The sequence below is a fragment of the Polaromonas sp. JS666 genome (assembly GCF_900103405.1).
In the GTDB taxonomy this organism is placed as follows: domain Bacteria; phylum Pseudomonadota; class Gammaproteobacteria; order Burkholderiales; family Burkholderiaceae_C; genus Polaromonas.
In genome coordinates, this window is the sequence record NZ_FNHX01000011.1 from 1 (window position 1) to 114448 (window position 114448).

The 114448-nt window shown below is 63.6% G+C and carries 97 protein-coding genes, 2 rRNA genes, 2 pseudogenes and 1 riboswitch (1 of these 102 cut by a window edge); of the genes and pseudogenes, 25 read left to right on the forward strand and 76 right to left on the reverse strand.

Annotated features, from left to right (window positions below; all coding sequences use genetic code 11):
• The coding region (locus BLQ85_RS24705; protein WP_217631834.1) for a hypothetical protein at window positions 1-217 on the forward strand (217 nt) is incomplete at its 5' end.
• Between the two features lie 199 nt (window positions 218-416).
• On the opposite strand, the gene mdtD is transcribed toward BLQ85_RS24705, so the two are convergent.
• From mdtD to rplM, 6 genes are all read right to left on the reverse strand, one after another.
• Entirely contained in the window at window positions 417-1838 is a 1422-nt protein-coding gene (mdtD, locus tag BLQ85_RS20320) for a multidrug transporter subunit MdtD (RefSeq protein ID WP_074579765.1), read from the reverse strand.
• 118 nt (window positions 1839-1956) lie between these two features.
• Window positions 1957-2322 (reverse strand): iron-sulfur cluster insertion protein ErpA, encoded by a 366-nt coding sequence (gene erpA, locus BLQ85_RS20325; protein WP_007867577.1) that lies wholly within the window; start codon window positions 2320-2322, stop codon window positions 1957-1959.
• A 170-nt stretch (window positions 2323-2492) separates the two neighbouring features.
• Window positions 2493-2894 carry a bactofilin family protein gene (locus tag BLQ85_RS20330; protein ID WP_074579766.1) on the reverse strand — a complete coding sequence of 134 codons (402 nt, stop codon included), beginning with the start codon at window positions 2892-2894 and terminating at the stop codon, window positions 2493-2495.
• Between the two features lie 54 nt (window positions 2895-2948).
• Entirely contained in the window at window positions 2949-3656 is a 708-nt protein-coding gene (locus BLQ85_RS20335) for a DUF6776 family protein (RefSeq protein ID WP_074579768.1), read from the reverse strand.
• A 222-nt stretch (window positions 3657-3878) separates the two neighbouring features.
• Window positions 3879-4271 (reverse strand): 30S ribosomal protein S9, encoded by a 393-nt coding sequence (rpsI, locus tag BLQ85_RS20340; RefSeq protein ID WP_007867568.1) that lies wholly within the window; start codon window positions 4269-4271, stop codon window positions 3879-3881.
• A gap of 10 nt (window positions 4272-4281) precedes the next feature.
• A complete protein-coding gene (gene rplM, locus BLQ85_RS20345) occupies window positions 4282-4710 on the reverse strand; it encodes a 50S ribosomal protein L13 (protein ID WP_007867557.1) in 429 nt (142 codons plus the stop codon).
• A gap of 205 nt (window positions 4711-4915) precedes the next feature.
• Here rplM and BLQ85_RS20350 point away from each other — a divergent pair, with 205 nt between their 5' ends.
• From BLQ85_RS20350 to BLQ85_RS20360, 3 genes are all read left to right on the forward strand, one after another.
• Complete coding sequence (locus BLQ85_RS20350) at window positions 4916-5878, forward strand: 23S rRNA (adenine(2030)-N(6))-methyltransferase RlmJ (RefSeq protein WP_074579770.1); 963 nt, start codon at window positions 4916-4918, stop codon at window positions 5876-5878.
• A 174-nt stretch (window positions 5879-6052) separates the two neighbouring features.
• Window positions 6053-8038 carry a sensor histidine kinase gene (locus BLQ85_RS20355; protein WP_074579772.1) on the forward strand — a complete coding sequence of 662 codons (1986 nt, stop codon included), beginning with the start codon at window positions 6053-6055 and terminating at the stop codon, window positions 8036-8038.
• Between the two features lie 8 nt (window positions 8039-8046).
• On the forward strand, window positions 8047-10119 hold the full coding sequence (locus BLQ85_RS20360; RefSeq protein WP_074579773.1) for a protein kinase domain-containing protein: 2073 nt from the start codon (window positions 8047-8049) through the stop codon (window positions 10117-10119).
• Between the two features lie 143 nt (window positions 10120-10262).
• Here BLQ85_RS20360 and BLQ85_RS20365 read toward each other — a convergent pair whose 3' ends face one another.
• The 7 genes from BLQ85_RS20365 to ahcY all read right to left on the reverse strand — a co-directional run bounded on the left by BLQ85_RS20365 (window position 10263) and on the right by ahcY (window position 17570).
• Window positions 10263-11294: a cytochrome d ubiquinol oxidase subunit II gene (locus BLQ85_RS20365; protein ID WP_074579774.1), complete on the reverse strand. Its 1032-nt coding sequence runs from the start codon at window positions 11292-11294 to the stop codon at window positions 10263-10265.
• Window positions 11287-12702 (reverse strand): cytochrome ubiquinol oxidase subunit I, encoded by a 1416-nt coding sequence (locus BLQ85_RS20370; RefSeq protein ID WP_074579775.1) that lies wholly within the window; start codon window positions 12700-12702, stop codon window positions 11287-11289. Before BLQ85_RS20370 ends, BLQ85_RS20365 begins: the two co-directional genes overlap by 8 nt.
• 2 nt (window positions 12703-12704) lie before the next feature.
• Window positions 12705-13358: a GbsR/MarR family transcriptional regulator gene (locus BLQ85_RS20375; protein ID WP_074579776.1), complete on the reverse strand. Its 654-nt coding sequence runs from the start codon at window positions 13356-13358 to the stop codon at window positions 12705-12707.
• A 138-nt stretch (window positions 13359-13496) separates the two neighbouring features.
• Complete coding sequence (locus tag BLQ85_RS20380; protein WP_074579778.1) at window positions 13497-14105, reverse strand: septal ring lytic transglycosylase RlpA family protein; 609 nt, start codon at window positions 14103-14105, stop codon at window positions 13497-13499.
• 12 nt (window positions 14106-14117) lie between these two features.
• A complete protein-coding gene (gene metF, locus BLQ85_RS20385; protein ID WP_074579779.1) occupies window positions 14118-14948 on the reverse strand; it encodes a methylenetetrahydrofolate reductase [NAD(P)H] in 831 nt (276 codons plus the stop codon).
• Window positions 14949-14955: 7 nt separating this feature from the next.
• Window positions 14956-15978 carry a TlyA family RNA methyltransferase gene (locus BLQ85_RS20390; protein ID WP_074579780.1) on the reverse strand — a complete coding sequence of 341 codons (1023 nt, stop codon included), beginning with the start codon at window positions 15976-15978 and terminating at the stop codon, window positions 14956-14958.
• A 161-nt stretch (window positions 15979-16139) separates the two neighbouring features.
• Window positions 16140-17570 carry an adenosylhomocysteinase gene (gene ahcY / locus BLQ85_RS20395; protein WP_074579781.1) on the reverse strand — a complete coding sequence of 477 codons (1431 nt, stop codon included), beginning with the start codon at window positions 17568-17570 and terminating at the stop codon, window positions 16140-16142.
• Between the two features lie 99 nt (window positions 17571-17669).
• A riboswitch (S-adenosyl-L-homocysteine riboswitch) is annotated at window positions 17670-17742 on the reverse strand.
• 77 nt (window positions 17743-17819) lie between these two features.
• Between ahcY and BLQ85_RS20400 the strand changes: the two genes are divergently transcribed.
• Window positions 17820-18614, forward strand: a complete 795-nt coding sequence (locus tag BLQ85_RS20400; RefSeq protein WP_074579783.1) for an HAD-IIB family hydrolase — start codon at window positions 17820-17822, stop codon at window positions 18612-18614.
• Here the strand turns inward: BLQ85_RS20400 and BLQ85_RS20405 are convergent.
• The gene (locus tag BLQ85_RS20405) at window positions 18611-19864 is read right to left on the reverse strand and encodes an MFS transporter (protein WP_074579785.1); all 1254 of its coding nucleotides are present in this window, start codon (window positions 19862-19864) and stop codon (window positions 18611-18613) included. The genes BLQ85_RS20400 and BLQ85_RS20405 overlap by 4 nt on opposite strands.
• A 103-nt stretch (window positions 19865-19967) precedes the next feature.
• On the opposite strand from BLQ85_RS20405, the gene BLQ85_RS20410 reads away from it, so the two are divergent.
• A complete protein-coding gene (locus BLQ85_RS20410) occupies window positions 19968-20561 on the forward strand; it encodes a TetR/AcrR family transcriptional regulator (RefSeq protein WP_074579787.1) in 594 nt (197 codons plus the stop codon).
• Window positions 20562-20631: 70 nt separating this feature from the next.
• On the opposite strand, the gene BLQ85_RS20415 is transcribed toward BLQ85_RS20410, so the two are convergent.
• From BLQ85_RS20415 to uvrA, 4 genes are all read right to left on the reverse strand, one after another.
• Window positions 20632-21600: a Bug family tripartite tricarboxylate transporter substrate binding protein gene (locus BLQ85_RS20415; RefSeq protein WP_074579888.1), complete on the reverse strand. Its 969-nt coding sequence runs from the start codon at window positions 21598-21600 to the stop codon at window positions 20632-20634.
• A 100-nt stretch (window positions 21601-21700) separates the two neighbouring features.
• Window positions 21701-22570, reverse strand: a complete 870-nt coding sequence (locus BLQ85_RS20420) for a nucleotidyl transferase AbiEii/AbiGii toxin family protein (protein WP_074579788.1) — start codon at window positions 22568-22570, stop codon at window positions 21701-21703.
• A complete protein-coding gene (locus BLQ85_RS20425) occupies window positions 22567-23181 on the reverse strand; it encodes a type IV toxin-antitoxin system AbiEi family antitoxin domain-containing protein (RefSeq protein WP_074579789.1) in 615 nt (204 codons plus the stop codon). The genes BLQ85_RS20420 and BLQ85_RS20425 overlap by 4 nt, the downstream gene beginning before the upstream one ends.
• Window positions 23182-23369: 188 nt before the next feature.
• Complete coding sequence (gene uvrA, locus BLQ85_RS20430) at window positions 23370-29243, reverse strand: excinuclease ABC subunit UvrA (RefSeq protein WP_074579790.1); 5874 nt, start codon at window positions 29241-29243, stop codon at window positions 23370-23372.
• A 190-nt stretch (window positions 29244-29433) separates the two neighbouring features.
• On the opposite strand from uvrA, the gene BLQ85_RS20435 reads away from it, so the two are divergent.
• Complete coding sequence (locus tag BLQ85_RS20435) at window positions 29434-30546, forward strand: ABC transporter substrate-binding protein (protein ID WP_074579791.1); 1113 nt, start codon at window positions 29434-29436, stop codon at window positions 30544-30546.
• 241 nt (window positions 30547-30787) lie between these two features.
• On the opposite strand, the gene BLQ85_RS20440 is transcribed toward BLQ85_RS20435, so the two are convergent.
• The 13 genes and pseudogenes from BLQ85_RS20440 to BLQ85_RS20495 form a co-directional block, all read right to left on the reverse strand.
• On the reverse strand, window positions 30788-31261 hold the full coding sequence (locus tag BLQ85_RS20440; protein WP_074579792.1) for a hypothetical protein: 474 nt from the start codon (window positions 31259-31261) through the stop codon (window positions 30788-30790).
• Window positions 31262-31441: 180 nt separating this feature from the next.
• Window positions 31442-31585 carry a hypothetical protein gene (locus BLQ85_RS24650; protein ID WP_175456162.1) on the reverse strand — a complete coding sequence of 48 codons (144 nt, stop codon included), beginning with the start codon at window positions 31583-31585 and terminating at the stop codon, window positions 31442-31444.
• A 141-nt stretch (window positions 31586-31726) separates the two neighbouring features.
• Window positions 31727-33385: an MFS transporter gene (locus tag BLQ85_RS20450; RefSeq protein WP_074579796.1), complete on the reverse strand. Its 1659-nt coding sequence runs from the start codon at window positions 33383-33385 to the stop codon at window positions 31727-31729.
• Between the two features lie 243 nt (window positions 33386-33628).
• Window positions 33629-34279, reverse strand: coding sequence for a 2-hydroxychromene-2-carboxylate isomerase (locus tag BLQ85_RS20455; protein ID WP_074579798.1), 651 nt, complete (start codon window positions 34277-34279; stop codon window positions 33629-33631).
• 21 nt (window positions 34280-34300) lie between these two features.
• Window positions 34301-34552 (reverse strand): DUF1289 domain-containing protein, encoded by a 252-nt coding sequence (locus BLQ85_RS24975; protein WP_371327325.1) that lies wholly within the window; start codon window positions 34550-34552, stop codon window positions 34301-34303.
• Window positions 34553-34561: 9 nt separating this feature from the next.
• Window positions 34562-35056 (reverse strand): annotated as a pseudogene (locus BLQ85_RS24980) (YbaK/EbsC family protein); the annotation flags it as partial.
• A 1-nt stretch (window position 35057) separates the two neighbouring features.
• On the reverse strand, window positions 35058-35978 hold the full coding sequence (locus BLQ85_RS20465; RefSeq protein WP_074579801.1) for a hydroxymethylglutaryl-CoA lyase: 921 nt from the start codon (window positions 35976-35978) through the stop codon (window positions 35058-35060).
• 46 nt (window positions 35979-36024) lie between these two features.
• On the reverse strand, window positions 36025-36963 hold the full coding sequence (locus BLQ85_RS20470) for a 2-hydroxyacid dehydrogenase (RefSeq protein WP_074579802.1): 939 nt from the start codon (window positions 36961-36963) through the stop codon (window positions 36025-36027).
• Window positions 36964-37004: 41 nt separating this feature from the next.
• Entirely contained in the window at window positions 37005-38996 is a 1992-nt protein-coding gene (locus BLQ85_RS20475) for an acetyl/propionyl/methylcrotonyl-CoA carboxylase subunit alpha (RefSeq protein ID WP_074579889.1), read from the reverse strand.
• Window positions 38989-39660, reverse strand: a complete 672-nt coding sequence (locus tag BLQ85_RS20480) for a DUF4126 domain-containing protein (protein ID WP_074579803.1) — start codon at window positions 39658-39660, stop codon at window positions 38989-38991. Before BLQ85_RS20480 ends, BLQ85_RS20475 begins: the two co-directional genes overlap by 8 nt.
• Entirely contained in the window at window positions 39657-40448 is a 792-nt protein-coding gene (locus BLQ85_RS20485; RefSeq protein WP_074579804.1) for an enoyl-CoA hydratase/isomerase family protein, read from the reverse strand. Before BLQ85_RS20485 ends, BLQ85_RS20480 begins: the two co-directional genes overlap by 4 nt.
• Window positions 40449-40462: 14 nt before the next feature.
• Complete coding sequence (locus BLQ85_RS20490) at window positions 40463-41596, reverse strand: acyl-CoA dehydrogenase family protein (protein WP_074579805.1); 1134 nt, start codon at window positions 41594-41596, stop codon at window positions 40463-40465.
• 24 nt (window positions 41597-41620) lie between these two features.
• Window positions 41621-43243, reverse strand: a complete 1623-nt coding sequence (locus BLQ85_RS20495; RefSeq protein ID WP_074579807.1) for a carboxyl transferase domain-containing protein — start codon at window positions 43241-43243, stop codon at window positions 41621-41623.
• A gap of 147 nt (window positions 43244-43390) precedes the next feature.
• On the opposite strand from BLQ85_RS20495, the gene BLQ85_RS20500 reads away from it, so the two are divergent.
• From BLQ85_RS20500 to BLQ85_RS20515, 4 genes and pseudogenes are all read left to right on the forward strand, one after another.
• Window positions 43391-44428: an AraC family transcriptional regulator gene (locus tag BLQ85_RS20500; protein WP_074579808.1), complete on the forward strand. Its 1038-nt coding sequence runs from the start codon at window positions 43391-43393 to the stop codon at window positions 44426-44428.
• Window positions 44429-44480: 52 nt separating this feature from the next.
• Window positions 44481-45155, forward strand: coding sequence for a glutathione S-transferase family protein (locus BLQ85_RS20505; protein ID WP_074579809.1), 675 nt, complete (start codon window positions 44481-44483; stop codon window positions 45153-45155).
• Window positions 45156-45408: 253 nt separating this feature from the next.
• The gene (locus BLQ85_RS20510) at window positions 45409-46086 is read left to right on the forward strand and encodes a hypothetical protein (protein WP_139201075.1); all 678 of its coding nucleotides are present in this window, start codon (window positions 45409-45411) and stop codon (window positions 46084-46086) included.
• 60 nt (window positions 46087-46146) lie between these two features.
• Window positions 46147-46362: pseudogene (locus BLQ85_RS20515) on the forward strand (helix-turn-helix transcriptional regulator); the annotation flags it as partial.
• 131 nt (window positions 46363-46493) lie between these two features.
• Here the strand turns inward: BLQ85_RS20515 and BLQ85_RS20520 are convergent.
• The 18 genes from BLQ85_RS20520 to BLQ85_RS20605 all read right to left on the reverse strand — a co-directional run bounded on the left by BLQ85_RS20520 (window position 46494) and on the right by BLQ85_RS20605 (window position 63044).
• Entirely contained in the window at window positions 46494-48839 is a 2346-nt protein-coding gene (locus BLQ85_RS20520) for an NACHT domain-containing protein (protein ID WP_074579812.1), read from the reverse strand.
• A gap of 259 nt (window positions 48840-49098) precedes the next feature.
• Window positions 49099-50256 carry an aminotransferase class V-fold PLP-dependent enzyme gene (locus BLQ85_RS20525; protein ID WP_074579814.1) on the reverse strand — a complete coding sequence of 386 codons (1158 nt, stop codon included), beginning with the start codon at window positions 50254-50256 and terminating at the stop codon, window positions 49099-49101.
• A gap of 139 nt (window positions 50257-50395) precedes the next feature.
• Window positions 50396-50782: a YciI family protein gene (locus BLQ85_RS20530; protein ID WP_074579816.1), complete on the reverse strand. Its 387-nt coding sequence runs from the start codon at window positions 50780-50782 to the stop codon at window positions 50396-50398.
• Window positions 50783-50864: 82 nt separating this feature from the next.
• Window positions 50865-51527: an HAD family hydrolase gene (locus BLQ85_RS20535; RefSeq protein ID WP_074579818.1), complete on the reverse strand. Its 663-nt coding sequence runs from the start codon at window positions 51525-51527 to the stop codon at window positions 50865-50867.
• Window positions 51524-52417: a metallophosphoesterase gene (locus tag BLQ85_RS20540; RefSeq protein WP_254806494.1), complete on the reverse strand. Its 894-nt coding sequence runs from the start codon at window positions 52415-52417 to the stop codon at window positions 51524-51526. Before BLQ85_RS20540 ends, BLQ85_RS20535 begins: the two co-directional genes overlap by 4 nt.
• A complete protein-coding gene (locus BLQ85_RS20545; RefSeq protein ID WP_074579819.1) occupies window positions 52414-52710 on the reverse strand; it encodes a hypothetical protein in 297 nt (98 codons plus the stop codon). Before BLQ85_RS20545 ends, BLQ85_RS20540 begins: the two co-directional genes overlap by 4 nt.
• A gap of 23 nt (window positions 52711-52733) precedes the next feature.
• Complete coding sequence (locus tag BLQ85_RS20550) at window positions 52734-53156, reverse strand: YchJ family protein (RefSeq protein ID WP_074579820.1); 423 nt, start codon at window positions 53154-53156, stop codon at window positions 52734-52736.
• Window positions 53156-53569 (reverse strand): rhodanese-like domain-containing protein, encoded by a 414-nt coding sequence (locus tag BLQ85_RS20555; RefSeq protein WP_074579822.1) that lies wholly within the window; start codon window positions 53567-53569, stop codon window positions 53156-53158. Before BLQ85_RS20555 ends, BLQ85_RS20550 begins: the two co-directional genes overlap by 1 nt.
• Before the next feature lie 12 nt (window positions 53570-53581).
• Window positions 53582-54712 (reverse strand): acyl-CoA dehydrogenase family protein, encoded by a 1131-nt coding sequence (locus BLQ85_RS20560; protein ID WP_074579823.1) that lies wholly within the window; start codon window positions 54710-54712, stop codon window positions 53582-53584.
• Between the two features lie 10 nt (window positions 54713-54722).
• A complete protein-coding gene (locus BLQ85_RS20565) occupies window positions 54723-55436 on the reverse strand; it encodes a hypothetical protein (protein ID WP_139201076.1) in 714 nt (237 codons plus the stop codon).
• Window positions 55437-55453: 17 nt separating this feature from the next.
• Window positions 55454-56128, reverse strand: a complete 675-nt coding sequence (locus BLQ85_RS20570; protein ID WP_074579827.1) for an SDR family oxidoreductase — start codon at window positions 56126-56128, stop codon at window positions 55454-55456.
• 6 nt (window positions 56129-56134) lie between these two features.
• The gene (locus tag BLQ85_RS20575) at window positions 56135-57316 is read right to left on the reverse strand and encodes an acetyl-CoA C-acyltransferase (RefSeq protein ID WP_074579829.1); all 1182 of its coding nucleotides are present in this window, start codon (window positions 57314-57316) and stop codon (window positions 56135-56137) included.
• A 29-nt stretch (window positions 57317-57345) separates the two neighbouring features.
• The gene (gene aceK / locus BLQ85_RS20580; protein WP_074579830.1) at window positions 57346-59223 is read right to left on the reverse strand and encodes a bifunctional isocitrate dehydrogenase kinase/phosphatase; all 1878 of its coding nucleotides are present in this window, start codon (window positions 59221-59223) and stop codon (window positions 57346-57348) included.
• A 15-nt stretch (window positions 59224-59238) separates the two neighbouring features.
• Window positions 59239-59931 (reverse strand): carbonate dehydratase, encoded by a 693-nt coding sequence (can, locus tag BLQ85_RS20585; protein ID WP_007867400.1) that lies wholly within the window; start codon window positions 59929-59931, stop codon window positions 59239-59241.
• Between the two features lie 50 nt (window positions 59932-59981).
• Entirely contained in the window at window positions 59982-60800 is an 819-nt protein-coding gene (locus BLQ85_RS20590) for a hypothetical protein (RefSeq protein ID WP_139201077.1), read from the reverse strand.
• Window positions 60801-60805: 5 nt separating this feature from the next.
• On the reverse strand, window positions 60806-61987 hold the full coding sequence (locus tag BLQ85_RS20595; protein WP_007867398.1) for an isovaleryl-CoA dehydrogenase: 1182 nt from the start codon (window positions 61985-61987) through the stop codon (window positions 60806-60808).
• Window positions 61988-62038: 51 nt separating this feature from the next.
• Window positions 62039-62482: a PaaI family thioesterase gene (locus tag BLQ85_RS20600; protein ID WP_074579832.1), complete on the reverse strand. Its 444-nt coding sequence runs from the start codon at window positions 62480-62482 to the stop codon at window positions 62039-62041.
• A 160-nt stretch (window positions 62483-62642) separates the two neighbouring features.
• Complete coding sequence (locus BLQ85_RS20605; RefSeq protein ID WP_074579834.1) at window positions 62643-63044, reverse strand: MerR family transcriptional regulator; 402 nt, start codon at window positions 63042-63044, stop codon at window positions 62643-62645.
• 112 nt (window positions 63045-63156) lie between these two features.
• Between BLQ85_RS20605 and BLQ85_RS20610 the strand changes: the two genes are divergently transcribed.
• Window positions 63157-64242 (forward strand): MBL fold metallo-hydrolase, encoded by a 1086-nt coding sequence (locus BLQ85_RS20610; protein ID WP_074579835.1) that lies wholly within the window; start codon window positions 63157-63159, stop codon window positions 64240-64242.
• Between the two features lie 218 nt (window positions 64243-64460).
• On the opposite strand, the gene BLQ85_RS20615 is transcribed toward BLQ85_RS20610, so the two are convergent.
• From BLQ85_RS20615 to BLQ85_RS20660, 10 genes are all read right to left on the reverse strand, one after another.
• On the reverse strand, window positions 64461-65102 hold the full coding sequence (locus BLQ85_RS20615; RefSeq protein ID WP_007867389.1) for a response regulator: 642 nt from the start codon (window positions 65100-65102) through the stop codon (window positions 64461-64463).
• Between the two features lie 154 nt (window positions 65103-65256).
• The gene (locus tag BLQ85_RS20620) at window positions 65257-69561 is read right to left on the reverse strand and encodes a PAS domain S-box protein (protein WP_175456163.1); all 4305 of its coding nucleotides are present in this window, start codon (window positions 69559-69561) and stop codon (window positions 65257-65259) included.
• 58 nt (window positions 69562-69619) lie between these two features.
• A complete protein-coding gene (locus tag BLQ85_RS20625) occupies window positions 69620-70060 on the reverse strand; it encodes a response regulator (RefSeq protein ID WP_074579839.1) in 441 nt (146 codons plus the stop codon).
• Between the two features lie 168 nt (window positions 70061-70228).
• Window positions 70229-71248: a M48 family metallopeptidase gene (locus BLQ85_RS20630; RefSeq protein ID WP_074579841.1), complete on the reverse strand. Its 1020-nt coding sequence runs from the start codon at window positions 71246-71248 to the stop codon at window positions 70229-70231.
• Between the two features lie 39 nt (window positions 71249-71287).
• Window positions 71288-72040, reverse strand: a complete 753-nt coding sequence (locus tag BLQ85_RS20635; protein WP_074579843.1) for a lysophospholipid acyltransferase family protein — start codon at window positions 72038-72040, stop codon at window positions 71288-71290.
• A gap of 62 nt (window positions 72041-72102) precedes the next feature.
• Window positions 72103-72675 (reverse strand): D-glycero-beta-D-manno-heptose 1,7-bisphosphate 7-phosphatase, encoded by a 573-nt coding sequence (gene gmhB, locus BLQ85_RS20640; protein WP_074579844.1) that lies wholly within the window; start codon window positions 72673-72675, stop codon window positions 72103-72105.
• 15 nt (window positions 72676-72690) lie between these two features.
• A complete protein-coding gene (gene glyS / locus BLQ85_RS20645) occupies window positions 72691-74796 on the reverse strand; it encodes a glycine--tRNA ligase subunit beta (protein WP_074579845.1) in 2106 nt (701 codons plus the stop codon).
• On the reverse strand, window positions 74793-75326 hold the full coding sequence (locus BLQ85_RS20650) for a metal-dependent hydrolase (RefSeq protein ID WP_074579846.1): 534 nt from the start codon (window positions 75324-75326) through the stop codon (window positions 74793-74795). Before BLQ85_RS20650 ends, glyS begins: the two co-directional genes overlap by 4 nt.
• Window positions 75327-75355: 29 nt before the next feature.
• Complete coding sequence (gene glyQ, locus BLQ85_RS20655) at window positions 75356-76276, reverse strand: glycine--tRNA ligase subunit alpha (protein ID WP_074579848.1); 921 nt, start codon at window positions 76274-76276, stop codon at window positions 75356-75358.
• An 81-nt stretch (window positions 76277-76357) separates the two neighbouring features.
• A complete protein-coding gene (locus tag BLQ85_RS20660) occupies window positions 76358-77311 on the reverse strand; it encodes a LysR family transcriptional regulator (protein WP_074579850.1) in 954 nt (317 codons plus the stop codon).
• Window positions 77312-77471: 160 nt separating this feature from the next.
• Between BLQ85_RS20660 and BLQ85_RS20665 the strand changes: the two genes are divergently transcribed.
• Entirely contained in the window at window positions 77472-78248 is a 777-nt protein-coding gene (locus tag BLQ85_RS20665; RefSeq protein ID WP_074579851.1) for an SDR family oxidoreductase, read from the forward strand.
• A 65-nt stretch (window positions 78249-78313) separates the two neighbouring features.
• Here BLQ85_RS20665 and BLQ85_RS20670 read toward each other — a convergent pair whose 3' ends face one another.
• On the reverse strand, window positions 78314-79402 hold the full coding sequence (locus BLQ85_RS20670; RefSeq protein ID WP_074579853.1) for an asparaginase: 1089 nt from the start codon (window positions 79400-79402) through the stop codon (window positions 78314-78316).
• Between the two features lie 234 nt (window positions 79403-79636).
• Here BLQ85_RS20670 and BLQ85_RS20675 point away from each other — a divergent pair, with 234 nt between their 5' ends.
• On the forward strand, window positions 79637-80545 hold the full coding sequence (locus BLQ85_RS20675; protein ID WP_074579855.1) for a LysR family transcriptional regulator: 909 nt from the start codon (window positions 79637-79639) through the stop codon (window positions 80543-80545).
• Between the two features lie 131 nt (window positions 80546-80676).
• Here BLQ85_RS20675 and lnt read toward each other — a convergent pair whose 3' ends face one another.
• The 4 genes from lnt to BLQ85_RS20695 all read right to left on the reverse strand — a co-directional run bounded on the left by lnt (window position 80677) and on the right by BLQ85_RS20695 (window position 85060).
• Window positions 80677-82311 (reverse strand): apolipoprotein N-acyltransferase, encoded by a 1635-nt coding sequence (lnt, locus tag BLQ85_RS20680; protein WP_175456164.1) that lies wholly within the window; start codon window positions 82309-82311, stop codon window positions 80677-80679.
• 32 nt (window positions 82312-82343) lie between these two features.
• Entirely contained in the window at window positions 82344-83126 is a 783-nt protein-coding gene (locus BLQ85_RS20685; protein WP_254806495.1) for an HlyC/CorC family transporter, read from the reverse strand.
• Window positions 83127-83584: 458 nt separating this feature from the next.
• On the reverse strand, window positions 83585-84331 hold the full coding sequence (locus BLQ85_RS20690) for a GNAT family N-acetyltransferase (RefSeq protein WP_074579861.1): 747 nt from the start codon (window positions 84329-84331) through the stop codon (window positions 83585-83587).
• A gap of 255 nt (window positions 84332-84586) precedes the next feature.
• Complete coding sequence (locus BLQ85_RS20695) at window positions 84587-85060, reverse strand: Lrp/AsnC family transcriptional regulator (protein ID WP_007867295.1); 474 nt, start codon at window positions 85058-85060, stop codon at window positions 84587-84589.
• A 117-nt stretch (window positions 85061-85177) separates the two neighbouring features.
• Here BLQ85_RS20695 and hppD point away from each other — a divergent pair, with 117 nt between their 5' ends.
• From hppD to phhA, 3 genes are read left to right on the forward strand one after another with little or no spacing between them, the layout of a single operon-like run.
• On the forward strand, window positions 85178-86323 hold the full coding sequence (hppD, locus tag BLQ85_RS20700) for a 4-hydroxyphenylpyruvate dioxygenase (protein ID WP_074579863.1): 1146 nt from the start codon (window positions 85178-85180) through the stop codon (window positions 86321-86323).
• A 52-nt stretch (window positions 86324-86375) separates the two neighbouring features.
• Window positions 86376-87173, forward strand: a complete 798-nt coding sequence (locus BLQ85_RS20705; RefSeq protein ID WP_074579891.1) for a transporter substrate-binding domain-containing protein — start codon at window positions 86376-86378, stop codon at window positions 87171-87173.
• Window positions 87161-88066, forward strand: coding sequence for a phenylalanine 4-monooxygenase (gene phhA, locus BLQ85_RS20710; RefSeq protein ID WP_074579865.1), 906 nt, complete (start codon window positions 87161-87163; stop codon window positions 88064-88066). Before BLQ85_RS20705 ends, phhA begins: the two co-directional genes overlap by 13 nt.
• Here phhA and BLQ85_RS20715 read toward each other — a convergent pair.
• Together BLQ85_RS20715 and BLQ85_RS20720 are read right to left on the reverse strand one after the other, a co-directional pair.
• On the reverse strand, window positions 88063-91476 hold the full coding sequence (locus tag BLQ85_RS20715) for a response regulator (RefSeq protein WP_074579867.1): 3414 nt from the start codon (window positions 91474-91476) through the stop codon (window positions 88063-88065). The genes phhA and BLQ85_RS20715 overlap by 4 nt on opposite strands.
• A complete protein-coding gene (locus BLQ85_RS20720; protein WP_074579869.1) occupies window positions 91473-92585 on the reverse strand; it encodes an adenylate/guanylate cyclase domain-containing response regulator in 1113 nt (370 codons plus the stop codon). Before BLQ85_RS20720 ends, BLQ85_RS20715 begins: the two co-directional genes overlap by 4 nt.
• Before the next feature lie 364 nt (window positions 92586-92949).
• On the opposite strand from BLQ85_RS20720, the gene BLQ85_RS20725 reads away from it, so the two are divergent.
• The gene (locus BLQ85_RS20725; protein WP_139201079.1) at window positions 92950-93480 is read left to right on the forward strand and encodes a hypothetical protein; all 531 of its coding nucleotides are present in this window, start codon (window positions 92950-92952) and stop codon (window positions 93478-93480) included.
• 18 nt (window positions 93481-93498) lie between these two features.
• A complete protein-coding gene (locus BLQ85_RS20730) occupies window positions 93499-94155 on the forward strand; it encodes a class I SAM-dependent methyltransferase (protein WP_074579871.1) in 657 nt (218 codons plus the stop codon).
• Between the two features lie 7 nt (window positions 94156-94162).
• Here the strand turns inward: BLQ85_RS20730 and BLQ85_RS20735 are convergent, their stop codons facing one another.
• From BLQ85_RS20735 to BLQ85_RS20745, 3 genes are all read right to left on the reverse strand, one after another.
• Window positions 94163-97189, reverse strand: a complete 3027-nt coding sequence (locus BLQ85_RS20735; RefSeq protein WP_217631835.1) for an ATP-binding protein — start codon at window positions 97187-97189, stop codon at window positions 94163-94165.
• Window positions 97190-97407: 218 nt separating this feature from the next.
• A complete protein-coding gene (locus BLQ85_RS20740) occupies window positions 97408-98505 on the reverse strand; it encodes a M4 family metallopeptidase (protein WP_074579872.1) in 1098 nt (365 codons plus the stop codon).
• A 12-nt stretch (window positions 98506-98517) separates the two neighbouring features.
• Window positions 98518-98862: a 4'-phosphopantetheinyl transferase family protein gene (locus BLQ85_RS20745; RefSeq protein ID WP_139201080.1), complete on the reverse strand. Its 345-nt coding sequence runs from the start codon at window positions 98860-98862 to the stop codon at window positions 98518-98520.
• Window positions 98863-99347: 485 nt separating this feature from the next.
• Between BLQ85_RS20745 and BLQ85_RS20750 the strand changes: the two genes are divergently transcribed.
• Genes BLQ85_RS20750 through BLQ85_RS20760 form a run of 3 tightly spaced genes read left to right on the forward strand, consistent with a single transcriptional unit; the run spans window position 99348 to window position 104178 of the window.
• On the forward strand, window positions 99348-101129 hold the full coding sequence (locus BLQ85_RS20750) for an adenylate/guanylate cyclase domain-containing protein (protein WP_074579874.1): 1782 nt from the start codon (window positions 99348-99350) through the stop codon (window positions 101127-101129).
• A 35-nt stretch (window positions 101130-101164) separates the two neighbouring features.
• The gene (locus BLQ85_RS24415) at window positions 101165-102289 is read left to right on the forward strand and encodes a phosphatase PAP2 family protein (protein ID WP_074579875.1); all 1125 of its coding nucleotides are present in this window, start codon (window positions 101165-101167) and stop codon (window positions 102287-102289) included.
• 8 nt (window positions 102290-102297) lie between these two features.
• Window positions 102298-104178 (forward strand): S8/S53 family peptidase, encoded by a 1881-nt coding sequence (locus tag BLQ85_RS20760; RefSeq protein WP_074579876.1) that lies wholly within the window; start codon window positions 102298-102300, stop codon window positions 104176-104178.
• A gap of 14 nt (window positions 104179-104192) precedes the next feature.
• Here BLQ85_RS20760 and BLQ85_RS20765 read toward each other — a convergent pair whose 3' ends face one another.
• From BLQ85_RS20765 to BLQ85_RS20785, 5 genes are all read right to left on the reverse strand, one after another.
• On the reverse strand, window positions 104193-104852 hold the full coding sequence (locus BLQ85_RS20765) for a Crp/Fnr family transcriptional regulator (protein ID WP_074579877.1): 660 nt from the start codon (window positions 104850-104852) through the stop codon (window positions 104193-104195).
• A gap of 41 nt (window positions 104853-104893) precedes the next feature.
• A complete protein-coding gene (locus BLQ85_RS20770) occupies window positions 104894-105556 on the reverse strand; it encodes a helix-turn-helix transcriptional regulator (RefSeq protein WP_074579878.1) in 663 nt (220 codons plus the stop codon).
• Between the two features lie 147 nt (window positions 105557-105703).
• Window positions 105704-106612 (reverse strand): esterase/lipase family protein, encoded by a 909-nt coding sequence (locus BLQ85_RS20775; protein ID WP_074579879.1) that lies wholly within the window; start codon window positions 106610-106612, stop codon window positions 105704-105706.
• Between the two features lie 43 nt (window positions 106613-106655).
• The gene (locus BLQ85_RS20780) at window positions 106656-108266 is read right to left on the reverse strand and encodes a GMC family oxidoreductase (RefSeq protein WP_074579880.1); all 1611 of its coding nucleotides are present in this window, start codon (window positions 108264-108266) and stop codon (window positions 106656-106658) included.
• Window positions 108267-108282: 16 nt separating this feature from the next.
• Window positions 108283-108789, reverse strand: coding sequence for a hypothetical protein (locus BLQ85_RS20785; protein WP_074579881.1), 507 nt, complete (start codon window positions 108787-108789; stop codon window positions 108283-108285).
• Window positions 108790-108856: 67 nt separating this feature from the next.
• On the opposite strand from BLQ85_RS20785, the gene BLQ85_RS20790 reads away from it, so the two are divergent.
• The 3 genes from BLQ85_RS20790 (at window position 108857) to BLQ85_RS20800 (ending at window position 112303) form a co-directional block, all read left to right on the forward strand.
• Window positions 108857-109597 carry a DUF8198 family protein gene (locus tag BLQ85_RS20790; RefSeq protein WP_074579882.1) on the forward strand — a complete coding sequence of 247 codons (741 nt, stop codon included), beginning with the start codon at window positions 108857-108859 and terminating at the stop codon, window positions 109595-109597.
• 75 nt (window positions 109598-109672) lie between these two features.
• Window positions 109673-111358 (forward strand): AMP-binding protein, encoded by a 1686-nt coding sequence (locus BLQ85_RS20795; RefSeq protein ID WP_074579883.1) that lies wholly within the window; start codon window positions 109673-109675, stop codon window positions 111356-111358.
• A 24-nt stretch (window positions 111359-111382) separates the two neighbouring features.
• Complete coding sequence (locus BLQ85_RS20800) at window positions 111383-112303, forward strand: MBL fold metallo-hydrolase (RefSeq protein ID WP_074579884.1); 921 nt, start codon at window positions 111383-111385, stop codon at window positions 112301-112303.
• Window positions 112304-112517: 214 nt separating this feature from the next.
• On the opposite strand, the gene rrf is transcribed toward BLQ85_RS20800, so the two are convergent.
• Window positions 112518-112630 (reverse strand): 5S ribosomal RNA (gene rrf, locus BLQ85_RS20805).
• Between the two features lie 143 nt (window positions 112631-112773).
• Window positions 112774-114448, reverse strand: a 23S ribosomal RNA gene (locus BLQ85_RS20810) (it continues 1205 nt past the right edge of the window).

Below are 114448 nucleotides of genomic sequence, written 5' to 3' on the forward strand. Positions count from 1 at the left end.
AGCCAGGACGGGGCAATCGGGAGCGGGGACAGAAAACCAAGAAGACAAATACAAACAAGGACACGCCATGGCGTGTCCTTGTTTCTTCAGGTATTCGGGTTTCTGTCTTCGGCTGTTTGGTATTCCTGTCCCCACCCCCTTGTGGATGCGCCGAGGAGCGCAGGGCCAGACGGATCAGGGCAAAAACTTGTTTGAGCCGAAGGCGAGTTGTTTTTGACCCCGGCTGGACCGAGCACCGCAGGTTGCCCGCAGCGAAGCGGAGGGACGCAGCAACCAGGGTCGCCTTTTCTTTTGCTTACTTTTCTTTTGGCGAAGCAAAAGAAAAGTGAGTAGCTGCCGGGCTACCCCCGGCCAGCAGCTCTCAGCAGAGGAAAGAGGAGGAAGAGCGCGCAAGGCCGGAGCAAGACCCGGCCAACCTACCCCTGACCCGAAGCCTCTGAAGCTTCAGCCTTCTTCACCACCCTCACCTGCGGCGAGAGCTGCCAGAAGATTCCCGCCGAGGCCAGCGTGATCAGCCCCATCGCGGCAAAGGTCGCCTGGAAGGCGTGCAGGGTTTGCTGCGCTTCACCGGTGCCGAAAAAGCCCGTGAAAGCGGCCAGCACCGCGCCGGCGGCGGCCACGCCCATGCTCATAGCCAGCATCTGCACCATGGACAGCAGGCTGTTGCCGCTGCTGGCCATGGTGCTGTCAAGGTCGCGCAGGGTCACCGTGTTCATCGCGGTGAACTGCATGGAGTTGACCGCGCCGAAGCAGGCCAGCTGCGCGATGTGCAGCCACAGCGGCTGGGCCGGCGTGACGAGCGCGAAACTTGCCATGGTGAAACCCACCAGCGCGGTGTTGGTCACCAGCACCCGGCGGTAGCCGTAGCGCGTGATCAGCGGCGTGGTGACGCGCTTGACCAGCATGCTGGCCACAGCGACGGGCACCATCATCATGCCGGCCTGCAGCGGCGAATAGTCGAGGCTGACCTGCAGCAGCAGCGGCACCAGGAAGGGCATACATGAGCTGCCCAGGCGCGAGAACAGATTGCCCAGCAGGCCTATGCTGAGCGTGGGGACGGAAAACAGCTTGGGCGAAAACAGCGGGTCGGGCCGCCTAGCGGCGTGCAACCAGTAGGCGGTGAGGCTGGCCAGGCCGAACACCAGCAGCACCAGCACACCGGCCTGCTTCAGACCCAGGCCCGACAGCCCGTCAACCGCGAGCGAGACAGCCACCATGCCGAAGGCCAGGAAGAGATAGCCCGGCAGGTCAAAGCGCGGCATTTGCGGCTTAGGGTTGTCCTGCATATAGAACACGGTCGCCACCGCGCCCAGCAGCCCCACCGGGATATTGATCAGAAACACCCAGTGCCAGGTGGCCACCTCGACCAGCCAGCCGCCCAGGGTGGGGCCTATCAGCGGGCCGACCAGGCCCGGAATCGCGATAAAGCTCATGGCCTGCAAAAAGCGCTCGCGCGGAAAAGCGCGCAGCACGGCCAGCCGGCCCACCGGCAGCAGCAGCGCCCCGCCCATGCCCTGCACCACGCGCGCGGCCACCAGCTGCACCAGGTTGCCGGACATTGCGCAGGCAATGGAGCCGATGACAAACAAGGAAATCGCGCCCACGTACACGCGGCGCGTGCCGAAGCGGTCGGCGATCCAGCCCGAAGCGGGGATCAGCATGGCCATGGTGAGGGAATAGGCCACCACCACCGACTGCATGCGCAAAGGGCTTTCGCCAAAACTGCGGGCCATGGCCGGCAAGGTGGTGTTGACGATGGTGGCGTCCAGGGTCTGCATGAAGAAGCCTATGGCCACCAGCCAGAGCAGCACGCGCAATGATTTTTCTTCTGCCTGCATGGATGAGAGAGGGGAAATAGCGGACTTGGTTCACCGCATGGAACAAAGCAAGGAAATCGCCGGGCAGCAAAAAGCCGCCTCGAGGGCGGCTTTTAAAGCGGGAGCGTTGGAAAGCGCCTCAGGCCGAGAAGCTGGAGCCGCAGCCGCAGGTGCTGGTGGCGTTAGGGTTCTTGATGACGAACTGGGCGCCTTCAAGGTCGTCCTTGTAGTCGATCTCGGCGCCTACCAGGTACTGGTAGCTCATGGCGTCGATCAGCAGGGACACACCGTTCTTGGTCATGGTGGTGTCGTCTTCGTTGGTGATTTCATCGAAGGTGAAACCATACTGGAAGCCGGAGCAGCCGCCGCCCTGCACGAACACACGCAGCTTGAGGTCGGGATTGCCTTCCTCGGCGATCAACTCGGCCACCTTGGACGCGGCGCTGTCGGTGAAGACAAAGGGCGCGGGCATGTCGGTCTGGATATTTTCGGCTACGGCACTCATGGGGAACTCCAATTGATCATCAGGGCGAACAGCGTCCGCGATTCAGGGCTCAGGCTCTGGCGGCGCTGATGGGCAAATAGTACAGCAATTCAATCAACCATAACGCCCATGCGTGTTAGGCCGCATCGCTCTACTTGTGAGCGCTTACTCGCCAAATTGAGCCCGTTGGCTCAGATATTGTTGGCCGCCAGCTTGAGCGTGGGCTTTTCTTCCAGCTCGGGGTGTGTGGTGGGACGCAACTGTCCAAAGATGACGGCACCCTGGTGCATTTCAAGCGCCTTGTAGGAGACGTCGCCCTCGATCTTGGCTTTGGGCTGCAGCTCCAGCAGCTCGGAAGCATGGACGGGCCCCATGACACGGCCGTTGATGATGACGTGGTCGGCGTGGATGTAGCCGGTCACGGTGGCGGATTCGCTGATCACCAGGATGCTGGAGCCGCCTTCGGCGGCGCGGATGTCGCCTATGACCTCGCCGTCTATGCGCAGGCCGTCGGTGAATTTCAGGTTGCCTTCAATACAGCTGCCCTGGGCAATCAGGCTTTTGATGGGCGGCTGTTTCTTTTTTCCAAACATACAAGATTCCTGTGCTGGGTCGGTGTGGCGGTGGGCGGGATGGCGGGGGGAAATTCAAAGCTTAAAGGTCTGGGCGGATCTGACCGTTGTTCCTTCGATGACCTTAGCTGTAACAGTTTGTACCACGGCTTGGGGTGGCAAGTCGAGGACACCTTCCACACGCCGGTACTGTTTGAACTGTAAAGTTTGCGGACCTCCGGGCAAAGTCATGCTCCAGGGCTTGCCGGCCTGGGTTCCATGGACGGTCAGGTCCAGTTTTCCGTTGAAATTCGGGGCGGCTTTTTCGGCCTGGATGACCAGCACCTGCCACCTGAGCTGGGTATCGGACAGCTTTTCGGCCTGCAGGCTGCGGATGGTGGCGACTTCAGCGCTGCCGGCCGGCAGCAGTTTTTCGAAAAAGCCGAGGTCGTCGCGCAGGCCGCGGTTGTCGGCCTCCAGCTGCCGGATCTGGCTCATCATTTTTTCCTGGGCGGCTTTTTCGGCGGTCAGCAGGCTGCCCGAGGTGTTGGCGATGGACTGGGCCTTGTCGCGGTCCGCGCGCAGGTTGGCCACTTCCTGCCGCAGCAGGACCAGTTCCTCCTTGCTGCCGCTGTCCGTGCCGGTGATGCCCTTGCCGAACTCAAAGGCCCACAGCGCGATGGCGCCCGAAAATCCCAGCATCAGGGCGCCAGCGATCCAGCGCAAGGGCCAGGGGAGCGAGCTGCGCACCGACATGCGCGGGGAACTGATGGTCAGGCGGCGGCGGAACAGGCGAAATTTCAAGGAAGGCCCTGCGGTTTTCGGTTCGGGAGTGCATTGTGCACGCAGACGGGGCCCGCATCGAGTATTAACCCGGCAAACCGAGGTAAGGGTTTGCATCCGGGTGTTTTACCCGTCCACACGCCTTCAGGGCCAGCAGACAGATGAAACAAGCAAAGAAACCGCGTGGGCCATAAAAAAAGCCGCCTGGTGCAAACCAGGCGGCTTTTTTGGGGATGAAGCGGATTAGCGCTTGCTGAACTGCTTGCGGCGGCGAGCAGAACGGAAACCGACTTTTTTACGTTCGACTTCACGTGCATCGCGCGTCACAAAGCCGGCCTGGCTCAGGGCCGGCTTCAGCGTTGCGTCGTAATCGATCAGCGCGCGGGTGATACCGTGGCGCACCGCGCCGGCCTGGCCGGACTCGCCGCCGCCGTGGACGTTGACCATGATGTCAAACGTCTCGACGTGGTTCGTCAGAAACAGGGGCTGGCGGCAGATCATGATCGAGGTTTCACGACCGAAGAACACCTGGATGTCACGGTCATTGATCGTGATCTTGCCGGTGCCTTTTTTGATAAACACACGGGCGACGCTGGATTTGCGACGGCCGGTGCCATTGTTCCATTCACCAATCATCAATGGCTCCTTAGATGTCCAGCACTTTGGGCTGTTGGGCGGTATGCGGGTGCTCTGCACCACCGTACACCTTGAGTTTCTTGATCATGGCGTAGCCGAGCGGGCCCTTGGGCAGCATGCCCTTGACGGCTTTTTCCAAAGCGCGGCCGGGGTGCTTGGCTTGCATGTCGCGGAAGTTGGTGGCAGTGATGCCGCCTGGATATCCGGAATGGCGATAGTAGATCTTGTCGGTCGACTTGGCGCCGGTGACGCGCAGCTGGGCTGCGTTGATGATGACGATGAAGTCACCGGTATCGACGTGAGGCGTGTAAATGGCCTTGTGTTTGCCGCGCAAACGGAGAGCAACTTCGCTGGCTACTCGTCCGAGGACCTTGTCGGTCGCGTCAATCACAAACCACTCGTGCGTCACGTCAGCGGGTTTTGCGCTGAACGTTTTCATGAGTTTTCTTTCGAAAAAATGGTTTGTCGGGTTCTTTTCTGCGGTCGGTGTTCTTCTGATGAGAACCTCTTAGGCAGTATTTGCGAGCCCTGCCGCGGAACCACTAAGCGCTGCAGAGCCCACGATTATATGAAAAATCAAGGACTTGCGTCAATATTCGGCCGTTTTTGAGGCATTTCTCCCCGGCAAGAAGGTAGGATAGGCCATGTTTTCCTATCGCCACGCCTTTCACGCAGGCAACCACGCCGACGTGCTCAAGCACACCACGCTGATCGCGTTGATGAAGTACCTGACCCAGAAGGACACGGCGCTGACCGTGATCGACACCCACGCGGGCGCGGGCCTGTACCGGCTGGACGGCGATTACACCGAAACCAGCGGCGAAGCCCAGGAAGGCATTTTCCGCCTGCTGTCCGAGCCCAAAGCGGCTCCCGCCCCCGCCAAAAAGGCGCCAGCCGCTCCTAAAACCGTAGCGCCAGCGGCTTTGGCACCGCTGCTGCAGGACTATGTTGACCTGCTGCGCGGCCTGAACCCGCAGTTCGCCGAAACCGGCGACATCGCCCACCTCAAGATTTACCCGGGCTCGCCCTTTATCGAGCAGCAATTCCTGAGCGGACGCGACAAGCTCAAGCTGTTCGAGCTGCATCCCACCGATTTCAAGTCGCTTTCCGGCAACATCGAACAGCTGGGCGTGGGCCGCCAGGTCGCCGTTGCCCGCGAAGACGGCTTTGAAGCCCTGAAAACCTTTTTGCCGCCACCGGCCCGCCGCGCCATGGTGCTGTGCGACCCCAGCTATGAAATGAAAAGCGACTACGGGCGCGTGGCGGCCTGCATGGCCGACGCCCTCAAGCGTTTTGCCACCGGCACCTATGTGGTCTGGTACCCCATCATTCCACGGCCCGAAGCGCACGATTTGCCGCGCAAACTCAAAACCCTGGCCGTCAAAAGCAGCCGCAGCTGGCTGAATGCCACTTTAACGGTCAAATCAAGCAAATTAACGACAGATACAAGCGGTGAAGTCGTTCGCCCGGGGCTCCCCGCGAGCGGCATGTTTGTCATCAACCCGCCGCACACGCTCAAGGCCGGGCTGCAGGCTGCCCTGCCGCAAATGGTCGCCCTGCTGGGCCAGGACCGCAACGCGGGCTTCACGCTCGAACACGGCGGCTGAGGATTCGAGAGGAAAGCACCCTGCGCGCGCCGCCTAGCCGGTTTGCGTCGCGCGGCGCGCATGTTTTCCTGTCTTTACCGCCGCAATGAGTTGTGGCAAGGTTGCCCATTCCCCTGCCCCGCATTCCACCGATCCCCATCGACCCAGCTTCCCATCGGCGCACCACGATCTTCCATGCCCGCCCAGGCCCATCCAAGCTCTTCCGCCACCACGGCCGCACCCGGCCACGGGCGAGGCGCGACCCAGGAAGACGCCACGGAAGCCGAAATCGAGCGCCGGGTCGCGCTGCGCACGCGCGAGTTGAGCGCCTCGCTGGCGCGCTACCAGACCATGGTCGACCTCGCGACCGAAAACATCTGCGTCGGCCAGGACGGCCTGCTGCGCTTCGCCAACCCGCCCTGCCTGGCCCTGCTGGGCACGCAGGCCGAGACCATGGCCGACCGGCCCATGATCGAGTTCATCCATCCGCAAGACCGCGACTTTGTTTCCGGCAAGCACAAGCTGCGCGCCGCCGGCAATGTCGTTCCGGCCTTTGAGGCGCGGTTCCAGCGCGACGACGGCACCGTCTCCTGGGTGGAAATCAACGGTGTGCTGGTGGACTGGGAGGGTGCGCCGGCGGATCTCTTTTTCCTCAAGGATGTCACCGAACGCAAGAGGCTGGAGGCCCTGACGCGCTCGGCCGCCGAGCGCTACCGCGCCGTGGTGGAAAACGTCAACGACACCATCCTGGTGGTGCAAAAAGGCATAGTCCGCTTCGCCAACGCCAGCGCGCAGGCGCTGTTCGGCGGCGTGCTCATAGGCCTGCCCTCCATGCACCTGATCCATCCCGACGACCGCCTGATGGTGCAGCAGCGGCGCGAGCTCATGCAGTCGGGCACCATGGTCAATGCCTACGAGGCCCGTTTCATCACGCCGCCGCGCGAGGCCATGGCGCCCTCGCTGCGCACGGGCTGGGCCAGCATCTACGGCACGCGCATCGAATGGGACGGCGAGCCGGCCCTGCTGGTGCTGATGTCCGACATCAGCGAACGCCGCCGCCTCGACGAAGAACTCAAGAGCGCGCTGGTGCAGCGCGAAGCCATCCTGGAAACCACCGCCGTCGGCGTCACCTTCCTGAAGGAGCGGCGCCACCAGTGGCTCAACCGCACGCTGGCCGCCATGCTGGGCTACAGCCCGGCCGAGCTGCTGGGCCAGGAAACCCGGGTGCACTACCCGAGCGACGAGGACTTCGAACACCTGGGTGCGCTGGCCTACACACAGATCATGCAGACCGGTCTGTTCTCGGCCGAGGCGCGCATGCGCCGCAAGAACGGCGAGCTGATCTGGGTGCAGCTGGACGGCTCGGCGCTGGACCGCAGCCGGCCCGAGGACGGCTCGGTCTGGACCTATGTGGACATCACGCGCCGCAAGGAGGCCGACGAGGAAACCCGCCGCGCGCTGGTGCGCGAGCGCGAGCTCGGCGAACTCAAGACCCGTTTCGTCTCCATGGCCTCGCATGAATTCCGCACGCCGCTGGCGACGATTCTTTCCTCGGCCGAACTCATCGAGCATTACGGCGAAAAAATCACGCACCGCGAGCGCCAGGACATCATGGCCGACCTGGTGGTCGCGGTAAAGCGCATGCAGGGCATGCTCGAGGACATGCTGACCGTCGGCCAGGCCGATGCCGGCAAGCTCAGGCTCAACCTGCGGCCGCTGGACATCGCGGCGCTTTGCCGCAAGCTGGTGACCGAGGTGCACACCAGTGACGCCGGCCAGCACGCCATCGAATTCGAGGCGCCGGTCGGCCACGATGCGTTTTCGCAGCTGGTCATGCTCGACGAGCGGCTGGTGCGCCACATCTGCACCAACCTGCTGACCAACGCCTGCAAGTATTCAGCCCCCGGCAGCGTGGTGGTGCTGACGCTGGACCGCCGGCAAACCCCTTCCGGCGACGAGCTGGTCCTGCAGGTCGGCGACGAGGGCATAGGCATACCGGCGTCGGACCTTCCGCGCCTGTTCGAGAGCTTCCACCGGGGCTCCAACGTGGGCAACCGCCAGGGCTCAGGCCTGGGCCTGGCCATCGTGAAACATGCGGTCGACCTGCACCACGGCAAAATCGAGGTGGCGAGTACGCCAGGCGCGGGCACCCGGTTCACGGTCAGCCTGCCCATCTCCTGAGGATAGACATGACCCTGATCCTGATCGTTGAAGACGACGACGCCATCCGCAGCAACATCGTGCGCCTGCTCAAGCTTGAGGGCTTTGAGACCGCCGCCGCGCCCGACGGCCTGCAAGGCCTGGCGCTGGCCCACGCCAGCCGGCCCGACCTGATCATCTCCGACGTCGGCATGCCCGGCATGAACGGCTTCGAGCTGCTGGCCACCGTGCGCGCCGACCGCGAACTGGCCAACACCCCCTTCATGCTGCTCACCGCGCTCGACGACCGCGACAGCATGCGCCGCGGCATGACGGCCGGCGCCGACGACTACCTGTCCAAGCCCTTCAGCCGCGCCGAGCTGCTGGACGCGGTGAACGCCCAGCTCAAGAAAAAAGCGCGTGTGCGCGAAGCCATCGATTCCGAGGTGGCGGCCGGCGAACAGCGGCTGCGCGCGGCCTTTTCGCACCGCATCAGCGGCGACCAGCCCGACTCCATCCCCATGGATATCCCGGCCACGGCGCAGACCGAGGAGCTCTCCAGCGCCACCGTGCTGGTCGCCAGCATACGCAACTTCACCTCCATCGCCGAAAAGCTCAGCGCCGCCGAAGTCTCGCAGCTGCTCACCGAGTACTTCGAACGCGCCTCCGAGCCCGTGCTCAAGAACAGCGGCCGCCACATCAAGTTCATAGGCGACGGCCTGATGGCCGTGTTTTCCGACACCATGACCGGCTCGCCGCTGCCGGCCCCGCGGCGCGCGATTTCCGCCGCCCTGGCCATGGCGCTGGCCACGCATGAATTCCGCGACTGGCTCGACGAACGCTTCAGCGCGCGCGCCCTGCCGCCCTTTGCCATGGGCGTGGGCATCCACAGCGGCGCCGTCACGCTGTGCCAGCTCGGCACGCAGCAGAACAAGGAAGTCACGCCCGTGGGCGAAACCGTGACCCTGGCCGCGCGCCTGGAAAGCGCGTCCGAGGAGATGGGCTGGACGGTGATGGCCAGCGAGGAAGCCCTGGCCCTGGCCGGCACCGGGATACAGACGGGAACCCACACCTCGCTGGTGGTGCCGGGCAAGAACCTGGCCATCGACGTGGCCGAGGTCACCGGCCTGGTCACCACCATGGAAGACAAGATCCACGGCATGGCCAGCCTGACCGAACGCGCGCGCGAGATCAGCGACGCGGTGCGCGCCAATTCCGACATCACCGCGCGCGCCGTCAAGGGCGCGCTTGACTCCAAGCTCTCGGCGCTCAAGGATTTGCGTTTCGACGCCGGCAGCGAGCCGGTGCGCCTCAAGGGCTACCGCATCACGCGCAAGATAGGCGCGGGCGGCATGACCGAGGTCTACCTGAGCGAGCGCGAATCCGACGGCCTGCCCATCGTGCTCAAGGTGCTGGATTCGCGCGGCAAGGAGGCTTCCGAGCACCTGGTGCGCTTTATCCAGGAGTACGCCCTGCTCTGCAAGATAGACCATCCGCACGTCATCAAGATCTACGACCAGGGTTTTACCGACGAACACGCCTACATCGCGATGGAGTACTTCGAGTGCGGCGACCTGCGCAGCCTGTTCGGCCCCAGCCTGACACGGCCGCAGGCGCTGACGGTCGCGCGCGAGGTCGCCCAGGCCCTGTCGGCCATCCACGCGCACGGCATCGTGCACCGCGACATCAAGCCCGAAAACGTCATGCTGCGCGCCGACGGCAGCGTGGCGCTGGCCGATTTCGGCATCGCCAAGTCCATCATGCAGTCGCAAAACATGGGCCTGACGCAAACCCACCACGGCGATGTGGTGGGCACACCCTATTACATGAGCCCCGAGCAGGCCACCGGCCGCAAGGTGACGGCCAAGTCAGACCTCTACAGCCTGGGCGTGATGCTGTTCGAAATGCTGGCCCAGCGCAGGCCTTACATCGCCGAGTCGCTCGAGTTGCTGCTGGCCAAGCACCTGAACGCCGAGACGCCCCCGCTGCCGGCGACCCACGCCGACCTGCAAGGCGTCGTCAACAAGCTGATGGCCAAAGACCCCGAGCAGCGCTACGAATCCGCCGAGGCTTTCCTGCTGGAACTCGAGGCCGTGGCGCCTGCGCCTGAAATTAGTTTGTAACCCCCGTCCAGGCTCACTGCGTGTAGCCTGTTCCCCCCTTCAAAGGGGGCGGCGCCTGCGGTCTGGCAAAGCCAGTCCCGCGGCCCCCACTGCTTAGAGGCCAGGTTCAATCCAGCATGGGCGAAGCGAAAAAGCGTGAGGGGCTAATATTTCAGCGCCGTGCTCTTGCCCCAGAAAACCCGGTAAGCGAACACCGTGTAGCCGATGATCATCGGCAGCACCACCGCGGCCCCCGCCAGGATCACGCCCATGGCTTCTGGCGCGGCGGCCGCCTTCCAGATGTCCAGGCTGTCTATTACCAGCCACGGGAACAGGCTGTAGGCCAGGCCGTAAAAGGCCAGCAAAAACACGCCCACCGTGGCGCCGAAGGGCACCCAGGCGCCGTACTCATTGCCCTGAGCCAGGCGCACCGGCAGGCGCTGCAGGCTGCGGTAGATCACGCCGAACAGCACCAGCGTGGCGGCGGGAATGGGCAGCAGCAACACGATGTTGGGGAAGGAGAACCACTTGTTAAAAATGCTGTGGCTGACCAGCGGCGTGGCGATGGAAATCGCCGCCACCCCGGCCATGGTGAACCACAGGCTGGCGCGCGCCCAGCGCACGGCCTGCAGCTGCAGCGCCCCTTCAGACTTGATAATGAGCCAGCCTGAACCCAGCAGGCAATAGGCTGCCACCAGTGCGGCGCCGATAACAGCGTTGAACACAATCGTCCACCAGGTGGCAGCGAAGCCGGTGATCAACGAACCCAGCATATAGCCCTGCGACCAGCTCGCCAGCAGCGAGCCGGTGTAGAACATGCGGTTCCACAACGGCTTGTGGCTGGCGCGCGCCTTCACGCGAAAGTCAAAGGCCACGCCGCGCAGCGTGAGGCCTATCAGCATGAAGGCCACCGGCAAATACAGCGCGCCCAGGATGACGCCGTGCGCCAGCGGGAACACCGTGAGCAGGATGCCCACGCCCAGCACCAGCCAGGTTTCGTTGGCGTCCCAGAAGGGGCCTATGCTGGCGATCATGGTGTCCTTGTCATCGTCGCTGGCGCGGCGCATCAGCACGCCCACGCCCAGGTCGTAGCCGTCCAGGATCACATAGGCCAGCATTGCCAGCCCCATCACCACCAGGAAGACGATGGGCATCCAGCCGGCGGCTTGCGTCAGGTCGGGGGCCAGGTCAAGCATGGGGAGCTCCTTCCTTTTCGGGATAGTTCACGACATTGAGTTCCTTCTCGGTCTCGCCCGCGCTGCGGTCCTCGCCAAAGGGCTTGTCCGCATGCTTTTTATGGCGCGCCAGGTAGAACACCACCGACACATAAGACGCCAGCAGCACCGCATACAGCGCCAGGTACAGCGACAGCGTCAGCGCGATGCGCGGCGCCGGCACCTTGGAGGCCGCGTCGGCCGCCGTCAGCACGCCCGTCACCAGCCAGGGCTGGCGGCCGATTTCGGTCACATACCAGCCGGCGACCAGGGCAACCCAGCCCGCGAAGGTCATGGCCACGAGCACGCGCGCGTGCCAGACTGTCAGCGTGCGCGCCGGGTCTTTCTTCCAGGGCGCCAGCTGCAGCACGCTGGCCCAGCTGACCAGCAGCATCAGCACACCCACGCCAACCATGATGCGGAAGGCCCAGAACACCGGCGCCACCGGCGGGTGTTTGCCCTCGAACTGGTCCAGGCCCTTGACCTCGCCGTCCAGCGAATGTGTGAGGTAGAGCGAGGCCAGCTTGGGGATCGCGATTTCGTAGCGGTTTGCCTTGGCTTTTTCATCCGGTAGCGCGAACAGGATCGCGGGCACGCCTTTTTCGGTTTTCCAGATGCCCTCCATCGCGGCCAGCTTGGCCGGCTGGTGCTCCAGGGTGTTCAGGCCGTGCTGGTCGCCCGCGACGATTTGCAGCGGGATCAGCATCGCGGCCATGTAGATACCGGTCTTCAGCCCGGCCATCACCTCGGCCCCGCGGTCCTCGCGCAGCCAGCGGTAGGCCGACACGCCCGCCACCAGAAAGGCCACCGTGAGCCCCGAGGCCAGCAGCATGTGGATGAGGCGATAGGGGAAGGACGGGTTAAAGATGACTTGCAGCCAGCTCACGACATGCGCCTGGCCGTTGATCATTTCAAAACCCGCGGGCGTCTGCATCCACGAATTGAGCGCCAGGATCCAGAAGGCCGACAGCGTGGTGCCGCCCGCCACCAGCAGGGTGGCCACGGTGTGCATGGTTTCGCTGACGCGTTCGCGCGCAAACAGCATCACGCCCAGCATGGTGGCCTCCAGGAAGAAGGCCGTCAGCACCTCATAGGCCAGCAGCGGCCCGGCGATGTTGCCGACCTTCTGCATATAGCCCGGCCAGTTGGTGCCGAACTGGAAGCTCATGGTGATGCCGCTGACCACGCCCAGCGCGAAGGTGAGCGCGAAGATCTTCACCCAGAACTGGTAAGCGTCCATCCAGTACTGGTCCTGGCTTTTGACGAAGCGCAGCTTGAAGTACAGCAGCACCCAGCCCAGCGAGATGCTGATGGTCGGGAACAGGATGTGGAAAGTGATGTTGGCCGCGAACTGGATGCGGGCCAACAGGAATGCGTCAAGTCCGTCCATCGTCAACTCCTGGTGTCATCGGGAAAGTTGGCAGGCGCCGCCGCGGGTTCAGGCGCATCGGAAGGCGTGGCTGCCACTGTGGGGGATGCCGCGCGGCCTGTCAAACCGGCCTTCATGCTGCCGGCGACCTTGTTTTTCATCTCCAGCAGCTTCTGCACCTTGGCGCCCATCTTCATGAGGCTCACCAGCGTGGCCGAGTCCATTTTCTGCACGTCGGCCAGCCAGCCGGTCATGAGCTCGATCAAATCGTGCATCTGCTTCATGCGCGCCTGGGCGTGGATGTCGTCCGCGTGCGAGGGGTGCTCCATCAGCGCATCGCGCAGCATGGACAGCGTCGGGTCTATCTCGCGCTTGCGGCGCTCCTCGGCCAGGGTGCGGAAGATCGCCCAGACGTCTTCAGGCGCCTGGAAGTACTCGCGCCTGTCGCCCGGCAGGTGCTGCAGCCGCACCAGGTTCCACGATTGCAGCTCCTTGAGTCCCATGCTGACGTTGGAGCGCGAGAACGCCAGCGCTTCGCCGATCTCGTCGGCATTCAGGGCCCGGGGGGACACATAAAGAAGGGCATAAATCTGCCCCACGGTGCGGTTGATGCCCCAGCGGCTGCCCATTTCGCCGAAATGCAGGACAAAGCGCTGGGTCAGGGGAGGAAGATTCATGGCGCCGGGCCTCTTTGATTTATTGAATTTTCAGGAATTACTGAAATTCTAATAAATTGAAACCACTGTTGCAGATGCCGCCTTGGATTAACCCTGCGAGCCGGTTGGTCAGGCGCCGCTTGACGGCGGTACAGGCCGCTAGCGCCGGCTGGCGGGCGAAACGCGGCGCGGCTTGCGCGCCGGTTTTCGGGCCGGCGGCGGCGCCACGTCCACCTCGGGCGTGGACTCCGGCACCAGCAGCACCACCTCCTTGAAGCCCATGCCCAGCATGCCCAGCTCTTCGGCCGCGGCGCGGCTCAGGTCGATGATGCGGTTGCCGGCGTAGGGGCCGCGGTCGGTGATGCGCACGTCCACGTCGCGGCCGTTGACCAGGCTGTGCACGCGCACCAGGGTGCCGAAGGGCAGCGTGCGGTGGGCGGCGGTGAACTCGCGCATGTCAAAACGCTCGCCGCTCGCGGTGCGCCTGCCGTTAAAGCGCGGGCCGTACCAGGAGGCGGTGCCGCGCTGGAATTCGCGCGGCACCTCGCCGCCCAGCAGTTCGGGGCGGGGCCGCTCGGTCAGGGGGACAGGCGCCGGCACTTCATCGACGGCCTGGCCGGGCGCATCACGCTGCGGCGCCGGTGCGGGCCGGGGTGTTGTCGCGCGGGGGCCGATGGGCGCGGTCGGCGCCGTCGTGCAGGCCGCCAGCATGGCGATCAAGGCTGCCGCAACGGCGGCACAAAGACTGCGGACCACACCCTCGCGCATGGGTGGCCGGGCTCAGGCCCGCTGCAGCCGCCCGATGATTTCGGTCGTCGCCGCGGCCTGGTTCATCGTGTAGAAATGGATACCGGGCACGCCCGCTGCATACAACTGCTCGCACAGGCCGGTGACCACATCCAGGCCGAAGCTCTTGATGGAGGCGGTGTCGTCGCCAAAGCCCTGCAGGCGCAGGCGTATCCAGCGCGGGATCTCGGCGCCGCAGGCATCGGAAAAGCGCATGAGCTGCGTGGAACTGATGATGGGCATGATGCCCGGCACGATGGGCAGGTCCACGCCCAGGGCTTGCGCATCGTCGACAAAGCGGAAATAAGCGTCGGCGTTGAAAAAATACTGCGTGATCGCCGAATCGGCGCCGGCCTTGACCTTTTTGACAAAAGCCTGCAGGTCGGCGTCGGCCGACCGGGCCTGGGGGTGGACTTCGGGGTAGGCCGCCACCTCGATGTGGAAGGCGTCGCCGGTTTCCTCGCGGATAAAGGCCACCAGGTCGCTCGCGTAATGGAACTCGCCGCCGGCGCCGTAGCCGCTGGGCAGGTCGCCGCGCAGCGCCACCAGGCGCTTGACGCCCATGGCCCGCAGTTCGGCCAGCTGTTTGCGCACCGTGGCTTTGGTCGCGCCCACACACGAGAAATGGCAGGCCGCGGCCACGCCTTCGTCCAGGATTTCCTTCACGGTGCCGAAGGTGCCCTCTTGCGTGGAGCCGCCGGCGCCAAAGGTGACCGAACAGAACTCGGGCTTGTGCGCATACAGCGCCTGGCGCGCCACACGCAGCTTGGCCGCGCCTTCCGGCGTCTTGGGGGGAAAAAATTCAAAGCTCAGAGGCAGGTTCATCTGGATCTCACTCGTCGTTATCGGTTTTTTTGTCACGCCGCTTGCCGCGTGCCGGCCCGGGCTGGCCGGCATGCGCGAGTTCGGAGTCTTCGTGCGGCGCGCGGGAGGCGCGCAGCTCGGCGCGCGGCACACGCTTGGCGACCTTGCGCTGCGGCGCGGCCGGCAACGGCTGGTCTTCACCGGCCACGTCACTACCCTTGACGGCCTGGATAAAAAACTCGCGGTTGCCGTCGCCGCCTTCAATCGGCGAATCCAGCCAGGCTTTGACCTCCAGCCCCAGGGTCGCGCAGGCATCACGCAAGCGTTTTTCCACAAACGCGAAGTGCGCCGGGTCGCGCACGATGCCGCCCTTGCCGACCTGGCCGGGCTGCAGCTCGAACTGCGGCTTGACCAGCATCAGCAGGTCGCCGCCGGGCTTGAGCAGGCGCACCACGGCGGGCAGCACCAGCGTGAGCGAAATAAAAGACAGGTCGCCAGTCAGGAAGTCGAAGTTGGCTTCAATGGCCGGGCCCTCCTCGCCTTCTTCGCCCTCATCTTCATCGTCGAACTCATCACCAAAGTCCATGTCGCCGCTGTCGCCCGCATGGCCGGCCACCAGGTCGGCGGCCGTCATGGAACGCGCATTGAGGCCTTCGATGCAGACCACACGCTGGTCGCCCCGCAGGCTGGCATGCAGCTGGCCGTGGCCCACGTCCACACCCACCACCTGCGCGGCGCCGTGCTGCAGCAGGCAGTCGGTAAAACCGCCGGTGGACTGGCCCACGTCAAGGCAGCGCAGGCCGGCCACGGACAGGCCCGTGGCCTTGAGCGCGCCTTCAAGCTTGAGCCCGCCGCGCGAGATGTATTTGGCTTCGGTGGTGTCCAGCAGCTGCAGCTCGGCACCTTCGGGAATTTCGTCGCCGTTCTTGGCGACCTTTTTCCAGGGTGCGTCCGCTTCCGCGCGCCACTGCACACCCGAGGCAATCAGGCGCTGGGCCTGGGAGCGGGTGGCGGCATGGCCGTGGTCGACGAGGAAGAGGTCAGCGCGCATGTAGTGGTTCTCGGTGTTCCAACGGCCTCAAGGATCGTTGCGGGCGCATTCCGGCCGGTGCGGCCAGTCCGTTCACCGAACCGGCCGAAGTATCGACCCGACTCGGTGAACGTTCAGATGTTCAGAGGCGGACGCTCATGCAGACCGCCATCGACCACTCATTAATAGCGGTAAGTGTTGGCTTTGTACGGGCCGGCTTTGGAGACACCGATGTACGCGGCCTGCTCATCGCTCAGCTCGGTCAACACCGCGCCGACCTTCTTGAGGTGCAAACGCGCGACCTTCTCGTCAAGGTGCTTGGGCAGCACATAGACTTTGCCGACTTCGTAAGCCTCTTTTTTGGTGAAGAGCTCGATCTGGGCAATGGTCTGGTTGGCGAAGCTCGACGACATCACAAAGCTCGGGTGGCCGGTGCCGCAACCGAGGTTGACCAAGCGGCCCTTGGCCAGCAGGATGATGCGCTTGCCGTCCGGGAAGATCACGTGGTCGACTTGCGGCTTGATCTCTTCCCAGGTGCATTTCTCGAGCGCGGCGACGTCGATTTCATTGTCGAAGTGGCCGATATTGCAGACGATGGCCTGGTCTTTCATCGCGGCCATGTGCGCATAGGTGATGACGTTCTTGTTGCCGGTGGCGGACACAAAGATGTCGGCCTTGTCGGCGGCGTATTCCATGGTCACGACCTTGTAGCCTTCCATCGCGGCCTGCAGGGCGTTGATCGGGTCGATCTCGGTCACCCAGACCTGGGCGCTCAGCGCGCGCAGGGCCTGGGCCGAGCCCTTGCCCACGTCGCCGTAGCCGGCCACCACGGCAACCTTGCCGGCCACCATCACGTCGGTGGCGCGCTTGATTGCGTCGACCAGCGATTCGCGGCAGCCGTACAGGTTGTCGAACTTGGACTTGGTGACCGAGTCGTTCACGTTGATGGCGCGCAAGGCCAGCGTGCCCTTGGCCGACATCTCATTGAGGCGCAGCACGCCGGTGGTGGTTTCCTCGGTCACGCCGATGATGTTCTTCAGGCGGCGGCTGTACCAGGTCGGGTCTTGTGCGAGCTTGGCCTTGATCGAATTGAACAGGCAGGTTTCTTCTTCGCTGGTGGGCTTGGAGATCAGGCTGGCGTCTTTTTCGGCCTTGCTGCCCAGGTGCATCAGCAGCGTCGCGTCGCCACCGTCGTCCAGAATCATGTTGGGGCCTTCTTCAGGCGTGCCCTTGGCGCCCTTGAATTCAAAGATGCGGTGGGTGTAGTCCCAGTAGTCGGCCAGGGTTTCGCCCTTGATGGCGAACACCGGCGTGCCGGCAGCGGCAATCGCGGCGGCGGCGTGGTCCTGCGTGGAGAAGATGTTGCACGAAGCCCAGCGCACGTCGGCGCCCAGGGCCTGCAGGGTCTCGATCAGCACGCCGGTCTGTATCGTCATGTGCAGCGAGCCGGTGATGCGCGCGCCCTTCAGGGGCTGCGCCTTGGCGAACTCTTCGCGGATGGCCATCAGGCCGGGCATTTCGGTCTGGGCGATATTCAGTTCCTTGCGGCCCCAGGCGGCAAGCGAGATGTCGGCAATGATGTGGTCGGTGGAAGGCTTCAGGACGGCGCTCATACGGTTCTCCAAAAATCAAACGCAAAGGGCAAAATCGCCACAAGCACGGCGTTCAAGGTGAGGGGGAATTCAGTCATTCACCCGGCTTGAGAGAGCACATGCGGGTGAGCGTGGTTGCAATGAAGTCCTGAGCCTGGTCCACGTGATGTGGCTTGCAACGCTCCTCAGGAAGACGCCATTGTATCCAAGCTGCCTGCGCTTGCCCAGCCCCGTCATCTAAGCCCTGGGCCACCATGCGAAAATTTCACCATGCAAGAACTCCCCCACTGGCCCGCCGCGCAGCGCGAGGGCATCACCGGCATCTTCACCGACATCGACGACACACTGACCACCGAGGGGGAAATCACCGCCGATGCGCTGCAGGCTTTGGGTGCCTTGAAAGCCGCCGGGCTCAAGGTGGTGGCGATCACCGGCCGGCCCGTGGGCTGGAGCGAGCCTTTTGCGGCGCGCTGGCCCGTTGATGCCATCGTCGCGGAAAACGGCGCCGTGGCGCTGCTGCCCGATGCCCAAAGCGCCGCGCCGCGGCCGCTGGCCAAAATCTATCAGCAGGACGCAGCCACGCGCAGCAGCAACTTCGCCCGCATGCAGGCCGTGCTGGCACGCATAGAGCGCGAGCTGCCGGGCGTGACCCGCGCCACCGACTCGCCAGGCCGTGAAACCGACATCGCCATAGACCACAGCGAGTTCACCCAACTCGCGGATGCGCAGATCGCCGCCGTCGTGGCGCTCATGAAAAGCGAAGGCATGCATGCCACCGTGAGCAGCATCCATATCAACGGCTGGTATGGCGAGCACAACAAGCTTGAGGGCGCGCGCTGGATTGTTCGCGAACTCTGGCAGCGTGACCTGGACGCCGAGATGGCGCAATGGGTGTATGTGGGCGACTCCACCAATGACCAGCTGATGTTCAAGGCCTTTGCCAACAGCGTGGGCGTGGCCAACATCGCGCGTTTTGTGCCGCAGCTCGCGCACCTGCCGCGTTACGTGACGCGCGGCGAACGCGGCGCGGGTTTCACCGAAGTGGTCCGCTCCCTGCTGGATTAATTGACAGCCGGTGCACCCGCACGGCGCACCGAGCCCCAACGCAACCAGGCACCCAACGCGGCCACGGCCAGCACCAGCGTGGCATAACCCTCCACCGTGGCCGGCAGGCCCAGCGGCGCGATCAAGCGGCCTGCCAGCATGGCCGGCACGCTGAAAGCCAGGTAGCTGACGGCATACAGCGCAGAAAACAACTCCGCCCGCTGGTGTGGCTGTGCTATCGGCGCCAGCGTCTGCACCTGCGCGGAGAAAGCCGAGCCGCCACCGAAACCTGCCAGCGCCGTTCCCGCAAAAAACAGCGCCACGGAACGGGTTGCCAGCGACATAGCCACCAGGCCCGCGCCCACGGCGAGCAAGCTCATCCCGACGGCGCTCATACGCACCGGCGACAGTTTTTTCAGCAAGGTTGGCGATACCGCGCCCAGGCCGAAAAAGGTGGCAATCGCCAGGCCGTTGACGATGCCGTCGTGGATGCCGAAGATTTGCTGCAGCACGGAAGGCACCAGCGACAGGTAAAGGCCCGCGAGCGACCACACCGCCAGCATCGTCGGCACGCCGCGCACAAATTCAGAGCGCGCCTGCACCGGCACCGAGACGCGCGGCACCAGCGAAGCCAGTGCGCCGGGGCGCGGCGTGACGCTTTCGGGCAGGAACAGCGTGGCCACCGCACCCAAGACGCAGATGGCGGCCAGCACGCCAAACACCAGCGGCACCGGATGCAAGGCGAACTTGACGGCGATACCGGTGAGCACCGCGCCTACGGCCAGCCCCGCCAGCGGCGAGACGCTGCCTATCATCGCGCCCAGGCGTTTCTGCGCGGCCGGGGCGGCTTCCACCACCGCCGCCGTCAGCGCGCCGCCGACCATGCCGGTCGCGATGCCCTGCACAATGCGCGCCGCAATGATGCCGCCTATGCCCTCGGCCAGCAGAAAGGTCAGCATCGCGCCGGCCTGCAGCAGCAAGGCGGTAAACACCACGGGGCGCCGGCCTATGTGGTCGGACAGCGAGCCCGCCACCAGCAGCGAGGCCAGCAGCGCAATCGCGTAAATCGCAAACGCCACCGTCAGCAGCGCCGGCGAAAAGCCCCACTGCTGCTGGAACACCACAAACAGCGGCGAAGGCGCACTGCCCGCCACGAAGAAGGCGAACAGCAGGATGGCCAACAGCGGAAAGGCAGCCGCGGGCGGCAGCTGCCAACGCGGCGCCGTCACGGCGGAAGAAGCGTGCAAAGAGGGGGCGGCGGGAGTGCTCATGGGAAACGCTCGACTTTCTTAAAGCAAATTTATTTGCGTTTGTGAATTCTACGCCGACATTTAAATTAACGCAAATATCATTGCTTTAAGCTAGAATCGTGCCATGAACACCCCTCTTCCCAGCCAGGCCAAACGCCCAGGCGGCCGCAGCGCCCAGGTGCAGGCCGTGGTGCGCAAGGCGCTCGAAGAACTGATTGCCCAGGAAGGCCGTGACAAGGTCACCGTGCCGGCCGTGGCTGAGCGCGCCGGTGTCAGCGCCTCCAGCATTTACCGGCGCTGGGGCGACGTGAACGGCCTGCTCGGCGATACCGCGACGCAGCGGCTGGACCCAAACCGCCCCCTGCCCGAGACCGGCGACCTGAAAACCGAACTCACGGCCTGGGCCCGGGAATTGATCAACCACCTCAACAAGCCCGGCTGCACCTCGATGCTGAAGGCGGCGGCCGCGCTGGCCGGCCCGGAAGACACCAATTGCCTGAAAAACCGCCGCGCCGAGGCCACCGCGCTGGTGAGCCGGGCCCAGGCACGCGGCGACGCCACACCCACGGTGCAGCAGGTGCTGGACCACATGATGGCCCCCATTGTTTACCGGCTGATTTTTGGCTCGGGCGTGGAGCCCGCACTGGCAGATCAGCTGGCAGACGAATTGTTCGTATTGACCGGTATCAATCCAACAGGGGCCGCGGAACCGGCTTAGCCGGGCCGCAGGCCTCGTCCCCTGCAAGGGGAAAAGAGGCTACACGAAGTGAGCCTCGATAGGGGTGTGCTTAGTTTGGTTTAGCCAAGCCGAGCTTGTCGATCAGCACTTTTTCGCGCACCACCGTGTCCTGCGCAAACTTCGTGTAATCCGCCGAACTCAGGTAGTTGGGCAGCATGTCGTAGCGGGCCAGCGCCGCCACATAACTCGGCTCTTCCATGGCCTTCTTGAAGGCATCGTGCAGGCGCTTGACCACCTCGGGCGGCGTGCCCTTGGGCGCGCCTATGCCAAAGGGCGAGTTCTGCACGATGTCATAGCCCAGTTCCTTGAGCGTGGGCGCGTTCGGGAATTTGTCGAGGCGCTTCTCGCCCCAGGTATTGAGCACGCGCAGCTTGCCGGCCTCCACCTGCGGCGCAAAGCCGGTGCTGTCGGCGCCGGCCATCAGCTGGCCGCTGACCAGCGCCAGCATCAGGTCGGCGCTGCCTTTGTAGGGCACATGCTGCAGCTCGATGCCGGCTTTCTGCGCGACGAGTTCCGTCGTCAGGTGCGGGCTGGTCAGCGTGCCGGTGGAGCCGTAGGTCAGCTTGCCCGGATTGGCCTTGGCATAGGCCACAAAATCGGCCCAGGTCTTGAACGGGCTGTCGGCCGGCACCACGATGCCGAAGGCATAACCGGTCACATTGATCACATAGCTGATGTCCTTGACCGGGTCCCAGTTGATCTTGGTCGTGTAGCCCAGGCGGAACACACCGAGCGGAATCTGCGCCAGCGTGTAGCCGTCAGCCGCGGCGCTTTGCAGCTGCTGCGCCGGCAGGGTGCCGCCCGCGCCGGGCTTGTTCTCCACGATCACCGGCTGGCCGAGGATCTTGCCGGCGTTGTCGGCCAGCGAGCGCATGGTGATGTCGGTCGGCCCGCCGGCCGGGAAGGCAATCACCAGCTTGATCGGTTTGACCGGAAAGGTCTGCGCCTGGGCCGGCATGACCGCGGCGGCCATCAAGGCCAGGGCGGCGGCGGTGTGCAGAAAGGGGCGGCGTTGCATGGACATGTCTCCTTTTTTGGAATACGGCCATCATGCCCGGCGATTGGTTTTGGCGAATCAGGGCAACACCTGAAGGACTGTCGCGCGGGTGTCAGCCGGCTTATTGCAACCCAGCCGCCAACGAAGCCCATTGCAGTGCGGACTCAAATCGGGCGCGCAACGCAGCGACCAACTCGGGTAACGGCACTCCGGGGAGTTGATTCTTTTTCAGGAAGGCCTGCCACAGGACCTGCCGTGACGCGTCATTTCCGAATTCATCACTCAGCCCGATGGGCAGCGCTGTCGGCACCTGCATGCCGCGCCGCCGAAAAGTTTGGGCTATCGCTTTCGCAAGAATGTCCGCGTCCAGCACCTCGCGCTCCAGCAGCACAGACAAATCCAGGTAATCCTTCAGGCGGCTGTTGGTCATGCCCAGCAAGGCAATGGCATGCAACTTTTCAGCAATTACGGTGTACACCGGATAGGCCTGCAGCGTCGGCGCCGGAAAATCATCCAGCATGACGGGATAAACAGCGTGTACCGGCCCGGGCGTCACGGCATCACCAAAACCGATGTCGATTTGTGTCTTCACGCGCGCACCGGCCAGCTCTGCGCTGAGGAGGACACGCACCCCGGCGTAGCCCGCCTCTTTGCGAATTTCTTCAGCAAGCACGCTTTCAGAGTCAAAGCGCATGCCGTCTTCCGCCACCACCGAAGCGATGTCCCTGAAGGTTTGCGTGATGGACGCCAGGTCGCTGGGTCCAAAGCCCAGCAAATCCACGTCACGCGTGGGCCGGTGCGGCATGTCGTACCAGAGCGTGAACAGCATGGCGCCTTTGAGCAGGAAACGGTCGGCGTGCGCGGACTGGCTCAGGCGGTACAGCAGGCGCTCCAGCGCATAACGGACCAGCACGCCGTTGAAATCCGACTGCTCGGCCTTGGCCTTGTTCAGTAATCGCGCCCGCACCGATGCGGCAAGATCCTTGCTCATTCGATCGCCTCCAGGTAGGGGCGCATCACATTGGCAACACGACAAATCTTGGCAAAACGCCAGAGATCGTCAGCCGACGCCTTCTTTTGTGAGCGCGCATCCCGCAGCGCCTCCAGCGCCACGTCAAGCCCGATCTTGTTGCGGTGCTTGAAACAGTCAGCCACCGTTTTGGCCACGCCGTAGACGCGCAGAGGCACCTGGTCGCGCTCAAAGACTTCCACGCCTTCTGTATAGGCCTCACCGGTGAACTGCACCATCTTCACCGGCGGATAGTCCAGCCTGGGCGCATGGCTGCCGCGTGGCATGGCGATCCACACCTGGCGCGGTAGCTGGGTGGTCAGGCCGTGGAACTGCAGTGCCGTGAGCAGGCAGAACACCGCTTGGGGCACCCTGGCGGCGACGGTGGTGAGCGTTTCGTGCTCCGAGGCATTGGCACCTGGAAGCCGGTACAGGCCGCGCCCCACTTTTTCCAGCTGGCCGTTGGCCGTCATCCGGGTCAGCATCACCCTTGCAGCGCCCACACCCTCCAGGTCGCCAGGGCGCAGCATGCCTTTCTGGCGGGCCAGATCAAGGATGCGCTGGGCGGGGATGACCTTGGGATGAGGATTCATAGCCCTTGGAGTATGTTCCATTTTTTCGTCGAATGCAAATATTCGACGAATAATTGGAACAAACTCCCTCAGCGTTAGCCGCAAAAACCGCAAGCCAGCAGGGGCCGTGGAACCGGCTTTGCCGGGCCGCAGGCGCCGCCCCCTCCAGGGGGGAACAAGCTACACGCAGTGAGCCTGGACGGGGGTGTTCAAGCCCGCGCGAGTACGCTCTCCAGCGCTTTCCCGGTGTGCGTCCCCAGCTTGACCACGGCCTCGGGCGGCGCCGACGCCACCACACGCCCGCCGGCGTTGCCGCCGTCCGGTCCCAGGTCAATCACCCAGTCGGCTTCGGCGATCACGTCCAGGTCGTGTTCGATGACCACCACGCTGTGGCCGCCGTTGACCAGGCGATGCAGCACATGGATCAGCTTTTCGACGTCGGCCATGTGCAGGCCCACCGTGGGCTCGTCCAGCACGTAGAGCGTGTGCGGCGCCTTCTGGCCGCGGCGCGTGATGTCGTCGCGCACCTTGCTGAGTTCGGTCACCAGCTTGATGCGCTGCGCCTCGCCGCCCGACAGCGTGGGTGAAGGCTGGCCCAGCGTGAGGTAGCCCAGGCCCACGTCTTTCAGCAGCTGCAGCGGGTGGCTGATGTTGGGCATGGAGGCAAAGAAGTCCACCGCCTCGTCCACTTCCATTTTGAGCACGTCGCCGATGTTCTTGCCGCGCCAGGTCACGGCCTGGGTCTCGGGGTTGAAGCGCGCGCCGTGGCAGGTTTCGCACAGCACCTTCACGTCGGGCAGAAAACTCATTCCGATGGTGCGCACGCCCGCGCCTTCGCAGGTCGGGCAGCGGCCCTCGCCGGTGTTGAAAGAGAAGCGCCCGGCGCCGTAGCCGCGCGCGCGGGCTTCCAGCGTGTCGGCAAACAGCTTGCGTATCGTGTCCCAGAAGCCGATGTAGGTGGCCGGGCAGGAGCGCGGCGTCTTGCCGATCGGCGTCTGGTCGACTTCGAGCACGCGGTCCACCGCCGCATAACCTTCGATGCGCTCGCAACCGGTCCAGTCGGGCGTCTTGCCCTTGTCATCGGCGTCGCGCCCGGACTTGGTGGAGCGCTGCGTCACGCCCGCATGCACATTGGTCAGCAGCACGTCACGCGCCAGCGTGGACTTGCCCGAACCCGACACGCCCGTCACCGCCACCAGGCGGTACAGCGGCACGGTGACCGAAACGTCCTTGAGGTTGTGCAGGTCGGCGTTGACCACCGTGAGCCAGGACGTGAAAGGCCCGGCCGCCACCGGCGCCGCGTTATGCAGCGCACTGGCGCTGGCCGCGGCGGCCTTGAGCGCCGCGGCCTTGAGCAGGGCCGCCTTCTGTTTGCTCACGGGTTTGGCGTCGGCAACCACGGCGGCCTCCTTCACCGCGGCCGCCGGCGCCGCGCCCTTGCGCGTTTCGCGCCGCGCATGCAGCGGGTGTATCAGCGGGTTCGCCAGGTAGCGGCCGGTCAGCGACTCGGGCACGGCCGACAGCTGCGCCGCCGTGCCCTGCGCGACCAGTGTGCCGCCGCGCTTGCCCGCGCCCGGGCCTATGTCGATGATGTTGTCGGCGCGGCGAATCGTGTCCTCGTCATGCTCGACCACCACCAGGGTGTTGCCGCGGTCGCTGAGCTTGCCCAAGGCGCCCAGCAAAATCTGGTTGTCGCGCGGGTGCAGGCCAATCGTCGGCTCGTCCAGCACGTAGCAAACGCCCTGCAGGTTGGAGCCCAGCTGCGCCGCCAGGCGTATACGCTGCGCCTCGCCGCCGGAAAGCGTGGGCGCGCCGCGGTCCAGCGTGAGGTAGCCCAGGCCCACGTCTTCCAGGAACTCGAGCCGGCTTTTGATTTCAGGGATCAGGTCGCGCGCGATGCCGGCCTCGCGGCCCAGCAGCGCGAGTTTTTCGACCCAGCGCCGCACGTCGGTCACCGACAGCGCCGCGATGTCGGCAATGCCAACGCCGGCGAATTTCACCGCGCGGGCCGTGGCATTCAGGCGCGTGCCTTCGCAGGTCGGGCAGGCGGTGCCGGCCACGTCCTCCACCTCGGGCTCGGCAAAGCTTTGCTCGCGGCCCTTGTTGTCGTCGTCCATCACCGAGTCGTCAAACACCTTGCGCTGCTCTTTGGTGAGCTTGACGCCGGTGCCCACGCAATCGGGGCACCAGCCGTGCTTGCTGTTGTAGCTGAAGAGCCGCGGGTCGAGTTCGGCATACGAGGTCGCGCACACCGGGCAGGCGCGCTTGGTTGAAAACGCGATCAGCTTGCCGATGTTCTTGGCACTGGCGCCGGCCATCATCGCGCCGCGCAGGCCGTCCAGCGGCGCCAGCACATGGACCACACCCTTGCCGTGTTCCAGCGCGGTCGCCAGCGCGGCGCGCAAGGCGGCCTCGTTCTCGGGCGACACATGGATGTCGGCCACGGGCAGCTCCACCGTGTGTTCCTTGAAGCGGTCTATGCGCGGGAAACCCGTGGTCGGCAAAAACTCGCCGTCTATGCGCAAATGTGTGTAGCCGCGCGGCCGCGCCCAGTCGGCCAGCTCGGTGTAGACGCCCTTGCGCGCGATCACCAGCGGCGCCAGCAGGCCTATGTGCTGGCCGCGGTAGGTCTTGAGCAGCTGGGCCGCGATGCTTTCGGGGCTTTGCGGCATCACGGCCGCGCCTTCCTTGGTGCAATGCTGTATGCCCAGCTTCACATACAAGAGGCGCAGGAAATGCCAGACCTCGGTGGTGGTGCCCACGGTGGACTTGCGCCCACCGCGCGACAGGCGCTGCTCGATGGCCACGGTGGGAGGGATGCCGTAAACCGCATCCACCTCGGGCCGGCCCGCCGGCTGCACGATGCTGCGCGCATAGGCGTTGAGCGACTCGAGGTAGCGCCGCTGGCCTTCGTTGAACAGAATGTCAAAAGCCAGCGTGGACTTTCCGGAGCCCGAGACACCGGTCACCACATTGAACTTGCCGCGCGGAATGTCCACCGACAGGCTCTTGAGGTTGTTCTCCTTGGCGTTGACGATCTGGATCAGGTTGGAGAACACCGGCCGCGTGGTCCAGGCCTTGGGCCGCGACTCTTCCACGCCGTAGACCTTGCCCATGGCCTGCTCGTACTCGCGCAGCGCCAGCGCCGTGTGGGATGTCGGGTGCTTGCGCACTTCCTCGGGCGTGCCCTGGGCCACCAGCAGGCCGCCGCCTTCGCCGCCTTCGGGGCCCAGGTCTATCAGCCAGTCGGCCGAACGGATCACGTCGAGGTTGTGCTCGATCACAATCAGCGAATGGCCGGCCTCCAGCAGCTTGCGCAGCGCGCGCATCAGCTTGGCGATATCGTCAAAATGCAGGCCGGTGGTCGGCTCGTCAAACAGAAACAGCGTGCCGCGGCCGGGCTGCCGGAGCGCCAGCGCCTGTTTGCTCGCGCTCGCCGTCTTGCTGGCATTGGCCAGAAAACCGGCCAGCTTCAGGCGCTGCGCCTCGCCGCCCGACAGCGTGGGCACGGGCTGGCCCAGCTTCACGTATTCCAGGCCCACGTCCACAATCGGCTGCAGGGAGCGCACCACCTCGCGGTCCTGCGCAAACAGCGCAATCGCCTCGCTGACCGTGAGGTCCAGCACGTCGGACACATTGAGCAGGCGCGGCTTGAGGTCGCCCACGGCCTTGCGTTCAATCGTCACCTCGAGGATCTCGGCGCGGTAGCGTTTGCCGTCGCAATCGGGGCAGCGCAGGTAGACGTCGCTCAGGAACTGCATCTCGACGTGCTCGAAACCCGAGCCGCCGCAGGTCGGGCAACGCCCGTCGCCGTTGTTGAAGCTGAACTTGGTGGCGGTGTAGCTGCGCTGTTTGGCCAGCGGCGCCAGCGCGAACAGGTCGCGCACCGCGTCCCAGGCGCCCACATAGCTGGCCGGGTTGGAGCGCGCCGTCTTGCCTATGGGCGACTGGTCGACAAACACCACATCGGTCAGGTGGTCGGCGCCCAGCAGGCGGTCGTGCAGGCCCGGCGTCTCGGTCGCCTTGCCGAACTGGCGCAGCAGCGCCGGCGCCAGGATGTCCTGCATCAGCGTGGACTTGCCGGAGCCGCTGACGCCGGTCACGCAGACCAGGCGCTGCAGCGGGAAGTCCACCGTGAGGTTCTTCAGATTGTGGTCGCGCGCGCCTTCGAGGATGAGGCGCGGCGTGTTCTCGGTCACCGCGCGCTTGAAGCCCATGCCCACCTGCTTGCGCGAGCCCAGGTAGGCGCCGGTCAGCGTGTCGGCATGTTTGAGGTCTTCGGGCGTGCCGTCGAACACGATCTGGCCGCCCTTCTCGCCCGGGCCCGGGCCCATGTCTATCATGCGGTCGGCCGCCAGCATCACGGCCGGGTCGTGCTCCACCACCACCAGGGTATTGCCGGCATCGCGCAGGCGGTGCATGGCCTGGGTGATGCGGTTCATGTCGCGCGGGTGCAGGCCTATGGAAGGCTCGTCCAGCACAAACAGGGTGTTGACCAGCGAAGTGCCCAGCGCCGTCGTGAGGTTGATGCGCTGCACCTCGCCGCCCGAGAGCGTGCGGCTTTGCCGGTCCAGCGTGAGGTAGCCAATGCCCACGTCGCACAGGTATTTGACGCGCGTCTGGATCTCTTCAAACAATGATTTGAGCGCCTGGATCTCGGCGTCATCGCCCATCACATTGAGCGAGAGGCCGCTGAAGAATTCGCGCAGCCTGTCTATGGGCAGGCGCATCAGGTCGTGCAGCGCCAGGCCCGGCAGGGCCTCGAGCTGCTCGCGGCTCCACTGCACGCCCACCGGCATGAAGCGCTGGACCGGCGGCAGCACCGCGTCGGCCGACTCTTTGGAGCCCAGGCGCCACAGCAAGGATTCAAGCTTGAGGCGCGCGCCGCCGCAGGTTTCACACGGCGTGTAGCTGCGGTACTTGGACAGCAGCACGCGGATGTGCATCTTGTAGGCCTTGCTTTCAAGGTATTCGAAAAAGCGCTTGATGCCGTACCACTGCTTGTTCCAGTTGCCGTCCTTGTAGCCCGGCGTGCCGTTGATGACCCAGCCCTGCTGCTCGGGCGTGAGCTTGTACCAGGGCGTGTCGCGCGGGATGCCGGCCGCCTCGGCGTGGCGCATCAAATCGTCCTGGGCTTCCTTCCAGGCCGGCGTCTGTATGGTCTTGATCGCGCCGGCGCGCAAGGTCAGCTTGTCATTCGGAATCACCAGGCCGTAGTCGACGCCGATCACGCGGCCGAAACCGCGGCAGGTTTCGCAGGCGCCCATGGCCGAGTTGAAGGAAAACAGCGAGGGCGTGGGGTTGGTGTAGCGCAGGTCGCTGTCGGGGCAGTGCAAGCCCGTCGAAAAGCGCCACATCTGGTCCGGCTGGCCATCCTCGGCGTGTTGCACATAGACATTGAGCCTGCCGCCGCGCTTGAGCGCGGTCTCGATGGCATCCATCACGCGGGACTTTTCCACCGCATGGGTGCGAAAGCGGTCGGCCACCACATCCAGCAGCTTGTGCGGGCCGGCCGGCGTGGCCACGTCGCGCTGCGCATGCACGCGCGTGAAGCCGCTGACCGACAGCCACTGCTCGACCTGCTCGGCGCTGGTGTTGCCCGGCAGCTCGACCGGGAAGGTCAGCACCACGCGCGGGTCGCCTTCTTTGGTGCGCGCCATCAGCTCGGCATAAATCGACTCAGGCGTGTCGTGGCGCACGTTCTGCGCGGTCTGCTTGTCGAAGAGCTGCGCGGCACGCGCGTACAGCAGCTTCAGGTGGTCGTTGAGCTCCGTCATGGTGCCCACGGTGGAGCGCGAGCTGCGCACCGGGTTGGTCTGGTCGATGGCGATGGCCGGGGGCACGCCTTCGACCTTGTCGACGGCCGGCTTGTCCATGCGGTCCAGGAACTGGCGCGCATAGGCCGAGAAGGTTTCCACATAGCGGCGCTGGCCTTCGGCGAACAGGGTGTCGAACACCAGCGAGGATTTTCCCGAGCCGCTGGGGCCGGTGACCACCGTCATTTCACCGGTGCGTATGTCAAGGTCGAGGTTTTTGAGGTTGTGCTGGCGCGCGCCGCGGATGCGGATGGTTCCCTGGGACATGAGTGCGGTCTTTCCTGAAGAGGTCAAACATTCTAGGCAAAGCCTCTGGCCGTGCGGAGTATGCGGATTAATGCCCCTTTTGTGCACTTTTGCCGCCGCCAATTAGGGCGCATTCTGGTTTTCCTGCTGACCGTTTTTGCGCTTTCGTGTTTAACTTTGCCGACCTGGGATCGATTTAAGGAGACAGACCATGTCAACAACAAAACACTGGTGTGCGGCCCTTGTGCTGGCCGCCCTGGGCCAGCTGGGCCAGGCACAGATACTTGTCGGGCAGACCGCGGGCTTCACCGGCCCCGTGGGCGCCGGCGTCAAGGAAACCACCGAAGGCGCCAAGCTCTACATCGATGCCGTCAACGCCAAGGGCGGCGTGAACGGGCAGAAGGTGGAGCTGGTGTCCGTCGACGACAAGTTCGATCCCAAGCTCGCGGCGGAAAACGCCCGCAAGCTGGTGGAAGAGCAAAACGTGGTGGCCCTGTTCCTCACGCGCGGCACGCCGCACACCGAGGCCATCATCCCGCTGCTCGACAAACACGGCGTGCCGCTGGTGGGCCCGTCTACCGGCGCCATGGTGCTGCACCAGCCCGTGAGGAAACATGTGTTCAACGTGCGCGCCACCTACCAGCGCGAGGCTGAAAAAGCCGTCACCCACCTCGCCTCCATGGGCATCACGCGGGTCGGCATCGTCTATGCCGACGACAGCTTCGGCGCCGACGGCGTCATGGGCGCGCAAAAAGGCCTGGCCACGGCCAAACTGCAGCCGGTTGTCCTCGAAAAATTCGACCGCAGCAAGCCCGACTTCGGGCCCATCGCGCCCAAGGTCTACCAGTCGAACGCGCAGGCCGTCATCATGGTCGCATCGGGCCAGGCCGTGGTCGACGGCGTCAAGGCCTTCCGCGCGGCCGGCTCCACGGCGCAGCTCGTCACGCTGTCGAACAACGCCTCGGGGGGTTTTGTGAAGAGCCTGGGCGACAACGCCCGCGGCGTGATCGTGACCCAGGTCTTTCCGTATGAGCGCTCTATCGCCTTCCCCATGGTCAAGGAAGCCCAGGAGCTGGCCAAGGCCAAGGGCCAGGCCGACGTGAGTCCCGCCATGCTGGAAGGTTTTGCCGCGGCCAAGGTCCTGGTGGAGGGCCTGCGCCGCGCCGGCGCCAAACCCACGCGCGAAAAACTGCAGGCCGCGCTGGAAGGCCTGCGCAAGTACGACATAGGCGGGCTGGAAGTGAGCTACAGCCCCGAGGACCACACCGGCCTGGACTTCGCCGACCTGTCCATCATTGGCACGGACGGCAAATTCAAGAGGTAGATAAGCCCCCCTGCCGACGCTCACTTCGTGTAGCGTCACCTCCCCCCGTGGGGGACAGGCGCCTTGCGCCCGGCAGAGCCGGTTCGCGGCCCCTGCTTGTGGGCTCGCCCCCCCTGCCGACGCTCACTTCGTGTAGCGTCACCTCCCCCCAAGGGGACAGGCGGCTTGCGCCCGGCAGAGCCGGATCGCGGCCCCTGCTCGCGGATCGCAGACCCTGCGGCGCCAGGCCGTGCGGGTTGGCTCAGAAGTAAAGCGCGTTTTCCAGTTCCTTGAACTTCTCGGGGCCCACGGCTTCCTTGATCTTGGGCGCGAGTTCCTTGAGCTTGTCGATGTCGGTCGCGGCTTCCACCGCGAGGTTGAGCCGGAAACCGCGCAAGCCCAGGCCGGCCGTGAGCCGCGTGGCAATCGGGTAGGCCCTGGAATAGTGTTCCTGCGCGCTCAGCGTGGGTGAGCCGTCGGCGTTGTGCGCGGACACGGCCGGCGCCGGGGCGGCGGGCGGGGCCGGCGGCTGCACCGCGGCGGGTGCCAGCAGGCCCAGCGACAGCAGGTGGGAAATATCTTCAGCCGTGACGCCCAGGCCCGCGGTGGCCTTGACCACCTCTTCCATGCTGCGCTTGCCGTCAAACATGATGAACGCCGAACGTTGCCTCGGTGTCATCGGGATGGAACGGTCTTGCAATGCGGATTGGCCCAATTCCGTCTTGGTGTAAATCATCAGCGGGTCTCCAGTAAGTACGCCAGGGGGAACGCAGACTGCTGTGCGTAATGCAGAGACATTTGTGACACTTTTTTGTTGCCCCTGATTCAATTTACCCCATTTTTAGCACCAATGCACCTATTTGGGCACCGGTCGCGGCCCTGTCCTGCAACTGGAAACGCCTCTTGCGGCAATACCTCACGCCACAGCGCGGGTAGCGGCGGCGGCCGGCGCGGGGGAGGCGCCATGCTTTTCACCACTGAGGTCTATGTCCCCGCCCTTGTTCAAGAGGAACAGGGCCAGGCCGGCGATCACGATAAATCCGAGCACGAGTTTCCACATTTTTCTCTTCTCCAAAAACAAAAAAAGGCCAAAAAAAAGCCCCCGGCACATGGATGACGAGGGCCTGCAAATATCACAAGGCTCTTCAGCCTCACAAACAAACCGGCGCGGGCCGCTGGGCCCGCCCGGTGATCACACCAATCAGTCGTTGGCGTAAATATCCACGTCCTTGGTTTCCTTGATGAACAAGGTGCCTATCACCAGCGTCATGCCGGCGACGATGATGGGGTACCAGAGGCCGTTGTACATATTGCCGGTCTGCGCCACGATGGCGAAGGCGGTCGTCGGCAGCAGGCCGCCGAACCAGCCGTTGCCGATGTGGTACGGCAGGCTCATGGAGGTGTAGCGGATGCGGGTCGGGAACAGCTCGACCAGCATGGCGGCGATGGGGCCGTAGACCATGGTCACCAGGATCACCAGGTAGAACAGGATCAGGGTGACCATCACCTTGTCGACCTTGGCCGGGTCGGCCTTGCTCGGATAGCCGGCGGCCTTCAGGTCGTCCGCGATGAGTTTCTTGAACTCGGCGTCCTTCTTCTTGGCGTCGTCGGCGCTCAGGCCCTTGGCGGTGTAGCTGGGGATGGCGTTCTCGCCGATCTTGATGCTGGCCACGGTGCCGGCCGGTGCGGCGACGTTGTCATAGCTCACCGATGCGCCTGCCAGCACCTGCTTGGCGATGTCGCAGGAGCTGGTGAACTTGACGGTGCCGGTCGGGTTGAACTGGAACGAGCACTCTTTCGGGTCGGCGGTCACGATCACCTTGTTCTTGGCTTGTGCGGCGGCGAGGTCGGGGTTGGCGGCCTTGGTCAGCGCGGTGAACACCGGGAAGTAGGTGACCACGGCCAGCAGGCAGCCGGCCATGATGATGGGCTTGCGGCCGATCTTGTCGGACAGCGTGCCGAAGATCACGAAGAAAGGCGTTCCCAGGATCAGCGAGTAGGCCACCAGAATGTTGGCCGTGGGGCCGTCCACCTTGAGCGCCTGCGTCAGGAAGAACAGCGCGTAGAACTGGCCCGAGTACCAGACCACGGCCTGGCCGGCGGTCAGGCCGATCAGCGCCAGGATCACGATCTTCAGGTTGCGCCACTGGCCGAAGGACTCGGACAGCGGGGCCTTGGAGGTCTTGCCCTCGGCCTTCATCTTCTGGAAGGCGGGGGATTCGTTCATCGACAAACGGATGTAGACCGACACGGCCAGCAGCAGGATGGAGACGATGAACGGAATGCGCCAGCCCCAGTCGGCGAAAGCGGCTTCGCCCATGGCGGTGCGCACACCCAGGATCACCAGCAGGCTCAGGAACAGGCCCAGCGTGGCCGTGGTCTGGATCCAGGAGGTGTAGGCGCCGCGCTTGCCCTGGGGCGAGTGCTCGGCCACGTAGACGGCAGCGCCGCCGTACTCACCGCCCAGCGCCAGGCCTTGCAGCATGCGCAGCGCGATCAGGATCACCGGCGCGGCAACGCCGATGGACGCGTAGTTGGGCAACAGGCCCACGATGAAAGTCGACAGGCCCATGATCACGATGGTGACCAGGAAGGTGTACTTGCGGCCGATCATGTCGCCCAGCCGGCCGAACACCAGCGCGCCGAAGGGGCGCACGATGAAGCCTGCGGCGAACGCGAGCAGCGCGAAGATGAAGGCCGAGCCCGAGTCCAGTCCGCTGAAGAACTGCTTGGCGATGATGGCGGCCAATGAACCGTAGAGGTAGAAGTCGTACCACTCGAATACCGTGCCGAGCGAAGAGGCGAAGATCACCTTCTTCTGCTCGGCGGTCATGGGTCTGTTGTCGACGGCTGTTGCCATGATGTGTGTCTCCAAATAGTGAAGGCCTCCGGTATGGAAGCTGCACTGATTATTTTTGGAGTCCCTGACCTAGCTCTGACGTGAAAATAACAGGAGCTTGCGTGAAACTTATGCGTGGCTGACAACTCAAGGGGAAACCCTTGAGAAACTTTTCAGCATACGAAGCCACTCCGGGAAAACGCCTAGAACCTTCTTACGCGCCGCGTAAAACTCGCTTACACGCCTGCACGCGTGCTTACGCGCTCAGGCCTTGCGCGAAATGCCCACGGCGACCTTGCGCACACCGTTCCAGCCTTCGCCCTCAAACCAGCTGTTGCCCAGCAGGTATTCGCGCAGCATGGGCAACGCGTCGAAGCCCCAGAAAATTTTGCCGTCGACTTCCATCGCGGGCACGCCGAACACATCGTGCGCAATCGCCTCGTCGGTGTTTGTTTTCAGCTGCGCTTTGGCGTCGTCGTCGTTCAGCGTGCGCTGCGGCGCGAGCTGCGCCGCGAGCGCCGCAAGCCGCTGCGCATCGGCGGCCTCGCCCCCGCCCTGCCAGACATGGCGAAACATGGTTTCGCAGACATAGCGGTTGGGGCTGGCCGGGTCTTCCGGCGTGCCGCAGGCGCTGGCCAGCCGCAGCAGCGGCAAGGGGTTGAAGGGATGGCTGGCCGGCATCTGCATGGCGATGCCCTTGCTGTGCGCATGCCACAGCACCTGCCGGTAGGTCCAGTCGCGCTTGGGCGCGATCTCGGCCGGGCCCAGCTGGCCGTGGTGCTTGAGCAGCGCCGCAAACAGCACCGGCCGGTAGCTGACGCTGTAGCTCAGGCCCTTGAGCGCTTCGGGCAGCTGCTCGAAGGCGAGGTAGGCATAGGGAGAGATGAAATCAAAATAAAAAGTGATGTGCTTCATGAAACCCTCTCCCTTGAATGTTCAGGCCCCTACGGCCGCCATGCGCTGGCCTATGGTGCGCCAGAGTTCGCGCTGCGCCTCGGGGCCGGAACGCGCCCAGGCCGAGATCTCGCCCAGGGTGCGAAAGCAGCCTTCGCACAGCCCGCTGTCGGCATTCACGCGGCACACCGAGATGCAGGGCGAAGGCACATCATCGCCCGCGGCCTCCACCGTGCGGCCGCGCTCCGTCACCCGGGCCACGGCCTGCTCGCGCGCGATGGCCTCCTCGCCCATATCCACGGCCACGTCGACCACGGGCGCGCCGGTCAGCAGCTCCAGCTCCTGCGGCATCAGCTTGAACACCGCATGCGGATGGCCGGCCGCGGCCCAGACCTCGTCAAAACGCATCAGGCTCAGGTCCACCAGCACCACGGCCTGGCTGATATGCCCCACGGGCGACACGCCCCCTATGGAAAAACCGGTCTTGCTTTTCACAAAATCCGCATCGGCGCGGCCCACGCGCTTACCGTCGCCGCAGACCAGGGCCTCGACCTTGCGTTCATCGACCCGCCTGTCGCCCGAGGTCACCACCAGCACGGCGGCATCGTCCGACTTGCGGCGAAAGATGATGCTCTTGGCGATTTGCCCCAGGCGCACGCCCAGCGCATCGGCCGCCTGCTGCGCAGTGCGCGCCGCATCGTCCAGCATCACGGGCATGTGCGGATGGCCGCATTCACGCAGCACCGCCGCCACCCTTTGAACACCCTCAGGCAAGCTCTTCAGTTCAGCACCACACATATCAATTCGCTCGTTTGTTCAGAAGCGCCGTCGCGGCGCGGGAATTCGGTTTGCGGCCCAGGAAGTCGCTGATGAATTTTCCGGCATCAATGAGTTTGTCGAGATCTACGCCGGTTTCGATGCCCATGCCGTGCAACATGTACACCACGTCTTCAGTGGCCACATTGCCGGTCGCGCCCTTGGCAAAAGGGCAGCCGCCCAGGCCGGCCGAAGAGGTGTCGAACTGCCAGACACCCATCTGCAGCGAAGCCAGGGTATTGCCCAGGGCCTGGCCGTAGGTGTCGTGGAAATGGCCAGACACATCGTTGATGTCGAAATGCTTGAGCGTCGCGTCCAGTGCGCGCTGCACCTTGAGCGGCGTGCCCACGCCTATGGTGTCGGCCACGCCCACATGCTGCACGCCTATGCCCTTCATCAGGCCGGCCAGCATGTCCACACGTTCGGGCGCGATCTCCCCCTCGTAAGGGCAGCCCACGGTGCAGGACATGGCGCCGCGCACATAAATGCCTTTTTCGCGCGCGGCCTCGACCACGGGGCGAAAGCGCTCAATGCTTTCCGCGATCGAGCAGTTGATGTTTTTCTGGCTGAAGGCCTCGCTGGCCGCGCCGAAGACCACGATCTCGTCGGGCCAGAGTTCGCGCGGCGGCGCGATGGCGGCCTCAAAGCCCTTCATATTGGGTGTCAGCACCGAATAGCGAACACCGGGCTTGCGCTGGATGCCGGCCATCACCTCGGCGTTGTCGGCCATCTGCGGCACCCATTTGGGCGACACAAAACTCGTGACCTCGATCTCGGTCAGGCCTGCGTCCTGCAGGCGGTGCACCAGCTCGATCTTCACCGCCGCCGGCACCTGGGCTTTTTCATTCTGCAGCCCGTCGCGCGGGCCTACGTCGACAAGCTTGACTTTGGAAGGTAGTTTCATGGGGTGTCCTGCAAGCCGCATGGGGGAGGCGCGGCAAATGGGGGATTCAGTATCCCTTTTTTGGGTCAACCACGCCGGCAAGGGTGCTTATCGGCGCACCCGCCGCCAGGCTGCGTATTTTCCCGGCGATCTGGGCAATGCTTTCCTCGCGCAGGGTGCGCGCCGAGGTGTGCGGCGTGACCGTGACCTTGGGGTGTTTCCAGAAAGGATGCTCAGCCGGCAGCGGTTCGGTGCGGAACACGTCCAGCGTCGCGCCGGCCAGCCGGCCCTCGTCGATCAGGGCGATCAAATCCTCGTCCACCAGGTGGCTGCCGCGCGCCACATTGATGACGTAGCCGCCCGGCTGCAGCCGCGACAGCGTGGCGCGGTTCATGATGCCCTGGGTGTCGGGGGTGAGCGGCAGCAGGCAGACCAGCATGCGGCTGGCCGCCAGGAAATCCTGGAAGCCCGCGCTGCCCACCTCGCCCGAATAACATTGCACGCCTTCAATCGCCTTGGGCGAGCGGCTCCAGCCGCGCACCGGAAAATCAAACTGCGCGAGCGCGCGGCTCACACGCTCGCCGAGCACGCCCAGGCCCATCACGCCTATGGGATAGTCCGTGCGCAAACGCGGCTTGCGGTAAGACCATTTGCCTTGCGCCACATCGGCCTCGTAGCCGTCCAGCTCGCGAAAATGGCGTATCACCGCATGGCAGACAAACTCGGCCATCTGCGCCGACATGCCGGCATCGTCCAGCCGCACCACCGGCACCCCGGCCGGCAGCTTCAGCTTCATGAGCGCATCCACGCCCGCGCCTATGTTGAAGATGCCCTTGAGCCCCTGCTGCTCGTCAAAAAACTGCTGGGGCGGCTGCCAGACCACCGCGTAGTCGGCCGGCTCCGCGCCGGCGGACCACAAGCTCACATCCGCATCCGGAAAAGCGGCCTTGAGGCCGTCTACCCAGGGCTGGGGTTTGGTGTCAGAACAGCAAAAACTGATGCGCATTAAAAAATCCCGCTGAAATTACGTTTGGAGCCAAAACAAATTCAAACGGCTATTTTCAACAATTCCGCACCCTCGTTGACCTGGTCGCCCGGCGCATAGAGCAATTCCTGCACCGTGCCGTCGGCCGGTGCCGCGATGGTGTGCTCCATTTTCATGGCCTCCATCACGGCCAGCGGCTGGCCCTTGCTCACCTTGTCGCCGGCTTTGACGGCAAAAGACACCACCTTGCCCGGCATGGGCGCGGTCAGGCGGCCGCCCTCGGCCTGGGCCTCGCCCGCATGGGCCAGCAGGTCTATGGAGAGAATTTGCGTCGCGCCCTTGGCGGTAAACACATGGTCCAGCTCGCCCTGCGCATAAACGGCCGCCGTCATGCGCTGGCCCGCGAATTGAATTTCGATGCCCTGCGCGGTTTCGCTAAACAGCAGCGGGCCCGCGACATCGCCCAAGGCGAGGTGCAGCGCACCGTCATGCCCATAAGTCAACACCGCCTTGGCCGGCTCGCCATGGAATTCAAACTCAAAGCGCCGCTGCACCACGCCGTGCGAGCGCCAGCCGTCGCGGCGGCTGAAAGGGTCGCTGCCCGCCAGGGCGCGCTCGTCCAGCAGCTGTTTGGCGACAGCCGCGGCGGCCGCCATGGCCAGGCCCACGGGCTCCTGCTTGAAGAGCACGGCTTCTTCGCGCTGTATCAGCGCGGTGTCCAGGTTGGCCTTGGCAAAGGATGGGCTGCGCACCACATAACGCAAAAACTGCACATTGGTGCTCAGGCCCACGATGCGGGTCTGGGCCAGCGCATCGTCGAGCCGGGCCAGCGCCTCTTCACGCGTGGCGCCGTGCACGATGAGCTTGGCGACCATGGAGTCGTAATAGGGCGAGATCGCGTCGCCCTCGCGCACGCCGTCATCCACACGCACCTGGCCGCGTTCAAACGCGGTGTGCACCGGTTTTTTGTAGACATGCAGGCTGCCGGTGGCCGGCAGGAAGTTGTTGTCGGGTGTTTCGGCACAGATACGCGCCTCGATGGCATGGCCGGTGATGCGCAGCTGGTCCTGCGCCAGCGGCAGCTTTTCGCCCGAGGCCACGCGCAACTGCCATTCCACCAGGTCCAGGCCTGTGATGGCTTCGGTCACCGGGTGTTCGACTTGCAAGCGCGTGTTCATCTCCATAAAGAAGAAGTTCATGCTGCCGTCTGTGCGCTGCTCGACAATGAATTCGACGGTGCCAGCGCCCACGTAATTGACGGCACGCGCGGCCGCCACGGCGGCTTCGCCCATCTGCTTGCGCATGGCCTCCGTCATGCCGGGGGCCGGCGCCTCTTCCAGCACCTTCTGGTGGCGGCGCTGCACCGAGCAGTCGCGCTCGAACAGGTAAACATAATTGCCATAGGTGTCGCCAAACACCTGGATCTCGATATGGCGCGGGCGCTGCGCGTATTTTTCCACCAGCACCGCGTCGTCGCCAAAACTGTTGATGGCCTCGCGCTTGCAGGAAGCCAGCGCGGCTTCAAAGTCTTCACTCTTGTCGACCGCGCGCATGCCCTTGCCGCCGCCGCCCGCACTGGCCTTGATCAGCACCGGGTAGCCAATGCGGTCGGCCTCGCGCTTGAGCAGCACCGGGTCCTGGTCGCTGCCGTGGTAGCCCGGCACCAGCGGCACGCCGGCTTTTTCCATCAGCTGTTTGGACTCGGCCTTCAGGCCCATGGCCTTGATGGCCGAGGCCGGCGGGCCAATGAAGACCAGGCCGGCGCTGGCGCAGGCCTGGGCAAATTCCTCGTTCTCGCTCAGAAAGCCATAGCCCGGGTGTATCGCCTCGGCGCCCGTGGCCTTGGCGGCTTCGATGATGCGCTCCCAGCGCAAATAACTGTCCTTGGGCGCGCTGCCGCCTATGTGCACCGCCTCGTCGCAAAAGCCCACATGCTTGGCGCCCGCATCGGCATCGGAATACACGGCGACGGACTGTATGGCCATGCGCCTGGCGGTCGCAGCCACGCGGCAGGCGATCTCCCCACGGTTTGCAATAAGAATCTTTTTAAACATGGTCATTCTTCTTCGAAAAAGGTGAGGTCAAAGTAAAAGCGGCGGTAGTGCCAGGATCCGGCCTGCCGCTGAAAATGCGCGCCACACGGATAAAGAGCTGGCGCAAGAACCGCCAGCACACCCGTATCAGCCAGACACTGAGCACCAGCACCAGGGCCAGCAGCACCACAAAAACCAGAGGATGGGCAATCGCCAGCCACAGGCCCAGCGGCACCAGGCCGTCCTCGAGCAGTGAGGCACCAATATTGCTGAAAGGCTCGGGCGAGGTATTGATGGCCGCACGCGTGGTGGCCTTGGCGGCAAAGCTGGTGGCCGCCAAGGTGCCGCCCAGCAGGGCCGCGACCAGCGCGCCCAGGCCGTTGTCACCGCCAAACACCGCGGCCGCCAGCGCCGCGCCGGCCGGGATGCGGATCACGCCATGCACCACATCCCACAGCGAATCCAGGCCCGGGATCTTGTCGGCAAAAAATTCGACAAACACCATAAACCCACTGATGCCCAGCACCACCGGGTGGGCCAGCAGCTGCAGGCCGGACGGCAGCTGCACCCAGCCCATAAAACCCGCCAGCCCGGTCAGCAGCACCACCAGGTAAAGGCGCACGCCGCTGGCCCAGCCCAGCGCGCCGGCCAGGGCGATCAGTTGTGCGGTGTCCAGGGTGTTCATGATGGTTTGGTCGGCAGCCAGTCAGGCTTGCGCTTCTGCAAAAAGGACTGCACGCCCTCGCGTCCTTCAGGGCTTACACGCACATCGGCAATCGCCTGCACCGTCATCTGCGTGAGTTCGTGGGTGATGGCCTGGCCCGCCACGTCCTGCACCAGTTTTTTGCACAGCTTCACGGCTTCGGGGCCGGCATTGACCAGGGTTTTCACGAGTTCGGCCACCTTCGCATCCAGCGCCTCGGCCGCCACCACCTCGTGCACAAAACCGATGCGCAGCGCCTCGGCCGCATCAAAACGCTCGGCCGTCAAAAAGTAGCGGTGCGCCGCGCGCTCACCCATGGCGCGGATCACATAAGGGCTGATGGTGGCCGGGATCAAACCCAGCTTGACTTCGCTAAGGCAATAACCGGCGGTATCCACGGACACAGCCATGTCGCAAGCCGCCACCAGGCCCATGCCCCCCGCGTACACATCGCCCTGCACGCGGGCAATGACGGGCTTGGGGCATTCATAAACAGCCTGCAGCATGGTCGCGAGGCGGCCCGCGTCCTCCAGGTTCTGTTTGTAGGTGTAGTCGGCCATGCTGCGCATCCAGTTCAGGTCCGCGCCCGCGCAAAAGGCCGGGCCCTGGGCCGCCAGCACCACACAGCGCAGCTCATCGCGCAGGCCCAGCTCGACAAAAGCCTGGGTCATCTCGGCGATCACCTCCTCGTTAAAGGCATTGCGCACCTCGGCGCGGTTCAGGGTGACGGTGGCGACGTGCCCGGTGACGTCTATCAATAAATGGTTCATGGTCCTGCTTCCCTTTAATACCGTTTGGCCACTTCTTCCAGCATCACTTCGGTCGCGCCGCCGCCTATGCCCAGCACACGCGCATCGCGCCACAGGCGTTCTATCGCTGTCTCGCGGATAAAGCCCATGCCGCCATGGAACTGCTGGCAGGTCTGCAGCACTTCGTTGACCAGCTCGCCCGTCAGCGCCTTGAGCATGGAGACCTCCTGCACAATGTCGCGCCCTTGCGTCACGGACCAGGCACAGTGGTACATAAACTGCCGCGCCGCACGCGTCTTGGCGTCCAGCATGGCGATGCGCTGGCGAATCGTCTGTTTGTCCCACAGCGTGGCGCCAAAGGCCTGGCGCTGGCGCACGTAGTCCAGCGTCATCTTCAGCGCCTGGGTGCAGTGGCCCACCGCCATGGCCGCGAGGGCGATGCGTTCGGTCTGGAAGTTTTTCATGACCGAATAAAAACCCTTGCCCTCCTCGCCCAGCAGGTTGCCGGCCGGGATGCGCACCTGGTCAAACACCAGCTCGGCCGTGTCGGACGACAGCCAGCCCGTCTTCTTGAGCGCACGGCCCACAGTAAACCCCGGCGTGCCTTTTTCGACGATGAACATGGACACATCGTGGCGCGCCGTGCCGGTTTTGGCCGCGATGAAATACAGGTTGGCGTGTACGCCATTGGTGATGAACATCTTGGTGCCGTTGAGCACCCATTCGTCACCTTCGCGTTTGGCTGTCATCCGCATGCCGGCCACGTCAGAACCCGCGCCGGGCTCGGTGATGCCCACCGCGGTAATCGTCTTGCCGGCAATCACATCCGGCATGTATCTGGCCTTTTGCGCCGCATTGCCCGCATGGAACAGATGCGGGCTGGCCATGTCGGTATGCACCAGCACCGTGATGATGAAGCCGCCAAAGGTCGACTGCGACAGCGCCTCGGCAAACACCAGGTTGGTCAAGGCATCGGCATCGGCACCGCCGTATTCGGCTTCATACATCAGGCCCAGCAGGCCAGCCTCACCCATCTTGCGCAGCACCTCGCGCGGCACACAGCCTTCTTCTTCCCAGGCTGCCGCAAAAGGCTCGACCTCGCGCGCGATAAAACGTGCGACCTGCTCGCGCAGCAACTCGTGCTCGGGGGTGATGTAGATGTTGTCCATGGCCGGCTTTGTGGAGGGCCTGGCTTACATGCGGAATACGCCGAACTTGGTTTCGGGAATCGGCTGGTTCAAGGTGGCCGACAGGCCCAGCGCCAGCACACGCCGCGTATCCGCCGGGTCTATCACGCCGTCGTCCCAGAGGCGTGCGCTTGAATAGTAGGGATGCGACTGGTGGCCGAACTGGTCCAGCACCGGCTGCTTGAAGGCGGCCTCTTCCTCGGCGCTCCATTTGCCGCCCTTGGCTTCAATCGCGTCGCGCTTGACCGTGGCCAGCACGCCGGCCGCCTGTTCGCCGCCCATCACGCAGATGCGCGCATTCGGCCACATCCACAAAAACCGCGGTGAATAAGCCCGGCCGCACATGCCGTAATTGCCCGCGCCGTAGCTGCCGCCGATGATGATGGTGAACTTGGGCACCTGGGCCGTGGCCACGGCCATCACCATCTTGGCGCCGTGGCGCGCAATGCCCTCGGCCTCGTACTTCTTGCCGACCATAAAACCCGTGATGTTCTGCAAAAACACCAGCGGGATCTTGCGCTGGCAGCACAGCTCGATAAAGTGCGCACCCTTTTGCGCCGACTCGCTGAACAGGATGCCGTTGTTGGCGATGATGCCCACCGGCATGCCCTCGACATGCGCAAAACCGCAGACCAGGGTCGCGCCGTAACGCGCCTTGAACTCGGCAAACTCGCTGCCGTCCACAATGCGCGCGATGATTTCGCGCACGTCATAAGGCTTGCGCGTGTCGGTCGGGATCACGCCATACAGCTCTTCCGCCGGGTACAGCGGCGGCACCGGTGTGCGCAGCACCTGCTGGGGCTGTTTTTGCCGGTTCAGGTTGGCCACGGCGCGGCGCGCCAGGGCCAGCGCATGCGGGTCGTTCTGCGCCAGGTGGTCGGCCACGCCCGAAAGCCGCGTGTGCACGTCGCCGCCGCCCAGGTCTTCGGCGCTGACAATCTCGCCGATCGCGGCCTTCACCAGCGGCGGCCCGCCCAGGAAGATGGTGCCCTGGTTCTTGACGATGATGGTCTCGTCGCTCATGGCCGGCACATAAGCGCCGCCGGCCGTGCAGCTGCCCATCACAACGGCGATCTGCGCAATGCCCTGGGCGCTCATATTCGCCTGGTTAAAAAAGATGCGGCCGAAATGGTCGCGGTCCGGGAAGACCTCGTCCTGGTTGGGCAGGTTGGCACCGCCCGAATCGACCAGGTAGACACAAGGCAGGTTGTTCTGCTGCGCGATCTCCTGCGCGCGCAGATGTTTTTTGACCGTCATCGGGTAATAGGTGCCGCCCTTCACGGTCGCGTCGTTGCACACAATCATGCAGTCCACCCCGCTGATGCGGCCTATGCCGGCGATCACGCCCGCGCAGGGCGCGCTGTCCGTCCCGTCGCGGTCCGGGTACATGGCAAACGCGGCCAGCGGCGAAAGTTCGAGGAAAGGCGTGCCCGGGTCCAGCAGCATCTGCACCCGGTCGCGCGGCAGCAGCTTGCCGCGTGAGGTGTGGCGCGCACGGGCCACATCGCCGCCACCCTGGGCGGCCTTGGCGACTTTGGCCGTCAGGTCGTCGACCAGCGCGCGCATGGCGGCGGCATTGGCCTGGAAGTCGGCGGAACGGGCGTTGAGCTGGGTCTCAAGAGCGGACATGGATTTTTTTCCTGATGGGGGCGCCGGAAGACACGGCGGGGCGTACCGGCCCTACCTTAGCGCCAAACAGCCAGCTTAGCGAAAACCCGCCCCCGGCAGGCCGCCAACAAGGTTGCAAATCCTGCCAACGGCACGGAGAATCGACTCATGCCCTCCCGCAGCCCCGCCAACCCACCCGTCGCCGCCACGCCCATGGCCTTTGCTAGAAGCATTACCGTGGCCTACAAACGCTACGGCCAAAGCCCGGACCAGGCCCTGAAACTGGCACAGATCACGCCAAACCAGCTCAAACAAGCCAATGCCCACATCACCGCCCGCCAGATGGAAGTCCTCTCCGGCGCCGCCATGCAGGAGCTCGACGACGAAGGCCTGGGCGCCTTTGGCCGCAAACTGCCCTGGGGCAGCTACGGCATGCTGGCCCGCGCATCGATCAGCTCGCCCAATCTGGGCATAGCCCTCAAACGCTGGTGCCGCCACCATGCGCTGATCACCGACGACATCATTCTTCGCCTGGCGACCAGCGGCGACACGGCCGCGATCACGGTCGAAGAGAAGATACCGGGCCAGGTTGGCGAGTTTGGTTTAGTCCATGTGCTGCGCAATATCCATGGCCTGGCCTGCTGGTATGTGGATTCGCGCATTCCCTTGCAGGGTGCGCGTTTTCCGTTTGAGGCGCCGGCCCATGTGGAGGCTTATGCGCTGATGTTCCCCGGCCCGGGCCTGCAGTTCAAGGCCGCGCAAGCTGAAATCAGGTTTGACGCGCGCTACCTGGCCTTGCCTTTGCGCCGCGATGAAAAGGCCTTGCAGCAAATGCTGCAGCGGGCCTTGCCCTTGACGGTGCTGCAGTACCGGCGCGATCGTTTGCTCGTGGAGCAGGTGCGGCAAGCGCTGGCGAACCCGGCAGCAGGCGCTTCCCATACCGCGGAAACCCTGGCGGCGACCCTCAATATGTCGCCACGCTCCTTGCACCGCCAGCTTCAGGAGGAAGGGGCTTCGCTGCAGCAGCTCAAGGACGAGGTGCGGTTTGAAAAAGCCAAAGACTTGTTGCTACGGACTTCAAAGCCCATCAAGCAGGTGGCTGAGGCTTCGGGGTTTCGGAATGAGAAGAGTTTTACGCGGGCGTTTCGGGAATGGAGCGGCCAGTCACCCGCGGAGTTTCGGCAGGGAAACCAGCCACTGGCCTGATTTGCCCCTTTCATGGCAGGACTTGTGACGCGTGGCTCTCTAGACTGTGCGCATGATTACCCTTCACCACTGCGTCAGCGCCCGCTCGTTCCGCCCCTTGTGGATGCTCGAAGAGCTGGGCGTGCCCTACACGCTGCGCATGCTGCCTTTTCCGCCACGTGCGCTGGCCCGCGAATTCCTGGCGGACAACCCCTTGGGCACCGTGCCGCTGCTGGTGGATGGCGACACCCGCATGACCGAATCCGCAGCCATATGCCAATACCTGGCGGCACGGCACAGCCCCGGCCAGCTGGACGTCCCGCTGACGGACCCAGCCTATGGCGCTTACCTGAACTGGCTGTACATGGGCGAAGCCACACTGACCTTTCCACAAACCCTGGTGCTGCGCTATACCCACTTCGAACCCGAGGCGCGCAAGCAGCCCCAGGTCGCGGAAGACTACAGCCGCTGGTTCCTGGCCCGGCTGAAAGCCATGGACGCCACCCTGCAGCAACAGGAGTTTCTCTGCGCCGGCCGCTTCACCGCAGCCGATGTGTCGGTCCACTACGCCCTCATGCTGGCCGACCATCTTGGCCTGGCAACACAATTCCCCGATGCCGTGCACGATTACCACCAGCGGCTGGAACAACGACCGGCCTTCCAGCGCGCCCTGCAGGCGCAGCATCAGGCCGCGCTGGCGCAGGGTGTCCCCACTACGCCGGCGCCGGATATGCGGCCGGGGAAGTGAGCGGAGCGGGCGAAGCGGGCGAAGCGGGCGAAGCGGGCGAAGCGGGCGAAGCGGGCGAAGAATTGTCCGCAGGATTCATTCACAGCTTCTGTGGGTAACTTTGTGAATTGCCGTGGGGACAACGCGGGAAAGCCTTGGCTGGCCTGGCTCTCGGCGGGATGCCTGCAAAACAGGCAAGGTGAATAAGCAGGATTGCCAACAATCATTCAGCCCACGTAAACTGCCGTGGCTATTTCAACCTGGGAGGGTGAGGATGAGAACGATGTGCGCTGTGAAAGCCTTGGCAGCCCTTGCCGCAACGGCAAGCTTTTTCGGGCAAGCCCTGGCGGCGGCGCCGGAGTTTCACGTCACAGGTGCACTCGAATCCGCACAAGGTGCCAAGCTGGTGTTGACCGATAAAAGACCGCCGCAACGCAGCCCCAAAGTCCCCACGGCACAAGGCGAGCTGGACAGGTTTGACGAAAAGAACTTCGACCAGCCACCCATTGAGGCCCTGAAACATGCCCTGGGTGAACAGCTCAACGAATCAACACTGGCAACACTCAGCGGCGGCCTGGACCTTACCGCACTGGACATCGCGATCGGCGAGAAACGCGGCCGACGCATCAACTTTGAACCCAACAACGACTCCCAAATCAACGGTCGAGTCGTCAGCACGCCGCAAGAAGCGGTGGGGCTGGCGTTCGGAAATGCCATTGCCGGCGCATTGCTGCAATCGGCCGCAGACCGCGACGGCTCCCGCCTCGTTTTTGTCAACCTGTCGCTGGACAAACAAGGTACGCCCATCTCCTGCCAGGGGGCCGGCAGCTTTTCAAGCGACGGCGTTGTCATGGGCTGGCATGCCGCGATTCGCGAAGCGGCTGCACGCTGCGCCAAATTGATGGGGTCGTCAGAACCCTTGAATGATCCCTTGCCGAATCGGGTGCGGTGAGGTTCGCCCACGGGCGAATACTTCAAAGCGGATGCTCACGACTCGGAGATCTGCCACCGCCGCCCCCTGCACCGCCAGCTTCAGGAGGAAGGGGCTTCGCTGCAGCAGCTCAAGGATGAGGTGCGGCTTGAGAAAGCGAAAGACTTGTTGCTTCGGACCTCAAAGCCTATCAAGCAGGTGGCTGAGGCTTCGGGGTTTCGGAATGAGAAGAGTTTTATTCGGGTGTTTCGAGAGTGGGCTGGAATTCCACCTGCAATATTTCGTGCTTCCACATAAAAGAGTAGCCCGCCGTCTTCAATTTCCGACCTTCTTTGTGCTTTAGTAAAGTCAAAAATTTTCCGTCATCGCGCGCAAGACTCTACAACTCGAATGGTCACAGCTACCGCGGACGCGTCCTTTTTTAGCCCCTACCTTTTATTCGAAACTGCGTGAGCACTCTTGGAATTTTTTGCTGAGAGAGGCTCGTGAAACAGAGCTCTCAGACGCGACTCCTGATCAAGTTTTTCACCGCCGCTAATTTTCAAAACTTTTTTTAGCTTCTTGTCAAAGTCCTTTACCGGCTTGGTATTCGCAAAGGCTTTGATGGAGAGATTCATCTCACACATGAGTGCGAAAGAAATCTGGATGGGCAAATTTGTCGCTGAATTGTGCTCAAGGAGATAGGTAAACCCACAGGTATCTTCCACGTCAGCAAGCGAACAAGCAGCAAAGAACAAGGCGTAAGGCCGCGCCTCATCGTCCACCGTAAGTACTTCGTCTATTTTCGCCATCGTCAACGGCAGCGCCTTTTTGAAAAAGTCGTAGCCATAACAAGCTCTGATGGCCTCTGTGAAGTACCACAGAAGTTGCATTTCCGTTATGCCCGTGAGTCCTGTAGGCACCCGACCATGCCTTATATCCAAATAGACGCGGGCAGCCTCCACCAGGATTACATCTAATGCGGCTTGCACGTGGACATAAGGCGTCTCATATCCCGCAAGCATGTAGTTACCCATGTTCAACAATCTATTGACGCGACGTGCAAGGTCTTTGGGCTCGACTTTGACAAGCGCATCTATTAAGTCGGGGCACTCCGATCTAATTCCGAGATAGAAGAAATATGTGTTCTGCCAGTAAGCTTCAAATGCTCGCTCCGTGATTTCCAAGTTGCGAGACTCATAGGCGTCCTTGGCGTACAAATACTCAGCGAAAGACCTGTGCTTAAAAAACACAGCATCAGTATCTTCAAAGACTCCAAACAAGGTGGACCGATTGATCAAGTAGTCGAACGTTTCGTTCAAAGAGATGCCGGTTTGTCGATCGGCAAGGAAGGCTTTGAACATCTGCTTTATCTCATCGCGAGACATGTAGACCAGCTGGTTGTCTATCATGTGTCGAGCCAACAATCGAGCGAGACGTTCCGAAGCCTTGTATTGCTTTTCAGTGGAAATTTCTCTACGCTCATCCCACCGCCCTAACATCAGCTCCACCGTTTTGGCATATAACTCAGTGAGGCTTGATGGAAGCTCGTATTTCTCTTGTTTAATAATATTTGCGAGCAATGATGCTGCAATTGGGTTATGCGGAAGTTGCTTGAAAAGACCTGACTTGGCCAAATCGTCCACAAGACGATTTGGAAGTTTTAGAGTGTCGAACACTTGGCGGAGGTAGGCAATTATTTTCCCGAAACTTAACGGGCGAATGCGATATCGTTTTATCCCGCCTTGCTGTGTAGCGAACTCATCCAACGCCTTCCATGGTCTGCTGGTTAATACCAAAGACCAGTGATCATGCGCCTTAACTTCACCGATAAGTGCATCCACCTTGGCCTTGCAGTATTCAGGATCCGCCAGAGCTTCATCTACGCCATCAAGGATTAATAGAAGTCTCCCATTGGAACCTATGAGGTTATCAAAGCAATCAATGCCAAGAAGATTTCTTAAGAAATCTTCAAGTGAAGATTTGGAATCAGCATAGATTTTGAAGGTCGAGTAGACCGGCAAAACCGTCGACTCCTTAAAAGTTGCTACATCGGTGAAGTGGATAGCAATCTTGCGTGCGAGATAAGACTTACCAAATCCCATTTCCGCTTCGATCACACTCACTTTATTGTTCATCACCTCGTCTCGCATATTGACGAGACGTGTCTTCATCGGTCTTTTTTTGTGAACGTAGCGATCAACCTCTAACTCCTCCACATCCAGTTCCATCTGTATGGCGCTTATGGCAGGAGTATTTGCAATCGCGGTTTGCGCGTTTATAACGCCAAGCCTCTTATCTAATTGCCCAAGATATTTTCCAACAGTGCCGTCAATCTCTTCCCAAAAATGAGGAGCGTGCTCATCAATTTGCCTTACGAGCCAATCGGACTCGAAAAAGCGAACTTTCTTAGATGAAAACTTCTCCTCAATCTTGTCCTTGGCATTCTGACTAATCGTTTTTGATGTGATTACCCAGACCTCTGGCAATCGCACAGTTTGCAGCCCACCTCGGATTTTTCTCGGATGACCACACTCGTCAATCTGACGCTCTACTTCAGAAAACGACATCAATATCTTGTCGCACTTGGCAACAACACCTATGAAATCGGTTGTTCCTAGCGCTTCGTCATGACGCTCCACAACAAAATCAGCCCCCTTTTCGAAGGGTCCGTGTGTGTATTCAACATATTTGACATTTAAGACCTGCTTCAATATGTCTTGAAGCAAGGGATGTAGCTCCTCGACCTCTTTGTCAATTTGTTCAACACGCGTTCGTTTTGAAGCCTGATCCATTCCCTTGCCCCGTTGTAGTTTATTTGGAGCATCCTAGCAGCTGGCCACCAGCTATGACAACAAGCATGGCCTTGCGCGGTCTGGTAGCCATCGCCTACTCAAGAGCTAACCAGTTGAACCAACGTCAGCCAATTCTTCACCTGCTTTTGTGGCCTAGTCCAACGAAACGCAGACGGTGTACGTGCCTCATGGTTATCTGCATAAGAGAATCCTGCGATTGGAGGATTTACAAGCAGTCGGCGGTGCTTATGTGAACTTCTCAACCAACGGTTTCAGCCACGCGCTTAAGCAGACCGAGATGGTCCAAAGCCCCCGCCAGGCTCGCCACCGTCCTATCCACGTTGTGCCACTTCTCCAGCCCAAACAGCCCCACACGGAAGGTCTTGAAGTCGGGGCCTTCGTCGCACTGCAGGGGCACACCGGCGGCGGTTTGCAAACCCTCGGCCAGAAACTTCTTGCCTGACTGGATGTCGGGGTCAGTGGTGTAGCTGACCACCACGCCCGGGGCCTTGAAGCCCTCGGCCGCCACGCTGGGCAGGCCACGGCTTTCGAACAGGGTGCGGACTTTGCTGCCCAGTTCCTCTTGTTCGGCTTTCACTTTGGCAAAGCCGTAGTCCTGGGTTTCCTTCATGGTGGCGCGCAGGCGTGTGAGGGCGTCTGTCGGTAGCGTTGCATGGTAGGCGTGGCCGCCTTTTTCGTAGGTTTCCATGATCTGCAGCCACTTCTTGAGGTCGCAGGCAAAGCTGGAGCTCATGGTGGTTTCAATGGCGGCGCGCGCGCGTTCGCTGAGCATGACCATGGCGCAGCAGGGTGAGCTGCTCCAGCCTTTTTGCGGGGCTGATATCAATACATCCACGCCGGTGGCTTTCATGTCGACCCACATGGCGCCGGAGGCAATGCAGTCGAGTACAAACAGGCCGCCCACGGCATGCACGGCGGCGGCGACAGACTGGATATAGCTGTCGGGCAGCATCATGCCGGAGGCGGTTTCTACATGCGGGGCAAAGACCAGGGCGGGCTTTTCTTTGGCGATGGCGGCGACGACGTCGGCGACCGGTGCGGGAATCCAGGGTGCCTGGGCGCCGGCGGCTGTCTTGCGGGCCTTGAGCACGGTGTGCGAGGCGGGGATGTTGCCCATCTCAAAAATCTGCGTCCAGCGGTAGCTGAACCAGCCGTTGCGGATGACCATGACATGTTTGCCGGCGGCGAATTGGCGGGCTACGGCTTCCATGCCGTAGGTGCCGCTGCCGGGCACGAGGGCGACCGAATGCGCGTGGTAGACCTCTTTGAGGATGGCGGAGATGTCGCCCATCACGCCCTGGAAGCTGCGCGACATGTGGTTGAGCGCGCGGTCGGTGTAGACGACTGAAAACTCTAACAAGCCGTCAGGGTCAACATTGGGCAGGAGTCCGGGCATGGTCGCACCTTTGTTTTTAAAAGTCGGGCTGGCAGCTTAGCACCGCGGCCCGATTCGTGACAGCCCCGGCCCGGGGAGACCGCTTCAGCGCTGGGGAAGCTGGCCTTTCAGCGCCCGGGCCGGAGCCCCGGTGCCGCGTTCAGGCCGGTTTGCCGCTGTACTGCTCAAAAAAGCCAATGGGGTGCATGTCGATGTACCAGCCGACCTGTTCGCCCAGGGTGGCGGCCGGGTGGATGGAGGCCAGGCGCACGGCTTCGTCGCGGCTGCCGGCTTCGATGATGAAAAAGCCGCCGACCAGTTCCTTGACTTCGGTGAAGGGGCCGTCGGTGACTTTGGGCTTGCCGCCGCGCGGCTGGATGCGGATGGTCTGCTCGGGCTCGCCCAGCGAAGCGCTGAGGCGCAGCTGGCCGGTGGCCTTGAGTTCCTTGTCCTTGGGCGGGCACTGGCTGACCAGGGCCTGGACCTCGGCGGGCGCCATGGCGGCGAAATCGGCGGGGTTGTAATAGGCGAGGCAGAGGTATTTCATGGTGTTTCCTTCAAAAAGTGGTTGATGACACCTCTACGACGAACGGGGCAGGCCGGAATCGACACGCCCATCCCAACTAATTTCAGCCTAACAAGGACGCCAAGTCCGCCATGTCGGTAAACACCTGCGATGCACCGCTGGCTTTGAGCGCATTGGGCGCGTCATGGCCCATTTCAGAAGGGCTGTAGCCAAACACCGTGCAGCCGGCCGCCACACCGGCGGTAACGCCGGTGACGGTGTCTTCGACCACGGCGCAGCGTTTGGGGTCCACGCCCAGGGCCGCGGCGGCCGCCAGGTAGACGTCGGGGAAGGGTTTGGAGCGCGGCAGCTCGTGGCCGCTGAAGATGCGGCCCTTGAAGAAGGGCATCAAACCGCATTTCTCCAGCTGCAGCTCGACCTTGAAACGGTCGGCGCCCGAGGCGCAGGCAATGCGGCCGTTGTAAAGCGCATGGACCTTGGCGATGGCCTCGACGGCGCCGTTAATGGCCTTGAGGTCGCGCATCAGGCCCTGGTTGCGGCGCTCGCGGAACTGGACCATCCACTCTTCGGTCACGGGGCTGCCGGTGTTGGCGGCGATCAGCGCGGCTTCGTCCTTGACGGCCTTGCCGACAAAAATGCGCATGCATTCGGCGGGGCTGAGCTTCCAGCCGCGCTCTTCCAGCATGTCGCGCAGCACGCCGTTGGTAATGGGTTCGCTGTCGACCAGCACGCCGTCACAGTCGAATAACACCGCGTCGAATTTCATGGTTCCGCTTTCATGTCCAGTTCAGGTTTTGCCGGGGCGGCGAGTGTGAACATCACCCATTCCGGCCGCATATTGAAGCGCACGGGCAGGATGCTGACGCCCAGGCCGCTGGTGATGTACATGCGATTGTCGCCGTGCTCTATCCAGCCGTAGGCCCAGTCGCGCGGACCGGCGCCGGGCACTATGGGCGCGCCAATGAAAGGCAGGCTGACCTGGCCGCCGTGGGTGTGGGCGGCGACGATGAGGCCGCGCACGAGCGGCAGCTCGAACAGGCTGGCCGGCTCGTGCATGAAGACCAGGGCGTGGGCGCCTTTGGGCACGCCGGCCATGGCGCGCACCGGGTCGGAATGGCCGGTATGGTCGTCGCCCACGCCGACCACCCACAGGGCGGTGCCGGGCAGGGGCGCGGCCTGGTTCTCCAGCACCTGGATGCCGGCGCGCTGGAAGGCGGCGGTGAATTTCGCGCCGTCGTGCCACCAATCGTGGTTGCCCATGACGGCATAAACGCCCAGCCTGGCCTTGAGCCCGCCCAGCACCTGGGCGATCTCGTCTTCGGGCGTGGCGGCAATCTCGGGCTGGTAGTCGCGGTCGGCAAGAAAGTCGCCGGGCAGCAGGATGACGTCGGGCTGGGCGGCATTGATCTCGGCCACGATGGCGCGGGCCCGCTCCAGCGTCATGACGCGCCACAGCGGGCGTTTGCTGAAATGCCAGTCGGAGGCGACGGCCACTTTGAGGCCGGGCGGGCCTTTCCAGTTGGGGACGGTTTCGCTGATGTCACGGTGGGCGACCCAGCGCGGCTCGACGATGACGGTCCAGATGCCGAGCAGCAGCATCAACAGCGCCAGCACGGCGGTGGCGCGGCGCCTCCAGGACTTCACAGGTTTTGTCACAGGCGGATATCCGGCGACTCGCCGTTCACCACATCCATCACGCCGGTGCTGTGCGGCGACAGGCCGTAGCTGCGCAGGTTTTTGCGCAGCTCAAGGGGATCGACTTCGTTCCAGGCCAGGCCGCAGTCCATGCAGGCATGTGCATGCGGGTTTTGCAAAAGCACAGGTTTGCCGATCAGCGAGCGCAGCACGCCGCGCAGGGGATAAAAGCGCCCGGCTTCAAAATTACCCCGCACCACCTTGCGGCTGCTGCAGCGCAGGCAGTACATGCCGCGCACGGTCTGGTTGAACATGTGCCCTCCCTCTCAGTGATCGGCTACTGGATGTCGCCGTCCACATAGTACCAACGGCCCTCCTCGCGGACGAAGCGGCTGCGTTCGTGCAGCCGCACGGCCGGGCTGCCCGGGCTTTTCTGGCGCGCGACAAATTCGACCTCGGCATGGGTGGCGTCAAGCCGGCGGTGGCTACGCACTTCCAGGCCCAGCCATTTGGTGCCGGGATCAAAGTCAATGGACGCCGGCCTGTGGCTGGCATGCCAGGTGGCGAGCAGGTAATCGGCACGCTCGGCCACAAAGGCGGCGTAGCGCGAGCGCATCAGCGACTCGGCGTCGGGCGCGGGTGTAGCGTCAAAGTGGTCGAGGTAGCGGCCGCAGCACTGGGCATAGGCCAGGGGCCGTTTGCCGGCCTGGCGGCCGCAGGGGCAGGCTTGGGCGGCTGTGGGCTGGGGCATTTGCGCCATCAGCCCTTTTTGGCCTTGCGCTCTTCCAGTGTCTCCGTGGGCGCGCCCTGCTTGACCCATTCGGCATAACCGCCGTCGATGTGGGCGACATTGCGCATACCCATGTCCTGCAGGGTTTTGGCGGCCAGGGCGCTTCGCCAACCCGCGCCGCAGAACAGGATGAACTCCTTGCCCTCATCGGCGAACAGGGGCTTGTGGTAGGGCGAGGCCGGGTCCACCCAGAACTCGAGCATGCCGCGCGGCGCGTGGTAGCTGCCGACGACGGTGCCGGCGCTGAGTTCACGCACGTCGCGGATGTCGACGATCTGCACATTCGGGTCCTTGAGGCGCGCCTTGACTTCGCCCACGCTGTAAGTCTTGACCTGGGCCATGGCCTCGTCGACCAGGGCGCGGAATCCTTTGGTGATGGGCATCTCTTTATCTCCTCAGGCCAGGGCGCGCTGGATGATGATTTTTTGCACGTCGGAGGTGCCTTCGTAGATCTGGCAGACCCGCACGTCGCGGTAAATGCGTTCAACGGGGAAGTCGTTCACATAGCCATAACCGCCCAGGGTCTGGATGGCCACGCTGCAGACCTGTTCGGCCATTTCGCTGGCAAACAGCTTGGCCATGGCGGCTTCCTTGAGGCAAGGCAGGCCGGCATCGCGCAGGCTGGCGGCATGCCAGATCAGCTGGCGCGCGGCTTCGATTTTGGTGGCGCATTCGGCCAGGCGAAAACCCACGGCCTGGTGGTTGAAGATGGCGGTGCCGAAGCTTTGGCGCTCTTTGGCGTAGTCGAGTGCGAACTCAAATGCGCTGCGCGCCATGCCCACGCTTTGCGCGGCGATGCCTATGCGCCCGCCTTCGAGCGCGCCCAGGGCGATCTTGTAGCCCTCGCCTTCGCTGCCGATCAGGTTTTCGGCCGGGATGCGGCAGTTGTCAAAATTGATCTGCGCGGTGTCGCTGGAATGCTGGCCCAGCTTGTCTTCCAGCCGCGCGACCACATAACCGGGTGCGCTGGTGGGCACGATAAAGGCGCTCATGCCTTTTTTGCCGGCGCCCTTGTCGGTGACGGCGATGACGATGGCGGCGTGGCCGTTCTTTCCGCTGGTGATGAACTGCTTGACGCCGTTGAGCACATACTCGTCGCCCTGCTTGACGGCCGTGGTGCGCAGCGAAGACGCATCGCTGCCGACATGCGGCTCGGTCAGGCAGAAGACGCCCAGCATTTCGCCTTGCGCGAGTTTTGCCAGCCACTGCTTTTTCTGCTGGGCATTGCCGTAACGCATCAGGATGGCATTGACGGGACAGTTGGTGACGCTGATGGCGGTGCTGGTGCCGCCGTCGCCGGCGGCGATTTCTTCAAGTACCAGGGCCAGCGTGAGGTAGTCAAGGTTGGCGCCGCCGAACTCTTCAGGCACACAAATGCCGTAGGCACCCAGCGCGGCCAGGCCTTTGTGGGCTTCGACGGGGAAGTGGTGCTCCTTGTCCCAGCGCGCGGCATGGGGCCAGAGTTCTTCTTTGGCGAACGCGCGGACAGCGTCGCGGATCATTTCCTGGTCCTGGTTGAGCAGCATGTTTTTACCTTTAGGGGCCCTTGACGGGCTTGAACCGGTTACCGTCGAGCCGGAAGCGGCGTGAGGTCACCAGCAGTTTTTCTTTGGGGGATCCACCGAGCTGGGTCGTGACCTCGACCATCTCAACGGGCTTCAATCCGTAACCTCCCAGCAACTGGAACTGCACATGCGTCTGTTCGCAGGGCTTGGCTGACGGGGAAGTCTCCCCGCAAGCGCCCAGGTTGTTGCCGAACTCGGCTTTGTGCAGGACCTGCATATTCCAGCCCTTAAAGCGGACCAGCGCATGGATGAAGTCTTCGGTACCCTGGCCTGAGCCAGAGTTCTCCAGCAAAGAGAACTCGCCATAGTGACCGGCGACATAACGCGAGCCAAGTGACTGGCTGTAGTCAAGTTCCCTGGCTTGCTTCAAGGCCGGGCGATACAAAAAAGTACCCGAAGAATAATTACGTCCGCGTTGCGGGAACCATACCGAAACAAGAAAGGCCGTCTCGGTTTTCCCGACCATGACGTCATGCATGCCCCGAATCCCCAGGGTCTCATCCTTGTTGGTGCGGTCCTTCAGGCCCCCGCGCATCGCGGTCAGGAGTTCTTGCTCATTGGGCCAGGGGGGAACAGGGTCAGGTGCGGCGAAAGCCGAAGCAGCCGAAGTAGCCGCACCGACCGCGATCAGCCCGATCGCGAATGCACGGCGCACACCCGCGGCGAAACGGTTGTCATGACCCATGGGCACCATGCTGCACCTCACCAGGATTTAAACGGCACGCCGTCGTAGTTGAGAAAAGCGCCCTTGTGTTCAGGCGTGAGCCCGGCCAGCGCGGCGCGCATGGCGGTGACACTTTGGACGGTGGTGAGCGGCGCGCCGCTGCCGCCCATGTCGGTCTGCACCCAGCCGGGCGACAGGGCGACCATGATGGCCTTGGGGTAGTCGTGCTGGGCCGAGGCGACCACCATATTGAGGGCCGCCTTGCTGGCGCGGTAGACCCAGCCGCGGCTGCTGTCGACGCCGTCCATCTTGGCCATGGCGCTGCTGATAAACGCAAAACGCCCACCGCCGCCGCGCACCGCTTCGACCAAGGGCGCGACCTGCGGAATGGCCTGCATGGCGCCCAGCACATTGGTGTGCATGGCATGGTCAAAGGCCTCGCGTGTGGGCGGGGCCAGTGCGTCGCCGTGCGGAAAGACACCGGCCACATAGAGGGCGATGTCGATTTCCTCGCCGTCGAGCAGCCAGGCCAGGCCGCTGATGCTGGTGGGCTGGGCCACATCCACGCGCAAGGCCTTGGCGCCCAGGCCCTTGAGGCGCTGCAGGCCCTCATCGTCGCGCGCGGTGGCAATGACCTGCGCGCCTTCCGCCAGGTACTGGCGGGCGAATTCAAGCCCTATGCCGCGCGATGCGCCTATGACAAGGACCTTCATCGTGGTTCAGACCAATTCAATGGCCAGCGCCGTGCCTTCACCACCGCCTATGCACAGCGTGGCGATGCCTTTTTTCAGGCCGCGCGCCTTGAGCGCGTGGATCAACGTGACGATGATGCGGGCGCCCGATGCGCCGATCGGGTGGCCCAGTGCGCAGGCGCCGCCGTTGACGTTGACGATGTCGTGGCTGATGCCGAGCTCTTTCATCGCGGCCATGGGCACGACGGCGAAAGCTTCGTTGACTTCCCAGAGGTCCACGTCCTTGACGCTCCAGCCGATTTTTTTGAGCAGCTTGTTGACGGCGCCTACCGGTGCGGTGGTGAACCACTCGGGCTGCTGTGCGAAGGTGGCATGGCCGACGATGCGGGCGATGGGCTTGGCACCCAGTTCTTTGGCCGTCGATTCGCGGGCCAGCACCAGGGCGGCTGCGCCGTCGTTAATGGAGGAGCTGGAGGCGGCGGTGATGGTGCCGTCTTTCTTGAAGGCGGGCTTGAGCGTGGGGATCTTGTCGAGCTTGACCTTGCCCGGGCCTTCGTCGATGGAGATCACCGTGTCGCCGCTGCGGCCCTTGACGGTGACGGGGGTGATCTCGGCCTTGAAGGCGCCGGACTCGGTGGCGGCCTTGGCGCGGTTGACGCTGGCGGTGGCGAAGGCGTCCTGCGCTTCGCGAGTGAAGCTGTATTTTTCGGCGCACTGCTCGCCGAAAGTGCCCATGGCGCGGCCGGGTTCGTAGGCGTCTTCCAGGCCGTCCAGCATCATGTGGTCATAGATGCGGTCGTGGCCTATACGGATGCCGCTGCGGCCCTTGAGCAGCAGGTGGGGTGCGTTGGTCATGCTTTCCATGCCGCCCGAGACCATGACGTCGCGGCTGCCGGCGACGAGCTGGTCGTGGGCCAGCATGGTGGCTTCCATGCCGGAGCCGCACATCTTGGAGAGCGTGACCGCACCCACGCTGGCGGGCAGGCCGCCCTTGAAGCCGGCCTGGCGCGCCGGGGCCTGGCCCTGGCCGGCCATCAGGCAGTTGCCGAACAGCACTTCGTCGACCTTCTCAGGCGCGATGCCGGCGCGCTCAATGGCGGCCTTGATGGCGGCGCCGCCCAGGTCGTGGGCCGAGAGGCTGCTGAAGTCGCCCTGGAAGCCGCCCATGGGGGTGCGGGCCGCGCCGAGGATAACGATGGAGTCAGACATGAGGGAGTCCTTTCAGGTTGGGTGTGTGTTTAAGGGGTCAGGCCGCTAAGGCCTGTTAAAGCCGGTTCGGGCGGCAGCTGCGTCAGCACTTCGTCATGGGCTTCGCCGGGGCTGTGCAGCGCGATAAAGCGCTTTTCGCGCTCGTAGGGGAAAACGTCGTGCACATGGCCGGCCTGGATGCGTGCCTGGTGTTTTTGCCAGAAGTCGGCGTCCAGCAGGTTGGCGTGGTGTTTCATGAAGACCTCGCGCACCGCGTCATTGCCGAGCAGGAAGGGCTCGAAGGTTTCGGGGAACACGTCCTTGGGGCCGACGGAGTACCAGACCTCACCGCTCATCTCGTCTTCCTCGTTGCGGGCGGCGGGCACCTTGCGGAAGTTGCAGTCGGTGATGTATTCGATCTCGTCGTAGTCGTAGAACACGACCTTGCCGTGGCGCGTGATGCCGAAGTTCTTCCAGAGCATGTCGCCGGGGAAGATGTTGGCGGCCACCAGGTCCTTGATGGCGTTGCCGTACTCGACGACGGCGCGCTCTATCTGGTCCTTGGCGGCGGGCTCGTTGACGCCGGCGTCGAAGGCTTCCTGCAGGTAGATGTTCAGCGGGATCATGCGGCGCTCGATGTAGACGTGCTTGATGATGACCTCGGTCTGGCCGTCGCCGTCGCGGTCGCTGATCTCGAGCTGGCTGGGCGCGAATTTTTCGATCTCGGCGATGAGCTCGTCGTCGAAGCGGTCGCGCGGGAAGGCGACCTCGCTGTATTCCTGGGTGTCGGCCATGCGGCCCACGCGGTCGTGCTGCTTGACCAGCAGGTACTTGCCCTTGATCTGCTCGCGCGTGGTGTCTTTCTGCGGCGGATAGTAGTCTTTGATGACCTTGAAGACGTAGGGGAAGGACGGCAGGTCGAACACCAGCATGACCATGCCCTTGATGCCGGGCGCGATGCGGAACTTGTCGGTGGAGTGCCGCAGGTGATAAAGGAAGTCGCGGTAGAACAGCGTCTTGCCCTGCTTGGCCAGGCCCAGCGCGTTGTAGATTTCGGCGCGCGGCATGTGCGGCATCATGCTGCGCAGAAACTGCACATAGGCCGAGGGAATGCCCATGTCGACCATGAAGTAGGCGCGCGCGAAGCTGAAAAGAATCAGCAAATCGTCTTCGCCGAACAGCGCCGCATCTATGACCAGCTTCCCGGCCTTGTTGTGCAGCACCGGCAGCGCGAAGGGCACTTCGTTGAAGCCGTTGATGATCTTGCCGACGACGTAAGCGCCCTTGTTGCGAAAGAACAGGCTGGTCAGGACCTGGATCTGGAAGTTGGCGCGCAGCTTGACGTCGGCAAAGCGCTCGCTGATGGCCTCGAGCACATAGCCGGCATCGCGCTCCAGGTCGTCAAACGGCAGGCGCAGGTCGAAGTCGCGCACCAGCTGCAGCAGCACATCGCGCATGTTGTCGCGCGTGGGGTAGTAGGCACGGTAGGTGGGCTGGGCGGTGGGCTCTTCGTTTTCGATGTACTCGGTGCTGACGGCCGGGCGCACGAAGATGAAGTCGTTCTGGAAGTAGCTGCGGTGCAGTATCTTGGTGGTGACCGAGTTGAAAAAGGTCTCGGCGAGTTCGGGCTGGTGGTGGTTAACCAGCAGGCCTATGTAGTGGAGCTTGACCTGCTGCCAGACATCCATGGGCTGCTCGCCGGCCTTGAACTCGCGCTCCAGCCGGGTGGAGGCTTCGCGCACGCGCAGGTCGTAGAACTCGATGCGCTCGCGCTGGGCGCGCTGCTGGCCGTGCCAGTCGGCCGTTTCAAAGCGGTGCTTGGCGCGCGCGGATTCGGTGCGGAACAGCTGGTAGTGGCGGTTGAAGCCGTCCATCATCGCCTTGGCGATGTCGTAGGCGATGCTCGAGTCCAGGCGCTGGGGGAACATGGCGGCCGGCCTTTGTTAGACCAGTTGCTGCTGCGTGCCGCCGCCCACGCGGGCCATCCACACGTCCCAGACGCGGTCTATGGCCTTGCTGTAGAGCATGTCGAGCTGCTCGGGCCCGGCGACGCTCATCTGCAAGTCCTGCAGCAGGCCGTCGTGCACGCCGAAGGCCCAGCCATGCACGGTGACCTCCTGGCCGCGCGCCCAGGCGTCGACCATGACGGTGCTGACCGAGACGTTGACGACCTGCTCGATGACGTTGATGTCGCACAGGGCCTGGGCGCGCACGTCCTCGGGCAGGCTGTCGAGCAGCTGGCGGTGGCGATGCCGCACGTCCTGGATGTGGCGCAGCCAGTTGTCGGCGAGACCAATGCGTGCGCCTTCGAGTGCGGCCTGCACGCCGGAGCAGCCATAGTGGCCGACGACCATGATGTCTTTCACCTTGAGGCGCTCGACGGCGAACTGGATGGCCGAGAGCGCGTTGAGGTCGGAGTGCACGACGATGTTGGCGACGTTGCGGTGCACGAATACCTCGCCGGGCTCCAGGCCCGTGATCTGGTTGGCGGGTACGCGGCTGTCGGAGCAGCCTATCCACATGTACCTGGGCGTCTGCTGCTTCACCAGGCCGGTGAAGAAGCCGGGCCGTTCGGCCTCCATCTGCGCGGCCCAGGCACGGTTATGGGCAAAAAGGTCTTGGAGAGAGGTGGTCATGGGGGTATTTTCACCTGCCGGCGGGAATGCCGTCCGGGAGGCGGCTGAAATCATTTTTCATCGATTGCCTTCGGCTTCAAAAGCGATTTTTCGGCCAGGCATTTTTCCCTGAAGTCGGTGGCGAGCTCGTCGCTTTCGGGGCCGGGTGGGCTGCGGTCCGGCCCGGCTTTCACGATGGATGCGTCGGCCAGCAAAGGGCCTTCGCCGGAAAAATCGCAGACAAAGCGGTAGTCGCCGCCGGCGGACGAGGCTTGCAGCATCTTTCGGGTGAGATGCAGCTTGCCGTCCTGGTAACACCATCGCTGCACTTCACCGTCACCTTTGACCAGCCCCGCCAGGCAGCGCTCGCCCTGGCTTTCATAGAAGTCGGCCGCACCTTTGCCGAAAAGGGGATACAGGTTCCTGAAGTTGGGCGTGGCTCCTCGCGAGTACATCAGCTGCTGGGCGGGATAGGGGTTTGCTCCGCCGTGAAGGTACTCAAACAGGGTGAGGTTTCCCAGGCTTTTCCATTTGAACTGTTCGCAGGCCGTGTGATGCGCCAGGCCCTTGGCGCTGAAATGCAGGGTGTCGTCAAGCTGGATGCTGGCGCTGGAGCCATCCTGCAAGGTAAGGCCCACGGTGTAGGCCACAAAACTGCCCTCCAGGGCGAGCTCGTTCCCGCTCGGTTCCCCGATTCTTGAGCCTTCCACAAGAACGTTCGTCACCTTTCCCCGCAACGATTCGGGGACAGGGCATTCGAAGCTGGCGTCCGCTTCGACAGACGCGGCGTTGCTGGGCACGGGCTCGTCTTTCTCGCACGCGCCGAGAAGCGCGGCAAGCGCGAGCACAAGAACCCATTTCGCGCTCTGATGTATCACCGGCATGGGCACCGGCCTCACATGGTCTCGGCGAACAGTTCCCGCCCTATGAGCATGCGGCGGATTTCGCTGGTGCCGGCGCCGATTTCATAGAGCTTGGCGTCGCGCCAGAGGCGGCCCAGCGGGTATTCGTTGATATAGCCGTTGCCGCCGTGGATCTGCAGGCCTTCGCCGGCCATCCAGGTGGCTTTTTCGGCGCACCAGAGGATGACGGAGGCGCAGTCCTTGCGGACCTGGCGCACGTGCTCGACGCCCAGCAGGTCGAGGTTTTTGGCGACGGTGTAGGCGAAGGCGCGGCCGGCCTGCAGCACGGTGTACATGTCGGCGACCTTGCCCTGGATGAGCTGGAACTCGCCGATGCTCTGGCCGAACTGCTTGCGGTCGTGGATGTAGGGCACGACGCTGTCCATGACCGACTGCATGATGCCCAGGGGGCCGCCGGTGAGCACGGCGCGCTCGTAATCCAGCCCGCTCATGAGCACCTTGGCGCCGCTGTTGAGGCCGCCCAGGATCTGGCTGGCGGGCACCTCGACGTTGTTGAAGACCAGCTCGCCGGTGTGGCTGCCGCGCATGCCGAGCTTGTCGAGCTTTTGCGCGACGGAAAAGCCCTTCATGCCTTTTTCGATCAAGAAGGCGGTGACGCCGCGCGCGCCGAGTTCGGGCTCGGTCTTGGCGTAGACCACCAGGGTGTCGGCGTCGGGGCCGTTGGTGATCCACATCTTGCTGCCGTTGAGCAGGTAGTAGCCGCCCTTGTCTTCGGCTTTGAGCTTCATGCTGATGACGTCGCTGCCGGCGCCGGGCTCGCTCATGGCAAGAGCCCCCACGTGTTCGCCGCTGATGAGCTTGGGCAGGTATTTTTTGCGCTGCTCGTCGCTGCCGTTGCGCTTGATCTGGTTGACGCAGAGGTTGCTGTGCGCGCCGTAGGACAGGCCCACGGAGGCGCTGGCGCGGCTGATCTCTTCCATGGCGATCATGTGGGCCAGGTAGCCCATGTTGGCGCCGCCGTACTCCTCACCCACGGTGATGCCGAGCACGCCCAGCGCGCCCATCTTGGGCCAGAGGTCCATGGGGAACTGGTCGCTGCGGTCGACCTCGGCCGCGCGCGGGGCGATCTCGGCCTGGGCGAATTCGCGCACCGCGTCGCGCAGCGCGTCTATGTCTTCACCGAGCTGGAAGTTGAGTCCGGGCATATTGGTCATGGTGGGCGTCCTTTTGAGGGCTGGATGGTCGGGATTGTTGGGATCGGGGGGTCAGTAGGTCTTGGGCACGGGCACCAGGGTCTGCTGCATCAGGGCGCAGGGGCTTTGTTTGCCGTCGGGGGCAAAGTGCGTGACCTCGGCGGTGGTGACGATGATGCGCTTGCCGGCCCTGGCGACGCGGCCCAGGGCGCGCAGCTCGCCGTCCCGGAAGGCGGCCATGAAGTTGATCTTGTATTCGACGGTGGTGACTTCGCTGTCTTCGGCGGCCACGGTGAGGGCCGCATAACCGCCGGCGATGTCGGCCAGCGCGCCCATGGCCCCGCCGTGAAAGCTGCCCTGCTGCTGGGTCACGTTGTCCGACCAGGGCAGCGCCACTTCGCACAGGCCCGGTTCCACGCGCAGCAGGCGCGCGCCCAGGTGCCGCATCAGGCCCTGGCGCAAAAAGCTGGCTTCGATGCGGCGGAACAGCGCGGAAGGGGCGGCGGATACGTCCATGGGGTAGCCCTTTGCAGGATGGAAGGCGGTGAGGTGTCGGTTTTGATTGACGTTTACGTAAACGTCAATTATGGCGTATTTGCGGGCCAGCCGGTGTTTGACCCGGCAAGCCTTGCGGAAATCACCGAAGCGGCCCCTGGCGGCCGCACCGGCGCCGCGCTCAGGCGGCCTTGCTTTTTTCGGCCTTGCCGAGCAGGGCCTTGGCTTCTTTTTCGTGGGTGCGGATTTCGTCGAGGTTGGCCTGCAGGTCCATCAGCTGGGCCTCGAGCTTTTTGCGGTGCTCGCCCAGCACGGCCAAAAACTTGCGCAGCTGCGGCGCGGTGTCGCGCGGGCTGTCGTAGGAGTCGATGATCTCCTTGGCCTCGACCAGCGACAGCCCCAGGCGCTTGGCGCGCAGCGTGAGCTTGAGCCGGGTGCGGTCGCGCGCGGTGTAGACGCGGTTGCGGCCGCCCGCCCCTTCGCGCTGCGGCTGCAGCAGGCCCATGTCTTCATAGAACCGCATGGCGCGCGTGGTCAGGTCGAACTCTTTTGCCAGGTCGCTGATGGTGTAAGTGGTGGCCATGGTGGTGGGTGAAGTCCTGTGCAAACGGGGGCGACAGCGCGAAACAGGCGCGGTCCCTACAATGGCTGAACATGACGTTTACGTAAACGTCAAATATACCGTGAATATTGCCATGAACCTCCTTGAACAGCAACTCCACTACCCCTTCGGCGACACCCTGCCCGCCTCGGGCGCGACGCTGGAAGTGGCGCCCGGCGTGAAGTGGATTCGCATGGCCCTGCCCTTCGCGCTGGACCACATCAACCTGTGGCTGCTGCGCGACGAGATGGACGACCCGAACCAGGCGGGCGCCAGGATCCAGGGCTGGACCATCGTCGACTGCTGCATCAGCCGCGAGGAGTCCAAGGCCCAGTGGGAGGAAATTTTCGCTACGCAACTCGAAGGCCTGCCGGTGCTGCGCGTCATCGTGACCCATATGCACCCCGACCACATCGGCCTGGCGTACTGGCTGTGCGAGCGCTGGTCCTGCAGGTTGTGGATCAGCGCCACCGATTACCACTCGGCACGCATAGGCTCGCAAAGCACCACGGGTTTCGGCGGCGAGAGCGCCGCGCGCTTTTTTGCCTCGCACGGCCTGGTGGACCCGGAAGCCATCGAAAAAATCCGCGGACGCGCCAGCTACTACCCCGGCATGGTGCCTGCGGTGCCGGCCAGCTATGTGCGCATCATGGACGGGATGACGGTGCGCATAGGCGGGCGCGACTGGCGCTGCATCAGCGGCTACGGCCACGCGCCGGAACATATCGCGCTGCATTGTGAACAGACCGGCACGCTGATCAGCGGCGACATGGTGCTGCCGCGCATTTCCACCAATGTGAGTGTCTACGACCTGGAGCCCGAGGCCAATTCGCTCACGCTGTTCCTGGACTCCATCGACAAATTCCTGCCGCTGGACAAGGACACGCTGGTGCTGCCCTCGCACGGCAAGCCCTTTCGCGGCCTGCACACCCGCGTAGGCCAGCTGCACGACCACCACCGCGACCGCCTGGCCGAAGTCATGCAGGCCTGCGAAGCAGCCCCCTGCAGCGCCGCCGACATCCTGCCCATCATGTTCCCCCGCAAGCTGGACCTGCACCAGACCACCTTCGCCATGGGCGAAGCGGTGGCGCATTTGCATGCGTTGTGGTTCCAGAAAAAGCTTGCGCGCCGGCTGGATGCCGACGGTATTTACCGGTTCAGTAGCGCCGTTTCGGCGTAGCGGCCGGAACTAGGGTAGCGAGTCTCCACATCAGCAAGGGCCGCGGAACTGGCTTTGCCAGGCCGCAGGCGCAGCGCCCCCGAGGGGCTGGAGCCCGCGGCTCCAAGCCTGCCTGCGCAGGCTTGGACGGGCGACAGAGGCGAAGCGTCTCGCGAGCCGCGGCCTGCAAGGCCTCGCGCATTACACGCAGCCGAAGGCGAAGTGAAAAGCGTGGGGGCCTAATGCCTCCATTTGCGGTTGGCAGTGACCAACGCCGTGACATAACCATGCAGCCAGTCAAAGTTGATCGGCTTTTGCAGCAGGTGGGCTTCGGGTGGCAGGCCGCCGCGGGCCTTGACGGCTTCGGGCGCCAGGCCGCTGATGACCACGATCTGCATGTCGGCGAGCTGCAGGTTGCGCTTGCAGGCCTTGAGCATTTCGATGCCGTCGACGCCGGGCATGGACAGGTCGGTGATCAGCAGGTCGGGCCGCATGCTCGCGATGTCCATCATGGCTTCGAGCGCCGACGGCATCCAGGTGCAGTCGACCGGCAGGTCCCAGTCCTCGAACTGGCAGCGATAAAGCTCGCGGGTGTTTTCGTCGTCTTCCACCATCAGCACGCGCAGGCGGTGCTTGGGGTCGGTGTCGGCCCGCGAGAGTTGCGGGCTGTTCTTGGCCAGGTAGGCATTGATGGACTGCAGCGCGATGCGGCGATGGCCGCCCAGCGTTTTCCAGGCTTCGATCTCACCTTTTTCCACCAGCGATTGCACGGTGGCGACAGACAGGCCCAGCAGCTTGGCCGCGTAGCTGGTGCCGCAGTAATCCTCGCTCGAGAAATCCGAAGCGGTGATGGCGGCCTCGAAAGACTTGGGTTCACGCATGATCAGTCTCGTAAAGGATTGTTTTTGGCATTTTTCGCATTTTAATCAATTCGATGTATCAAACCCTAGTAAAAACAGCAGAAAAGACGTTAAAACACACTTCAACCACGGTAATTAATCCCGCCGAAGACACATTGCGTCACATCAGGACACATCAGGACGTTTGCGGGGTTTTCGGCAGGGTGAAGAAGAAGGTCGCGCCGTGGCCCGGCGAGGACTCGGCCCACAGCCTGCCGCCGTGGCGTTTGATGACCCGGCTGGAGGTGGCCAGGCCTATGCCGGTGCCGGGAAACTCCGACGCGGCGTGCAGGCGCTGGAAGGGGTTGAAGAGCTTGTCGGCGTAGGCCATGTCAAAACCAGCGCCATTGTCGCGCACGAAGTACACGGGAAGCCCCGCGGCGTCCTGCGTGTGGCCGACGGTGATCTCGGTCACTCCCTCGTGGGAGCTGAACTTCCAGGCATTGCCGAGCAGGTTTTCCATGACCACGCGGACCAGGCGCGCGTCGCCGTGCGCCCTCAGGCCTTTTTCGATGGTGATCACCGCCTTGCGGTCGGGGTCGCGCGCCTGCCAGTCGTCCATGATGCTGTGCGCCAGGGCCGACAGGTCCACCGACTTGTTGCTCAGCGGCGCGCGCGAGACCTGCGCCAGCGACAGCAGGTCTTCGATCAGCTGCCCCATCTGCGCCACCCCGGCCTGGATGCGCGACAGGTAGTGCGAGACCTTGTCGCCGGCATTGGCGCCCAGCTGCTTGGCCAGCAGGCGGCTGAAGCCGTCCACGGTGTTGAGCGGCGAGCGCAGGTCGTGCGACACGGAATAGGAAAACGCCTCGAGCTCGTGGTTGGACAGGCGCAGCGCGGCCTCGATGGCCTTGATCTCGGTGATGTCGGCGTCTATGCCGACCCAGAAAGCCACCCGGCCCTGCTCGTCGATGACGGGCGAGGCGCGGTAGGACATGGTGTGGCAGCTGCCGTCACGTGCCAGCACGCGGCGTATGCCCATGAAGGGCGCCTGCGCGGCCCTGGCGGCCTCCCAGGTGGCCTTGACCTCGGGAAGGTCCTCGGGGTGGATGACGGAGAACCACTGCGTGCCGGTCCAGTCCTCGAGCTTGCCGCCCACCAGCTCGAACCAGGCGCGGTTGAAGTAGGTGGCCGCGCCGTCGGGGTTGATGGTCCACACCACCTGGGGCGCCTGTTCGGCCAGCCCGCGGAACAGGGCCTGCTGGCGCTCCAGCTCCAGCGTGCGCTCGGCCACCTTGCGCTCCAGCCCGGTGTTGAGCTGGCTGACTTCCTCCAGCAGGCGGGCGTTCTCGATGGCGATGGACGCCAGCTGGGCCAGCTCGAGCGCGACGTATTCGTCCTGCTGCGTGAACTCGCCTTCGTACTTGTCGGACAGCTGCAGCAGGCCGATGTTGCGGCCGTCGCGCCCGGTCAGCGGCACGGCCAGCCAGCCGCGCATGGCCGGGTGTTTGTCGGCATAGCTGCCGAAACCGCGCCAGCGCGGATGGGCTTCGAGTTCGGCCTGCGTCATGCGCATGGAGCGGTTGGTCTGGCAGACCATGGCGTAAATGCCGGTGCCGTCGGGCGGCTCGATCAGGTCGCGGTACTTCGCGTATTTGTCGGACAGGGACAAGGCGTTGATGGCCTGCTTCCAGTCGCTGTTCACGGTCAGGCTGACGATGGACTGGTGGGCGCCCACCACGCCCCTGGCCTGTTCGGCCACCTCGTGCATGGTGCCTTCCAGCGTCTGGTGCCAGGTGATGGCCTGGGCGGCGTCGGCCGCGCGCTGCAGGGTAAAGAGGTGCTCCTGCACATCGCGCTCGGCCTTGAGCTGGGCCGTGACGTCCATCGCCAGCACAAAGCGCGCGGGCACGCCGGCGTACTGGATGGGCCGCGACACCGCATGGGCGGAAAAGATGGAGCCGTCCTTGCGGCGGTGCTGCCATGAGCCTTTTCTTTCGACCGAGTTGTCGCTGAGCGCGCGCTCCAGGCGCGCGTGCTCGGCCTCGGGACGGATGTCGAACAGGGTCATGCCCAGGAATTCCTCCACCGAGTAACCGTAGCTGTCCACCGCCGCCTTGTTGACGTTGAGGAAACGCGAGGTGGCGACGTCAAACACCCACATGGGCACCGGCGCCATCTCAAAGAGGGCGGCATAGCGCTGCTCGCTGTCCACCAGCGCCTGCTCGGCCCGCTTGCGCTGGGTGACGTCGCGCTCGACCGCGACCCAGTGGGTGTACCGGCCTTTGGCGTCGGCGATGGGCACGATGTCCAGGTCTACCCAGAACTCCTCGCCGCCCTTGGTGTAGTTGATCAGTTCGGCGCGCACCGGCTGCCATGCCTGCAGCGCGGCGCGGATGCGGTCCAGTTCGGCACGCTGCGTCTTGGGGCCCTGCAGCAGGCGCGGCGTGCGGCCCAACACCTCCTCGCGGGTGTAGCCGGTGCGGCGCTCGAAGGCATCGTTGACAAAGACGATGCGCGGGCCCGGCGCGTCAATGGGCCCGGCCTCGGTGATCAGCACGATGTCGTTGAGGCGGGCGACGCAGGACTCCAGCAGGCGCAGGTGCTCCTGGGCCTGGTGCTGCTCGGTGATGTCCTGCAGCACGCCGACCAGGCTCACGACCTTGCCGTCCCGCTGGAGCGCGCGGCCGCGCGTGCGCACCCAGATGCGCCGGCCTTTCTCGGTGATGAGCGGCAGCTCCAGGTCCCATGGCGTGCCGTGAAGAAAGGCGGCTTCGGCCGCGGCCCTGACGATGGGCTGCGCCTCCGGCGCATAGGACCGGATCGCCTGCCCTATGCTGAGCCTGGCCCCGGGCTCCATGTCATGGATGCGGTAAATTTCCTGGGACCAGTAGGGCGCCATGGTGTCGGCCTGGACTTCCCAGCCGCCGATTTTCGCGAGCTCGCCGGTGCGGTTGAGCAACTCGGTGCCGCGGGCGATTTCGAGTTCCGCCTGCTTGCGGTCGGTGATCTCCTGGAGCACGCCGGAGCGGCGCGGCCCCTGGCCCGGCTGGCCGTCCTGCGGCCCATGGGCACGGCCCACCAGGTGGATCCAGCGCAGCTCGCCGGCGGCCGTGATGATGCGGAACTCGACGTCCAGCGGCAGGCCGGCCGCCACGGCGGCGTCGCGCCTGGCCTTGAAGTCCTGGCGGTCGCCGGGATGGATCAGCTGCAAAAACGAATCGCGGTTGGTGGCAAAGGTCGCCTTGTCCACCCCCAGCACGTCATAGACCTCATCGGACCACCAGGTCTCTTCGCTGCGCACGTCAAGCTGCCAGTAGCCTATGCGCCCCAGGCGCTGGGCATCCTGCAGCCTGCGCTGGATGGCCTCGCTGTTCGCCAGTTCCGCCTCCAGGGCCCCGCGGTGCTTCTGCAGGGATTCGGCCATGCGGTTAAAGCCTTCGGCGATCCGGGAGAATTCCCCGCCGTCGTCGGACGCCGTGACGGGGATGCGCACATCCAGCCGCCCGTCCTGGATGCACCGGGTCGCCTCCAGGATGTTGCGCGTGGGGACCACGATGGCGCGCCCGCCCATCATCCAGGCGAGCAAGCCGCTCAGGAAAGCCAGCAGGGACAGCACGCCCAGCTCCAGCCACAGCTGCCGCTGGGTGGCGCCCACCACCAGGTTGTGGTCCAGGCTGACTGCCACAAAAAAAGCCTCGCTGAGGTTGCTGCTGCTGGGCGTATAGGCCCAAAGCCGGCGCTTGCCCGCGCCGTCCGGGCCATCTGCCGTGCCGACCCGCATGCCTTTGATCGCTTCGCGCAGCACCGGGCTGGCCGCCTTCTGGCCGATACGAATCGGCAGGGACGGCCGTCCCGCCAGCAGCACGCCGTTGCGGTCGTGGATGCCGAGCGCTGCGCCGGGCGGCAGGTGAATACTCTCCACCGTCTTCGCCATTTCGCCCAGGTCCACCGAGGCATAGGCCACGACCACGACCTGTCTCTCGCGGTCCAGCAGGGGCAGCGCGAAGGTGATGGAGGGTATGCCCGTGGCGCGGCCCACGATGTACTCGCCGGTCACGAATTCGCGGCGCGCCACGGCCTCGCGGAAATAGGCACGGTCGCCCAGGTAGTTCAGCGTCGAATTGGGAATCCCGTTGCACAGGGCCCGGCCGTCCATGCCCACAACGCCCAGGTTGGCATACAGCGGGAACAGCCGGTTCAACTGCACCAGGTAGGCGTCGCAACGGCCGCCCCTGCCGCCCTTGACGTTCTTGCCGTCCTCTCCGCTCAGCAGTTCGGGCGCATGGACGACGGCGGTGAGCACCTGGCGCGCCGTCTCGGCCAGCTGCTGCTGGTTGGAGGCCGCCAGCGAGGCCGCGAACTGCAGGTCGGTCATGGCTCGCTCGACGGCGACATCGGCGTTGTAGACGGCCTTGAAGATGGACAGTCCGAACAGCGGAACAATCGCGGCCAGCACCAATATGACGAGGCGGGTCCGCAGCGTGATCTGAACCTTCATCGCGGCCATCGCTCAGGAGCCCGCCCGGGCCGCACAGGCGGCCCGCCCCGCGGGCGTATCAACCGGCCGCGATCGATTCATTGACATCCAGCCAATAGGCCTGGAGCCGCTGGAGTTTTTCCGTAAGGTCTCCGAAATCGACGGGCTTGCGCACAAAGCCATTGGCGCCGGCCTGGTAGCACGCCACGATGTCGGAGCGCTCGCTCGAGGATGTCAGCATGACCACCGGCACCAGGGCGGTGAGCGGGTTGCCGCGCACGCCACGCAGCACGTCCAGCCCCGAGAGTTTGGGCAGCTTCATGTCCAGCAGGATGAAGGAAGGCTGGCGCTGCGTGTCGCGCCCCGCATGGGCCCCCTGCCCGAACAGGTAGTCCAGCGCCTGCACGCCATCGCGGGCGACCGCGATCTCGGCCGTCACGCCCTGCTCCTCCAGAGTCAAGACAGTCAGCTCCAGGTGGTCGGGGTTGTCTTCAACTACGAGTATGAGCTTGTCGTTCATGGAGGTGCTTTGGAGGTACGACATCAAGTCCCTGGTGTTTTTGGCATTTTTGATATTTTTGATATTTTTGTCATATTAACAAGTAACGCCAAGCTGTACTACTTTGTTATCGCCGATTCAGCCCCCGGCAACGGCTTTGCCCTGCGCCGCCCTGGCACCCCCACCTGCCTACCAGCGCGGGATCGCCTCGTCCTTGAGCTGGCCGCGCAATTCAGCGTAATCGGGCACGATGGTGCGCACGGTATCCCAGAAGCGCGGGCTGTGGTCCATGACGCGCAAATGGCTCAGTTCATGGACCACCACGTAGTCGATCACCGATTGCCGGAAATGGACCAGCCGCCAGTTCAGCCGGATGGAACCGTCGGCGCTGGCGCTGCCCCAGCGCGTGCCGGCGCTGGAAAGGCTGAGCTTGTGCCACTGCACGCCAAGCTGCGGCGCAAAATGGTTGAGCCGCTCGATGAAGATGCGCTTGGCCTGGCGCATCAGCCAGGCCTGCACGGCATCGCGAATCTGCTCGGCCGAAGCGTTGTGGGGCAGGCCCACGTGCAGCGTCATCTGCGCCACGCCGGGCAGCATGTCGCCGGCCGAGCCCTCGTTGCCCTGCAGCAGCACCTCGGGAGCGCGGGTCTTGAGTTCGGCACCCACGCCGCCGAAGGCGTGCCGCGGGTCTATCACCACAATCACCTGCTCGCCCAGGAACGGCAGGGTGGTGCCGTCCTTCCAGTCGATGCGCGCGGACTCCATGCGCTGGTGGCGTTCGCGGGTCTCCTGCAGCTTGGCAAGTATCCAGCCGGATTTTTCCAGCACGGCCTTGTCGATTTCATACAGCGGCACCCATTTAGGCGCGCTCACCGTGAGGCCGTCGGCGCCGGCCGAAAAACCTATGGTCTTGCGTTTGCTGCGCCGGAATTCATAAGCCACCAGGATGCCGTCCAGCACGGTCTCGCGCGTGGCGCGCGGATGGCGGAAAGTGGCCGGGGCCAGGGCCTGCCGCAGGGTCTGCGCAGGCAGCTGCGGCCCTATGAACTCGGGCTCGGGGGCCGCTGGCGGCCGCGGGGCGGACGTGGGCGGTTTTCTGGGGCGCGGCTTTGCCGGTGGTTTTGCACTTTTCGGGTTTGCAGCGCGGGGCGGCGGCGCGGGATGGGCGTCAAACAGGTCGAGCGTGAACTGGAGAAGCCGTTGCATCATGGCAGTTTAGCGCGGCGTGATGATAGGCGCAGGCACCGCTCAGGTATTGGCGGCGGCGCCGGCGTAGGCCTCGGGATCCAGACGATGCATTTCGGACTCTATCCAGGCCTCCACCTCGCGCATCAGCTCGTCCGGCTGCCGGCCCGCGCTGGGGATGGGCTTGCCGATGGAGATGTCGACAATGCCCGGCGTCTTGATGAAGGCCTTGCGCGGCCAGCATTTGGCCGAGGTGACGGCAATCGGAATCACCGGCGCGCCGGTTTCGATCGCCAGGCGCGTGCCACCGGATTTGTAAATGCCCTTCTGGCCGCGCGGGATGCGCGTGCCTTCGGGAAACATGATGACCCAGGTGCCCTGCGCCATCAGGCGCTTGCCCTGCACCACAACCTTGTTGAAGGCCTGGGCACGCTGGCTGCGGTCGATGTGAATCATGTCCATGCGCGCCATGGCCCAGCCGAAGAAAGGCACGTAAAGCAGCTCTTTCTTGAAAACATAGGCCAGCGGATGCGGCATCAGGGTGGGCATGCACAGGGTCTCCCAGGTGCTCTGGTGCTTGAGCAGCAGCACGGCGGCGCTGGTCTCGCCCGTGGGCAGGTTTTCCATGCCCGTCACCCGGTTCTTGATGCCCAGGATGACGGTGCCGCCGCTGACCGCCACACGCAGCCAGCCCGCGCACATCCAGTACATGGTGGTGCCGCTGACAAACAGGGAGGCGATGATCACGAAGATGGCCCAGGGGACGACCGTGACGGCCATCCACAGAAGGTGCAGGACGGAGCGGATGAAGGGCATGGCGGGTTCCGGCTATCAGGTCAGGTGCTAAGGGGCGAAAAGGTGTTCCGCGGGCTTGGGGTTCAGACGGCCATCGGCAGCGGCCGGGCGCTGCGTTCCAGCAGGAAATCGGCAAAAGCCGCCAGGTCCGCATGCAGCGTGGTGCCGGCCGGCAGGCCTTCCGGCTGGCCGCCGGCCCGGTACCGGGCCGACTTGCCGGTGAGCACCAGGTGCGGCTCGCAGCCCGCCGCAGCGCCGGCCTGCAGGTCGCGCAGCGAATCACCGACCGTGGGCACACCCGCCAGTTGCACGCCGAAGCGCGCGCCTATTTGCTCGAAGAGGCCCGGCAAGGGCTTGCGGCAGGTGCAGCTTTCCTCGGGGCTGTGCGGGCAGTAGAACACCGCGTCGATACGGCCACCGACGGCGGCCAGCATCTTGTGCATCTTGGCATGCATGGCGTTGAGCGATGCCACGTCGAACAGGCCGCGCCCCAGGCCCGACTGGTTGGACGCGATCACCACATGCCAGCCCGCGTGGTTAAGCCGCGCGATCGCCTCCAGCGAACCGGGCAGCGGCAGCCATTCGTCCGGCGTCTTGACGAAGTCGTCGCTGTCGCTGTTGATGGTGCCGTCGCGGTCGAGGATGACGAGTTTCATGGGGATTGCTTCCGATCAGGTCGCGAGCTTGGAGAGGTCGGCCACGCGGTTCATCGCCTGGTGCAGCGTAGCCAGCAAGCCGAGGCGGTTGGCACGCAAGGCCGGATCTTCGGCATTGACCATCACGCCGTCGAAGAAGGCATCGACCGGCGCTTTGAGAGCCGCCAGGGCCTGCAGCGAGGCGGCATAGTCGCCGGACGCAAAAGCCGCCTCGGCCTTGGGCGCCACGGTTTTCAGGGCCTCGGCCAGGGATTTTTCGGCTGCTTCCTGCAGCAGTTCGGGCTTGATGGCCGCCTCGACGGTGCCTTCGGCCTTCTTGAGGATGTTGCCGACACGCTTGTTGGCGGCCGCGAGGGCCGGCGCTTCAGGCAGCGCGGCAAAAGCGCGCACGGCGGCCAGGCGCTTGGCGACGTCGCCCAGGCGCTGGGGTTTGAGCGCCAGCACGGCGTCGACCTCTTGCGCGCTGTAGCCCTGCTCACGCAGGGAGCCGGCCAGGCGGTCGTAGATGAAATCAACCAGGGCGACGGAGGCGTCCTGGATCTTGTCGCCGAACACCGGCTGCGCGCCTTCGACCAGTTCGGCCAGGCCCAGGGGCAGGTCTTTTTCGACCAGCATGCGGATCACGCCCAGCGCATGGCGGCGCAGCGCGAACGGGTCCTTGTCGCCGGTCGGCAGGTTGCCGATGCCGAACATGCCGACCAGGGTTTCCAGCTTGTCGGCCAACGCGACGATCAGGCCCACGCTGCCGCGCGGCAGCTCGTCGCCGGCAAAACGCGGTTTGTAGTGGTCTTCAATCGCATCGGCCACCTCGGCGCCCAGGCCGTCGTTGAGCGCGTAGTAGCGGCCCATGGTGCCCTGCAGCTCGGGGAATTCGCCAACCATGTCGGTCACCAGGTCGGTCTTGGCCAGTTCGGCGGCGCGCTGCACGCCGGCCACATCGGCATTCAGGCGCTTGGCGATGGTTTCGGCAATCGCGCGCACGCGCTGCGTGCGCTCGCCCTGCGTGCCCAGCTTGTTGTGATAAACCACCTTGCCCAGGCCTTCGACGCGCGAAGCCAGGGTTTTCTTGCGGTCCTGGTCGAAGAAGAACTTGGCGTCGGCCAGGCGCGGGCGCACCACGCGCTCGTTGCCGCCAATCACCGCGCTCGCGTCGCTGGGGCTGATGTTGCTGACGACCAGGAATTTGTTGGTGAGCTTGCCCGCGGCGTCGAGCAGCGGGAAGTATTTCTGGTTGGCCTTCATCGTGAGGATCAGGCATTCCTGCGGCACGCCGAGGAATTCTTTCTCGAATTCGCAGACCAGCACATTGGGGCGCTCGACCAGCGCAGTGACTTCGTCGAGCAGCGCGTCGTCCTCAATCGCATTGACGCCACCGCCGACCTTGGCTGCCGCCGCCGCCAGCTGCCTGGCGATTTCGGCCTTGCGCTCGGCAAAGCTGGCGATTACTGCTCCATCCTTCTGCAGCGTTGCGGCGTAGCTGTCGGCGTCTTTGAGCAGCACCGGGTCCACGGCGGCCTCAAAGCGGTGGCCGTGCGTGCTGTTGCCGGCCTTCAGGCCCAGCGCCTCGATGGCCACCACCGTGCTGCCATGCAGCGCGACCAGGCCGTGCGCCGGGCGCACAAACTTCACGTCGCTCCAGCCGTCGGCCAACTGGTAGGTCATGACCTTGGGAATCGGCAGTTTGGCAATCGCTTCGAGCACGGCTTTTTGCAGGCCCTCGGCCAGTGTCGCGCCCTTGACGGTACTGTCGTAAAACAGCGCCTCGGCCTTGCCGTCAGGCGCACGCTTGAGGCCGGCGACCGCCGACGCGTCGGCGCCCAGGGCCTGCAGCTTTTTGAGCAATGCGGGCGTGGCATTGCCGGAGGCGTCCAGCCCCACGGCCACGGGCATGAGTTTTTGCGAAGCGGCTTTGTCGGCCGCCTGCCCGGCCACCGCCGTGACATGCGCGGCCAGGCGGCGCGGCGAGGCGAAGGCGGTGAGCGCCGAAGCGCCGGCCGTCAGGCCCTGTGCCTTGAGCTGCTCGAACAGCACACCGGCAAAAGCATCACCGAGCTTTTTGAGCGCCTTGGGCGGCAGCTCTTCGACAAACAGTTCTACGAGAAGGTTTTGGGAAGCGTTCATTGGTTTTTTCGGGAATGTCGGAGCGCAAAAATTGCCAGGGCCGCGGCCATCAGCGGCAGCCAGATGGTTTGGACTTCATTGAGCAACACGTCGGCGCCGCGTTGCGTGAAAAATCGGGAAAAAGCGACCGGCGAAACCTCAACAGGCCGCCAGGGGCTGAAAAACCGCTGTTCAGAGAAGGGCCAGTACAGCGGTATGGCCACACCGCCGTTGGTGAGGGTGTCCAGCAACGGGTGCGAAAACATGCAAAGCGCTATCCAGGCATAGCCTTGCCACGGCGCGAGTTTCCAGTGCCGCGCCAGCCAAGCGCCGATCAGGCCTGCAAGGAGCGCAAAGCCCAGGGTGTGGGTAAAGCCGCGGTGGCCCCAGATGCCACCGTAGTGGATGCCGAGCTTGAAAGCGATGCCGTCGAAGTCGGGAAGAATGGCCGCGACCATGCCCGCCGCCAACATGGAAGGCGGTATCCGCTTGCTGCCCAGGGCCACGGCGGCGGCAATGGGAACGGCAATATGGGAAAAGATGGTGGGCATAGCGGCGAAATTCGGTGAAGGCGAAAGCCTCAGGCTGCCTTCTTCGCCATTTGTTCCACCCACTCGCGCGGCGCCATCGGGAAACCCAGGCGCTCGCGGCTTTCGTAATAGCTTTGCGCCACGGCGCGCGCCAGGTTGCGGATGCGGCCTATGTAGGCGGCGCGCTCGGTCACGCTGATGGCGCCGCGCGCATCGAGCAAATTGAAGCTGTGCGCGGCCTTGAGCACCTGCTCATAGGCTGGCAGGGCCAGTTGCACCTCAATGAGGTGCTTGGCCTGCTTTTCATGGGCGCTGAAGGCGGTGAACAGGAAATCGGCGTCGCTGTGCTCGAAGTTGTAGGTGGACTGCTCGACCTCGTTTTGTTTGTAGACGTCGCCATAGCTCAGTTTGGAGCCGTCGGGCCCTTCGGTCCAGACCAGGTTGTAGACGTTGTCCACGCCCTGCAGGTACATGGCCAGGCGCTCCAGGCCGTAGGTGATTTCGCCGGTGGCGGGCTTGCAGTCTATGCCGCCGACCTGCTGGAAGTAGGTGAACTGCGTGACTTCCATGCCGTTGAGCCAGACTTCCCAGCCCAGGCCCCAGGCGCCTAGCGTGGGGTTCTCCCAGTCGTCCTCGACGAAGCGGATGTCGTTTTTCTTGAGGTCAAAGCCCAGCGCCTCGAGCGATCCGAGGTAGAGCTCCAGGATGTTGGCGGGCGCGGGCTTGAGCACGACCTGGTACTGGTAGTAGTGCTGCAGGCGGTTGGGGTTCTCGCCGTAGCGGCCGTCCTTGGGGCGGCGGCTGGGCTGCACATACGCGGCTTTCCAGGGCTCGGGGCCCAGCGCGCGCAGAAAGGTCGCGGTGTGCGAGGTGCCGGCGCCGACCTCCATGTCATAGGGCTGCAGCAGCGCGCAGCCCTGGGCGTCCCAGTAGGACTGCAGCTTCAAGATGATTTGCTGGAAAGTGAGCATAGGAATGGGTTCAGGACAAAAGCGCGGCGCCTGTGCAGGCGCCGGAAAGGCAAGGCCGCATGGGCGGCAGTGCTAAACCGTTCATTTTACGCGGCGACGGCGCGCGGGCGCCGCGGCGGCCGCCTCGGGCGGCACATACCAGGCGGGCCCGGCCTTGAAGGCCTCGGCCAGGAAATCCACCATCACGCGGACCTTGGCGCTCAGGTGGCGGCGGCTGGGGTAGACGGCCAGCACGTCGGTGTCGGGCACGTGGTAGCCGGGCAGCAGCGGCACCAGGCGCCCTTCGCGCAAATCCTCGCCGACCAGGAAGGCCGGCTGCCAGATGATGCCCTGGCCGGCCAGGGCCGCCTCGCGCGCCGTGTCGCCGTTGTTGGCATGCATGATGTAGTTGACCCTGACCTTGTGCGGGCGCGCCTGTTCGTCGACGAAATGCCATTCATTGGCGGTGGCCGCATAGGTGTAGCCCAGGCAGCGGTGCGCCGCCAGGTCGGCCGGCACCCGAGGGCTGCCGTGCCGCTTCAGATAGGCGGGCGCGGCGCAGACGATGTTGCAGGAGGTGGCCAGCTTGCGCGCCGCATGGGTGGCGGGCCCGGCGCGCGAGATGCGGATGGCGAGGTCATAACCCTCTTCGACGATGTCGACCACGCGGTCGCTGAGCGCGATGTCGAGTTCCACGCCGGGATAACTTTGCATGAAGCGCGGCCACAGCGGCGCCAGCTGGCGTATGCCGAAGCTCACGGGCGCGTTGATGCGCAGGCGCCCGCGCGGCTGCAAGGTGGCCGACGAGGCCAGCGCTTCGGCGTCGGCGACTTCCTCGAGGATGGATTTGCTGCGCTCATACAGCGCCTCGCCGCTTTCGGTGAGCGAGAGCCTGCGCGAGCTGCGGTTGAGCAGGCGCGTGCCCAGGTGGGCCTCAAGTTCATTGATGTAGCGCGTGACGTTGGCCGGCGAGGTGTCCAGCGCATCGGCCGCGCGCGTGAAACTGCCGCGGCCCACCACGGCGGCAAACACCTCAAAAGCTCGCAAACGGTCCATAACGGCGTCTCCAGTGCTTGATATTCATAAAACCTGAATGATTAAAACACTTTACAGGCCTTCTTGTTAGAGAACATGAATCGTACATTGAACCCATCGGCAAGCCAGAAGGCTCGCCGAACCAGAAAACCCTTTCAACAAACGACTCAAGGAAACTGACATGACCACCGCACAAACCTCCTCCTTCACACCCCGTTTTGCCAACAAGACCGTGCTCGTCACGGGCGGCAACAGCGGCATCGGCCTGGCCACCGCGCTGCAATTCGCCGCCCAGGGCGCCCGCGTCGTCATCACCGGCCGCGACGAGGCCACGCTGGAGCAGGCCAAAGCGCAACTCGGCGAAGGCGCCATCGCGCTGCGCAACGACGCGGGCGAACACGCCGCCGCCCAGGCGCTGGCCGGCGCCCTGCGCGCCCAAGGCATCACGCTGGATGCGGTCTTCATCAACGCCGGTGTCGCGAAGTTTTCGCCGCTCGAAAGCGTGGACGAAGCGCTGTGGGATCAGACCTTCAACATCAACGTGAAGGGCGCCTTCTTCGCGATCCAGGCGCTGTCGCCGCTGCTGAACACGGGCGCGGCCGTCATCCTGAACGGCTCCATCAACGCCCACATCGGCATGCCCAACTCCAGCGTCTATGCGGCCAGCAAGGCCGCGCTGATTTCGCTGGCCAAGACGCTGTCGGGCGAGCTGGTGGGGCGCGGCATACGCGTCAACGTGGTGAGCCCCGGCCCGGTGACGACACCGCTGTACGGCAAGCTGGGCGTGCCCGCCGACCAGCTGGATGCGCTGGCCGCCGGCATCCAGGCGCAAGTGCCGGTCAAGCGCTTCGGCACGCCCGATGAAGTGGCCAGCGCGGTGGTTTACCTCTCGTCGCCCGACGCCGCCTTCATTGTGGGTACCGAATTGATCGTCGACGGCGGCATGAGCCAGCTCTAAGCCCATCAAAAAAGGGCGATGCCGTTACCGGCATCGCCCTTTTTGTCTTTACGCCCCGCAGAGGCTCAGTACTGCCAGAAGATGCGCTGCAGTTCCTTGCTGTCCACGTTCTTCGTGAGTGCCACGGCCGCCAGGATGCGGGCTTTTTGCGGGTTCAGGTCGTGCGCGACCACCCAGTCGTATTTGTCGTCGGGCTGCTCGGCGTTGCGCAGCACAAAACCTTCGGGCACGCGCGAGGAGCGCACCACCTGTATGCCCTTGGCGCGCACTTCCTGCAGCGCGGGAACGATGCGGTCGGCCACCGAGCCGTTGCCGGTGCCGCCGTGGATCAGGGCCTTGATGCCGGTCTTGGCGACGGCGTCCAGGGCGGTGCGCGAGACGTTGCCGTAGCCGTAAACGATTTCCACAGGCGCCAGCGCGTCGAAGTCGTCGATGTTGAACTCGGACTGCGCGGTGTGGCGCTTGACGGGCGCGCGGAACCAGTAGTTGTTGCCTTCAACCACCATGCCCAGCGGGCCCCACTGGCTCTTGAAGGCCTCGGTCTTGATGTTGATGGTCTTGGCGACGTCGCGCCCGCTCTGGATTTCATCGTTCATGGTGACCAGCACGCCCTTGCCGGCCGCATCCTTGCTGGCGGCCACGCTGACGGCGTCAAACAGGTTGAGCGCGCCGTCGGCCGACAGCGCCGTGCCAGGACGCATGGAGCCCACCACCACGATGGGCTTGCTGGTGCGGATCACGAGGTTCAGGAAGTAGGCGGTTTCTTCCAGCGTGTCGGTGCCGTGGGTGACGACGATGCCGTCCACGTCGGACTGCTTGACCAGCGCCGAGATGCGCTTGCCCAGCTTCATGAGGTTGTCGTTGGTAAAGCTTTCCGAGGCGATCTGCGAGACCTGCTCGCCTTTGACGTTGGCGATGTTGGCCAGCTCGGGCAGGCCGGCCAGCAGTTTGTCGACCGGCACTTTCGCGGCGGCGTAGGTGGCACTGTTCAGGGCCGAAGCGCCGGCGCCGGCAATGGTGCCGCCGGTGGCCAGGATCACGACATTGGGTTTGCCGGTGGTTTGGGCCAGCACGGAAGCTGGCGTGCCCAGCGCGGTGAAGGCGACGAGGCCAAGCCCGGCGCCCATTTTCAGGAGGGTGGAAGCGATTTGCATGAGATATCCCAGGAAAGTGAAATAGTTCTGCCGGGTCGCGACCGAAGGGCACCTGTGAAAAAGTGTCAATACCTTTGCTCGCGTCCCGATGTCTCCTCCGGCACCAGGCCAAAGGTGGCTCATCGTAGCCAGACCATCGGAAAGCGGCGATGCATAATGTAACGAGGGGTGTGACTAAAACTCACACCCCCACGGCAGCCGGCCTTTTTTGCCGCGCCGGCACCCGGCACAACGATGAACCTCAGGCAACTTGAAGTCTTCCAGGCCGTCATGCAGACGGGCAATATGAGCGCCGCCGCGCGGCTGATCTGCATCACGCCCTCGGCCGTCAGCAAGACCATTGCGCACACCGAGCTGCAGCTGGGCTACAAGCTGTTCACGCGCGGCAAGGGTTCGCTGGCGCCTACGCCGGAGGCGCGGGTGCTGTTTGAGGAGTCCGCGCAGATCCACCAGAAGCTGGACGGGCTCAAGCGCATGGCCGTCAACCTGCGGCAGGCGGCCGACGGCCAGGTGCGGCTGGCGGCCATCCCCTCCATCAGCCACGAATTTTTACCGCTGGTGCTGGAGCGGCACATGGCGCGCCATCCGCGCGTGCGCGTTGAGGTGCGCACCCTGCACCAGGACCAGATGGTGCAGGCCCTGCTGACGCGCGGCGTGGACTTCGCGCTGGGCTTTTATGAACACCCGCACCCGCTGCTGACCAGCAGCACGCTGGTGAGCGGGCCGCTCTACCTGGCCGTCACGCGCGAGATCTGGCAGCGCGCGGTGCGCGCGCGCCGGCAGAACCCGATGTCCTTCCTGGCCGGCATGCCCTTGATCAGGCTGGTGGGCGAGGACCCGATGTGCAGCTCGATCGACGAGCTGGCCCGCCACCTGGGCCTGAGCGCCCCGGCGGGCCTGCAGGTGCAGACCTCGCGGCTGGCGCTGGAACTGGTCAGGCGCGGCATGGGCTGGACGGTGGTGGACTTTCTCACGGCCAGCAACCTGGACCCGGCCTCGCTGACGGCAGTGCCGCTGCATGAGTTCGCCCATGCGCCGCTGCAGATGTACTTCGCCACCAGCACGCCGCCGGGACAGGATGCGCTGCGCATGCTGGAGATGCTGCCTGACCTTTTACACGGCGTGATGGCATCAACCGGCTGAGCCACCCCGTCGGACGCCCTGAGTTCGCCCATTCAGCAGGGGCCGCGGAACTGGCTTTGCCAGGCCGCAGGCGTCGCCCCTGGAAGGGGGAAGGCGCTACACGCAGTGAGCGTCCGACGGGGTAAACCTATCTAGCGACGGCGGAACAAGAGTGCCAGAACTGCGATACCCAGGCCCAGGCCCCACAGCGGCCACAGGCCATAACGCGACACCCACTCGGCATAGGGCGTGATACCGTTGCGGCCCTCGACCTCGCCGACCAGCACGCCGCGCGTGTGGCGCTCCAGCGAATACGTGACCTTGCCGGTATGGTCGATGATGACGGTGGCGCCGGTGTTGGTCGCGCGGATCATGGGGCGGCTGAATTCGAGCGCGCGCATGCGCGAGATCTGCAGGTGCTGGTCTATCGCCACGGTGTTGCCGAACCAGGCGATGTTGCTGACGTTGACAAAAATCGTGGGCGCCTGAGCCGGGTCGGCAAAACGCGCGCCCAGCTCTTCGCCGAACAGGTCTTCGTAGCAGATGTTGGGTGCCAGCCGCTGGCCTTTCCATTCAAAAGAAGCCTGGCCGACCGCGCCGCGGTTGAAGTCGCCCAGCGGGATGCGCATCATGTTGATGAACCAGCGAAAGCCAGGCGGAACGAACTCACCGAAAGGCACCAGGTGGTGCTTGTCAAAGCGGTAAAGCTCGGGCTGCCCCGGCTTGAAGCCGACCACCGAATTCGCATAACCGGCCTGGGGGCTGCCCACGGGCATGCCCACCAGCGCCGCCTGCTGCCCCGTGGCAAAGCGCGACTGCAGCGCCCGCCAGTAGCCGTCGGGCAATTGCATGGGCAGCAGGGGAATGGCGGTCTCGGGCGCCACCACCAGCGGCGTCCTTGCGTCGCGCAGCTGCTGGCCGTACCACTGCAGCGCGGTGGCCACGCCGGTGCCGCTCTGGAATTTTTCATTCTGCGGGATGTTGCCCTGCAGCAGCGTGACCTGCAGCGGCTCGGCGGCCGCGGTGGAGCCCGCCGCCCCCGGCAAGGCGCTTTGCACCGGCAGGTAGGACAGGACGAAACCGGCCAGCACGATGGCGATCGCGGTCGCCCACTGCATCCGGGAAGCGCGCAGGGCCATGGCCAGCCAGGCGGCGGCCAGCGCCGCCAGGAAGGTGATGCCGTGCACGCCCACCCAGGCCGCCAGCGGCCGGGCCCAACCGTCCACATGGGCGTAGCCGCCCTCGCCCCACGGAAAGCCGGTGAAGAATTCAACGCGGGCCAGCTCGGCCAGCAGCCACAGCGAGGCGAACACCAGGGCGCGCGGCAGCTTGCGACGCGGCGCCAGGCGCACAAAAAGCGCGCCCGCCGCGGCGTAGTACAGCGACAGAAAGGCCGCCAGCAGCAGCACGGCCAACACCGTCAGCGGCGCGGCCAGCCCGCCGTAGAAGTGCATGGAAATGAACAGCCACCAGAAAGTGCTGCACAGCATGGCCGTGCCGAAGGCGACGCCCAGCCAGGCGGCGCGTTTCATGGAGCGGCAGCTGTCGATCTGCGCGGCGAACAGGAACATCGCCAGCAGCTGCATGCCCCCCAGGGGTTGGCCCTGTATGAAGCCGAAATCAAAGGGCCAGGCCATGCTGGCGGCATGCAGGCAGCCGGCGATCAGCACCATGGCCAGTTGGAAGGGCGAGAAGCCCTTGCGCGGCGGCAGGTTGCGCGCGTGCTCGAGCAAGGCGGGCAAGGTCGGCAGGTGGGACATCATGCTGTGGATCGAGTCCCGTGCCATATATTGCCCTCTTTACTTTATTGTGTGTGTCGTCAGACGCCGGCGGATACCGGCGATACCTTGAACCAGCGCACCGCGCCACCCTTGGTGTGCAGCACCGTGAATTGCAGGCCGGCCAGCGCGTAATGTTCGCCGCGCTTGGGCACATGGCCCATCTCGTGCGCCACCAGCCCACCTATGGTGTCGAAATCGGTTTCCGGCAAGGTCACGCCGAAAGCCTCGTTGACACGCTCTATCGAGGTGTCGCCGCTGACCCGGTAGGTGTGGTCGCTCAGGCCGAAGATGTCGCCCTCGTCCTCGGCAATGTCGAATTCATCCTCGATCTCGCCGACGATCTGCTCGAGCACGTCTTCAATCGTGATCAGGCCGGCCACGCGGCCGAACTCGTCGATCACGATGGCCAGGTGGTTGCGGTTGCCGCGGAACTCGCGCAGCAGGTCGTTCAGGCCCTTGCTTTCAGGCACGAAGACGGCGGGGCGCAGCAAGGCCTTGATATTGAGTTCAGGGGCGCGCTGCAGTTTCAGCAAATCCTTGGCCATCAGGATGCCGAGGATGTTTTCCTTTTCGCCTTCGTAGACCGGAAAGCGCGAGTGGGCGGTGTCTATGACCAGGTGCAGCAACTCGTCGAAAGGCGCGTCGATGTTGATCACGTCCATGCGCGGCGCCGCCACCATGACGTCGCCGGCCGTCATGTCGGCCATGCGGATCACGCCCTCGAGCATCTCGCGGCTCTGGGCGCCAATAACGTCATTGTCCTGGGCCTCCACCAGGGTTTCGATCAACTCGTCTTTCGAGTCGGGACCGGGGTGGAGCATTTCAGCGAGCTTTTGCAGAAAGCCTCGCTTGTCTTCTGGCCTGGAAGACCGACTGGGGGGAACGTCGGACACGTGATGGCGGTCGGTAGTTGTGAAGGGGGTAAGGATAGCTGAAATCTTTGATGGTGAGGGTGGGGCGGGACGGTTTACAGGAAATTTCTCCTGCCAACCTTTTGTGACTGGGGCTGTGATGCTAGTTATTTGATAGCAAATGAGTATTGAGTTGGGGGTGAACGAAATCTTTGGTTGTAGTAGCTGAGCCGGGTCTTGCGCCGGCGGCGCGCGGGGTTTGCTCATTTCGCGCAGCGAGGTTACGCAAACCCCGCGCGCGTAGCGCGCCTTTTGGCGAACAAAAGAAAACCCGCTTTGCGAGTTTCGATAAAAGTGAGTTGCCGCCGGGCAACCCCCGGCCAACCGCCCTCAGCAGAGAGACAGCCCGACCGGCCAGGTCACCCAAACTACATGGGCATCCGGTCCCTACCGTCCCGGACCCCTTGCCGCACTTCCTGGATCACGCCCAGCAAATCCCAGAACTGCTTGGCCTGGACCTTGAGCCGGTAATCGGTCTGGGCGATCTGCTCTTCGACCATTTCGGTCATGCGCGAATCCAGGTCGGCCGGGGGCAGCTTGAGGTAAGCCTCGCTTTCGGAGCCGTCGCGCACGATGGTGGCACCGGCCTTGCGGGCGATGTTGAGCATGGCGGTGTTTTCGCTGAGCGCGTGGATGAACATCATGTCGACGCCATCGTTGCGGGCGTGCATCACGGCGCGGTCGAACAGGCGCGAGCCGTAGCCCCGGCCGCGGGCCTGGGCCAGCACCGAGACGCCGAATTCGGCGCAGCTCTTGAGATTGGGATCGGTCGAATGCGCCAGGTGGGCCATGGCGATCAGCTGCAGCTTGCGGTTGTAGATGCCGAAGATCTCGTCGCGGTCGAAGTTCAGGCCGTCGACATAACGGCGCACCTGCTCGTCATTGGCCGCGTAGCCGAAGCGCAAATAACGGTCGTGTTCGCCCAGGGCCAGCAAATGGGTGGCGATGCGTTCCCCGTGGCTGGGGCCTATGGAACGGATGGGGACCATGACCGGCTGGACGTGCGGGGCGGCAGCAGGCTGCTGCTGGGGCGCGCGCGTCTCTGCTACAGGCGGGCGGAAGAACTCCTTGCTCGCGTTGTAGGATGCTTTTAAAAGTGTGCCGGGTGAAACCATGGCTTCAATATAAGGGTTTTCCCTAGAATTCCCAGCCTAGGGGTTTCTCAAAGGCCGTGAATAGGGAGGTCCGCCGAAATTGCAGAATTAGCCCGCCAACAGGTCTCGTTAAGCTATTAAAATCATAGCAAATCAGCTTTGGGCAGCGAAAATGTTGCATTGCAACAACAAAATTCAGACCTCCATCCTGTCAAATCCAGCACGGAGCCATTGGCTACCGGCTTGTTGACGCGGGGCTGACTCGCCCCCCAAGCCTCACAAAGGCACGGCCGTGGTTGCCTTGACCCGGTCCAGCACAAAGCTGGTTTTGCAGTCCTGCACGCTGGGATGCTTGAGCAGGGTGTCCATGATGAAGCGGCTGTAGTGGGCCATGTCCTCGACCAGCACACGCAGCAAATAGTCCATTTCCCCCGTCAGCGCGGCACATTCGGCCACCTCGGGCCAGGTCTGAACGCTGGCGCGGAACAGGTCCATGGGGTTGCGCTTGTGGCTTTCGGTGTGTTTTTCGAGCCGTACGTTGAGGTAAGCCGTCAGGCCCAGGCCCACCGCCTCGGGTTTGACCAGCGCCACATAACGGTCTATGACACCGCTTTCCTCGAGCCGCTTGACGCGCCTGAGCACCGCGCTGGGCGAGAGGCCCACCTGTTCGGCCAGCTGGTCGTAGGTGGCGCGGCCGTCGTCCTGAAGTTTGCGCAGAATCTGGCGATCGAGCTTGTCGAGTGTTTCCATGCCGCTTATTTTGCAGGTTTACTGCGTTAGAAGCAATTCAAACGCCCTATTTCGCAGTAAAACTGCCCGGAGGCGCCGCTAAAGTCCATGCATACCCCCACATTTTTGGAGACACGCATGAACGCACGCGACGACGCCGCCCTGAACTTTGAACAAGGCGCGGCCTGGGACAACCCCATGGGCACGGACGGCTTCGAGTTCATCGAATACGCCGCCCCCGACCCGGCCGCCATGGCGGCGCTGTTTGTGCGCATGGGCTTCAAGCCGATCGCCAAGCACCGCCACAAGAACGTGACGCTGTACCGCCAGGGCGGCATCAACTTCATCCTGAACGCCGAGCCCGATTCCTTCGCGCAGCGCTTTGCGCGCCAGCACGGCCCCAGCGTCTGCGCCATCGCCTTTCGCGTGAAGGACGCCAAATTCGCCTATGAGCGCGCGATTTCGCTGGGCGCCTGGGGCTATGCCCACACGGCGGGCCCGGGCGAGCTCAACATCCCGGCCATCAAGGGCATCGGCGACTCCATCATTTATTTCATCGACAAATGGCGCGGCAAGAACGGCGCGCAGCCCGGCGACATCGGCAACATCGGCTTTTACGACGTGGACTTCGAGCCCCTGCCCGGCGTCGAGGCCGATGCGCTGAACCCGGCGGGCCACGGCCTGACCTATATCGACCACCTGACGCACAACGTGCACCGCGGCCGCATGGACGAATGGGCGGGCTTTTACGAGCGGCTGTTCAACTTCCGCGAGATCCGCTACTTCGACATCGAAGGCCAGGTCACCGGCGTGAAAAGCAAGGCCATGACCAGCCCTTGCGGCAAGATCCGCATCCCGATCAATGAAGAAGGCAATGAGAAGGCCGGCCAGATCCAGGAGTACCTGGACCGCTACCAGGGCGAGGGCATACAGCACATCGCCATGGGCAGCAACGACCTGTTCGCCACGGTGGACGCGCTGCGCGCCAGCGGCGTGAAGCTGCTGGACACCATAGACACTTATTACGAGCTGGTCGACAAGCGCATCCCGGGCCACGGCGAAAGCGTGGCGGACCTGAAGAAGCGCAAGATCCTGGTGGACGGCAAAAAGGGCGCGCTGCTGCTGCAGATCTTCAGCGAAAACCAGCTGGGCCCCATCTTCTTCGAGTTCATCCAGCGCAAGGGCGACGACGGCTTCGGCGAGGGCAATTTCAAGGCGCTGTTCGAGAGCATAGAGCTGGACCAGATGCGCCGCGGGGTTCTGGCGGACGCAAAGGCGGCCTGAAAAGCGGGGGCACAATAAAGCTCCCATCGACCACCCCCTTACGGAGATTGCCATGTCCCTTCGCCTGAAACTGCAACGCCCCCTGGCCCTGCTCGGCCTCGCCTCGGCATCGCTGCTCGCCTGCGGCGCCGCCTCGGCCCAGACCGCGTCCAGCCTGGACGCCGTGCAAAAAGCCGGCGTGCTGCGCATCTGCACGCCGGGCGACTACAAGCCCTTCAGCTTCCAGAAGCCGGACGGCAGCTTCGAGGGCATAGACGTGGACCTGATGGCCTCGCTGACAGCCAGCCTGGGCGTGAAGCCGGAATGGGTCAAGACCAGCTGGTCCAACCTGATGCCTGACATGACGGCCGGCAAGTGCGACTTGGCCGTGGGCGGCATTTCGGTGACCACCGAGCGGCAGAAGAAGGCTTTTTTCAGCGCCCCCTATATGGTCAACGGCAAGACGCCTATCGCGCGCTGCGCCGACGTGGCCAAGTACCAGACGGTGGCCGACATCGACAAGCCGACGACGCGCGTGATCTTCAACCCGGGCGGCAGCAACGAGCGTTTTGCCCGCGCCAACTTCAAGCAGGCGCAGATGCGGCTCAACCCCGAGAACCTGACGATTTTTGACGAAATCCTGGCCAACCGCGCAGATGTGTTCGTCACCGAATCGGCCGAAGCCATCACCCAGCAAAGGCTCAAGCCGGGCCTGTGCGCGATCAACCCCGACAAGCCGCTGCAGTACGGCGAAATGGCCTACCTGCTGCCGCGCGGCGACGTGCCCTTCAAGGCCTATGTCGACCAGTGGCTGCACCTGGCGCGCGCCAGCGGCGAATACCAGCGTGTGGAGAGCCAATGGCTGAAGTAGCCGACAGCAAGAGCAACAGCACCCCGCCGCCGGCGGTGTACGGCCAGTCCGACCGGCCGCCGCGCGGCGACTATGCGCGCGGCGGCCAGGTCAACGCGGACTACACCTGCCCGCAGAACTACGCAGCCTATACCGCGCAGGACCACGAGACCTACCGGCGCCTTTACACGCGCCAGTCGGCCCTGCTGGCCGGGCGGGCCTGCAGCGCCTTCATCAAGGCCCTGCCCAGCCTGGGCGCAAGCGACGCGATCCCGCGCTTTGAAGACATCAACGAACGCCTCTTCAAGGCCACCGGCTGGCAGCTGGTGGGCGTGCCGGGGCTGATCCCGGAGGTGCCGTTTTTCACGCTGCTGGCGAACCGCAAATTCCCGGTGACTGACTGGATACGCACGCCGGCCGAGTTCGACTACATCGTCGAGCCCGACATCTTCCACGACCTGTTCGGCCATGTGCCGCTGCTGTTCGACCCGAGCTACGCCGACCACATCCAGGCCTACGGCAAGGGCGCGCTGAAGGCGCATGCGCTGGAGCACGGCACCCATGGGACGGAGCCGATTCCCGGCGCGGTTGAGATGCTCTCGCGCCTGTACTGGTACACCATAGAGTTCGGCCTGATGCGCGACAAAAACGGCAGCCATGACGTCAGCGCCTATGGCGCCGGCATCCTGAGCAGCCCGGGCGAGCTGGCCTGGAGCGTGGAGTCTCCCGAACCCAAACGCATCCCGCTGCGCGACAACGCCGAACTACTGCGCTGCATGTCCTCGACCTACAAGATCGACACCTTCCAGCAGCAATACTTCGTGATCGACAGCTTTGAGGCGCTGCTGCGCCTGACGGAGCCGGACTTCACGCCCTTCTACAAAGAACTGGCCCGGACGCAGGCTGCGGCCTAAGCAGGGCTGGCCATCCAGTCGTTGAGTGCGTGCCGGGTCCGCTCGGCCAGCTCGCACACCCGCGCCACCTGCTGACCCGCATCGGCAGGCCACTGGCCCTGCAGGCAGGACTGCTCGAGCACAAAACAGGCGTCGCTGAGGGCCTCGGCGCCGACGTTGGACGCCGCGCCCTTGAGGGCGTGCGCGGCCCGCGAGAGCTCTGCGCTGTCCGAAGCCTCCAGCGCCGCGCGTATGTCGTCCATGCGGTTCGGCGCGTCGCTGGCGAACAGGGCGATCACCTCGCGCGTCATGCTGCGCTCCTCGTCGTCGAATTCCTTGAACTGCTCCAGGCGGCTCCAGTCCATCAGGACCACTGAGGGTGCCCCGGCTTGCGCCGGCTGGCCCTGGGCGGGCGCCGCTTCGGCCGCCATGATTCTCGCGGCGCCGGCGTCCTCGGGTTTGCGGGCGTAGCGGGCCAGCGCCTCCGACAGCTCGTCGATGCGCAGCGGCTTGGGCAGGAAACCCACCATGCCGGCCGCCAGGCAGCGCTGGCGGTCCTCCTCGAGCACCGAGGCCGTCAGCGCGATGATGGGCGGCGCGGCCGCGCCGTGGGCCGCGATGATCTCGCGCGAGGCGGCAAAACCATCCATCACCGGCATGTTGGCGTCCATGAGGACGGCGGCATAGGGCCGCGGGCCGTCGCGGCTGCTCACGCCGCCTTCGGGGCGCAGCGAGGCGGCCACACGGTCCGCCGCCTCGCGCCCGTTGAGGGCCGTGGCGGCCTCGTAGCCCAGCTTGGCCAGCATGGCCAGGGCCACCTTGAGGTTCACGGCGTTGTCGTCGGCCACCAGGATGAACTGGTTGCGCGACTCGGGCTTGCCGGCTTCGGCCACGGCCTTGGCCGCTTCCTGCGCCGAAGTGACGCGGGCGATGGCCTCGAACAGCTGGGACTGCCGGTAGGGCTTGAGCAGGCGCGCGTCGAACACCTTGGCCTGCTCGCCGGTGGGCATGGTGCCCGAGGTCAGCAGCACGATGCGGGTGTCCGGGTGGCGCTCGCGAAGGGTCTGCGCAAAAGTCTGGCCGTCCATTTCGGGCATGTGCATGTCGGTCACCACCACGTCCACGGGCGGTTGGCTTCGCAGCCAGTCCAGCGCTTCGCTGGCGCGCTCGAACAGGGCGGGCTCCATGCCCCAGCGCCTGAGCTGCTTGTCGAGGATGCGCAGGTTGACCGGGGTGTCGTCCACCACCAGCACGCGCTTGCCGGCCAGGCTGACCATGTGCAGCGAGGACAGCTGGGCGATCTCCGGCGCATCGGCATAGCCCAGCCGCGCGGTGAACCAGAAGGTGGAGCCCTGGCCGGGCGCGGACTCCAGCCCGACGCCGCCGCCCATCAGGCCGGCCAGGCGCTTGCAGATGGCCAGGCCCAGGCCGGTGCCGCCGTATTTGCGGGTGGTGCTGGTGTCGACCTGGGTAAAGGACTGGAACAGCGCGGACTGCCGGTCCAGCGGAATGCCTATGCCGGAATCCTTGACGCGGAACTCGATCAGCCCGCCGCGCTCGGGGGTAGCGTCCTCCAGCACGTGGGCCGAGACGATGACCTGGCCGCGCTCGGTGAACTTGACGGCGTTGTTGACGAAGTTCAGCAGCACCTGGCGCAGGCGCGTGACGTCGCCGCGCACCCAGGTGGGCAGTTCGTCGCCCATGTCGACCAGCAGTTCCAGGCCTTTTTCGCGCGCGCGCGGCGCGCCTATGTCGCAGGCCTCCTCGATGGTGGCCAGCAAGTTCAGCGGTTCGTTTTCGAGGTCCAGCTTGCCGGACTCGATCTTGGAAAAGTCCAGGATGTCGTTGATTACGCCCAGCAGCTGGTCGCTGGAAACGCGCATGGTGTGCAGGTAGTCGCGCTGCTCGGGGTCCAGCGGCGTGTCGGCCAGCAAAGTGGTCATGCCCACCACGCCGTTGAGCGGGGTGCGGATCTCGTGGCTCATGGTGGCCAGGAAGGCGGCCTTGGCGCGCGCCGCGGCGAGCGCCTCCTCGCGGGACGCGGCCAGCTCGGCGGTGCGGCTGGCGACCCGCGCCTCCAGCGTCTCGTTGGCGTCCTGCAGGGCGACGTTCTGCGCGGCGATGGCCGCGCGGTTGCGCAGGATTTCCTCGGCGCTGTCGTGCATGGCCTGCGACAGCTGCCGCACCTCGGTGATGCGGGCGTTTTGCTGCACCTGCGGCACCTCGGCGCGCGCCAGTTGCGCTGCGGCGACGCTCAAGCCCCGGAAACGCCGACTCAGGCGGTAGGCCAGCCAGGTCGCCAGCCCCGCGCCCAGCACCAGCGCCAAGGCCATCACGGCCAGGGTTTTCTGCAGGGCGGCCTGGCTGGCGGCGGCAAAGTCGCTTTCAGGCGCGGCCACGACCAGGCTCCAGCGCAGCCCCAGGCTCTCTCCGAAGGGCTTGAGCACCACGATCAGGGTGTCGCCCTCCATGGGCACACGGTGCAAAAAGGCCACGCGCTGCACGCTGTCGGGCAGCGTCCTGCCCAGGCTGGAGGCAACTTCGTTGTAGGCGCTGCGAACGATGGCATTACGGCTGTCCATCGGTCGCCTGCGCTCAAGCTTGCCCTGCGCCGCGGAGAACAGCGGGTCTATGGTGGAGTTGGCGACCAACAAGCCGTTCTCGTCGAGCAGGAAAGCCGTACCGTGGGCACTGAAGACCATGGTCTGCAGCAGTTCCTTGAGACGCGCCAGGTGCAGATCGACAGCGAAGACGCCCAGCGAGCCGCCGTCCGCGCCGTAAACAGGCTGCGACAGGGTGATCAGCAGCTGGTTGTGGGCTTCCGAAGGAGCCACGGCGGTAAAGCTGCGGCCCTTGTTCTCCATCGCTCCCTGGTACCACGCGCGGGTGCGGGGCTCATGGTTCGCGGCCTCGGTGCTGGTTTTTTGCCGGCGGTCGCCGGCATACTCGGCGGAAAAGAAGGTGCGGCCTTGACCGCCTTCCTTGCGCACCGCCACCTGCGTGGCGTGGCCGCCGCCCGAGGTGAGCGCCTCGACGCCCAGGTATTCACCGCGATGGGTGGCCAGGACCATGTGGGGCACCTGGGGCGTCATGCGGGTCATGGCAAACGCGGTCTGCTCGAACAGGTTGGGGTTCTGGATCAGCTGGCGGGCGCGCGCCACGCCGGCCTCGCCGGGCTGGTCCTGGACCAGGCCGTTGAGCACGACGTGGGCCTGCGCCAGGTGCTCCTGGGTGCTGATCTGCGCCCGCTGCGCCACGCCGTCCACGGTTTTTTCGGCCAGTGTCTGCACGCTTTGCAGGTTGCTGCGGTACAAAAACCAGCCCACGGTGGCGGCCGGCACCAGCGAAAACAGCAGCAGGCTGGTGACCAGCACCGCGCGCAGCGACCAGCTGCGCCCGCGCAGGCCGCCTGCCACCTGGGGTGCGGTCATGCCAGCCCCACGATTTCCACGGTGTCCAGCGGCTTGGCGCGTCCCGCGATCTGCACCAGCGCGCGGCGGCCGGTGCGCACCGCGCCGGTCACCAGCCGCGTGGCCTGCACGCTGGCGGCAATGGTCCAGTCCAGCGAGGGCTGGCCCTGGAACAGCCTGAGCGCGGCGGCCACCGTGTCGCCTATGGGCGTGGTCTGGCCGGACCGGCCTATCAGCCCGTCCAGGCGCGCAAAGGCGACCGGGCCGGTGTGCAAGGCCACGCCCAGTGCGAAGTTCGGCAGGCCGCGCTCCGGGAAACGCTGGCGCACATAGGTGTCTATGCGCTTGGTGGCATCGGCCAGCCCCAGGGCCGCGCGAATGGCGCGCAGGCCGTGGTTGACCGACTGGGTGTCGGCGGCGTCGACAAACACGCACAGCATGCCGTCGCCGACAAACTGCATGTAGTGCGCGCCGAACAGGTAGACGGTGTCGCCGACGCTGCTGTAGAGCCGCTTGACGACGTCGCTGAGTTCCGGGCCGGACAGGCACTGTGTCCACAGGCCGTAGTCCCGCATGTCGGCGAACAACACCGTCGCGCTGGCGAATTTGTCGTTGTCCTGCACCACGCCGGTTTCGGGCCACTGCTGGCTCAGCGACTGCGCCATGCGCAGCTCGTAGAGGTCGCTGATCTTCTGGCCCTGCTCCACCAGCGCCAGCTGGACGGCCTTGTCCACCACCTGGGCGCGCATGGCCTCCGCCCGGGTGAGCTTGTTGAGTTGCGCGTTGACCGCCTCGCGCAGCTCTTGCGGGGCGAAGGGCTTGGTCAGGTAGTCGTCGGCGCCGGTGGTCATGCCCTGGCGCATGTGGGTGCGGTCCTGCAGCGAGGTCAGCAAAATCACGGCGGTGGTGGCCAGCGCGTCGTCGTTGCGCACCCTGTCAAGCACCTCGAAGCCGTCAAGCTGGGGCATCTGGATGTCGCTGACCACCACATCCGGCCTGAATTCGCGGATCAGCTCCAGGCCCTTGGCGCCGTCGTCGGCCTCCATGACCTCATGGCCTTCCTTCTTGAGCACCTGGGTGACCAGCATGCGCGTGCCTGCGTCATCATCAATCACCACGATCAAAGGCATATACCGGACTCTCGCTGTTGTGTTCTGGGGGATTCAGGAAGCTAGGGCCCTTATTTTGTCGGCAATGCCCGGAAAAAGCGCGCTGCAAGGGCACTCTTTGAACCGGTTTTTTTTCACAAGCGCCAGATCGGGTCTAATCCTTTGCTTACCGGGTAATCCCTCCTACAAAAAGAGGGCGTAATAGTTTGTTACTTCGCTTACGATATCCTTCCAAATGAGGAGTTTTTCCCTTACCCACGAAATGCCCGGTTTTCGGGGGAAACAAGGCTCCTGACAAGAGGCGTTCAACGCCCGTAGCAGAGTTACAAAAACACCGCATTCATTCCATTAACCGAAACAGCAGGAGAAACTTATGGGCTTTTTCATGAAAGAACACGACATCTACATCGGAACGATGCTGGATGAATTGAACCTGCGCTTTGCGCCCTCTCAGGGCAAAGAGTCGCATTTCGGCGGCATCCTGGAAATGGTCGCCCTGCAAAAGGAGTTCAAACTCTTCAAGAAGGGCCGCTCGTTCAAGATGAGCTGCGCCGCGCTCAACCTGGGCGCCCGCAACAACGAGGTCAAAAACCTCTGGCAGAACCTGCTGGGCAACCTGTACCGCCATGGTTCCAACAAGAAGGGCCTGGACGGCGACGCCGCCATCGTGGACGCCCTCATCAGGAACCTGGCCTCCAAGACGCCCTTGCCCGTCTATTTCACCTCCCACGACATGCGCGGCGACAAGTCGAACACGGAAGTGAAGATCATCGACAAGAGCCAGCCCATCCACTACCTGGAGCAGGATTACCTGACGATTTCCATTCCGATGCAGCCGATCTCGGCGGTCAAGCAGTCGGCAGCCAAGCCGGCCGCCAAGCCCGCGGCAAAAAAACCCGCCACCAAAAAGAAGTAAGCGGGCCGGCTGCGCACCATGACCGGGAGCCTCCAGGCCGGGGACCACCTGGCACAGCTGTACCGGGACGTTGAGCATTACTACTCCGGGAAAATAAAGGCCCACGGCGCCACCCCCTTGGGGGTGGCTTGGCCCTGCCAGCCAACGCAGGAGTTGCGCTTTGTGCAGCTGCTGCGTGTGTGCGGACCGGAGGCATCTTTCTCACTCAACGACCTGGGCTGCGGCTACGGGGCTTTGCTGGCATTCCTGGCAAAGCGGCACCGGCGCAAGAAGATCGACTACCTGGGACTGGACCTGTCGGCGCAAATGATCGACGAAGCCCGCCGCATGTGGGGCAAGCGTTCGCAGACCGAATTTCTGGTGGCGAATGCCAGCCCCCGCGTGGCCGACTACTCGCTGGCCAGCGGCATCTTCAACGTCAAGCTGAACCAGGGCGAGGCGCTCTGGACGCACTTCGTCGAAACAACCTTGACCGCCATGCGCGCCGCCAGCCGGAAGGGTTTCGCGGTGAATTTCCTCGCGCCGCTGGCCCCGGGGGAGACGGCCCAGACCGAGCTCTACAGGACACCTCCCGACGTGTGGCAGTCCTACTGCGAGAAAAACTTTCACGCCCAGGTTGAGGTGCTGCAGGGCTACGGAATGCGTGAATTCACGCTGCTGGTACGCCTGGCTTAGGCGCCTGTCACCGTCCCATGAGTTCGGCCAACCGGCTCCGCTCGCTGAGCAGTGCCTGCTCGTACATTTTGGCGCCCGTCAGCTTGATCAATTCTTCCGCCTGGTTAAACAGCACCACGGCCTTTTCCAGTGCGCCCGCATCCGCCGCCTGGCGCAGCACGCCCCCCCAGACAATCAGCGCCCGGCATTCCGTCAGGCGGTTGCTGCGCTGCTGCGAGAGCGTGATCGCCTCTTTCGCAATCACCAGCGCCTCGTCCAGGTTACCCGCCTTGTAGTGGCGCTCGGCGAGGCTGGCGCGTATCTCGGTTTCAAACTCCACAGCCACACGCGTGCCCATGACGAGGTCCAGCGCCTGCGAGTAACTTTCGTGCGCGGACTCCAGGTCGCCCCTGGTCACTTCGGCCAGGCCGTTGCACCACAGCGCGAATACCCTTGAATAAGGGCTTCGATGCTCCTGGGCGATCTTGGAGACTTTGCTGGAATGCTCGTGCGCCAGCGCGGCATTCTGGAAGCAAGAGGCAAGCTCGACCGACAGGTGATGCGCGATTTGCCCGATCACGGGATCGTCCAGCCCTTCGTCGGCCGACAGCATCTTTTGCAGGCATTCCTTCGCATCGTCGAAGCGCCCCATGCGGATCAGCAGGCGCGCGCGAATGCCGAGCACCCATTGTTCAATGCTGAAATCGATGAACTCCCGGTCAAACTGGTCGATGCTCGCCAGGCCCTGCATGGCGGCATCATTGGCCGCCAGGCCTTGCTCCAGCAGGCCCGCCCAGGCATAGGCCTGGCTCAGGGCGACGTTCAGCATCGCGACCCGCCCCGCGTCCCTGCCAGGCGGCGTCAGGGACAAGGCCTTGAGGACGCACTCCACGTAGTCATCGGCCGCACCCCCGCCGGACTGCAGGATTCGTCCCTGCGCGAACAGCAGCAGTTGCACCAGCCGACTGTCGGCCTCGCTGGCATGGCCTATGGCCTCCTGGGTGATCTTCTGGACTTCCTCAGGGCTCAGCCCCTCCCGCCAGCCCAGGTAGACGATTCTCCCGCCGGCAAGGGCCCGCAGGCTGTTGACCTGCGGCGACCGCTCGTGCCCGTCCAGCAGTGTCCAGACCTTGCGCCAATGCTTGATGGCCTGCGCCGAGTTCGTGGAGCCGGTCCACCTCGCGGCGCGCGCCTCGTGCTGCGCCGCATTGAGCAGCTGCCCGGCGGCTTCATAGTGGTAGGCAATCAGCGCGGCGAACTCGCCCGGCTGCGCGCTGTAGTGCGCCTCCATGGCGATGGCAACCGCGGCATGCAGGTTGGCGCGCCGCGCCTTGAGCTGCGTGCTGTAGGCCACCTCTTGGATGAGTGGATGGCGGAAAGCGAAACGCCGCCCGCCCGCGATCTCGCGCAGCAGCTGCAGCAGCTCGGCCTCGCACAAACCGTCCAGGCCGCTCTCCAGCTGGCTCACCAGGTAGACGGCGACGTCCTGCAGCACGGCCAGCGGAATTTCCTTGCCGATCACGGCGCAGACGTGCAGCAGCGTTCTCTGGGTGACCACCAGCCGGTCTATGCGCTCGCCGATGACGGCTTGCACGGTCGCCGGCAGCGCATGCGCCAGCGAGGCGACATCGGATTTTTTCTGGCTTGAAGCCGCCAGTGCGGCACTCTTTTCAATCAGCGAGTGCGCCAATTCCTCGGCAAAAAAAGGATTCCCGGCCGAGCGCTCCACGATAAGCGGGAAAAAATCAAGCAACTCGGGATAATGCCTGAGCCGCTCGCGCACCAACTCTTCCGTATCGGACAAACTCAGGTCCACCAGCTGAATTGCCCGGAAGTGGCGCATCGTCCACCAGGGCGCCTGGTAGCCCGGCCGGTAGTTGAGCAGCAGCAGAGTCCTGGTTCCGGCGACAGCGGCGACCAAGGCCGAGAGGAACTCCGCGCTGGCGTCGTCCAGCCAATGAAGGTCTTCAAAAACAATGACGGAGGTGGCGGCGCCGGCCTGCTTCACCAGTTCATGCAGCAAGCCCAGCAGCCGGGCGCGCCGCGCCTTGGGGTTGAGTGTGCAAAGCTGGCTGTTCGCGTCGGCCACGCCGAGGAACTCGCTGAGCAATGCGAGGTCGTCCGCGGAGACGGCGCCCAGCTTTGCGAGCCCCCGCACAATGCATTCCCGCGCGGCGGCGGCATCCTGCGCCGGCGTGATGTGGAAAAAACAGCTGCGCAGCAACTGAAGGACCGGCTGCAAGGGCGTGGCATGGCCGTAAAGCTGTGTCCTGACCTCGAAGACGGGCACATGGCGCAGATGGCACCATTGGGCAAATTCGTGGCAGAGCCGGCTCTTGCCCGAGCCGGGCGCGCCGGACAAACCAATCACGGAACCTTCGCCGTTCTCGGCATTGCGCAGCGCGTCCTGCAGCGCGGCCAGCTCTTGCGACCGTCCCCGAAAAAGCGACAGCGCGGCCTCATGAAAGCTGTGGTGCTGCACGTCGTTTTTCATGCCCAGCAGGGCGTGCAGTTCGACGGGCTCCGTGATGCCGCGCAGCGGGTGTTTGCCCATGGGCCGGACGTCGCAAGCCGAGCGCACCAGCGCCAGGCAGTCGGCCGTCATGCAGATTCCTCCGGGCTCGGCCAGGGCCACCACGCGGCTGGCCAGGTGAATCGCATGGCCGTGCACGCCGCCGCCCCGGGTGGCGTCGACCGCCTCGGGGTCCAGGGCAACCTGGCCCGAATGCAGGCCGACCCGTATGCGCAGGCTCGAGTCGGGGCCCTCGAAAGCCGCCTGCATCGCCAGCGCGGCCTCGCAGGCCAGGCTGGCGTGGCCTTCCAGCGCGCGGGGCACGCCGAACAAGGCCATGATGCCGTCACCCAGCGTGCGCACGATGGTGCCGCCGAAACGCTCCACCGCATTGCACATGCGCTGCACGGCGGGCCGCAACTGCTCCATGGCCTGCTCGGGGTCCAGGCCGGCCACATGCTCCGTAGAACTGACGACGTCTGCAAAAAGAATGGTGGCGTGCTTGAGTGCACCCCACTGGATTTCAGAGACCGGCGAGGGCAAATTGGACGGCTCTTGCACACTGAGCCCGAAGGCGGCGCCACAGTTACCGCAAAACCGGTTGCTCACCGGATTCACGGTCAGGCACGAAACGCAGCGCAACGACATCTTCTATTTATCCCTCTCCACAACAGGAAAAACCACTGAGCGAATCGTTGCACGAGCCCCGCAACAAATCAAGGCATTAGTAGCTTGGAGTGGCTTTGTCTGAGAATAGCTTCTTAGGGGAGGACCTTCACGGCCTGCCAGGCCGAGACCACGGCCATGTACTCTTTTGACTTACTGCCGAAGCGCGCACTGGCCACACGGCTTGTTGCCCGCGCCGCATCCAGGAAGCTGGCCTTGGGCTTGAGCTTGGGAAAGGCCTCGTACCAAATGGGGCCGGCCTTCTCCCAGGAGAAGCCGCCTATTTTTTTGGCTGCCAGGTAAAACGCATGGTTGGGAATACCCGAGCTGTCGTGGACGTCCGCGCCATCCACATATTGCTCCATGGTCTTGAACTGGTCGTCGTCGTACCAGGTCAGCTTGCGGTTGCCGGGATCCTTGAGCGAGCGTATGGCCTTGCCGTGCTGCGGCGCGAGCATGTTTTCGCCCAGCAGCCAGTTGGCCTGGGCCGCCGTCTGGCCCAGATGCCACTGCTTGACCATGCTGCCCATGACGTCGGAGAAGGACTCGTTGAGGGCGCCGGCCTGGCCCTGGAGCACATGCGTCTGCTCCTCGAACTCGCGGTCCTTGCGCGCCAGTTTGACCACACCCAGCCCTCCGGGAATCATGTGCTGGATGACGCCATGGCTCAGTTCGTGGGTGATGATGTCCAGCGCCTCGGTGAAGCCCCCCACGTTCTCGTCGCCGTCGCCGTAGACCATCTGCTCGCCGGTCCACATGGCATTGGCAAAGTCCTTGCCGAAATGCACGGCCGACTCCACACGCATGCTGCGGTCGTCGAGGGAATCCCGCCCGAAAACCTGGTGGAAAAAATCCAGGGCGATGCCGGTGTTGTCGTAGACCTGGTTCACAGCGCGATCCTTGACCGGCTTGTCTCCTTCATGGCGCACCGGCTTGCCCGGCAGGTCGGTGTCGAAGCCGGCATTAAAAATACTGCGGCGGTAAGCCTGTGCAGGCATGAAGCCCTGGGGAGACTGGACCGTGCGGGGAGCGGGCGCCTGCTTGGCGCAGACATGGCGATGCGTGCGCAAGCGCATGCTGTGCTCGATGTGGCTGTCAATTCGCTGGCGCCCTTCCTCCCCGGATTTTTCGGCAAGCTTGCGAAAGAGCTTGGACGGGACGGCAAAACAAAAACAGCGGTAGGCGGGTTTCACGAATTCGGCCCTTCATTGCGAAAAAAGCCGGGGCGCAAATGCCAACAGGCTCAAGCCGCCCGAATGCGGCACACTGAAGCCGATGGCACGGCAATCCACCAAACAAGGCTTGCCATAGGCTCCCGTGCCAATGCGAACGTCAGCGGCAGCGACACCGGTACGCCCAAGCACCATTCGCAGCACCATTCGCAGCACCGCGCGCGTTGCCTGGCGCTGACGGCGCTCTTCGGGCGGGACGATGCCGGAATACTGCTGCGGCAGGAAGTACGCAAGCGTCGAATAGCTCTTTTGCACGCAGAACTGTCCCAGCGTGATGATCACACTGAAAAGAGGCGATAACAGGGTGCTGAAAAGCATCCCAATGAGATATCCAGAGCCCACCCATCCGGCATAAACGATATCAATGCGCCCTTCCGACACGAGAGACAGAATCAGAAAAGGCAATATTTGAAACGGGAGGGAGCCTGTCGCTGAAAAAACACCGGCCCCAATTAGTACGCGCAAAATTAATAATCCAATCTCAAATCCCGATGGTCTTTTCGCTCACCTGGCACCCTATCGCCTTCAGCACAGGACCAGAAGTTGAACACTGCGGACGATATTTTCCCCAAGGCGGCTAGCCCATCCGCGACATAGGACGGCGACGTTCATCCCAGTTTTTGTATAAGGCAGCCGCAAAGCGGACCTTTAGTGCATCAAAACCGCAGCTAAATGCAATCTACCATGGGTTTTGCTCAAGCATAACAATTCCGATGTTTCTGTAGATAAAGCCGCGCACAGTATTTCCATTACCCGCGTTCTCCTCCAAAATGAGGAGGTAAAACTTTGTTACACCATTTACGATGAATCCCCCGACCGAATTACCTACCCACATGGGCCGAAGCACGAAGGTGCTGCTGGTCATGGATGTGGTGGAGTCCGTCAGGATCATGGAGCAGGATCAAGATGGTTTCGTACAGAGGTGGCAACAACTGGTGCTGCAAGCTGAGCAGCAAATTCTGCCGCAGCATGGCGGCCGCATCGTCAAAAGCCTGGGTGACGGGCTGATGCTGGAATTTGCTAACGCTCAAGGTGGGGTCAAGGCGGCATTTGCCATGCAGCATTTCAGCCAGCAGGCCAATTCCGGCCTGAAGCCTGAGCAGCAAATGCATTTGCGCATAGGCGGCCACCTGGCGAGCTTTGTGACGGACCAGCATGACATTTATGGAACCGACGTCAATCTGACCTCGCGCTTTTGTACCTTGGCCGGTCCCGGGGAACTGGTGGTAACGGCCGCATTGCGCGACAACCTCACCGCCAACCTGGATGCCGACCTCGAGGATTTGGGCGAGTGCCACCTCAAGCACGTTGAAAAGCCCGTCCGCGCTTATCGCGTTGCCCCGCCAGGGGAGCATCCGGTGATCGCCCTCAGCAGTGCAGTGCGTCTTGACCTGCGCCCCACTATTGCCGTCATTCCCTTCGCGATGCGCAGTTCTGAACCCGGACATGAAATGCTGGGCGAAGCGCTAGCCGACGAGGTGATCGCCGCACTGTCCCGGACCTCGGAACTGCACGTGATCTCGCGGCTGTCCACGACGGTATTCCGTGGGCGGCAAGAGGCAATTGAGGATATCCGCACGCACCTGGGTGCCAGCTATATTCTTTCGGGCACCTGCCGCAGTGTGGGCACGCAATTGGCGTTGTTTGTGGAACTGATTGATGCCAAAACCGAGAAATTGGTGTGGGCCGAAAATCTCAAAGGGCAAGTACACGGCGTGTTCGACACGGATGACGAGCTGATTTCGCGGGTGGTGGCGGCCATCAGCTCTTCCGTCATGTCCCAGCAATTGGAGCGAGCCCAAAGTCAGGCCCTGCCGACGCTGGACGGCTATACCTTGCTGCTGGGTTCGGTAGCACTGATGCATCGCACGGCGTTTAGTGAGTTTGACCGCGCTCGCGCGATGCTGGAACACTTGATCGACCGCAGCCGCCGCCATCCAACTCCTTACGCATGGCTGGCGAAATGGCATGTACTGCGGGTACAGCAGGGGTGGGCGGAAAACCCAGAGAAAGAGAAACAGCTTGCGTTGGATTGCACCAAAAGAGCCCTCGACATTGACCCAACCTCTTCTCTGGCGCTCACGATAGATGGCTTCGTTCACACAAATTTGCTGAAGAATCTGGAAGTCGCTGCACAACGCTACGAGGCAGCTCTAAGCGTCAACCCCAATGAGTCCCTGGCATGGCTGTTGACCGGAACGCTTAATGCGTTCAAGGGAGACGGAGGCGCGGCGTTTGACGCGAGCGAGCGCGCCCTGCGATTGTCTCCTCTCGACCCAATACGGTATTTTTATGATTCATTGGCGGCGTCAGCCGCCGTATCGGCCGCTCAGTATGAGCGTGCAATCGAACTTGCCTTGCGGTCACTGCGCAGCAACAGAACGCATACATCCACATACCGTGCATTGGCCATAGCTCAGGCAATGTCGGGAAAACTGGAAGCTGCATCTGCGACGGTTACCAGCCTGCTGAAACTGGAGCCGACCTTCACGGTTAGCAAATTTCGTGAACGCTCACCTAGCAGCGAGTACCCGGTCGGACAAGCTTATGCCAACGCGCTGAAGCTCGCCGGCCTGCCTGAATAATGAGAGTGGTTTCAACTTAACGAGGAGAATTGGCAATGAGTAGTCTTGGTGGACTGGGCGGTTTGGGGGGACTTGGCGGCCTTGGCGGATTGGGCGGTTTGGGAGGGCTCGGTGGGCTTGGCGGTTTGGGGGGGCTTGGCGGTTTGGGGGCGGCCAGCTCGGACCCGCTGCTTGCGGACGGCCTGACAAAAAGCCGCTCAGCTCTCGTCGGGCCGTTCCAAGGCCCCACCCTGCCGGTGAACCTGCCCCTTCCTATCGACAAGGCAGATCGCCTGACGCAATGGGCAGCCGAACGGCGGCTGCAAGTCTGTGAGCTTGAACTGTTGGGCGGACTGCATTTCGATGTCAACCAAGCCAAGGAATCGGTGACGCTGGGCTTTGTTGACTTGAACAGGAGGCCGCTCAAGGATCACACCGTTGTCCGCTTGATACGTCCTACCGCGAAGGTCTTCAAACAACAGGTCGGGTTGGTTGCCAACTACGCAGAACTGCGTGAAGACCGGGGTAGCGAAATCCTCAGCCAGACGACCCCTCAAGTGCCCTATTGGGGGTCCGTTGTGGGCTTACAGCCGCACCGCCATAAATGGACATTGGAACTGATAACGCTGTCGCTCCTCCTCGCCTCGGATGTGGAGATGCGCTTCAAGCATGCCTTCGCCTGCCCGCGCCCCATGGAGCTGTCACCGCAAGTTCAGCCGATGATCGATACCCCCGGCCACGCCAGCTGGCCCAGCGGGCACGCGACGGAAGCCTTCACCGTGGCCACAGTGTTGCTGGCCCTGCTTGAGAATGCCAATGGCACGGGCGCCAAATTCCGTGAGCAGCTGGAGCGGCAAGCGGCCCGTATCGCGGTAAATCGCACGGTGGCAGGCCTGCACTATCCCGTGGACAGCGCCGTGGGAAGGCTGCTCGGCACGGCACTCGGTGACTTCCTGGTGGCACGCTGCCTCGGCAACAACAAGCTTCACGAGCGCGGCTTCGACGGCCGGAAGTTCCACACCCCGCAAGGCGGTGTAGTCGATTTTGACCTGCGCGTTTCCATGGACGACCACCACAGCGGCTATTACGAATACCTTGGCAAGGTCGGCAACATTGCGGCTTCGCCGCTGTTGGCCTTCATGTGGTCCAAGGCCGTCAAAGAGTGGAAACCCCTCCAGTAAGGATAGTCATGACCTGGAGCAAACTTCCAAAAGGCGGGTTCACCGGTATCGACTGGTCCAAGCCCGACGCAACGAATGGCTTTGACCCCTATCTGGTGTGGGCTGAAACCGACCGGTTTGCGGGCTACGGCGACAAGCAGCCGAAGTGGCTGCCCGTGGCGATTGAGCTCAGCGCCGGCACCAGCATCGCCCAATTCATAGGCGCGGCCTCGCCTCAATGGCTGCATGTGCCTCCGGTGTACACCTCCAGCGCCGCGCCGGCGGGGCTGCGCTACTGCACGGCCCGCGTCAGGCCGGCGTTCTTCAAGCACATCCAGCCTGGCGGCAGCCTGCATGCGCTGGTCAGGCGGCTGGAACTGGGTTTGGCCGCGGGTCCGCACACCGACGGCCTGGGCTCCACCAGCAAGAGCCACACCCAGCCCCTGCTCAAGGGCAAGGTGATGGCGGTCATCGATGACGACCTGGCTTTCGCCAACGCCAATTTCCTGCACAAGGGCAAGGCTCGTACGAGGTACTTCTGGCGGCAAGACGGCAAAGGTGTGGGCGGCACGCCATCAGGCCTTGGTTATGGGCATGAACTCACGGCCGCCGACATCAACCATGCGATGCAACAGCGCACCTACGACGGTGTGGTGGACGAGAGTGCGGTCTACGCGCATTTCAAACTTGAGACTCTGCGAAAGCGCATTAGTCATGGCACACATGTACTGGACTTGGCGTGCGGCCCGCGAACCTTGCTGGCACAGGTAGCCGATCTTCCACCAGGCTTCGACGGGCCGGCCAGCTGGGCGCTGGCCGACGACGATGCCAGCCGCTGCGACATCATCGCCGTGCAGCTGGACTACGACACCGTGGCCGATACTTCGGGCGGCTCGATGAACGTACACGTCCTTGATGGATTGATGTACGTTCTTTCCCGCTGCGCGCATGACGCGAAAATCGTAACCAACATCAGCTTCGGCACCGTGGCCGGGCCGCATGACGGAAGTTCGCTGCTGGAAGCCGCAATGGACCAGCTGATCACGCTGTGCGGCCAGCGGCTGCGGATCGTGCTGGCGGCAGGCAACAGCTACCAGTTGCGCACGCACGCCAACGTGACCTTGGCAAAAAATGAGCACGCAGTACTGCACTGGCGCGGGCAACCCGATGACGCCACCGAGAACTTCCTGGAGCTATGGCTGCCGCCGGAGGCTCATGGCATCCGGATAGAGATCACGCCATCTGGACAGGCTGCACTGCCAGCCCTGGGCTTCGGCGAGTCCCGCATGTGGACGGGCAACGGCACGCAGCCGCTGTGCGCGCTGATTTACCCCAAAAGCGTGGCAACCGGCACACACGGCACTTGCGCGCTGATCGCTTTGGCACCCACCTTCAGTTTCGACAAGGGTGTCGCCACGGCCCCTAGCGGCGTGTGGCAGATCAAGCTGACCAACACGAAGCCGGGCAAGGTCACGATAGACGCCTATGTGGAACGTGACGATGTGGTGACCGGCCCGCGAGGCGGGCGCCAATCGCACTTTGAAGACAAGCTGTACGACATGAGCGGGAACCCGTGGTCATTCGTGGATCACCCTGACAATCCGACCTTGATCCGGCGCAGCGGCAATTTCAACAGCATTGCCACCGGACGCAAGACGGTATCCGTGGGTGGCACGCGGATCGTGGGCTCACACTGGGCGCATTACTCCCCGCAAAAGCCGGACCCCGATGCAGGCAGGCCCGAGCGTCCCGGCGTTGTAAAGACCGCCAGCACGGCGGCGCACAGCGATGAAAATCCAGCCCTGACGGGTGTTCGGGCTGCGGGTACCTATAGCGGCTCGGCCGTCCGCCTGAAGGGGACCAGCGCCGCGGCGCCGCAGGAAACACGGCGCATCTTTAATGCGCTATAGAACTGCCCTAGCCGCTACCAGCGGCTGGGTAATTTCTTGAGCAGAGTGATGCGCTTGGTGCCCATTTCGATGTAGCCGCCCTTTTCAAGGTCTTTGAGCAGACGGCTCACCATCTCGCGCGAGGCGCCGACGCGGCTGGCGATATCCTGGTGGGTGATTGCCTCCAAGGTGACTCCCTCGGCGGTATCGCGGGTCGCGACATCGTCGTGGGCTTCCAGCACGGCAATCAATCGCCCATACACGTCAAGCAACGCCATATTGCGGGCGGCTTCCGTGGCGGTGCGGGCGCGGCGGATAACCTGAACCACCAGATTGATGGCAAATCCCGGCTCATCTACCAAGTGTTCGCTCACTTCGGTCCGACTGAGCACGGCGCAGGTGCAGGGCTCCAGGGTGATGACCGAGGCGGAGCGAGGCCCGCCGTCCAGCGACATTTCGCCAAAGTAGTCGCCTGAGTGAATCCGGCCGTAGGTGATTTCACGGCCGCTTTCGTCCATGGAAAACACCTTGACACTGCCCTTGAGCAGCACATACAGGCTGTCCCCGATTTCCCCTTCGTTGATGACAACCGCCTTCTTGGGGTAAGTGCGCACCACGCCGCGCATGGCCAGGGTGCGTAATTCAGGGGTTAAGTGGGCGTAAAGATCTTCTTCGGGAGGTATATGCGGACTCATGATGAGTCGTAATCTAGCACGTTGCCGCCCCCCTGCGGCGATCAATGAATCTGTCCGACCGGCGAGGGGGCGATGGGTGGCAAAATCGCCACGCGATTGACCAGTTCCCGGACACCGCTGGAAGCGGTCTTGGCGCACAGGCTGCGCACATGGCTGCGCACGGTGGAGACCGCGACTTTCATCTGGATGGCGATCTCGGGCGTGCTCAGGCAGCGGCACAGGAAGACCAGCACCTGCTCTTCCGTGTGGGTGAGGCCGTGGTTGCGGGCAAACGCGCCGAAAACACCGGACTCGCTCACGCTCACGCGCGACAGCACCAGCGCGATCCGGTCGCAGGGCACGCCAACCTGGCGCTGCAGCGGCACCAGGGCAAGGGTGAAATCCACACCCTCGCCCGCCAGCCTGATGAGGCCGCGTTTGCCCGCAATGGCCTTGCCCAGGGCGGCCTGAAAGGCCTTGGCATCGGGCTGCATGAGGACTTTCAATTCACCCCGCTCCGCGCCGAGCACGACGGCGCGGTCAAGCTCGCGCCGGGCGGCCTGGTTGACGTGCAGCAGCTTTCCCTGGGCGCTGATGACAAGCACCCCGTGGGCCAGCTCATCCACCAGGAAGGCGAGCAGGGCGGGCACCGAATCGGTGTCGTCCAGGGGGAATGAAGGCGCGGCCTCCAGGAAGGCGGCATTGGGCTGTGCGAACAGGGTCACGGGAGGCGCTCCATCCTACAAATAGATGAAGACGAGCATAAAAAGCCCAGCCCAATGTAGATAGTGAATATGCAGGGTCATTCTTGTGAGAAATTCACATGAATTCGACCGAATTGCCGGACTCCAGCGCTCCGGCTGCGCCGCAGCTCAGCCCGGCCCGCACTCCAGCATGGCCAGGGTGGGGTCCATCACCTCGGGCAGGAAGGCCATCTGCACGTGTGCGGCGCCGCGGATCAGGCGGTTGTCGGCGCCCGGCAAGGTGGCAGTGGACGCCGGGAACACGATGTTGTCGCAGTTGGAGTACCAGCAGGTGAACAGCGCATGGCGGTCCGCCGGCATCTCATGGTCCAGCTGCGCCTGCCAGTCGGACTGTAGCCGCATCTGGCGGCCGTTGTGGCCGTGGCCGAAGCGCGCCAGCCAGGTCCCGCGGTGCGGCGTGCCTATGGTGACCACATGGAAAACGCGGGACTCGGCGCGCATGCGCTTGAGCCAGGCCCGCACGGCCAGCCCGCCCATGCTGTGGCACACCAGCAGCGGCGGCAGCCCCGTGGCGTCGGTGACCCGGCGCACGGCCTCGTCGATTTGCGGCGCATAGTCGTCGATGGAGCCGAACAGGGGTTCGAGGTTGACGGCCACAAAAGCCTGCCCGCTTGCGCGGACGCGCTGGAGCCAGGGCGTCCACAAGCCGCGGTTGCAGAAGAAGCCGTGCACAAACACCACACCGCGACGCCCCTGCATTGCGGGGTCGGGCGCGAGTTGGTCCGGGACCGCGTTCATGCGAAAAGGCTGGCGCCAGCAGAAGACGCGCGGCGCCGTCAGGGTCTCCCCCAGCCAGGCCCGCAGCAGTTCCCCCCAGCTCGGCTGGGGTGCCGGGTCCCGCTTGTTGACGTGGTGAAGAAAGACAAACTCGAGGGCCAGGAAAGCGGTGTACCCCAGCGCGATGGCCAGAAAGCCCGCAACCGCCATAAACGGGGAGTCGCCGAGAAACCAGAGCAGCCAGCCAAAGGCCGCGGCGACCAGGGTCAGGGTGATGAGTCTTTGTAGTTGGGCCAGCATTGGTCAGGCAAAAGAGAAGGCGGCGGTAGCAAGCCGCAGTATCTCAGGCCAGTGTGACACCATGGCCCGAGAGCCTGGCGGCCAGGCCCTGCGCCAGGCGGTTCACCATGCCGTAGATGGACAGCTGCGGATTCGCGCCTATGCTGGTCGGAAACAGCGAACCGTCGTGGATGGACAGGTTCTCGAGTTGCCAGTGCACGCCGTCAGGCCGGGTGACGCCCTGGCGCTCGTTGCCGGCCAGGCCGCAACCGCCCATGACGTGGGCACTCACCACCCGGGTCAGCAGGGGCTTCATGGGCAAGGCCTTGACCGCATCGCGGGCCTGCGCCCAGGAGGTGTAGGGCTGGGCCATCTCGTGCAGCGGCAGCACCTGTTTCGCGCCCGCCGCGAACTGGATCTCCATCATCGACAGCAATGCCCTGCGCCCGCCCTCCATGACATAGTCCGTCAGCGGGTAGTCCAGCACGGCGGAGTTGTCGCTGCGCAGCTTGACCTGCCCGCCCCTTGATTCGTCATGGAAACCGTCGCGCAGCAGCGCCAGCAGGGTGTGGTTGTAGGGGAAGGATTTGAGCAAGTCGTGCTGGCCCTGGCCGAAGCCCGGCACCGTCGATGCAAAGATCACCGGGTGCAGCGGAGGGGCCTCGAGCTTGTAGCCTATAGGGCCGTCTATCGCCTGGGTCTCGAGGAAGTGGTCAGAGTAAATGGTTTGCGGCGCGCCATTCCAGGCCTCCACTTTTTGCTCGAACACGCTGGAGGACATCACCACCGGATGCAAAAAGGTCCGGGCGCCCAGCACGCCATGCGGATCGGGCGCCTGCGAGCGCAGCAGCACGGCCGGCGAATTGATGGCACCGCCGGCAAGCACATAGTGTTTCGCGACGATCTTGATGGCCCCGCCCGCCGTCCCGGGTGATCTGCCCAGGCTGCGGCACAGCAGCGCGGTGACCTTGCCGTTGGCCAACTCAAACTTTTCCGCGCGGGTCTCGGTCAGCAGCTGCGCGCCTTTGTCGAGCGCCGCGGGAATGGTGGTGACCAGCATGGACTGCTTGGCATTGGTCGGGCAACCCAGGCCGCAGGAGCCCAGGTTCCAGCAGCCTTTGACATTGCGCGAAATGGCCGATGCGGGAATCCCCAGCTTGGCCGCACCTCGGCGCAGCAGGTCGTTGTTCTCATTGGGGGGCACCAGCCAGGGCGTGATGTTCAGGCGCTGCTCCGCTTCGGCAAAGTAGGGCGCCAGCAGTTCGGTGGTGTAGCCATCCAGCCCGAACCGCTCCTGCCAGAATTTGAGCGTGGAGCCCGGCGTGCGGAAGGAGCTGGTCCAGTTCACTGTGGTGGAGCCGCCCACGCAGCGGCCTTGCAGGATGTTGATGGCCTTGTCTTCGGTCTTGCGTGCGGCGCTTTCCTGATAGAGCGACGGGTATGCTTCAGATTCCTTCTGGTTGAAGTCGCTGCTGGTTTTGAGCGGGCCCTCTTCAACCATCACCACCTGCAGGCCAGCCTTGGCCAGCAGTTCGGCCGTGACGCCGGCGCCAGCGCCGCTACCTATGATGGCGACATCGCAGCTGAGTATTTCAGGTGCCGGCGGCAACGCGCCGCCCATCACTTTCCAGCCGCGCGCGAGGCCTTCGCGGATCGGGTCTTTCAGTTGGCTCATGCTGCTTTCGGGGTCTTTAGATCTTCATGGGGCCGGGATATCCCAGCAGCGCCCAGCTCGCCGGATCGGAGAAATACGCGCCCGCGGTGATGTCGTGCAAGGCGGCGTAAGCCTGCTGCCGCAGCGCCAGCCTGGAAACGCGCATGTCCTGAAGCGACTGCTGGATGTCGGCGACGGAGGCTTCTTGCCAGGGCTGGTTCAGACCGGCCAGCGCGCGCCGGCCCGCGGCACTCGCGAGCAGAGCCAGCAACTGCGACAGCTCGGCCTGCGCGTGGGGCGGCAATGACTGCACCAGCACGTCGATGCGGCTGAGCAGGCCGTTCAATGCGATTTGCCGCGCACCTTCATCGGCCGGCAGTGTCTTGTCGAGTACGGCCCGGCCTATGGCCGAAAACACCTCGCGCCCGGATGCACTCAGCGCGCCACCTGCCAGGCCTGGCTGCAGCAGCGCGGCCGTGCCGCCGGCCACCAGCAGCACGGCGGCTGACGCGGCGCCTAGCTTGAGGAGCGTTCTTCTTTGCATGCTGGAAGTTTCGCACGCGCATTTAGGTTTCAATAGGGGCCCGTACCTAGATAAACTCCGGGTTTGTATGGACGCCTCCGCACAACAAATACACGACGCGCTAGAGACCGTGGCGAAGCTCAGGCAACAGCATAGGGCCGACGCGCCGCTGGCCCGGGGCAATGCCGAGCTCAAGCGCTTCCAGGCACGCCGCTTTGAGGCCACCTATTCCGACCTGCTGCACAGCCATCGGTATAAAACCGCGGCCACGTTTTTCCTGCAGGAGCTTTACAGCGACAAGGACTACGCCGAACGCGACCAGCAGTTCGCGCGCATCGCCGGCACCATCGCCAAACTTTTTCCGCAGCCCGTTGTCAACACCGCGGCCGCGCTGGCGGAAGTGCACGCCCTGACGGAACAGCTCGACGACCTGATGGCGCGCGAGTGGCTGGCGGACTCGGCAAGCATGCCCCAGAGTGATGTATGTGCCCGCTACATCCGCTGCTGGCGCCGCGTGGGGGATATTGCCGCGCGCAAGCGGCAGCTGGAGGTGGTGCTGCATCTGGGGCAGGAACTCGACCGCCTGACCCGGATGTTCGGCCTTCGCACCTTGCTCAAAATGATGCGCGGGCCGGCGGCGGCGGCCGGGCTGAACTCCTTGCAACATTTCCTGGAGAGCGGCTTCGATGCCTTCGCCACCATGCGCGGCGCTCATGAATTTCTCAGGCTCATCAAAGACCGCGAGACGGCGTGGATCCACTCCCTGTTTGAGGACGATGCTGTCACCTGCGAGACCAGATTGAGCCATTTGCTCGCTGCCGGGCCCTGATATCACGCCCGCATTAGGACAAGCCCCATACGGATTCCGCCGGGCGGCTTTCACAATGAGCCGCAAGGAGTTTGTATGAACAAGCATTGGCTCAAGAGTTATCCCGAAGGTGTATCGCACGAGATCGACACCGAACAGTTCCGCTCGCTCACCCATCTGCTGGAGGATTCGTTCAAGAAAAATGCGGCCAAGCCATTCTCGGTGTGCATGGACCGCTGGATGAGTTATGGGCAACTCGACGAACTCTCGTCCTCATTGGGCGCCTGGCTGCAGAGCCTGGGCCTGGAGCCCGGCGCCCGCGTGGCCATCATGCTGCCCAATGTGCCGCAGTTCGCCGTCACCATGGCGGCCATCCTGCGGGCGGGCTACACCTGCGTCAACGTCAACCCGCTGTACACCGCGCGTGAGCTGGAGCACCAGCTGCGCGACTCCGGCGCGACGACCATCGTCATCCTGGAAAACTTTGCCGCCACTTTGGCAGAGGTGATTGAACGCACGCCGGTGAAGAAGGTCGTCGTGGCCTCCATGGGCGATCTGCTGGGCTTCTGGTACGGCCAGTGGATCACCTTTGCCGTGCGCCATCTTGCCAAGCTGGTGCCGGCCTACAAATTGCCTTTGAGCGAGGGACGCACTGTCACCACGTTTAATCGTGCAATTGCCGAGGGAAGCCGCCTGGCGCTCAAGCCAGCTCAAAGCACGCTGGATTCCATTGCTTTTCTGCAGTACACCGGCGGGACCACCGGCCTGTCGAAAGGTGCGGTGCTGACCCATCGCAACATCGTCGCCGCGATCCTGCAGGCGGAAGCATGGTTTACGCCCGCCTTGGAACGCGTGGGCGACGTCAGCAAGACCAACAACATCGCGGCCTTACCGCTGTACCACATCTTCGCGCTGACGCTGTGCCTGCTCACCATCCGCTGGGGGGCCCACCTGACGCTGATTCCCAACCCGCGCGACTTCGGCAAATTCATTGAAGTTCTCAAGAGGCGGCCTTTTCACATGTTGCCGGCGGTCAACACGCTGTTCAATGCGCTGCTCCAACATCCGCAATTCAAAACGGTGGATTTCTCCAGCCTTTGCGTCTCCCAGGCGGGCGGCATGGCCGCATCCGAGGGTACGGCGAAACACTGGCTGCAGGTAACCGGCTGCCCCATGATTGAAGGCTGGGGCATGAGCGAGACCTGCGCGATCGGCACCAACAATCCAGTGATCAACAAGGAGTTCACTGGAACCATAGGCCTGCCCCTGCCCAGCATCGAGGTCACGATCAAGGACGACGAGGGGAAATCGCTCGCGTTGGGCGAATCCGGCGAGATTTGCATCAAGGGCCCGCAAGTCATGACGGGCTATTACCAGCAACCGGAGGAAAACAAAAAGGCATTCACTTCCGACGGCTTTATGCGCACCGGCGATATCGGCATCATGGACGAGCGCGGCTACACAAAAATCATAGACCGCAAGAAAGACATGATCATCGTGTCGGGCTTCAATGTGTTTCCCAATGAGCTCGAGAACGTGATTTCCCTGTGTCCCGGCGTTGTCGAATGCGCCGCCATCGGTATCGCTGACGACAAACAAGGTGAAGCCATCAAGGTTTTTGTCGTGAAGAATGACCCTACACTGACCGAAGATGAAGTGAGCGCCTATTGCAAGCAACATCTCACCGGCTACAAACGTCCCAAATACATTGAATTCCGCGATGACTTGCCTAAAACCAATGTCGGGAAAATCCTCAGGCGCGAGTTGCGTGCGTCAACCTGAGCACTTTTTCGCGGGAATTTGCTGATGGCCCAGCCGGATTTTCCGCCGGGGGTCCATGTTTTTGAGCGCGGCTGGCTCTCCGCCAATAATATTTTGTTCACCGGCGGCGGCGAAACCGTGTTGGTGGACAGCGGGTATTGCACACATGCGCCGCAGACGCTGGCCTTGGTGGAGTCCGTTTTGGGCCCGCGGCCACTCGACGTCCTCATCAACACGCATTTGCACAGTGATCACTGCGGCGGCAATGCGGCTTTGCAGGCGCGCTACCCCGATCTCCGCACCTTGATTCCTCCCGGTCACGCGCAGCAGGTCGCTGATTGGGACCCGGTGGCACTGACTTATTTGCCGACCGGGCAGCTTTGCCCGCAATTTGGCTTCACGTGGGCGCTGCAACCAGGGACTTCCATGCTCTTTGGAACTGAATTATGGGAGGTTCACGCTGCGCCCGGCCATGATCCCCACTCGCTGATCTTCTTCGAACCGCGAAGTCGCGTGCTTATTTCTGCTGATGCCTTATGGGAGAACGGGTTTGGCGTGGTGTTTCCCGAGCTCGAAGGAGCGGATGCGTTCTCGCAGGTGGCCGCGACGCTGGATTTGATTGAACGATTGAACCCGAAAACCGTTGTTCCTGGGCATGGCCGCGTCTTCGCATATGCACCGCAAGTGCTAGTGCGCGCGCGCCAGCGCCTGGATTCATTTATCGACAACCCGAGCAGGCATGCTCACCATGCAGCCAAAGTCTTGCTGAAATTCAAATTACTTGAAACTCAGCGCCAGGATTTTGAAGCGTTTGCGCAGTGGGCCCTTGAAACGCCGTATTTCACGCAGATCAAAGCCAAGTTTTTCGCCGACATATCCGCCCGCGAGTGGATAGGGCAGCTCAGTGCAGAGTTGGTCGCGGCCGGCGTGGCGCAGAGAGACGGCAGCAGCATCTCGAACGCTTGAGCCGACCTGGTCAATTCCGGTTTGGCATTCAGGTTTTGTCTTCCATTTCGCCGGGCTGCTTCCCTGAGACTTCTTCACCTCACCTCACAAACGAAAAAAGCCCGCATGGCTGCATGCGGGCTTTTCTAGGCTCTTGCCACCGGGCCAGATACCAGGCGCACAAAAGAAAACGCCCAGTTGATCAAAAATCAACCGGGCGTTCCTTGCTGTAAGAGCCTGACGATGTCCTACTTTCACACGGGAATCCGCACTATCATCGGCGCTAAGTCGTTTCACTGTCCTGTTCGGGATGGGAAGGAGTGGTACCAACTTGCTATGGTCATCAGGCATAACTTTTTGACAGATTGTCCAAAGAACAATCCATCGAATTCATAGAGTAAATCAGCTTGTATTTAGATTCGCACAGCTGCTGGGCTGTGCTTTTTGAATGCGTCAACTTGGCATAACAACTTCGAATTAATCAAAGTTATAGGGTCAAGCCGCACGAGCAATTAGTATCAGTTAGCTTAACGCATTACTGCGCTTCCACACCTGACCTATCAACGTCCTGGTCTTGAACGACTCTTTAGGGGGCTCAAGGCCCCGGCAGATCTAATCTTGAAACGAGTTTCCCGCTTAGATGCTTTCAGCGGTTATCTCTTCCGAACTTAGCTACTCGGCAATGCCACTGGCGTGACAACCGATACACCAGAGGTTCGTCCACTCCGGTCCTCTCGTACTAGGAGCAGGCTTCCTCAAATCTGCAGCGCCCACGGAAGATAGGGACCAAACTGTCTCACGACGTTTTAAACCCAGCTCACGTACCTCTTTAAATGGCGAACAGCCATACCCTTGGGACCGGCTACAGCCCCAGGATGAGATGAGCCGACATCGAGGTGCCAAACACCGCCGTCGATATGAACTCTTGGGCGGTATCAGCCTGTTATCCCCAGAGTACCTTTTATCCGTTGAGCGATGGCCCTTCCATACAGAACCACCGGATCACTATGTCCTGCTTTCGCATCTGCTCGACTTGTCAGTCTCGCAGTTAAGCACGCTTATGCCATTGCACTATTAGCACGATGTCCGACCGTACCTAGCGTACCTTCGAACTCCTCCGTTACACTTTGGGAGGAGACCGCCCCAGTCAAACTGCCTACCATGCACTGTCCCCGATCCAGATAATGGACCTAGGTTAGAACCTCAAACACACCAGGGTGGTATTTCAACGTTGGCTCCATGCGATCTAGCGACCACACTTCAAAGCCTCCCACCTATCCTACACAGATCTGTTCAAAGTCCAATACAAAGCTACAGTAAAGGTTCATGGGGTCTTTCCGTCTTTCCGCGGGGAGATTGCATCATCACAAACATTTCAACTTCGCTGAGTCTCAGGAGGAGACAGTGTGGCCATCATTACGCCATTCGTGCAGGTCGGAACTTACCCGACAAGGAATTTCGCTACCTTAGGACCGTTATAGTTACGGCCGCCGTTTACTGGGACTTCAATCAAGAGCTTGCACCCCATCATTTAATCTTCCAGCACCGGGCAGGCGTCACACCCTATACGTCGACTTTCGTCTTAGCAGAGTGCTGTGTTTTTAATAAACAGTTGCAGCCACCGATTTTTTGCAACCTCATTGGGCTCCCCAAGTAAATGGTTCACCTACTAAAGGCACACCTTCTTCCGAAGTTACGGTGTCAATTTGCCGAGTTCCTTCTCCTGAGTTCTCTCAAGCGCCTTAGAATACTCATCTCGCGCACCAGTGTCGGTTTGCGGTACGGTCGTGTGTAGCTGAAGCTTAGTGGCTTTTCCTGGAAGCAGGGTATCACTCACTTCGTCTGCAAGCAGACTCGTTATCACCCCTCATCTAAGCCCGGCGGATTTACCTACCAGGCACGACTACAGGCTTGAACCAACATATCCAACAGTTGGCTGAGTTAACCTTCTCCGTCCCCACATCGCACTACACATCGGTACAGGAATATTGACCTGTTTCCCATCAGCTACGCATCTCTGCCTCGCCTTAGGGGCCGACTCACTCTACGCCGATGAACGTTGCGTAGAAAACCTTGCGCTTACGGCGAGGGGGCTTTTCACCCCCTTTAACGCTACTCATGTCAGCATTCGCACTTCTGATACCTCCAGCAGGGTTTACACCACCA

Bases quoted from the DNA above. Each gene is read 5' to 3' on its own strand.
- mdtD (WP_074579765.1), bottom strand. From the start codon at position 1,838: ATGCAGGCAGAAGAAAAATCATTGCGCGTGCTGCTCTGGCTGGTGGCC.
- erpA (WP_007867577.1), bottom strand. From the start codon at position 2,322: ATGAGTGCCGTAGCCGAAAATATCCAGACCGACATGCCCGCGCCCTTT.
- BLQ85_RS20330 (WP_074579766.1), bottom strand. From the start codon at position 2,894: ATGTTTGGAAAAAAGAAACAGCCGCCCATCAAAAGCCTGATTGCCCAG.
- rpsI (WP_007867568.1), bottom strand. From the start codon at position 4,271: ATGATTGGTGAATGGAACAATGGCACCGGCCGTCGCAAATCCAGCGTC.
- rplM (WP_007867557.1), bottom strand. From the start codon at position 4,710: ATGAAAACGTTCAGCGCAAAACCCGCTGACGTGACGCACGAGTGGTTT.
- BLQ85_RS20350 (WP_074579770.1), top strand. From the start codon at position 4,916: ATGTTTTCCTATCGCCACGCCTTTCACGCAGGCAACCACGCCGACGTG.
- BLQ85_RS20355 (WP_074579772.1), top strand. From the start codon at position 6,053: ATGCCCGCCCAGGCCCATCCAAGCTCTTCCGCCACCACGGCCGCACCC.
- BLQ85_RS20360 (WP_074579773.1), top strand. From the start codon at position 8,047: ATGACCCTGATCCTGATCGTTGAAGACGACGACGCCATCCGCAGCAAC.
- BLQ85_RS20365 (WP_074579774.1), bottom strand. From the start codon at position 11,294: ATGCTTGACCTGGCCCCCGACCTGACGCAAGCCGCCGGCTGGATGCCC.
- BLQ85_RS20370 (WP_074579775.1), bottom strand. From the start codon at position 12,702: ATGGACGGACTTGACGCATTCCTGTTGGCCCGCATCCAGTTCGCGGCC.
- BLQ85_RS20375 (WP_074579776.1), bottom strand. From the start codon at position 13,358: ATGAATCTTCCTCCCCTGACCCAGCGCTTTGTCCTGCATTTCGGCGAA.
- BLQ85_RS20380 (WP_074579778.1), bottom strand. From the start codon at position 14,105: ATGCGCGAGGGTGTGGTCCGCAGTCTTTGTGCCGCCGTTGCGGCAGCC.
- metF (WP_074579779.1), bottom strand. From the start codon at position 14,948: ATGAACCTGCCTCTGAGCTTTGAATTTTTTCCCCCCAAGACGCCGGAA.
- BLQ85_RS20390 (WP_074579780.1), bottom strand. From the start codon at position 15,978: ATGCGCGCTGACCTCTTCCTCGTCGACCACGGCCATGCCGCCACCCGC.
- ahcY (WP_074579781.1), bottom strand. From the start codon at position 17,570: ATGAGCGCCGTCCTGAAGCCTTCCACCGACCACATCATTGCCGACATC.
- BLQ85_RS20400 (WP_074579783.1), top strand. From the start codon at position 17,820: ATGCAAGAACTCCCCCACTGGCCCGCCGCGCAGCGCGAGGGCATCACC.
- BLQ85_RS20405 (WP_074579785.1), bottom strand. From the start codon at position 19,864: ATGAGCACTCCCGCCGCCCCCTCTTTGCACGCTTCTTCCGCCGTGACG.
- BLQ85_RS20410 (WP_074579787.1), top strand. From the start codon at position 19,968: ATGAACACCCCTCTTCCCAGCCAGGCCAAACGCCCAGGCGGCCGCAGC.
- BLQ85_RS20415 (WP_074579888.1), bottom strand. From the start codon at position 21,600: ATGCAACGCCGCCCCTTTCTGCACACCGCCGCCGCCCTGGCCTTGATG.
- BLQ85_RS20420 (WP_074579788.1), bottom strand. From the start codon at position 22,570: ATGAGCAAGGATCTTGCCGCATCGGTGCGGGCGCGATTACTGAACAAG.
- BLQ85_RS20425 (WP_074579789.1), bottom strand. From the start codon at position 23,181: ATGAATCCTCATCCCAAGGTCATCCCCGCCCAGCGCATCCTTGATCTG.
- uvrA (WP_074579790.1), bottom strand. From the start codon at position 29,243: ATGTCCCAGGGAACCATCCGCATCCGCGGCGCGCGCCAGCACAACCTC.
- BLQ85_RS20435 (WP_074579791.1), top strand. From the start codon at position 29,434: ATGTCAACAACAAAACACTGGTGTGCGGCCCTTGTGCTGGCCGCCCTG.
- BLQ85_RS20440 (WP_074579792.1), bottom strand. From the start codon at position 31,261: ATGATTTACACCAAGACGGAATTGGGCCAATCCGCATTGCAAGACCGT.
- BLQ85_RS24650 (WP_175456162.1), bottom strand. From the start codon at position 31,585: ATGTGGAAACTCGTGCTCGGATTTATCGTGATCGCCGGCCTGGCCCTG.
- BLQ85_RS20450 (WP_074579796.1), bottom strand. From the start codon at position 33,385: ATGGCAACAGCCGTCGACAACAGACCCATGACCGCCGAGCAGAAGAAG.
- BLQ85_RS20455 (WP_074579798.1), bottom strand. From the start codon at position 34,279: ATGAAGCACATCACTTTTTATTTTGATTTCATCTCTCCCTATGCCTAC.
- BLQ85_RS24975 (WP_371327325.1), bottom strand. From the start codon at position 34,552: ATGGGCGAGGAGGCCATCGCGCGCGAGCAGGCCGTGGCCCGGGTGACG.
- BLQ85_RS20465 (WP_074579801.1), bottom strand. From the start codon at position 35,978: ATGAAACTACCTTCCAAAGTCAAGCTTGTCGACGTAGGCCCGCGCGAC.
- BLQ85_RS20470 (WP_074579802.1), bottom strand. From the start codon at position 36,963: ATGCGCATCAGTTTTTGCTGTTCTGACACCAAACCCCAGCCCTGGGTA.
- BLQ85_RS20475 (WP_074579889.1), bottom strand. From the start codon at position 38,996: ATGTTTAAAAAGATTCTTATTGCAAACCGTGGGGAGATCGCCTGCCGC.
- BLQ85_RS20480 (WP_074579803.1), bottom strand. From the start codon at position 39,660: ATGAACACCCTGGACACCGCACAACTGATCGCCCTGGCCGGCGCGCTG.
- BLQ85_RS20485 (WP_074579804.1), bottom strand. From the start codon at position 40,448: ATGAACCATTTATTGATAGACGTCACCGGGCACGTCGCCACCGTCACC.
- BLQ85_RS20490 (WP_074579805.1), bottom strand. From the start codon at position 41,596: ATGGACAACATCTACATCACCCCCGAGCACGAGTTGCTGCGCGAGCAG.
- BLQ85_RS20495 (WP_074579807.1), bottom strand. From the start codon at position 43,243: ATGTCCGCTCTTGAGACCCAGCTCAACGCCCGTTCCGCCGACTTCCAG.
- BLQ85_RS20500 (WP_074579808.1), top strand. From the start codon at position 43,391: ATGCCCTCCCGCAGCCCCGCCAACCCACCCGTCGCCGCCACGCCCATG.
- BLQ85_RS20505 (WP_074579809.1), top strand. From the start codon at position 44,481: ATGATTACCCTTCACCACTGCGTCAGCGCCCGCTCGTTCCGCCCCTTG.
- BLQ85_RS20510 (WP_139201075.1), top strand. From the start codon at position 45,409: ATGAGAACGATGTGCGCTGTGAAAGCCTTGGCAGCCCTTGCCGCAACG.
- BLQ85_RS20520 (WP_074579812.1), bottom strand. From the start codon at position 48,839: ATGGATCAGGCTTCAAAACGAACGCGTGTTGAACAAATTGACAAAGAG.
- BLQ85_RS20525 (WP_074579814.1), bottom strand. From the start codon at position 50,256: ATGCCCGGACTCCTGCCCAATGTTGACCCTGACGGCTTGTTAGAGTTT.
- BLQ85_RS20530 (WP_074579816.1), bottom strand. From the start codon at position 50,782: ATGAAATACCTCTGCCTCGCCTATTACAACCCCGCCGATTTCGCCGCC.
- BLQ85_RS20535 (WP_074579818.1), bottom strand. From the start codon at position 51,527: ATGAAATTCGACGCGGTGTTATTCGACTGTGACGGCGTGCTGGTCGAC.
- BLQ85_RS20545 (WP_074579819.1), bottom strand. From the start codon at position 52,710: ATGTTCAACCAGACCGTGCGCGGCATGTACTGCCTGCGCTGCAGCAGC.
- BLQ85_RS20550 (WP_074579820.1), bottom strand. From the start codon at position 53,156: ATGGCGCAAATGCCCCAGCCCACAGCCGCCCAAGCCTGCCCCTGCGGC.
- BLQ85_RS20555 (WP_074579822.1), bottom strand. From the start codon at position 53,569: ATGCCCATCACCAAAGGATTCCGCGCCCTGGTCGACGAGGCCATGGCC.
- BLQ85_RS20560 (WP_074579823.1), bottom strand. From the start codon at position 54,712: ATGCTGCTCAACCAGGACCAGGAAATGATCCGCGACGCTGTCCGCGCG.
- BLQ85_RS20565 (WP_139201076.1), bottom strand. From the start codon at position 55,436: ATGGGTCATGACAACCGTTTCGCCGCGGGTGTGCGCCGTGCATTCGCG.
- BLQ85_RS20570 (WP_074579827.1), bottom strand. From the start codon at position 56,128: ATGAAGGTCCTTGTCATAGGCGCATCGCGCGGCATAGGGCTTGAATTC.
- BLQ85_RS20575 (WP_074579829.1), bottom strand. From the start codon at position 57,316: ATGTCTGACTCCATCGTTATCCTCGGCGCGGCCCGCACCCCCATGGGC.
- aceK (WP_074579830.1), bottom strand. From the start codon at position 59,223: ATGTTCCCCCAGCGCCTGGACTCGAGCATCGCCTACGACATCGCCAAG.
- can (WP_007867400.1), bottom strand. From the start codon at position 59,931: ATGACCACCTCTCTCCAAGACCTTTTTGCCCATAACCGTGCCTGGGCC.
- BLQ85_RS20595 (WP_007867398.1), bottom strand. From the start codon at position 61,987: ATGACCAATATGCCCGGACTCAACTTCCAGCTCGGTGAAGACATAGAC.
- BLQ85_RS20600 (WP_074579832.1), bottom strand. From the start codon at position 62,482: ATGGACGTATCCGCCGCCCCTTCCGCGCTGTTCCGCCGCATCGAAGCC.
- BLQ85_RS20605 (WP_074579834.1), bottom strand. From the start codon at position 63,044: ATGGCCACCACTTACACCATCAGCGACCTGGCAAAAGAGTTCGACCTG.
- BLQ85_RS20610 (WP_074579835.1), top strand. From the start codon at position 63,157: ATGAACCTCCTTGAACAGCAACTCCACTACCCCTTCGGCGACACCCTG.
- BLQ85_RS20615 (WP_007867389.1), bottom strand. From the start codon at position 65,102: ATGCGTGAACCCAAGTCTTTCGAGGCCGCCATCACCGCTTCGGATTTC.
- BLQ85_RS20620 (WP_175456163.1), bottom strand. From the start codon at position 69,561: ATGAAGGTTCAGATCACGCTGCGGACCCGCCTCGTCATATTGGTGCTG.
- BLQ85_RS20625 (WP_074579839.1), bottom strand. From the start codon at position 70,060: ATGAACGACAAGCTCATACTCGTAGTTGAAGACAACCCCGACCACCTG.
- BLQ85_RS20630 (WP_074579841.1), bottom strand. From the start codon at position 71,248: ATGATGCAACGGCTTCTCCAGTTCACGCTCGACCTGTTTGACGCCCAT.
- BLQ85_RS20635 (WP_074579843.1), bottom strand. From the start codon at position 72,040: ATGCCCTTCATCCGCTCCGTCCTGCACCTTCTGTGGATGGCCGTCACG.
- gmhB (WP_074579844.1), bottom strand. From the start codon at position 72,675: ATGAAACTCGTCATCCTCGACCGCGACGGCACCATCAACAGCGACAGC.
- glyS (WP_074579845.1), bottom strand. From the start codon at position 74,796: ATGAACGCTTCCCAAAACCTTCTCGTAGAACTGTTTGTCGAAGAGCTG.
- BLQ85_RS20650 (WP_074579846.1), bottom strand. From the start codon at position 75,326: ATGCCCACCATCTTTTCCCATATTGCCGTTCCCATTGCCGCCGCCGTG.
- glyQ (WP_074579848.1), bottom strand. From the start codon at position 76,276: ATGCTCACTTTCCAGCAAATCATCTTGAAGCTGCAGTCCTACTGGGAC.
- BLQ85_RS20660 (WP_074579850.1), bottom strand. From the start codon at position 77,311: ATGGACCGTTTGCGAGCTTTTGAGGTGTTTGCCGCCGTGGTGGGCCGC.
- BLQ85_RS20665 (WP_074579851.1), top strand. From the start codon at position 77,472: ATGACCACCGCACAAACCTCCTCCTTCACACCCCGTTTTGCCAACAAG.
- BLQ85_RS20670 (WP_074579853.1), bottom strand. From the start codon at position 79,402: ATGCAAATCGCTTCCACCCTCCTGAAAATGGGCGCCGGGCTTGGCCTC.
- BLQ85_RS20675 (WP_074579855.1), top strand. From the start codon at position 79,637: ATGAACCTCAGGCAACTTGAAGTCTTCCAGGCCGTCATGCAGACGGGC.
- lnt (WP_175456164.1), bottom strand. From the start codon at position 82,311: ATGGCACGGGACTCGATCCACAGCATGATGTCCCACCTGCCGACCTTG.
- BLQ85_RS20685 (WP_254806495.1), bottom strand. From the start codon at position 83,126: ATGCTCCACCCCGGTCCCGACTCGAAAGACGAGTTGATCGAAACCCTG.
- BLQ85_RS20690 (WP_074579861.1), bottom strand. From the start codon at position 84,331: ATGGTTTCACCCGGCACACTTTTAAAAGCATCCTACAACGCGAGCAAG.
- BLQ85_RS20695 (WP_007867295.1), bottom strand. From the start codon at position 85,060: ATGGAAACACTCGACAAGCTCGATCGCCAGATTCTGCGCAAACTTCAG.
- hppD (WP_074579863.1), top strand. From the start codon at position 85,178: ATGAACGCACGCGACGACGCCGCCCTGAACTTTGAACAAGGCGCGGCC.
- BLQ85_RS20705 (WP_074579891.1), top strand. From the start codon at position 86,376: ATGTCCCTTCGCCTGAAACTGCAACGCCCCCTGGCCCTGCTCGGCCTC.
- phhA (WP_074579865.1), top strand. From the start codon at position 87,161: ATGGCTGAAGTAGCCGACAGCAAGAGCAACAGCACCCCGCCGCCGGCG.
- BLQ85_RS20715 (WP_074579867.1), bottom strand. From the start codon at position 91,476: ATGACCGCACCCCAGGTGGCAGGCGGCCTGCGCGGGCGCAGCTGGTCG.
- BLQ85_RS20720 (WP_074579869.1), bottom strand. From the start codon at position 92,585: ATGCCTTTGATCGTGGTGATTGATGATGACGCAGGCACGCGCATGCTG.
- BLQ85_RS20725 (WP_139201079.1), top strand. From the start codon at position 92,950: ATGAAAGAACACGACATCTACATCGGAACGATGCTGGATGAATTGAAC.
- BLQ85_RS20730 (WP_074579871.1), top strand. From the start codon at position 93,499: ATGACCGGGAGCCTCCAGGCCGGGGACCACCTGGCACAGCTGTACCGG.
- BLQ85_RS20745 (WP_139201080.1), bottom strand. From the start codon at position 98,862: ATGCTTTTCAGCACCCTGTTATCGCCTCTTTTCAGTGTGATCATCACG.
- BLQ85_RS20750 (WP_074579874.1), top strand. From the start codon at position 99,348: ATGAATCCCCCGACCGAATTACCTACCCACATGGGCCGAAGCACGAAG.
- BLQ85_RS24415 (WP_074579875.1), top strand. From the start codon at position 101,165: ATGAGTAGTCTTGGTGGACTGGGCGGTTTGGGGGGACTTGGCGGCCTT.
- BLQ85_RS20760 (WP_074579876.1), top strand. From the start codon at position 102,298: ATGACCTGGAGCAAACTTCCAAAAGGCGGGTTCACCGGTATCGACTGG.
- BLQ85_RS20765 (WP_074579877.1), bottom strand. From the start codon at position 104,852: ATGAGTCCGCATATACCTCCCGAAGAAGATCTTTACGCCCACTTAACC.
- BLQ85_RS20775 (WP_074579879.1), bottom strand. From the start codon at position 106,612: ATGCTGGCCCAACTACAAAGACTCATCACCCTGACCCTGGTCGCCGCG.
- BLQ85_RS20780 (WP_074579880.1), bottom strand. From the start codon at position 108,266: ATGAGCCAACTGAAAGACCCGATCCGCGAAGGCCTCGCGCGCGGCTGG.
- BLQ85_RS20785 (WP_074579881.1), bottom strand. From the start codon at position 108,789: ATGCAAAGAAGAACGCTCCTCAAGCTAGGCGCCGCGTCAGCCGCCGTG.
- BLQ85_RS20790 (WP_074579882.1), top strand. From the start codon at position 108,857: ATGGACGCCTCCGCACAACAAATACACGACGCGCTAGAGACCGTGGCG.
- BLQ85_RS20795 (WP_074579883.1), top strand. From the start codon at position 109,673: ATGAACAAGCATTGGCTCAAGAGTTATCCCGAAGGTGTATCGCACGAG.
- BLQ85_RS20800 (WP_074579884.1), top strand. From the start codon at position 111,383: ATGGCCCAGCCGGATTTTCCGCCGGGGGTCCATGTTTTTGAGCGCGGC.